The sequence below is a fragment of the Cellulosimicrobium cellulans genome, from assembly GCF_024124905.1.
In the GTDB taxonomy this organism is placed as follows: Bacteria; Actinomycetota; Actinomycetes; order Actinomycetales; family Cellulomonadaceae; genus Cellulosimicrobium; species Cellulosimicrobium cellulans_G.
On the sequence record NZ_JAMXST010000001.1, the window covers coordinates 743729 to 859071 of the forward strand.

99 protein-coding genes, 3 tRNA genes and 1 other RNA gene (2 of these 103 running past the window's edge) are annotated in these 115343 nt (G+C 73.6%); 38 read left to right on the forward strand and 65 right to left on the reverse strand.

Annotation, left to right across the window (positions count from 1 at the left end):
- Both NHH00_RS03420 and glnA read right to left on the reverse strand, forming a co-directional pair.
- Window positions 1-1327, reverse strand: partial view of a bifunctional [glutamine synthetase] adenylyltransferase/[glutamine synthetase]-adenylyl-L-tyrosine phosphorylase gene (locus tag NHH00_RS03420; protein ID WP_253050161.1) — the 5' portion only. 1817 nt of this gene lie to the left of the window's left edge; only the first 1327 of its 3144 coding nucleotides appear in the window; it begins with the start codon at window positions 1325-1327; the stop codon falls past the left edge of the window.
- A complete protein-coding gene (glnA, locus tag NHH00_RS03425) occupies window positions 1324-2661 on the reverse strand; it encodes a type I glutamate--ammonia ligase (RefSeq protein WP_253050163.1) in 1338 nt (445 codons plus the stop codon). Before glnA ends, NHH00_RS03420 begins: the two co-directional genes overlap by 4 nt.
- Window positions 2662-2778: 117 nt before the next feature.
- On the opposite strand from glnA, the gene NHH00_RS03430 reads away from it, so the two are divergent.
- Both NHH00_RS03430 and panB read left to right on the forward strand, forming a co-directional pair.
- Complete coding sequence (locus NHH00_RS03430; protein WP_253050165.1) at window positions 2779-4482, forward strand: NAD+ synthase; 1704 nt, start codon at window positions 2779-2781, stop codon at window positions 4480-4482.
- A 58-nt stretch (window positions 4483-4540) separates the two neighbouring features.
- Window positions 4541-5389, forward strand: a complete 849-nt coding sequence (gene panB / locus NHH00_RS03435; protein WP_253050167.1) for a 3-methyl-2-oxobutanoate hydroxymethyltransferase — start codon at window positions 4541-4543, stop codon at window positions 5387-5389.
- 45 nt (window positions 5390-5434) lie between these two features.
- Here the strand turns inward: panB and NHH00_RS03440 are convergent, their stop codons facing one another.
- Entirely contained in the window at window positions 5435-6352 is a 918-nt protein-coding gene (locus NHH00_RS03440; RefSeq protein ID WP_253050169.1) for an N-acetylmuramoyl-L-alanine amidase, read from the reverse strand.
- Window positions 6349-6570 (reverse strand): SPOR domain-containing protein, encoded by a 222-nt coding sequence (locus NHH00_RS03445; protein ID WP_253050171.1) that lies wholly within the window; start codon window positions 6568-6570, stop codon window positions 6349-6351. The genes NHH00_RS03440 and NHH00_RS03445 overlap by 4 nt, the downstream gene beginning before the upstream one ends.
- 69 nt (window positions 6571-6639) lie before the next feature.
- Here NHH00_RS03445 and map point away from each other — a divergent pair, with 69 nt between their 5' ends.
- Together map and ppgK are read left to right on the forward strand one after the other, a co-directional pair.
- Window positions 6640-7551 carry a type I methionyl aminopeptidase gene (gene map, locus NHH00_RS03450; RefSeq protein WP_253050172.1) on the forward strand — a complete coding sequence of 304 codons (912 nt, stop codon included), beginning with the start codon at window positions 6640-6642 and terminating at the stop codon, window positions 7549-7551.
- Window positions 7548-8324 carry a polyphosphate--glucose phosphotransferase gene (gene ppgK / locus NHH00_RS03455; protein ID WP_253050174.1) on the forward strand — a complete coding sequence of 259 codons (777 nt, stop codon included), beginning with the start codon at window positions 7548-7550 and terminating at the stop codon, window positions 8322-8324. Before map ends, ppgK begins: the two co-directional genes overlap by 4 nt.
- 6 nt (window positions 8325-8330) lie before the next feature.
- On the opposite strand, the gene NHH00_RS03460 is transcribed toward ppgK, so the two are convergent.
- The 4 genes from NHH00_RS03460 to NHH00_RS03475 all read right to left on the reverse strand — a co-directional run bounded on the left by NHH00_RS03460 (window position 8331) and on the right by NHH00_RS03475 (window position 13222).
- Window positions 8331-8696, reverse strand: a complete 366-nt coding sequence (locus NHH00_RS03460) for an STAS domain-containing protein (protein WP_253050176.1) — start codon at window positions 8694-8696, stop codon at window positions 8331-8333.
- Window positions 8697-9025: 329 nt separating this feature from the next.
- Entirely contained in the window at window positions 9026-11647 is a 2622-nt protein-coding gene (locus NHH00_RS03465; RefSeq protein WP_253050758.1) for a phosphoenolpyruvate carboxylase, read from the reverse strand.
- Window positions 11648-11853: 206 nt separating this feature from the next.
- Window positions 11854-12672, reverse strand: a complete 819-nt coding sequence (gene thiD / locus NHH00_RS03470) for a bifunctional hydroxymethylpyrimidine kinase/phosphomethylpyrimidine kinase (RefSeq protein WP_253050178.1) — start codon at window positions 12670-12672, stop codon at window positions 11854-11856.
- Window positions 12673-12910: 238 nt separating this feature from the next.
- Window positions 12911-13222, reverse strand: a complete 312-nt coding sequence (locus NHH00_RS03475; RefSeq protein WP_253050180.1) for an amidohydrolase family protein — start codon at window positions 13220-13222, stop codon at window positions 12911-12913.
- Here NHH00_RS03475 and NHH00_RS03480 point away from each other — a divergent pair.
- Window positions 13211-13771, forward strand: a complete 561-nt coding sequence (locus NHH00_RS03480) for an amidohydrolase family protein (protein ID WP_253050182.1) — start codon at window positions 13211-13213, stop codon at window positions 13769-13771. The genes NHH00_RS03475 and NHH00_RS03480 overlap by 12 nt on opposite strands.
- A 233-nt stretch (window positions 13772-14004) precedes the next feature.
- Here the strand turns inward: NHH00_RS03480 and NHH00_RS03485 are convergent, their stop codons facing one another.
- The 9 genes from NHH00_RS03485 to NHH00_RS03525 form a co-directional block, all read right to left on the reverse strand.
- Complete coding sequence (locus tag NHH00_RS03485) at window positions 14005-14625, reverse strand: 2-dehydro-3-deoxy-6-phosphogalactonate aldolase (protein WP_253050184.1); 621 nt, start codon at window positions 14623-14625, stop codon at window positions 14005-14007.
- Window positions 14622-15608 (reverse strand): 2-dehydro-3-deoxygalactonokinase, encoded by a 987-nt coding sequence (locus NHH00_RS03490; protein WP_253050186.1) that lies wholly within the window; start codon window positions 15606-15608, stop codon window positions 14622-14624. Before NHH00_RS03490 ends, NHH00_RS03485 begins: the two co-directional genes overlap by 4 nt.
- Window positions 15605-16612, reverse strand: a complete 1008-nt coding sequence (locus NHH00_RS03495; RefSeq protein ID WP_253050188.1) for an NAD-dependent epimerase/dehydratase family protein — start codon at window positions 16610-16612, stop codon at window positions 15605-15607. The genes NHH00_RS03490 and NHH00_RS03495 overlap by 4 nt, the downstream gene beginning before the upstream one ends.
- A gap of 9 nt (window positions 16613-16621) precedes the next feature.
- Window positions 16622-17488: an energy-coupling factor ABC transporter ATP-binding protein gene (locus tag NHH00_RS03500; RefSeq protein ID WP_253050190.1), complete on the reverse strand. Its 867-nt coding sequence runs from the start codon at window positions 17486-17488 to the stop codon at window positions 16622-16624.
- The gene (locus tag NHH00_RS03505; RefSeq protein ID WP_253050192.1) at window positions 17485-18357 is read right to left on the reverse strand and encodes an energy-coupling factor ABC transporter ATP-binding protein; all 873 of its coding nucleotides are present in this window, start codon (window positions 18355-18357) and stop codon (window positions 17485-17487) included. The genes NHH00_RS03500 and NHH00_RS03505 overlap by 4 nt, the downstream gene beginning before the upstream one ends.
- A 1-nt stretch (window position 18358) precedes the next feature.
- Window positions 18359-19156, reverse strand: a complete 798-nt coding sequence (locus NHH00_RS03510) for an energy-coupling factor transporter transmembrane component T family protein (RefSeq protein WP_253050194.1) — start codon at window positions 19154-19156, stop codon at window positions 18359-18361.
- A gap of 30 nt (window positions 19157-19186) precedes the next feature.
- Window positions 19187-19816 carry a hypothetical protein gene (locus NHH00_RS03515; protein WP_253050196.1) on the reverse strand — a complete coding sequence of 210 codons (630 nt, stop codon included), beginning with the start codon at window positions 19814-19816 and terminating at the stop codon, window positions 19187-19189.
- A 148-nt stretch (window positions 19817-19964) separates the two neighbouring features.
- Window positions 19965-21107, reverse strand: coding sequence for a sialidase family protein (locus NHH00_RS03520; RefSeq protein WP_253050198.1), 1143 nt, complete (start codon window positions 21105-21107; stop codon window positions 19965-19967).
- 109 nt (window positions 21108-21216) lie between these two features.
- Window positions 21217-21993, reverse strand: coding sequence for an FCD domain-containing protein (locus NHH00_RS03525; protein WP_253050200.1), 777 nt, complete (start codon window positions 21991-21993; stop codon window positions 21217-21219).
- 145 nt (window positions 21994-22138) lie between these two features.
- On the opposite strand from NHH00_RS03525, the gene puuE reads away from it, so the two are divergent.
- On the forward strand, window positions 22139-23101 hold the full coding sequence (gene puuE, locus NHH00_RS03530; RefSeq protein WP_253050202.1) for an allantoinase PuuE: 963 nt from the start codon (window positions 22139-22141) through the stop codon (window positions 23099-23101).
- Between the two features lie 230 nt (window positions 23102-23331).
- Here the strand turns inward: puuE and rnpB are convergent.
- Window positions 23332-23745: RNase P RNA component class A (gene rnpB, locus NHH00_RS03535), an RNA gene on the reverse strand.
- Between the two features lie 121 nt (window positions 23746-23866).
- Between rnpB and NHH00_RS03540 the strand changes: the two genes are divergently transcribed.
- Window positions 23867-25945, forward strand: coding sequence for a HelD family protein (locus NHH00_RS03540; protein WP_253050204.1), 2079 nt, complete (start codon window positions 23867-23869; stop codon window positions 25943-25945).
- 68 nt (window positions 25946-26013) lie between these two features.
- A complete protein-coding gene (recQ, locus tag NHH00_RS03545; protein ID WP_253050206.1) occupies window positions 26014-27843 on the forward strand; it encodes a DNA helicase RecQ in 1830 nt (609 codons plus the stop codon).
- Window positions 27844-27901: 58 nt separating this feature from the next.
- Here the strand turns inward: recQ and NHH00_RS03550 are convergent, their stop codons facing one another.
- On the reverse strand, window positions 27902-28285 hold the full coding sequence (locus NHH00_RS03550; RefSeq protein ID WP_253050208.1) for a tautomerase family protein: 384 nt from the start codon (window positions 28283-28285) through the stop codon (window positions 27902-27904).
- 86 nt (window positions 28286-28371) lie between these two features.
- Here NHH00_RS03550 and NHH00_RS03555 point away from each other — a divergent pair, with 86 nt between their 5' ends.
- Window positions 28372-29214, forward strand: a complete 843-nt coding sequence (locus tag NHH00_RS03555) for a YaaA family protein (RefSeq protein WP_253050210.1) — start codon at window positions 28372-28374, stop codon at window positions 29212-29214.
- Between the two features lie 64 nt (window positions 29215-29278).
- A complete protein-coding gene (locus NHH00_RS03560; protein ID WP_253050212.1) occupies window positions 29279-29626 on the forward strand; it encodes a TfoX/Sxy family protein in 348 nt (115 codons plus the stop codon).
- Between the two features lie 21 nt (window positions 29627-29647).
- On the opposite strand, the gene NHH00_RS03565 is transcribed toward NHH00_RS03560, so the two are convergent.
- Genes NHH00_RS03565 through NHH00_RS03575 form a run of 3 tightly spaced genes read right to left on the reverse strand, consistent with a single transcriptional unit; the run spans window position 29648 to window position 32667 of the window.
- Window positions 29648-30886 (reverse strand): bifunctional RNase H/acid phosphatase, encoded by a 1239-nt coding sequence (locus tag NHH00_RS03565; RefSeq protein WP_253050214.1) that lies wholly within the window; start codon window positions 30884-30886, stop codon window positions 29648-29650.
- Window positions 30883-31626, reverse strand: a complete 744-nt coding sequence (locus NHH00_RS03570) for a zinc ribbon domain-containing protein (protein ID WP_253050216.1) — start codon at window positions 31624-31626, stop codon at window positions 30883-30885. Before NHH00_RS03570 ends, NHH00_RS03565 begins: the two co-directional genes overlap by 4 nt.
- A gap of 51 nt (window positions 31627-31677) precedes the next feature.
- Entirely contained in the window at window positions 31678-32667 is a 990-nt protein-coding gene (locus NHH00_RS03575) for a Nif3-like dinuclear metal center hexameric protein (protein ID WP_253050218.1), read from the reverse strand.
- Window positions 32668-32754: 87 nt separating this feature from the next.
- On the opposite strand from NHH00_RS03575, the gene NHH00_RS03580 reads away from it, so the two are divergent.
- The 5 genes from NHH00_RS03580 to NHH00_RS03600 are packed head-to-tail and all read left to right on the forward strand — an operon-like array spanning window position 32755 to window position 36731.
- Window positions 32755-33222 carry an ArsR/SmtB family transcription factor gene (locus NHH00_RS03580; RefSeq protein ID WP_308202254.1) on the forward strand — a complete coding sequence of 156 codons (468 nt, stop codon included), beginning with the start codon at window positions 32755-32757 and terminating at the stop codon, window positions 33220-33222.
- Window positions 33219-34931: a SulP family inorganic anion transporter gene (locus tag NHH00_RS03585; RefSeq protein ID WP_253050220.1), complete on the forward strand. Its 1713-nt coding sequence runs from the start codon at window positions 33219-33221 to the stop codon at window positions 34929-34931. The genes NHH00_RS03580 and NHH00_RS03585 overlap by 4 nt, the downstream gene beginning before the upstream one ends.
- Window positions 34932-34952: 21 nt before the next feature.
- Complete coding sequence (locus tag NHH00_RS03590; protein ID WP_253050222.1) at window positions 34953-35342, forward strand: hypothetical protein; 390 nt, start codon at window positions 34953-34955, stop codon at window positions 35340-35342.
- A gap of 29 nt (window positions 35343-35371) precedes the next feature.
- The gene (locus NHH00_RS03595; protein ID WP_253050224.1) at window positions 35372-36280 is read left to right on the forward strand and encodes an AraC family transcriptional regulator; all 909 of its coding nucleotides are present in this window, start codon (window positions 35372-35374) and stop codon (window positions 36278-36280) included.
- A complete protein-coding gene (locus NHH00_RS03600; RefSeq protein WP_253050226.1) occupies window positions 36246-36731 on the forward strand; it encodes a VOC family protein in 486 nt (161 codons plus the stop codon). The genes NHH00_RS03595 and NHH00_RS03600 overlap by 35 nt, the downstream gene beginning before the upstream one ends.
- Window positions 36732-36788: 57 nt before the next feature.
- On the opposite strand, the gene NHH00_RS03605 is transcribed toward NHH00_RS03600, so the two are convergent.
- From NHH00_RS03605 to NHH00_RS03660, 12 genes are all read right to left on the reverse strand, one after another.
- Window positions 36789-38486 (reverse strand): bifunctional 3'-5' exonuclease/DNA polymerase, encoded by a 1698-nt coding sequence (locus tag NHH00_RS03605; protein WP_253050228.1) that lies wholly within the window; start codon window positions 38484-38486, stop codon window positions 36789-36791.
- A complete protein-coding gene (locus NHH00_RS03610; RefSeq protein WP_253050230.1) occupies window positions 38483-40795 on the reverse strand; it encodes a hypothetical protein in 2313 nt (770 codons plus the stop codon). The genes NHH00_RS03605 and NHH00_RS03610 overlap by 4 nt, the downstream gene beginning before the upstream one ends.
- The gene (locus NHH00_RS03615) at window positions 40792-41868 is read right to left on the reverse strand and encodes a VWA domain-containing protein (RefSeq protein ID WP_253050232.1); all 1077 of its coding nucleotides are present in this window, start codon (window positions 41866-41868) and stop codon (window positions 40792-40794) included. The genes NHH00_RS03610 and NHH00_RS03615 overlap by 4 nt, the downstream gene beginning before the upstream one ends.
- 164 nt (window positions 41869-42032) lie before the next feature.
- Window positions 42033-44537, reverse strand: coding sequence for a DUF5682 family protein (locus NHH00_RS03620; protein ID WP_253050234.1), 2505 nt, complete (start codon window positions 44535-44537; stop codon window positions 42033-42035).
- A complete protein-coding gene (locus NHH00_RS03625) occupies window positions 44528-45664 on the reverse strand; it encodes an ATP-binding protein (protein ID WP_253050236.1) in 1137 nt (378 codons plus the stop codon). The genes NHH00_RS03620 and NHH00_RS03625 overlap by 10 nt, the downstream gene beginning before the upstream one ends.
- Window positions 45665-45828: 164 nt before the next feature.
- Window positions 45829-49563 carry a DUF4132 domain-containing protein gene (locus tag NHH00_RS20945; RefSeq protein WP_253050238.1) on the reverse strand — a complete coding sequence of 1245 codons (3735 nt, stop codon included), beginning with the start codon at window positions 49561-49563 and terminating at the stop codon, window positions 45829-45831.
- 194 nt (window positions 49564-49757) lie between these two features.
- Window positions 49758-50945, reverse strand: coding sequence for a hypothetical protein (locus NHH00_RS03635; RefSeq protein WP_253050240.1), 1188 nt, complete (start codon window positions 50943-50945; stop codon window positions 49758-49760).
- A gap of 229 nt (window positions 50946-51174) precedes the next feature.
- Window positions 51175-52494, reverse strand: coding sequence for a KGGVGR-motif variant AAA ATPase (locus NHH00_RS03640; RefSeq protein WP_253050242.1), 1320 nt, complete (start codon window positions 52492-52494; stop codon window positions 51175-51177).
- A 1-nt stretch (window position 52495) separates the two neighbouring features.
- A complete protein-coding gene (locus NHH00_RS03645; protein ID WP_253050244.1) occupies window positions 52496-52942 on the reverse strand; it encodes a hypothetical protein in 447 nt (148 codons plus the stop codon).
- Between the two features lie 179 nt (window positions 52943-53121).
- Window positions 53122-53195 (reverse strand) — tRNA-Val (locus tag NHH00_RS03650).
- Between the two features lie 128 nt (window positions 53196-53323).
- The gene (locus NHH00_RS03655) at window positions 53324-53827 is read right to left on the reverse strand and encodes a peroxiredoxin (RefSeq protein WP_374614063.1); all 504 of its coding nucleotides are present in this window, start codon (window positions 53825-53827) and stop codon (window positions 53324-53326) included.
- Window positions 53811-54224 carry a DUF3052 domain-containing protein gene (locus NHH00_RS03660; RefSeq protein WP_253050246.1) on the reverse strand — a complete coding sequence of 138 codons (414 nt, stop codon included), beginning with the start codon at window positions 54222-54224 and terminating at the stop codon, window positions 53811-53813. The genes NHH00_RS03655 and NHH00_RS03660 overlap by 17 nt, the downstream gene beginning before the upstream one ends.
- A gap of 432 nt (window positions 54225-54656) precedes the next feature.
- On the opposite strand from NHH00_RS03660, the gene aceE reads away from it, so the two are divergent.
- The gene (gene aceE / locus NHH00_RS03665) at window positions 54657-57419 is read left to right on the forward strand and encodes a pyruvate dehydrogenase (acetyl-transferring), homodimeric type (protein ID WP_253050248.1); all 2763 of its coding nucleotides are present in this window, start codon (window positions 54657-54659) and stop codon (window positions 57417-57419) included.
- Window positions 57420-57548: 129 nt separating this feature from the next.
- Here aceE and NHH00_RS03670 read toward each other — a convergent pair whose 3' ends face one another.
- Window positions 57549-58235: a hypothetical protein gene (locus tag NHH00_RS03670; RefSeq protein WP_253050250.1), complete on the reverse strand. Its 687-nt coding sequence runs from the start codon at window positions 58233-58235 to the stop codon at window positions 57549-57551.
- A gap of 132 nt (window positions 58236-58367) precedes the next feature.
- Between NHH00_RS03670 and NHH00_RS03675 the strand changes: the two genes are divergently transcribed.
- The 6 genes from NHH00_RS03675 (at window position 58368) to NHH00_RS03700 (ending at window position 68377) form a co-directional block, all read left to right on the forward strand.
- Complete coding sequence (locus NHH00_RS03675; protein ID WP_374614067.1) at window positions 58368-59567, forward strand: PucR family transcriptional regulator; 1200 nt, start codon at window positions 58368-58370, stop codon at window positions 59565-59567.
- A gap of 132 nt (window positions 59568-59699) precedes the next feature.
- Complete coding sequence (locus tag NHH00_RS03680) at window positions 59700-60689, forward strand: ACP S-malonyltransferase (RefSeq protein WP_253050252.1); 990 nt, start codon at window positions 59700-59702, stop codon at window positions 60687-60689.
- Entirely contained in the window at window positions 60686-61693 is a 1008-nt protein-coding gene (locus NHH00_RS03685) for a beta-ketoacyl-ACP synthase III (protein WP_253050254.1), read from the forward strand. Before NHH00_RS03680 ends, NHH00_RS03685 begins: the two co-directional genes overlap by 4 nt.
- A gap of 164 nt (window positions 61694-61857) precedes the next feature.
- Window positions 61858-62106 carry an acyl carrier protein gene (locus NHH00_RS03690; protein ID WP_021482065.1) on the forward strand — a complete coding sequence of 83 codons (249 nt, stop codon included), beginning with the start codon at window positions 61858-61860 and terminating at the stop codon, window positions 62104-62106.
- Between the two features lie 96 nt (window positions 62107-62202).
- The gene (locus NHH00_RS03695) at window positions 62203-63447 is read left to right on the forward strand and encodes a beta-ketoacyl-[acyl-carrier-protein] synthase family protein (protein WP_253050256.1); all 1245 of its coding nucleotides are present in this window, start codon (window positions 62203-62205) and stop codon (window positions 63445-63447) included.
- Between the two features lie 397 nt (window positions 63448-63844).
- The gene (locus tag NHH00_RS03700; RefSeq protein ID WP_253050258.1) at window positions 63845-68377 is read left to right on the forward strand and encodes a choice-of-anchor G family protein; all 4533 of its coding nucleotides are present in this window, start codon (window positions 63845-63847) and stop codon (window positions 68375-68377) included.
- A 77-nt stretch (window positions 68378-68454) separates the two neighbouring features.
- On the opposite strand, the gene NHH00_RS03705 is transcribed toward NHH00_RS03700, so the two are convergent.
- From NHH00_RS03705 to NHH00_RS03715, 3 genes are all read right to left on the reverse strand, one after another.
- A complete protein-coding gene (locus NHH00_RS03705; protein WP_047233028.1) occupies window positions 68455-68955 on the reverse strand; it encodes a DUF3145 domain-containing protein in 501 nt (166 codons plus the stop codon).
- A 171-nt stretch (window positions 68956-69126) separates the two neighbouring features.
- On the reverse strand, window positions 69127-69612 hold the full coding sequence (gene def / locus NHH00_RS03710; RefSeq protein ID WP_047233027.1) for a peptide deformylase: 486 nt from the start codon (window positions 69610-69612) through the stop codon (window positions 69127-69129).
- Between the two features lie 68 nt (window positions 69613-69680).
- Window positions 69681-70487, reverse strand: coding sequence for a DUF1206 domain-containing protein (locus tag NHH00_RS03715; RefSeq protein ID WP_253050260.1), 807 nt, complete (start codon window positions 70485-70487; stop codon window positions 69681-69683).
- Between the two features lie 142 nt (window positions 70488-70629).
- Between NHH00_RS03715 and NHH00_RS03720 the strand changes: the two genes are divergently transcribed.
- Window positions 70630-71742: an acyltransferase family protein gene (locus NHH00_RS03720; RefSeq protein WP_253050262.1), complete on the forward strand. Its 1113-nt coding sequence runs from the start codon at window positions 70630-70632 to the stop codon at window positions 71740-71742.
- On the opposite strand, the gene NHH00_RS03725 is transcribed toward NHH00_RS03720, so the two are convergent.
- A complete protein-coding gene (locus NHH00_RS03725; RefSeq protein WP_253050263.1) occupies window positions 71715-72074 on the reverse strand; it encodes a DUF488 domain-containing protein in 360 nt (119 codons plus the stop codon). The genes NHH00_RS03720 and NHH00_RS03725 overlap by 28 nt on opposite strands.
- Window positions 72075-72154: 80 nt before the next feature.
- Between NHH00_RS03725 and NHH00_RS03730 the strand changes: the two genes are divergently transcribed.
- Window positions 72155-72228: transfer RNA gene (locus NHH00_RS03730), tRNA-Ile, on the forward strand.
- A 35-nt stretch (window positions 72229-72263) separates the two neighbouring features.
- On the opposite strand, the gene NHH00_RS03735 is transcribed toward NHH00_RS03730, so the two are convergent.
- Window positions 72264-73112 carry a S1 family peptidase gene (locus tag NHH00_RS03735; RefSeq protein ID WP_253050265.1) on the reverse strand — a complete coding sequence of 283 codons (849 nt, stop codon included), beginning with the start codon at window positions 73110-73112 and terminating at the stop codon, window positions 72264-72266.
- Between the two features lie 135 nt (window positions 73113-73247).
- On the opposite strand from NHH00_RS03735, the gene NHH00_RS03740 reads away from it, so the two are divergent.
- The 3 genes from NHH00_RS03740 to NHH00_RS03750 all read left to right on the forward strand — a co-directional run bounded on the left by NHH00_RS03740 (window position 73248) and on the right by NHH00_RS03750 (window position 75485).
- A complete protein-coding gene (locus NHH00_RS03740) occupies window positions 73248-73763 on the forward strand; it encodes a hypothetical protein (protein WP_253050267.1) in 516 nt (171 codons plus the stop codon).
- A 55-nt stretch (window positions 73764-73818) separates the two neighbouring features.
- Window positions 73819-73891, forward strand: a tRNA-Asn gene (locus NHH00_RS03745).
- A 130-nt stretch (window positions 73892-74021) separates the two neighbouring features.
- On the forward strand, window positions 74022-75485 hold the full coding sequence (locus NHH00_RS03750; protein WP_253050269.1) for an MDR family MFS transporter: 1464 nt from the start codon (window positions 74022-74024) through the stop codon (window positions 75483-75485).
- 13 nt (window positions 75486-75498) lie between these two features.
- Here NHH00_RS03750 and dnaG read toward each other — a convergent pair whose 3' ends face one another.
- Window positions 75499-77445, reverse strand: coding sequence for a DNA primase (gene dnaG, locus NHH00_RS03755; RefSeq protein WP_253050271.1), 1947 nt, complete (start codon window positions 77443-77445; stop codon window positions 75499-75501).
- A 56-nt stretch (window positions 77446-77501) separates the two neighbouring features.
- Entirely contained in the window at window positions 77502-78422 is a 921-nt protein-coding gene (locus NHH00_RS03760; protein WP_253050273.1) for an AraC family transcriptional regulator, read from the reverse strand.
- A 93-nt stretch (window positions 78423-78515) separates the two neighbouring features.
- Between NHH00_RS03760 and NHH00_RS03765 the strand changes: the two genes are divergently transcribed.
- Complete coding sequence (locus tag NHH00_RS03765; protein ID WP_253050275.1) at window positions 78516-78968, forward strand: VOC family protein; 453 nt, start codon at window positions 78516-78518, stop codon at window positions 78966-78968.
- A 37-nt stretch (window positions 78969-79005) separates the two neighbouring features.
- Here the strand turns inward: NHH00_RS03765 and NHH00_RS03770 are convergent, their stop codons facing one another.
- A complete protein-coding gene (locus tag NHH00_RS03770; protein WP_374614243.1) occupies window positions 79006-80298 on the reverse strand; it encodes a deoxyguanosinetriphosphate triphosphohydrolase in 1293 nt (430 codons plus the stop codon).
- A 220-nt stretch (window positions 80299-80518) separates the two neighbouring features.
- On the opposite strand from NHH00_RS03770, the gene NHH00_RS03775 reads away from it, so the two are divergent.
- Window positions 80519-80950, forward strand: a complete 432-nt coding sequence (locus NHH00_RS03775; protein WP_253050277.1) for a hypothetical protein — start codon at window positions 80519-80521, stop codon at window positions 80948-80950.
- Window positions 80951-80995: 45 nt separating this feature from the next.
- Here NHH00_RS03775 and NHH00_RS03780 read toward each other — a convergent pair whose 3' ends face one another.
- From NHH00_RS03780 to NHH00_RS03795, 4 genes are all read right to left on the reverse strand, one after another.
- Complete coding sequence (locus NHH00_RS03780) at window positions 80996-82837, reverse strand: glycoside hydrolase family 13 protein (RefSeq protein ID WP_253050279.1); 1842 nt, start codon at window positions 82835-82837, stop codon at window positions 80996-80998.
- 4 nt (window positions 82838-82841) lie between these two features.
- Window positions 82842-83759 carry a sugar ABC transporter permease gene (locus tag NHH00_RS03785; protein WP_374614079.1) on the reverse strand — a complete coding sequence of 306 codons (918 nt, stop codon included), beginning with the start codon at window positions 83757-83759 and terminating at the stop codon, window positions 82842-82844.
- A gap of 1 nt (window position 83760) precedes the next feature.
- Window positions 83761-85404: an ABC transporter permease subunit gene (locus NHH00_RS03790; RefSeq protein ID WP_253050280.1), complete on the reverse strand. Its 1644-nt coding sequence runs from the start codon at window positions 85402-85404 to the stop codon at window positions 83761-83763.
- A gap of 149 nt (window positions 85405-85553) precedes the next feature.
- Entirely contained in the window at window positions 85554-86786 is a 1233-nt protein-coding gene (locus tag NHH00_RS03795; protein ID WP_253050281.1) for a sugar ABC transporter substrate-binding protein, read from the reverse strand.
- Between the two features lie 266 nt (window positions 86787-87052).
- Here NHH00_RS03795 and NHH00_RS03800 point away from each other — a divergent pair, with 266 nt between their 5' ends.
- Together NHH00_RS03800 and NHH00_RS03805 are read left to right on the forward strand one after the other, a co-directional pair.
- Window positions 87053-88090 carry a LacI family DNA-binding transcriptional regulator gene (locus NHH00_RS03800; protein WP_253050282.1) on the forward strand — a complete coding sequence of 346 codons (1038 nt, stop codon included), beginning with the start codon at window positions 87053-87055 and terminating at the stop codon, window positions 88088-88090.
- Between the two features lie 183 nt (window positions 88091-88273).
- Window positions 88274-90097, forward strand: a complete 1824-nt coding sequence (locus tag NHH00_RS03805; RefSeq protein WP_253050283.1) for a glycoside hydrolase family 13 protein — start codon at window positions 88274-88276, stop codon at window positions 90095-90097.
- Between the two features lie 47 nt (window positions 90098-90144).
- On the opposite strand, the gene NHH00_RS03810 is transcribed toward NHH00_RS03805, so the two are convergent.
- On the reverse strand, window positions 90145-90780 hold the full coding sequence (locus tag NHH00_RS03810) for a hypothetical protein (protein WP_253050284.1): 636 nt from the start codon (window positions 90778-90780) through the stop codon (window positions 90145-90147).
- Window positions 90781-90849: 69 nt separating this feature from the next.
- Window positions 90850-92097 (reverse strand): tRNA dihydrouridine synthase DusB, encoded by a 1248-nt coding sequence (gene dusB / locus NHH00_RS03815; protein WP_253050285.1) that lies wholly within the window; start codon window positions 92095-92097, stop codon window positions 90850-90852.
- Window positions 92098-92212: 115 nt separating this feature from the next.
- Between dusB and NHH00_RS03820 the strand changes: the two genes are divergently transcribed.
- On the forward strand, window positions 92213-92371 hold the full coding sequence (locus tag NHH00_RS03820) for a hypothetical protein (RefSeq protein WP_253050286.1): 159 nt from the start codon (window positions 92213-92215) through the stop codon (window positions 92369-92371).
- Between the two features lie 115 nt (window positions 92372-92486).
- Here the strand turns inward: NHH00_RS03820 and NHH00_RS03825 are convergent, their stop codons facing one another.
- Entirely contained in the window at window positions 92487-93884 is a 1398-nt protein-coding gene (locus NHH00_RS03825; RefSeq protein WP_237843107.1) for a glycine--tRNA ligase, read from the reverse strand.
- A gap of 161 nt (window positions 93885-94045) precedes the next feature.
- Here NHH00_RS03825 and NHH00_RS03830 point away from each other — a divergent pair, with 161 nt between their 5' ends.
- The 6 genes from NHH00_RS03830 to NHH00_RS03855 are packed head-to-tail and all read left to right on the forward strand — an operon-like array spanning window position 94046 to window position 98524.
- A complete protein-coding gene (locus tag NHH00_RS03830) occupies window positions 94046-95035 on the forward strand; it encodes a metal ABC transporter substrate-binding protein (protein WP_253050288.1) in 990 nt (329 codons plus the stop codon).
- Window positions 95032-95862: a metal ABC transporter ATP-binding protein gene (locus NHH00_RS03835; RefSeq protein WP_253050290.1), complete on the forward strand. Its 831-nt coding sequence runs from the start codon at window positions 95032-95034 to the stop codon at window positions 95860-95862. Before NHH00_RS03830 ends, NHH00_RS03835 begins: the two co-directional genes overlap by 4 nt.
- Window positions 95859-96827 (forward strand): metal ABC transporter permease, encoded by a 969-nt coding sequence (locus NHH00_RS03840; RefSeq protein WP_253050292.1) that lies wholly within the window; start codon window positions 95859-95861, stop codon window positions 96825-96827. The genes NHH00_RS03835 and NHH00_RS03840 overlap by 4 nt, the downstream gene beginning before the upstream one ends.
- The gene (locus NHH00_RS03845; protein ID WP_253050294.1) at window positions 96824-97213 is read left to right on the forward strand and encodes a Fur family transcriptional regulator; all 390 of its coding nucleotides are present in this window, start codon (window positions 96824-96826) and stop codon (window positions 97211-97213) included. Before NHH00_RS03840 ends, NHH00_RS03845 begins: the two co-directional genes overlap by 4 nt.
- 3 nt (window positions 97214-97216) lie before the next feature.
- Window positions 97217-97816: a DedA family protein gene (locus tag NHH00_RS03850; protein ID WP_253050297.1), complete on the forward strand. Its 600-nt coding sequence runs from the start codon at window positions 97217-97219 to the stop codon at window positions 97814-97816.
- A gap of 30 nt (window positions 97817-97846) precedes the next feature.
- Window positions 97847-98524, forward strand: coding sequence for an alpha/beta fold hydrolase (locus NHH00_RS03855; protein ID WP_253050299.1), 678 nt, complete (start codon window positions 97847-97849; stop codon window positions 98522-98524).
- Between the two features lie 23 nt (window positions 98525-98547).
- Here the strand turns inward: NHH00_RS03855 and NHH00_RS03860 are convergent, their stop codons facing one another.
- From NHH00_RS03860 to hrcA, 15 genes are all read right to left on the reverse strand, one after another.
- Window positions 98548-98925 (reverse strand): VOC family protein, encoded by a 378-nt coding sequence (locus NHH00_RS03860; RefSeq protein WP_253050301.1) that lies wholly within the window; start codon window positions 98923-98925, stop codon window positions 98548-98550.
- Window positions 98926-99000: 75 nt separating this feature from the next.
- The gene (locus NHH00_RS03865) at window positions 99001-99792 is read right to left on the reverse strand and encodes an isoprenyl transferase (protein ID WP_253050303.1); all 792 of its coding nucleotides are present in this window, start codon (window positions 99790-99792) and stop codon (window positions 99001-99003) included.
- Window positions 99792-100604 carry a DNA repair protein RecO gene (recO, locus tag NHH00_RS03870; protein ID WP_253050305.1) on the reverse strand — a complete coding sequence of 271 codons (813 nt, stop codon included), beginning with the start codon at window positions 100602-100604 and terminating at the stop codon, window positions 99792-99794. Before recO ends, NHH00_RS03865 begins: the two co-directional genes overlap by 1 nt.
- Window positions 100605-100774: 170 nt before the next feature.
- Window positions 100775-102556 (reverse strand): 2-isopropylmalate synthase, encoded by a 1782-nt coding sequence (leuA, locus tag NHH00_RS03875; protein ID WP_253050307.1) that lies wholly within the window; start codon window positions 102554-102556, stop codon window positions 100775-100777.
- A 286-nt stretch (window positions 102557-102842) separates the two neighbouring features.
- Complete coding sequence (locus NHH00_RS03880; RefSeq protein ID WP_253050309.1) at window positions 102843-104999, reverse strand: DUF7937 domain-containing protein; 2157 nt, start codon at window positions 104997-104999, stop codon at window positions 102843-102845.
- A 134-nt stretch (window positions 105000-105133) separates the two neighbouring features.
- On the reverse strand, window positions 105134-106732 hold the full coding sequence (locus NHH00_RS03885; RefSeq protein ID WP_253050311.1) for an outer membrane protein assembly factor BamB family protein: 1599 nt from the start codon (window positions 106730-106732) through the stop codon (window positions 105134-105136).
- Between the two features lie 45 nt (window positions 106733-106777).
- On the reverse strand, window positions 106778-108373 hold the full coding sequence (locus NHH00_RS03890) for an alpha/beta hydrolase family protein (RefSeq protein ID WP_253050313.1): 1596 nt from the start codon (window positions 108371-108373) through the stop codon (window positions 106778-106780).
- Window positions 108374-108464: 91 nt separating this feature from the next.
- Window positions 108465-109415 (reverse strand): GTPase Era, encoded by a 951-nt coding sequence (gene era / locus NHH00_RS03895; protein ID WP_253050315.1) that lies wholly within the window; start codon window positions 109413-109415, stop codon window positions 108465-108467.
- The gene (locus NHH00_RS03900; protein WP_253050317.1) at window positions 109412-110743 is read right to left on the reverse strand and encodes a hemolysin family protein; all 1332 of its coding nucleotides are present in this window, start codon (window positions 110741-110743) and stop codon (window positions 109412-109414) included. The genes era and NHH00_RS03900 overlap by 4 nt, the downstream gene beginning before the upstream one ends.
- Window positions 110740-111192: an rRNA maturation RNase YbeY gene (ybeY, locus tag NHH00_RS03905; RefSeq protein ID WP_087469283.1), complete on the reverse strand. Its 453-nt coding sequence runs from the start codon at window positions 111190-111192 to the stop codon at window positions 110740-110742. The genes NHH00_RS03900 and ybeY overlap by 4 nt, the downstream gene beginning before the upstream one ends.
- Complete coding sequence (locus tag NHH00_RS03910; protein WP_253050319.1) at window positions 111189-112286, reverse strand: PhoH family protein; 1098 nt, start codon at window positions 112284-112286, stop codon at window positions 111189-111191. Before NHH00_RS03910 ends, ybeY begins: the two co-directional genes overlap by 4 nt.
- Window positions 112287-112407: 121 nt before the next feature.
- The gene (locus NHH00_RS03915) at window positions 112408-112770 is read right to left on the reverse strand and encodes an HIT domain-containing protein (protein ID WP_253050321.1); all 363 of its coding nucleotides are present in this window, start codon (window positions 112768-112770) and stop codon (window positions 112408-112410) included.
- Window positions 112767-113579, reverse strand: a complete 813-nt coding sequence (locus NHH00_RS03920) for a 16S rRNA (uracil(1498)-N(3))-methyltransferase (protein ID WP_253050323.1) — start codon at window positions 113577-113579, stop codon at window positions 112767-112769. The genes NHH00_RS03915 and NHH00_RS03920 overlap by 4 nt, the downstream gene beginning before the upstream one ends.
- Window positions 113580-113592: 13 nt before the next feature.
- Window positions 113593-114714, reverse strand: coding sequence for a molecular chaperone DnaJ (gene dnaJ, locus NHH00_RS03925; RefSeq protein ID WP_253050324.1), 1122 nt, complete (start codon window positions 114712-114714; stop codon window positions 113593-113595).
- 133 nt (window positions 114715-114847) lie between these two features.
- A protein-coding gene (gene hrcA, locus NHH00_RS03930; protein ID WP_253050325.1) for a heat-inducible transcriptional repressor HrcA crosses the window boundary here: on the reverse strand, window positions 114848-115343 show its 3' portion. 521 nt of this gene lie beyond the right edge of the window; only the last 496 of its 1017 coding nucleotides appear in the window; its start codon lies beyond the right edge, outside the window; its stop codon occupies window positions 114848-114850.

The window sequence follows — 115343 nt, forward strand, 5'->3', positions numbered from 1 at the left end:
GCTCGGCGAGCGCCGTGAGCGTGCCCCGGCTGCGGATCGACTCGTCCGACCGCCCGTGCACGAGCTGCAGGAGCTGGACGGTGAACTCGACGTCGCGCAGCCCGCCCTTGCCGAGCTTGAGCTGACGGTCGGCCTCGGCCGCGGGCACGTGGTCCTCGACGCGCCGGCGCATCGCCTGCGAGTCCTCGACGAAGTTCTCCCGACCCGCCGCCGACCACACGAACGGCGCGATCGCCTCCTCGTACGCGCGCCCCAGGTCCCGGTCCCCTGCGACCGTGCGCGCCTTGAGCAGCGCCTGGAACTCCCAGGTCTTGGCCCACCGCTCGTAGTACGCGACGTGGCTCGCGAGCGTGCGCACGAGCGGGCCCTGCTTGCCCTCGGGACGCAGCGCGGCATCGACCTGCCACAGGGCGGGCTCCCCCGAGGTGCCCCAGCACACGCGCGCGAGACTCGTCGCGAGCCGGGCCCCCACCGTCGTCGCGTACGCCTCGTCGTGCCCCTCGGCGGGCTCGACGACGTAGACGACGTCCACGTCGGAGATGTAGTTGAGCTCGCGCGCCCCGCACTTGCCCATGCCGATGACCGCGAGCCGCACGCCCGCACCGTGGTCGTCGAGCTCCGCGCGGGCGATCGCGAGCGCGCCCTCGAGCGCCGCCGCGGCCAGGTCCGCGAGCGCCGCCCCGACGGCGGGCATGCGCGTGAGCGGGTCGGGCACGGTGAGGTCGGTGGCGGCGATGCGCAGGATCCGCTCGCGGTAGGCGCGGCGCAGCGCGTCCACCCGCTCCGGTCCGGGCTGGTCGGCGACGGGCACCGCCGCGTCCGGGTCGGCGCCCGCCGCGCGCAGGAGCTCGGCCCGCACGTCTCGCGCGTCCACCCCGGTCCCGGGGGTCGGGTCCGCGAGGATCTCGAGCAGCGCGGGACGACGCACGACGTCGTCGCCGAGCGCGACCGAGGCGCCGAGCACCGCGAGCAGGCGGTCACGTGCCTCGCCGGGCCGCAGGGTGCGCCGGGCGAGGTCCGCGAGCGGCGAGCGCTCCTCGACGTCGGGCCGCAGCGCGCCGGCCAGCCGCACGACCTGCAGGAGCGCGAGGTCCGGGTCGGCTGCCCCGCCGAAGGCGGCGAGCAGCTCGTCGTCCACCGCGGACGCCGGCTCCTCCGTCTCCCCGTCCGCTCCCGGCGGTCGTCCGCCGTCGAGCAGGAGCGCGAGGTCCGGGTCCGCGAGCAGGCCCGCCGAGCGCGAGATGTCGGCGAAGCCGATGCGCGCGAGGCGCCCCGTGAGCGACGGCCGGCGGGAACCGCCGGACCGGCCCGACGTCGTCGCGCTCACAGGACCTGGAGGAACCGCTTCAGCTCGAACGGCGTGACCTGCGCGCGGTAGCCGTCCCACTCCTGACGCTTGTTGCGCAGCACGAAGTCGAAGACGTGCTCGCCCAGCGTCTCCGCCACGAGCTCTGACCTCTCCATGACCGCGATGGCCTCGTCGAGGGACTGCGGGAGCGGCTTGATGCCCAGGGCACGACGCTCGGCGTCGGTGAGCTCCCAGACGTCGTCCTCGGTCTCCTCGGGCAGCTCGTAGCCCTCCTCGATGCCCTTGAGACCGGCGGCGAGCATGACGGCGAACGCGAGGTACGGGTTGGTGGCCGAGTCGAGCGCACGGTACTCGACGCGGCTCGAGTTGCCCTTGCCGGGCTTGTACATCGGCACGCGCACGAGCGCGGAGCGGTTGTTGTGGCCCCAGCACACGTAGCTCGGCGCCTCGGCTCCGCCCCACAGGCGCTTGTACGAGTTCACGTACTGGTTGGTGATCGCGGTGATCTCCGCCGCGTGGACCAGGAGCCCCGCGATGAACTGGCGCGCCGTCTTGGACAGCTCGAACTGGGCGCCGGGCTCGTGGAACGCGTTGCGGTCGCCCTCGAAGAGCGACAGGTGCGTGTGCATGCCGGAGCCGGGGTGCTCGGCCATCGGCTTGGGCATGAACGACGCGAACACGCCCTGCTCGAGCGCGACCTCCTTGACGACCGTCCGGAACGTCATGAGGTTGTCCGCCGTGGTGAGGGCGTCGGCGTAGCGCAGGTCGATCTCGTTCTGGCCGGGCCCCGCCTCGTGGTGGGAGAACTCGACCGAGATGCCCATGGACTCGAGCATCGTGATCGCGGCGCGGCGGAAGTCGTGCGTCGATCCCCGCGCGAGGTGGTCGAAGTACCCGCCCTGGTCGACGGGCACGAGGCCGTGCTCGGCGTCGGCGGGCTGGTTGAACAGGTAGAACTCGACCTCGGGGTGCGTGTAGAACGTGAACCCCTTGTCGCTCGCCTTGGCGAGGGCGCGCTTGAGCACGTTCCGGCTGTCCGCGAGGGACGGCTCGCCGTCCGGCGTGAGGATGTCGCAGAACATGCGCGCGGTGCCGTGCCGCTCGCCGCGCCACGGGAGCACCTGGAACGTCGTCGGGTCCGGCTTGGCGATCATGTCGGCCTCGTACACGCGCGTCAGGCCCTCGATCGAGCTGCCGTCGAACCCGATGCCCTCGGCGAACGCCGACTCGAGCTCCGCCGGCGCGATCGCCACCGACTTGAGCATGCCCAGCACGTCGGTGAACCAGAGCCGGATGAAGCGGATGTCGCGCTCCTCGACCGTGCGGAGCACGAACTCCTGCTGCCTGTCCATGCGGTACATCCTGCCTGATCCGTGTGACGAACGGGTGACACGCACGTGTGGCGGACGTCGCGCCGTCGCACGACCCCGCGGACGGGCCGCGCGCCCGGGCTCGTCTAGGCTGGCGGCATGGCTGATCTGCGCGTCGCGCTGGCACAGGTCGACACGTGCGTGGGGGACCTCGACGGCAACGCCGCCCTCGTCCTCGCGCGCACCCGGGAGGCCGCGACGGCGGGCGCGCGGCTCGTCGCGTTCCCGGAGATGACCCTCACCGGCTACCCGATCGAGGATCTCGCCCTGCGCGCGTCGTTCCGCCGGGCGGCGTGGGACGCCGCCGCGGACATCGCGGCCCGGCTCGCCGCGGACGGGCTCGGCGGGATCACCGTGGTGCTCGGCACCGTGGGGACCTCCGGGGCGCCGCGCGGTGCGGGCGCGGCGGAGCGCGAGGCCTCGGGCTCGCCCGCGGACCTCCCGACGAACCGCGCGGTCGTGCTGCGCGACGGCGTCGTGCAGGCCGCGTACGACAAGCACCACCTGCCCAACTACGGCGTCTTCGACGAGTTCCGGATCTTCGCGCCGGGCGAGACGACGACGGTCGTCGAGGTCGAGGGACGCCGCGTCGGCATCGCGATCTGCGAGGACATCTGGCAGGACGGCGGCCCGGTCGCCGAGATGGCGACGCTCGACGAGGCGGGGAACGGGCTCGACCTGCTGCTCGTGCTCAACGGCTCGCCGTACGAGGAGGGCAAGGGGCACGTCCGCACCGACCTGGCGGCGCGGCGCGCGCGCGAGGTGAGCGCCCCGGTCGCGTACGTCAACCTCGTGGGCGGCCAGGACGACCTCGTGTTCGACGGCGGCTCGTTCGTCACCGACGCCGCGGGAACGGTCGTCGCGACCTCGCCGCAGTTCGTCGAGGACCTGCTCGTGTGGGACCTGCCGGCCGACGGCGCCCCCCGCGGGCCGCGCGCCCCCGAGCTGCACCCCGACGAAGAGGTCTACCGGGCGTGCGTCACCGGGCTGGCGGGCTACGTCCGCAAGAACGGCTTCCGCTCGGTCGTCCTCGGCGTCTCGGGCGGGATCGACTCCGCCCTCACCGCGGCGATCGCCGCCGACGCGATCGGCGGCCAGAACGTCGTCGGCGTCTCCATGCCGTCGCGGTACTCGTCCGACCACAGCAAGGACGACGCCGCGGACCTCGCCAAGCGCCTCGGCGCCGACTACCGCGTCCAGCCCATCGCGCCGATGGTCGAGGCGTTCCAGGGCGAGCTCGCGCTCGACGGCGTCGCCGAGGAGAACCTCCAGGCGCGCGTGCGCGGGGTGATCCTCATGGCGATCTCCAACCGCGAGGGCCACCTCGTCATCGCACCGGGCAACAAGTCCGAGCTCGCGACGGGCTACGCGACGATCTACGACGCGGGCAGCATCGGCGGCTACGCGCCCCTCAAGGACGTCGACAAGTCGCGCGTCTGGCAGCTCGCGCGCTGGCGCAACAACGAGGCGGTCGACCGGGGCGAGATCCCGCCGATCCCCGAGTCGTCCATCACCAAGCCCCCGTCGGCGGAGCTCCGCCCCGGCCAGACCGACCAGGACTCGCTCCCGCCGTACGACCTGCTCGACGAGGTGCTCGACGCCTACATCGAGCACGCCGAGGGCCGCGCCGAGCTGCTCGCGCGCGGGTTCGACCCCGAGGTCGTCGACAAGGTCGTCACGCTCGTCGACCGCGCCGAGTGGAAGCGGCGCCAGTACCCGCCGGGCCCCAAGGTCACCGCCCTCGCGTTCGGCCGCGACCGTCGCCTGCCCATCACCAACCGCTGGCGCGAGCCGCTCGACTGACGGCGCCGGTCACCCCGCGCGCCGCCCGACCCGTACCCCGCACCCAGGAAAGGCCGTCATGTCTGCTCACACCGCCCCCGAGCCCGCCGCGACCGGCGGCACGGGACCGCGCCGCGTCCGCGTGCACCACCTCGCCGAGGCGAAGGCGCGCGGCGAGAAGATCACGATGCTCACCGCGTACGACGCCGTGACCGCGCGGATCTTCGACGACGCGGGGATCGACATGCTGCTGGTCGGCGACTCGATCGGCAACACGATGCACGGGCACGCGACGACGCTGCCCGTCACGGTCGACGACCTGATCCCGCCGGCCCGCGCCGTCGCGCGCGCCGCACGCCGCGCGTTCACGGTCGTCGACCTGCCGTTCGGGTCGTACGAGGCGAGCGCCGAGCAGGCGCTCGCGACGGGCGTGCGGTTCCTCAAGGAGACCGGCGTGAACGCGGTCAAGCTCGAGGGCGGGCGTCGCAGCGCCGCGCAGATCCGCGCCCTGACCGACGCCGGCATCCCCGTCGTGGGGCACCTCGGCTTCACGCCGCAGTCCGAGAACGCGCTCGGCGGGCCGCGGGTCCAGGGCCGGGGCGACGACGCCGCGGAGCGGCTCAGCGAGGACGCCCTCGCGGTGGCCGATGCGGGCGCCGTCGCCGTCGTGCTCGAGATGGTGCCGGTCGAGGTCGCCGCGCGGATCACCGAGATCCTGCGCATCCCGACGATCGGCATCGGCGCGGGCGCGGCGTGCGACGGCCAGGTGCTCGTCTGGACCGACATGGCGGGCATGACGGACTGGTCGCCACGCTTCGCCAAGCGGTACGCCGAGATCGGCGCCGCGCTCGGCCAGGCCGCGGCCGACTACGCCGCCGACGTGCGCGGCGGCACGTTCCCCGACGACGCGCACAGCTTCGCGCGCTGACCCACCGTGCTCCGGGCGGGGCGACGGCGGCGGGAACGACGGCGCTCAGCCGGCGTCCGCGCCGCCGTCGGCCGCCCACGCCACGAGCCCCGCGGCGAGAGCGTCGGCGTAGCGCTGGCGACCCTCCTCCGACTCCATGACCGCGGCCTCGTCGGGGTTGCGCATCTCCCCCAGCTCGAGCATGACCGCGGGGCGCTCGGCGTGGTTGAGCGTCGCGAGGTCGGCGCGCCGCTGGACGGGACCGTCGTCGGCCGCGACGGACGTCGACGGCGCGAAGCCGGCCTCGCCGAGCGCGGTGACGAGCTCGTGCGCGAGCGCGACGCTCGGCGCCCCCTGAGCCTCGTCGACCGGCGGGTCGGACACGATCGCGAAGAACCCGTGCGCGCTGCGGTCCTCCGTGCCGTTGGCGTGGACCGAGACGAGCACGTCGGCGTCGTTCTCCTGCGGGAAGCGGCCCCGCGCGTCGACGCAGGGGCCCACGCCCGCGTCGTCGGGCCGGGTGAGGACGACGACCGCGCCGAGCCCGGTGAGCCGCTCGGCGAGACGGCTGCTCACGTCCCACGTGAACGCGTGCTCCGGGTAGCCCGCGTCCGTGGACGCGCCCACGGTGTTGCAGGCCTTGGTACCGCCCCGCCCATCGGGCACGGGTGCGTTGACGGTGAGCGGGTTCGCCCCGTTGCCGCCGTTGTGCCCGGGGTCGACGGCGACCGTGAGCCCCGCGAGCGGGGGCGGCGGCTCGGTCGTCGCGGCCGTCGGGTCCGGGGAGGCGGTCGTCGGTCCGGGTGCCGGGGCCGAGGCGACCGCGTCGCCGGACGGGCGGACCGTCGTCGGACCTCCCCCGGAGCCGGCCCGGACCTGCAGCGCGACGAGGAACGTCAGCGCGCCGACCGCGAGCCCCGCGAGGAGCAGCCCGAGGCGCCCCGACCAGGCGCGCCGTGGGCCGGGTGGTGGCGCGTGGGTCACTCGCCGCGCTCGCGGCGCTCTTCCTCGTCCCAGGCGTCGGACCGCTCGCGGGCGGTCTCCAGCGCCCTCTCCGCGGCCTCGCGCGTCGGGTACGGGCCCATGCGGTGCGACCACGAGCCGCTCGGGCCGCGGTGCACCTCGCCCGTGCGGGTGTCGAAGTAGTACTCGTCCTCGGTCGCGGGCTCGCCGTCGTCGGTGAAGCGTGATCCGGTGCTCATGCTCCGATCCTCCCCCATCCCGGGCCGCCTGTCCGTCCGCGCCCCGCGCACCTTCGTAGACTGGCCGCCATGAGCCCCACCCCGTCCCCCACTTCGTCCGACGCCGTCGCACCTCCCGGCCCGGCGCGCCGCGGCCCGCTCGTCCCGGGCGTCGTCGGACCGCTGCGCGCGGTGCCCGCGTTGATCGAGCGTCCCGAGTACGTCGGGCGGCCCGGCCCGCGGCCGTTCACCGGCAGCGAGGTCAACGACACCGAGACGATCGAGCGGATCCGCGCCGCGTCCCGGATCGCGGCGCAGGCGCTCGTCGAGGTCGGGCGCCACGTCGCCCCGGGCGTCACGACCGACGAGCTCGACCGCGTCGGGCACGAGTTCCTCCTCGACCACGGCGCCTACCCCTCGACCCTCGGGTATCGAGGGTTCCCCAAGTCGCTGTGCACGTCGCTCAACGAGGTCGTGTGCCACGGCATCCCCGACTCGACGGCGCTCGTCGAGGGCGACATCGTCAACGTCGACATCACCGCGTACGTCGGCGGCGTGCACGGCGACACCAACGCGACCTTCACCGTGGGCACGGTCGACGAGGAGTCCGCGCTGCTCGTCGAGCGCACGCGCGAGGCGCTCGCACGCGGCATCAAGGCCGTCGCTCCGGGACGCCAGATCAACGTGGTGGGGCGCGTCATCGAGCGCTACGCGGCCCGGTTCGGCTACGGGGTCGTGCGCGAGTACACCGGGCACGGCGTGGGGCGCGCCTTCCACTCGGGCCTCGTCGTGCCGCACTACGACGCCGCGCCCGACCACGCGACCGTCATCGAGCCCGGCATGGTCTTCACGATCGAGCCGATGCTCACGCTCGGCACGTCCGAGTGGCGGATGTGGGACGACGGGTGGACGGTAGTCACCGCGGACGCGTCGCGGACCGCGCAGTTCGAGCACACGCTGCTGGTGACCGACGACGGAGCGGAGATCCTCACACTGCCATGAACGCTCACCAGAACACCTACGGCGCCCCCCGTACCGCCTTCGGCATCGACATCGGCGGCAGCGGCATCAAGGGCGCGCCGGTCGACCTGACCACCGGCGAGTTCGCGCAGGAGCGCCACCGCATCCCGACGCCCCAGCCCTCGACCCCGCAAGCCGTGGCCGAGGTGATCGCGGAGCTCGTGGGCGAGTACGACCTCCCGCAGGACGTGCCGATCGGCGTCGCCTTCCCGGCGCCGCTGCAGCACGGGGTGGTGCGCTTCATCGCGAACCTCGACCAGTCGTGGACCGGTGTCGACCTGCCCGCGCTCGTCGCGCGCGAGACCGGGCGCCACGTCGTCGCGGTCAACGACGCGGACGCCGCCGGAGTCGGCGAGGTGCGGTACGGCGCGGCGCGCGACGCGGACAGGGTCGTGCTCGTCGCGACGCTCGGCACCGGGATCGGCAGCGCGATCCTCGTCGAGGGCCACCTGCTCCCGAACACCGAGCTCGGGCATCTGGAGATCGACGGGTACGACGCCGAGACGCGCGCCTCGGACGCGGCGCGCGACCGCGAGGACCTGGACTGGGCGCAGTGGGCCGAGCGGCTGCAGCGCTACTTCGGCGTCGTGGAGGACCTGTTCTCGCCCGACCTCATCGTCGTGGGCGGCGGCGTGAGCAAGAAGCACGAGCATTTCCTCCCGCTGCTGCACCTGCGGGCGCCCATCGTCCCGGCGCAGCTCCGCAACGCGGCCGGCATCGTCGGCGCGGCGTCGCTCGCGGCGGACGCACGCTGACCGGCGTCAGCTCGTCGTGACCTCGCGGCGCTCCGTGCCGAAGATGTCGATGACGCCGAGCATCTCGAGGACGTCGGTCACGACCGTCGGCGGGTTGCGCAACGTGACGGACAGCCCCTCCTCGGAGCCGATCGTGTAGAACTGCACGAGGAACGCGATGCCCGTGGAGTCCATGAACGTCACCTTGGACGTGTCGATTACCACGGGGACGTCCCGTTCGAGCGCGTTCGCGAGCGCGGCGCTCGCCTCGCTGCGGAGGGCGACGTCGATCTCGCCCCACATGTCCACGACGCTCGCCTCGGGCTCCTCGAGCAGCCGGATGCCGCCCGTTCCCGCCTCGGCGTCGCTCCGCTCCAGCTCCTGCACCAACACTGCCCCGCCCTTCGTCCCGCCCTGCCTCGCCCACCCCGACGAGTACGCGCCACCTGCCTGACGCTGTCGATCGGTCGGGGCCTCCTGTCGTACGTCATCGGGCGACGAGACGGCTCCGGCGTGATCGGACGTCGCCAGCGTACCCCACGGATGCCGCTGGCTGGTAGGCCTCTGGCCAAGACTTTACCCAGGGCGGTTTCGACATCGTTCCCCGGAGCGATCGTTGAGGATTCATTCAACAGTTGGACGGGTGTCCAGACGACGACGGCCGCCACGGACCCGCTGCCGGGTCGACGTGGCGGCCGTCGGGCTCGCTCGGACGCTGCGCGTCAGCCCGTGTTCTGCAGGCCGGCGGCGACGCCGTTCACGGTGAGCAGCAGGAGGTGCTGCAGCTCGTCCTTGACCGGCCCTTCCGCGCCGGAGCGCAGACCGCGCAGGGCGCGGACCTGGAGCAGCGAGAGCGCGTCGACGTACGGGCTGCGGAGCTGGACCGCGCGTCCCAGCACCCGGCGCCCGGCGAGCGGCCACGCGTTCTCCGTGACCGCGAGGACCTGCTCGCGCGTGAGCCGCAGCTCGTCGAGGATGGCCTGCGCGAGGTCGTCGCGCCCGCCGAGCGCGAGGTACCGCTCCGCGATCCGCTCGTCCGTCTTGGCCAGCGACATCTCGACGTTGTCGAGGAGCGTCGCGAACAGCGGCCACTCGCGGTGCGCCTCACGGAGCAGGTCGAGGTCCCCGAACTCCTTCAGCGCCGTCCCGAGCCCGTACCACCCGGCCAGGTTGATGCGCGCCTGCGACCACGAGAACACCCACGGGATGGCTCGCAGGTCGTCGAGCGAGGAGACGGACAGGCCACGGCGGGCCGGGCGCGAGCCGATCGGCAGGAGGCCGACCTCCTCGAGCGGCGTCACCTGGGCGAACCACTGCGGGAAGCCGTCCGCGCGGACCAGCTCGTGGAACCGGCGGCGCGACGACGCGTCGAGGGCCGCGGCCAGGTCGCGGTACCGCTCGGTCGCCTCGGCGTTGCGCTTCTCCGTCGACGGCGCCGACGCGAGCAGGGTCGCCGCGGCCACCTGCTCGATGTGGCGCGACGCGATGGTCGGGTCGCCGTAGCGCGCGAGGATGACCTCGCCCTGCTCCGTGAGCTTGAAGCGGCCGTCGACCGAGCCCGGCGGCTGGGCGAGCACCGCGCGGTTCGCCGGGCCGCCCCCGCGACCGAGCGCCCCGCCCCGGCCGTGGAACAGCGTGAGCGTGATGTCGTGCCGCTCGGCCCACTGCGCGATGCGACTCTGCGCGTCGTGCAGCGCGAGCGTCGCCGAGACCGGACCGACGTCCTTCGACGAGTCCGAGTACCCGAGCATGACCTCCACGCGGCGCCCGTTCTCGGCGAGCCGGCGCTGCACCTGGGGCAGCGTGAGCATCGACTCGAGGATGTCGACGCTCGCGCGGAGGTCCGCGAAGGTCTCGAACAGCGGGATCGCGTCGACGACCGGAACCTCGTCGGAGCCCTCGAACGCGAGCTCCGCGAGCTGGTACACCGCCGCGAGGTGCTCGGGCTTCTGCGTGAAGGACACGATGTAGCGGCGCGCGGCGCGGACGCCGTAGCGCTCCTGGACCGAGCCGAGCGCGCGGAAGGTGTCGAGCACCTCGCGCGTGCGGTCGGACAGGTCTCCGCGCAGCCCCTTCTCCGCGATCTCCGCGAGCGCCACCTCGTGGACCTGGGAGTGCTGACGCACCTCGAGCTCCGCGAGGTGGAAGCCGAACGTCTCCACCTGCCACACGAGCTGCTGCAGGTCGCCGTACGCCGCGCGGGGCGCGCCCGCCGCGACGAGCGACTCCTGGACGACCCGCAGGTCGGACTCGAGCTGCTCCGCCGTCGCGTACGCGAGGTCCGCGTTGCGGGCTCGCGTCGCGGCGATGCGCTCCGCCACGACGAGCAGGACCGCGCGGTGCGGTTCGCGCGGGGACGCCGCCGACGCGGCGGACGTCACGGTCTCCGAGAGGCGGCGCTGCCGCTCCCAGAGCGTCCGCAGCCCGTCCGACGGCGGCGTGCCGTCCTGGTCGAGCGTGAGCTTGCGGCCGACGGCGCGCGTCTGCTGCTCGAGCGCCGCGAGCGCGTGGTCCGCCGCGATCGCCGCGGCCTGGCGCGTGACCTCGGCCGTGACGTTGGGGTTGCCGTCGCGGTCGCCGCCGATCCAGGTGCCGAGGCTGACGAACGGCCGCACGAGCGGCTCCTCGCGCCCCGCCTCGTCGCCGAGGAGCCAGTCGTCCAGGCGGCGGTAGACCGTGGGGAACGTGTCGAACATCGTCGCGTCGAACACGCCGAGCGCCGTCCGCACCTCGTCCAGGACGGACGGCTTGTGCTCGCGGATGGGGGCGGTGCGCCACATCGTGTCGATCTCGGCGAGCAGGCGGCGCTCGTTCTCCGCGAGCGACGTGCCGCCGAGGCGCTGCGCGTCCCGCTCGTCGAGCAGGGTCGCGATGCGGCGGACCGCGCCGGACACCGCACGACGGCGGGCCTCGGTCGGGTGGGCCGTGAGCACCGGGCGGAACTCGAGACGGCGGAGGCGGCGCAGCGCCTCGTCGCGACCCACCTCGCCGACGAGCTGCTCGAACGCCTCCGGGAGGGAGTCGTCGGGCGTCGTCGCACGGGTCGCGAACTCGGCCTCGCGCTCGCGCAGGACGCGCACGCGGTGGTACTCCTCCGCGAGGTTCGCGAGGTGGAAGTAGCACGTGAAGGCGCGGGCGACCTGCTCGGCGCGCGCCATGGAGAGGCCCTCGACGAGCGTCTCCGCCTCGGCGAGCACCGCGCCGGACGGGTCGTCGTACGCGCGGATGGACAGCTCGCGCAGGCGCTCGACGTCGTCGAGCAGGTCCTGCCCGCCCGTCTCGCGGAGCACGGTGCCGAGCAGACCGCCGAGCAGGCGGACGTCGTCGCGCAGCGGGGCGGGCACGTCGTGGCGGGCGAGGCCGCGCCCCGCGTGCCCGGTGTCGTCGGAGACGTCGGCGACGACCCGGTCAGGGGCGTCGGCAGCACCCGGCGACGGGGACAGTTCCGAAGGGGAGAGGTCGTTCACGGTGACGAGAGTATTCCTTGACCGTCAGGGGACGTGAAGGCGTCCGAGGGGTGATCGTCGGTCGAGCGCCGGTCGCGCGGTTGTCAGCGCCGCGCGCCGACGCGCACGGCGTCGAACGGCGCGTTCGACGCCACACGGTCCTCGATCGAGGCGGTGACGACGTCCTTGGCGACGCGCACGGCGTCGAGCACCGACGCGCCCTTGGCGAGCTCGGCGGTGATCGCGGCGGCGAACGTGCAGCCCGCCCCGCTCACGCGCTCCTCGCCGATCTTCGGGGTGCGCAGCACGTGCACCTCGTCGCCGTCCACCAGCACGTCGACCGCGTCGGGCCCGGGCAGCTCGACGCCGCCCTTCGCGACGACGGCCCGCGGGCCGAGCGCCTGGACCGTGCGCGCCGCCTCGACGAGCTCCTCGACGGTCTCGATCGACTCGACGCCCGCGAGCGTGCGCGTCTCGAAGAGGTTGGGCGTCACGACGGTCGCGAGCGGGAGGACCTGCGCGCGCAGCGCGGTGTCCGTGTCGAGGGCGGCGCCCGGCTCCTGGCCCTTGCAGATGAGCACCGGGTCGAGCACGACGTGCTCCCACGCGCGCGAGCGCAGCGACTCGGCGACGACGTCGATCGTCGCGGGCGTGCCGAGCATGCCGATCTTCACGACCGACGGCTCGTGCGCGACCGTCGCCGCCTCGAACTGGTCGGCGATCACCTGGGGGTCGACCGGGACGAACCGGTGGCCCCAGTCGTTCCTCGGGTCGAACGAGACGATGCACGTCAGCGTGCCGACGCCGTACGCGCCCAGCTCCTGGAACGTCTTGAGGTCGGCCTGGATGCCGGCTCCGCCGGTCGCCTCCGACCCGGCGATGACGTAGGCGAGCGGGGCCGTGTGGGGGCCGTTGTGCGACATGGTGCTCCTCGGCACGAGTGGACGGGGGTGTCCCTCCTCCCGGTCCTGCCGGGAGAGGCGGGCGGACGAGCCGGTCTGTACGCCGGGGGCGCGGGGCCCTCCGAACGACAACCGTACCCGACGCGCACAGGCACCCCGGAACCGTTGGAACGACAACGGTTCCGGGGTGTCCCGCGGTCGAGATCGTCGTGCGTGCGCACTACCTCGAACCGGGTCGTCCGCGCTGCTCGCGACCACGTCACCGGGAGCGATCACGACTTCCCAGCACGGCTTCGCTCCGTGCCGCGTCGGCCGCGCACTCGACGTCCTCGCCGCCGACGACGACTGCGACGGGCTGGAGCGCGTCGTCGAGGACGAGCAGGTCGGCCCGGGCGCCTGCCGCGAGCGCGCCGCGACCTCGTAGCGACAGGGCCCGGGCGGGCGTCGAGGACGCCATGCGCACCGCGTCGACGAGGTCCGCACCAGACGCGCCGACCGCGTTGCGGACGCAGTCGACCAGGAAGGCGGTGGACCCGGCGATACGGTCGGCGCCTCGTGCGTGTTCGCCCAACCCCCGACCAACTCACCCGACTCCGTGCGCGCCCTGCTACGCCACCGCGCGCACGTGGGCGGGTCCGACGCGATCTACGCGCCCGTCGCAGGCGGCGGCCGACCCCACCCGCGCGGCTGGGGCGCCTTCGCACGCTTCCTCGCCGAGCACGTGCGTACGCTCGGGGACTGGACCTGGCACGACGCCGTCACGCACCTGTCCACCCGACCCGCCGCACGGTTCGCCCTCCCCGGGCGCGGCACGATCGCGCCCGGCGCGGTCGCAGACCTCGCCCTCGTCGACCCCGACCAGGTCCGCGACGAAGCGACGTACGAGGACCCGCGCCGCCCGGCGTCGGGCGTGGACGACGTGCTCGTGGCGGGCGTGCCCGTCCTGCGCGACGGCAGGCTCACCACCGCCCTCCCGGGCCGGCCCCTGCGCCCCGACCCTCCCCCGGTGTCCCCCCGTCTCCGGGCCGCTCGCCGGACCCGCGCGATGTCCGACGACTTCCAGGTGCCGTCGGGCGCGGCCTCGCTCCGGCCGACGACGCGAAGACGGGCGAGCCGATGACGCTCGGGTCGGACTACGCCCACGGCGCACCTACGGTGCCGGGCCGCTCGGACCGGAGCACAGGATGGCGGTGCAGCCCGTTCTCCCAGCCTGCGCAGCATTCACTCACCTGCGCGAGCCGGCCTTCACGGGACGTCCGACCACACGTCCTGCTTGCCTCTCGCGGTACAGGGAGAAACCTGATGGCCGACCTACGCAGGCAGGTTCCGATGCCCTTGAACGGGTTGCCGCTGTCAGCAGCAGAGGGCGCGGTGGGCGGCAACAAGTGCCTTCGCACCCGCGACCAGGTCGCTGGTGCCCATGCCGGGCTGGTACAGCGAGCCCCCGACACCGAACCCGTCCGCCCCGGCCGCAGCCCAGATGGCAAGGTTGGCTGCGCCCACGCCTCCGACGGGATAGAGGGCGATGCCCTCGGGAAGGACGGTTCGCCAGGCGCGCAGTCCGCTGGTGCCGACCTGGTCGGCCGGGAACACCTTGAGTTCTGCAGCGCCGGCGGCGAGGGCGGTGAGAGCCTCGGTGATCGTCGCGACTCCAGGCAGGCATCGCATCGAGCGTGCGAGCGCAGCGCCGATGACGGCCGGGTCGACGTGTGGGGAGACGATGAGCGAGGCGCCCGCCTCATGCGCTCGAGCCACGTCCTCGATCGTCCTGACCGTCCCGGCGCCGACTTGAACGTCCTCGGGCAGACAGGAGCGCAGGGCGGTGATGCTGCGCAGGGAGTCTGGTGTCGTGAGCGGTACCTCCAGCGTGCGGATTCCCGCGCCGTAGAGGGCGGTGCCTACGGTCGGCGCTTCGGTGGACGGCAGTCCACGCAGGATGGCGACGAGCAGTGCCGGGTCCGCCGATGAGGTCATGGGAGGGCTCCTGCGGGCGTAGGTGAAGGGACAAGGCCGACGCGCACAGCGACGTGGTGCAGTCCGCCCGCGGTGACGTCGTTGTCGGCGAGGCGAGCCTGCGTCCCGTACCGCGTCAGCGCTCGGACGTACCGCTCCTGCAGGTGCGGCTCCCCCACGACGACGGGCTGACCATGTGACGAGCTGAGCCAGGCTCTTGCGATGCCTGCGATCTCTGCACCCACGAGGAGGCCTGAGAGGTAGTCTGGCACGTCGTCGGCGGGCAGCTGCCCCGTCACGGCCAAGGCCCGCGCCGAGAAGAGCGTGAGGACGGTCCCTTCGACCTGATGGTCCCAGGCGACGTCCAAGCCGCGGTCGAACGCCGACCAGCTCGGAGCCTGCGGCGCGCGCACGTCGTGACCGAGAACGGTGTGCGCGAGCAAGGCTGCGTACAGCTCGCCAGTCAGGGCTGTCGCTAGCGAGGTCAGGCGTGTGCCTCGCGCTCGCAGCCATTTGGAGTGGGTCCCGGGAAGGACGAGGACGGCCTCCTCGTCGTCAGCGGGACGGATCTGCAGGAGGACCCCGAGCGCCTGGGTCTCCTCTCCCCGGGCGACCTCGGTCAAGGCTCCCTGCGCAGACGTCACCCCGGGCAGCAGGTGCACGTCCGCGATCCGGGTGCGCACTGCGGTCAATGGCACGTCGTCTCGCGCGAGCTCGACCGGTAGCGGCAGGTAGGGCGTGTGCTGCCAGCCTTGGTCGCTGCCGACCATGCCGCTCGCGAGGACCGGGAGCCCTGGGGTGCGCGCCAGCCAGTCCCCGCACAGCAGCACCAGGGCGTCCTCGAAGGCACGCTCCCGACTATGGCCGTCAACGCTCGCACGCCGGCTGATCGCCGCCACGCCGTCCTGGCTCGTTCGTCGTGCTAGCACCGTGCCGGTGTCGTCGAGGAGGTAGGCGCGGCAGGCTGTCGTGCCCCAGTCCAAGGCGACGAGGCCGGGCGTCACGACGGGCCACCGGCAGGCTGGAGCAGATGTGCGTGGACGCGGGCCCACTCGAGGTAGTGGGCCACCTGCGTCTGAAGGTCGCCGGGTGACCAGCCAAGCTCTGACTGGGCGCGCTCCGACACGTAGACGCCGTTCTTCCCGTGGTCGTCGCGCGGGTCCATGTCGGCCTCGGCCACGTCGAGCGGCGTCTCGACGACGTCGACGCCGAACGCCGCGACGAGCTCGCGCACGCTGGTGCGTCGGCCGGAGGAGATGTTCAGGGTGCGTGTCGTACCCGGGTCTCCCCCATGGCGAGCAGCCTTGTGCAGCGCGTCGGTCGCACTGTCGGCGCTGAGCCAGTCGCCGCACGCTTCAAGAGTCCGGGCCGTCAATCGAGCCGGTTCTCCCCGCACTGCGGCGGCCGCGAGGTGGAACGGGAGCGACATGACCGCCCGTCCACCAGTGGGTCGCTCCATCGGCCCGAACATCTTCGTCAGTCGCGTGATGGTCGTGGGCAGAGCGTGCAGCTCGGCGAAGCGGCGGGCGACGAGCTCGCTCGCCCACTTGCTGATGCCGTAGAGCTCGTCGGGGCGGGGCGCGCTCTCCTCGGTCAGCAGCGTCTCGGGCGAGGACCCGTAGACCGCGCCGCTGCTGACCAGGACGACGCGCGGCGCTTGCGGCAGACGGCGTGCGGCGTCCAGCAGGTTGACCGTCCCCTCGACGTTGACCCCGGTGAATCGGGCAGGGTTCTCGACCTCGCTGCGGGCGTCGTGTGTGACGGTCGCGCCGTGCACGATCGCGTCCGGGCTCGCCTCACGGACCGCCTGGGCTACCGCGTCGCCGTCGGTGACGTCGACGGCACGGAAGTGGGCGCGCTGGGCCAGCGGGCCAAGGTTGTCGAGAGCTGCCTGGTCGGGATCGTGCAGGTCGATCCCCGTGACCTGAGCGTCCGGCTCGGCGTCAAGGATCCTCACCGCGAGGACGCTCATGACGAAGCCGTTGGCTCCGGTGATCAGGTAGTGCATGGGCTCTCCTTACGGTCGGTGCCGGCCGGCAACAGGAGCGGCGGCGCGCTCGCGTGCCATCGCGTGGACTGCGTCGTCGACGGTCAGGACGCCGTGCAGGCCGAGCTCGGCGGCAAGGACAGCGGCCTGCGGCGGGCGGATATTGGTCTCCTCGAGCACTGCCCTCCGGGAGAACACCTCTGCTGGGGTGCCGTCGGCAAGGACGGCTCCCTCGCGCATCGCGATGACGCGCGTCGCGTACTCGGCGACGAGAGCCATGTCGTGGGAGATGATCACCACCGTGCGTCCCAGTGCGTGATGGTGGGCCAGGGCGTCCAGGATCTTGCGGGACTCGGCACGGTCCTGCCCGGTGGTCGGCTCGTCGATGACGGCGACCTCGCATCCCATGACGAGGGTCGAGGCGATGGCAAGCCGCTGGCGCTCACCACGCGACAGGTGGACGGGGTTGGCGTCCTGGCGCCCGGAGAGTCCCACGAGGGCGAGGGTGCGGTTGACCTGATCCTCGAGTGCGGACTCCTCGACGCCGAGGTTGCGCGGCCCGTACTCCAGCTCTTCTCGACACGTGTCGTGGAAGATCTGTCGGTCAGGGTTCTGGAACACGTATCCGACCGTGGAGGCGAGCTGGTGCAGCTTGATGCGCCGGGTGTCCACGATGCCGTCTCGCGTGCGCAGCCGGACGCTGCCGCCGGGGTTGGTCGGTCGCAGGAGCCCGTTGAAGTGCTTGGCGAGCGTCGTCTTGCCGGAGCCGTTCTTCCCGATCACTGCGACGAACTCGCCCTGGCCGATGGACAGCGACACCCCTGCGAGCGCGCGTTTCGTTCCGCCGTAGGTGTGCTCGACGTTGTCGATCTCGATGACCGTCTCGGTGCTCGTCATGCCAGTCTCCCCTCGTGCAGCATCGGCTCGGCCAGGTCAGCCCGGCGCCACGTGTCGACCGCCTCCCGGACGGACAGCGGCAGCTGTCCGGGCCACAGGCCCTGCTCGCGCAGCCGCAGTGCGACATCCAGGACCTGCGGGCGCTCGGGTGCGGTCGGCCCTTCAAGGACGTCTCGCGGGGTGCCTAGAGCGCGGATGCGCCCTTCGTCGAGGACGACGAGCCGGTCGGCGTACACCGCCAGCTCCTCGACCTTGTGCTCGACGACGATGATGGTCACACCCTCGTCGGCGAGTACGCGGATGGCGTCCATGACGTTCTCGGTTCCTGCCGGGTCGAGCTCTGACGTGGGCTCGTCCAGCAGCATGATTCGCGGGCTGAGGCAGAAGATCGAGGCGACCACGACGCGCTGCTTCTCCCCGCCCGAGAGCGCGTGGGTGAAGCGGTCGAGCAGCCGCTCGATGTCGAACAGGTGCGCCGCTCGGGCAAGGCGCCGCTCGATCTCCGGGACAGGCACGCCGCGGTTCTCCATGCCCCAGACGAGTTCCTCGCGCACGACCGTGTTGACGAGCTGGACCTCTGGATCCTGCATGACGAGCCCGACGTCCTCGGTGATCTGGGCCAACCCGTCATACTCGGAGAGCTCGCGACCAAGGACGCGGACGGTTCCCTTCAGGCTCGCGTGGTGCTCGTGCAAGGGGATGACGCCGGACAGGCACTGCAGGAGCGTGGACTTGCCTGCACCGGTCGGGCCGAGGATGCCGACGATCTCACCCTGTCCGATGGTCAGGTCGACCTCGTCGAGGGCACGGCGGTCGGCGCCGTCGTACCGGACGCTGAGGCCGGCGACCTCGATGGCTGGTGTGGTCATGTCACGTTCCTCCCAGGAACGGGGTCGGGGCCCACCACTGCACGCCGATGAGGGCGACAGCGAGCGCAAGGGTGCACAGCAGCAGGGCGGCGTCGGTGGCGCGGAAGACCGGCGAGCGGTAGTACGTGCGCGTGCCGCGCAGCCCGTAACCGCGCAGCTCCATCGATAGGGCGATGTCGCCGCTGCGCTTCATCGATCCCGCAAGCATGGGGAACAGCATCCGCACGATCGCCCGTCCGCGTCTGAACGGGTTGCTGGAGCCGCTCTCGCTGGACCCGCGCACGGCCATGGCGGTCAGCAGGGTGCGCGCCTCGTCCTGTAGCAGCGGCAGGAACCGGAACGCGAAGCTCGTCAGATAGGCGAACCGGTACGGCACACCGAGCTTGTCCAGCGCGAGGGCAATGTCCGAGGGACTCGTGGTGACGGAGAACCCGTAGAAGCAGATGCCCATCGCGAACAGCCGCATCCCGATGCCGAGCCCGAGGAGCACCCCCGAGCGGGACAGCGAGACTGAGCCGATGTGCATCAACGCCGGGCCTCCCTGAACCAGCGCCTGCAGGAGCGTCAGCAGCGCGATCAGGGGAACGATGAGGACGAGCGCCTTCCAATAGGAGGCTGGGGTGATGCGCGCGAGCGCAGCGAGCCCGATGACGATCAGGACGGTGAGCGCGACGAGAACGTCGAGCCGGGTCGTGCTGAGCGCTACGGCCAGGACGAGAAGGATCACTGCCAGCTTCGCCCGGGCGTCGGCACGGTGCAGGAAGGACCGGCCGGGACGGAACAGCATCGTGCCGCTCATCGTGCTCCTCCCGCGGACGAGATGGTCAGGTCACACCGCATCGAGGCTCCCAGCGGTGGCGCGCTCCTTGGGAACCAGGCCCGTGTTCACCAGTCGGCGCATGATCCCGTAGGTGATGAAGGAGCCCACGAGGTAGCACGGCTGGACGATGAGGATCTGCACGGTGATGAAGTCCCAGGGCAGGTGCAGGATCACGCGGTTGCCGATGCCGAACATCATGGCGTCGCACAGGCCGGCGATCTGGCCGATGACCACGACCTGCCAGAGCTTGAGGCCGCGGTCGCGCGGCTTGAGCGCCCAGACCAGCAGAGCCACCGGGACGGTGTGGGCAGCGTTCGTCAGGAACAGGAACGGTGCCATCGGCTGGGATGCGGTGAGGTTGGAGATGATCGGGTTGATCCACGCCGTGATCAAGGCGCCCGTCAGCCCGTAGAACGCGGCGGACGGAACCCAGATGGCGCACACGACGATCGCCGAGACGATCGGGATGCTCCCGCCGGTCAGGGCGAGGTCGATACGCTCGGTGATCTGCAGGATGACAGCCATCGTCAGTCCGAGGAACACGCACGTGATGATCGTGCGCGTGTCACGCGGGAGGATCTGGAACTTCCAGTTGGGCAGGACGGTCCAGCGGGTCTTGGTCTGCTGAGCTCGAGTCATGGTGTCCCTCCGGGGACGTGTCATGGTGCGGTCGTCGCTGACAGCACCTTCTGGTGGTCGCCCGTGCGCGTTCATGCCGACGAGCGATCGGGGCCGCGTTGCGGCCATGGCCCGGACCGGCGCGCGTGCCGGTGTCCGGAGTTCTGTGTCAGTGCACTCGGGCGAGCGCGCGGTTGACGAGCAGGGCGAGCTCGGAGCCGGGGCTGCTCGGGGTGCCGGCGAGGATGTCCTCCTCGGTGATGCGGGCGAGGTAGATCCCCCGGTCGCCGAACCGGTCGTGGTCGTAGGTCACGTAGATCTGGCCGTCGGGGCCGATCGCCGCGTCGGGGTAGGACACGTCGTCGCGGTCGTCGAGCAGCAGGCGGTGCGGCCAGGTGGCCCCGTCGTCGTCGCTGAGGAGAGCAGTGAGGTTGGTACGCCCCTTCCACTCCTTGACGTTGCCCTGCAGCTCGAGCTCCTCGACGGTGCGCCGCTCGCCGAAGTCGACGTGGTTGATCATGAGCAGGCGTCCAGAGGGCATTCGTCGGATGTGGAACCGCGAGCACGGGCCGTCCACGTGGCTGCGCCGGCCGGGCGACCATGTGCGTCCGCCATCGGTGGAGAATGACTCCCCCACGCCGTCGAAGCAGCGCACCAGCATCCACAGCGTGCCGTCCTGCTTCTCGACGACCATGTGCTCGTCGAAGCTGCGGTTCGGGACGTCAGCGCTGCCCCTGTACCTGATGGTCTCGCCCTGGTCGGTGGAGGCGTACACGTTCGAGAACCGCTCGCCGTCGAGGGGGTGGTCCTCGGTGGGCTCGTGGCATGCCCAGATGGCGGTCGGGAAGAGCCAGGTGCCGTCGGACACCACCGTCGGCTTGTTCATCTGCAGGCCGTTGGCGATTCGCCGCGGCGGCGACCAAGAGGGCGTGTCGTCGTCAGGGTTCTCGCTCACCGACGCCCACACCCCGACCCGGCCGTCGAAGAAGTCGCGGCTCTGGTTCCAGAACATCCACAGCCGGTCGGCCGGGTCGCGCCACAGTGCCGGGTCGTACACGCGCACCTGCGGATCGGGGTGCTCGACGACGAACCGAGGACCGTCCCAGGTTCGGCCCTCGTCGTCGCTGGTTACTGCCAGGACGAAGTTGCCACCGGTCTCCGTCTCCATCCCCGTGTACCAGTCGACGTAGAGACGGCCACCGGCCGTCCGCTCGATCGAGGGGATGCCCTGCCACATGCGGTGCTCGTCCTGGAACCGGTCCTCGGTCGGGTTGATCAGCACCCGTGCCGGAACCATCGTGCCTGAGGCCACCATCTGCTCCTGCCGTCGTTGCGTCGTCGATCCGACGGTCGTTTCCGTCGACGGCGGCAGTCTGCACACCCGATCAGGCGTCTGTCAATTCTGACTAACGCCGACCAGGTCAGCGTCGAATGACATCGGGCACGGCCTCGACCCAGCCGAGGAGGCGCTCGACGAGAGCGCCACCGCTTCCCACCAGGGCGTTCTCCGCCGCTGCGATCATGTCGTCGAAGTGCGCCTCCATCGCTGCCTGAGCACCCGCGGGATCGCGAGCCTCGATGCGCTCGAGGACGTCCCGGTGCTCGGCGACGACACGCTCCTCGTCGCGGCGGGTGGACAAGATCGCGTCGAGCACAGCCTCGACCCGGTCCAGGTGCGGGGCCAGCATCATGTCGGCGGCGAGCTTGAGCATCCGGTTGCTCGCCAGCTCCACCACGCCGCGATGGAACTGAAGACCAGGCTGCTCGATCATCGGCATGCTCCCGACCGCGTTCGCGTGATCGGAGCACAGCCGTCGCAGCTCGGCGACACCCTCACCGCTGGGATTGCGGGCCGCGTCGGCAGCCACAGCGCTCTCGACGGCCTGTCGTGCGCGCAGCAGGTCGAGCAGGTCCTGAACATCGCGCACCGCGTGCTGCAGCGAGTCCGACGTCCGCTCCGCCAAGACCGCCTCTGCGGCGCGGCGCCGCCCCTCTGCCGAAAGGGTGCGCCCCTTCGTCCCCGCCGGGGTCGTCCACCCGCGCCGATCCATCTCGCGCAGGAGGCGAGACACGGAGGATTCGCTGAGGACCATCCCACGTGCCGCGAGCTCGCGTTGGGCGTTGCGCGTGCCCACGGGAACGTCCGACGTCGAGATGGCGTGCGCCAGAGCGAGCATCGCGCCTTCGCGATCGTTCATGTGTGTCCTCTCCAGGCCCGTCCGCTTGACGCGGATGGCGAGTCGGGGCCATCGTTGGCCGATGTTGGTCAGATGTGACTAACGAACACCACGCATTCTAGTCGGCGCGTCGGCGACCGACATCACCCCTACGGAGAGACACGCGATGACAACGACGCACCCTATCGAGCAGCCCTATCCGCGCGACCTCTCCGGCTATGCCGGGCGTCCTCCGCACGCGGGGTGGCCGGGCGGGGCGAAGGTCGCCGTCTCCTTCGTCATCAACCTTGAGGAGGGCGGGGAGAACAACGTCCTGCACGGCGACGCTGCATCCGAGGCGTTCCTGACCGAGGAGCCGACGACCGCACTGTCGGGTCGTCGTAACCTCAACGTCGAGTCCCAGTACGAGTACGGGACTCGTGCTGGCTTCTGGCGCCTGCATCGCCTGTTCGCCGAGCGCTCGCTGCCCGTCACCGTCTTCGGCATCGCTGAGTCGATGCGGCGCAACCCGGGCCTTGTGGCGGCCGCGCAGGAGTCCGGCTGGGAGATCGCGTCGCATTCGCTGCGCTGGATCAACTATGCCGAGGTGGGCTCCGACGTCGAGCGCGACCACATCGCGCAGGCCGTCCGCATCCACACCGATGTCGCCGGAGAACCGCCCGCCGGGTGGTACACCGGTCGCAACAGCGACAGCACCCGCCGCCTGGTCGTCGAGCACGGCGGATTCCTCTACGACTCCGACTCGTTCAGCGACGACCTGCCCTACTGGGTCGACGTCGACGGCATCGCCCAGCTCGTCGTCCCGTATACGCTCGACAACAACGACGGACGGTACGTCAACACCTATGGCTTCCAGTCCGAGTCCTTCTCCGCGTATCTGACCCGCGGCCTGGAGCAGCTTCTCGAAGAGGGCACCGATAGCCCCAAGATGATGAGCATCGGACTCCACCTGCGCATCTCCGGGCGGCCCGGGCGCGCAGCCGACCTCAAGCGCTTCCTTGGCCTGGTCGCCAGCCACCCCGATGTGTGGGTCGCGCGACGCATCGACATCGCGCGTCACTGGCGATCGGTCCACCCGGCAAAGAACTGGCTACCGGACAGTGCCGACCCCTTCGCCGACATGTCCTAGGCAGCAGGCGTGCTCCCCCATGGTGGCCCCGACGACTTCCGTCCCATGGTCGAGCAGATTCCCGCACGGCGACATGGTGTGCATGACGTGCAGGCCGCCTGGAGGGTGCGGCGCCTCCCAGAGACCCGCAGCCGAACCTCCAGTTCGCCCGGTGCGCGCCGCTCGCTGCGCTGTCTTTGTGATGTCCTTGCTACCGAACTTTGCATAACCGCAGGTCAGAGGCCTATATGCGGACGAGCCGGTCTGTACGCCGGGTTCTGTTCCCGCGCGAGGTCGCCCTCGCGCGGGCGACGGTCATCCATCTAGGCCCTGCGTCGCCGCAGGGCTCGAGCGGTCTACCCGACTGTGCTTCTCCGAGGAGAATCGGGCGGGCAGCCCTCCGACACAGTCTGTCTGACCTTGCTCCAGGTGGGGTTTACCGAGCCGGACCGGTCACCCGGCCCGCTGGTGGTCTCTTACACCACCGTTTCACCCTTACCGCGCCGGGCGGAGCCGAAGCCCTGCCTGACGTGGCGGTCTGTTCTCTGTGGCACTGTCCCGCGGGTCACCCCGGGTGGGCGTTACCCACCACCTTGCCCTTCGGAGCCCGGACGTTCCTCGGCGAGGAGCACGAGGCCCCTCGACGCGACCGTCCGACCGACTCGTCCGCGCCAGCAAGATTACCGCTCCCGAGCGGCTCGGCGGACCATCGACCGGCCCACCGGAGGGGGCGGCGGCCCCGTAGGATGGCCCGCCCCCTCAACATCCCGCTCCCGGAGGTCTGTCGTGCCCGCCCCCGCCGTACCGTCCGCCCCCGACGCACCGACCGCGGCGACCGCCGGGGACACCTCGGGCGAGCTCGCGCGAGAGCAGGAGTTCCTGGAGAACGCCCGCGCGCAGCTCGCCCGCATGCGCGAGCAGGCCGGGTCGCTCGACGCGCTCGCGGGAGACCGGGTCAGCGCCGAGTACCTCGAGGCGGCGCTCGCCCGTCGGCTCGCCCAGCTCGCCGACGACCCCGAGGTCCCGCTCTTCTTCGGACGCATCGACCTCGACGGCACCGGCCACGAGCCCGCCGAGGTCTTCCACATCGGCCGCCGCCACGTCTCCGACCCCCAGGGCGACCCGCTCGTCGTCGACTGGCGCGCCCCGGTGAGCACCCCCTTCTACCGCGCCACCCGCACCGCGCCGATGGGGGTCGCCGTCCGCCGCCGCTACGGCTTCCAGCGCGGCGCCCTCACCGGCTTCGAGGACGAGACGCTCACCGCCCCGGGTCCTGGTGCGGAGTCCTCCGCGATCCTCGAAGCCGAGATCGAGCGACCCCGTACCGGGCCGATGCGCGACATCGTCGCCACCATCCAGCCCGAGCAGGACGTCATCGTGCGCAGCGGGATCGACCGGACCGTCGTCGTGCAGGGCGCGCCCGGCACCGGCAAGACCGCCGTCGGGCTGCACCGTGCCGCGTACCTGCTGTACTCCCACCGGGAGCGGGTGAGCCGCGCCGGCATGACCGTCGTGGGGCCCAACGCGAGCTTCCTGCGGTACATCCGCGACGTCCTGCCCGCCCTGGGCGAGGTCGACGCGACCCAGACGACCGTCGAGCAGATCGTCGCGGTGCACGGTCGCCTGCGCCGGACGGAGCCCGCGGACGTCGCGCGGCTCAAGGGCGACGGGCGCATGGCCGAGGTGCTCCGCCGCGCGGTGTGGTCGCACCTCGTCGAGCCGTCCGAGGCGCTCGTGCTGCCCCGCGGTGCGCGCCGCTGGCGCGTCGCCGCGCACGAGACACGCGAGTGCGTGGCGCAGGTGGTCGGCCGGGAGCCGCGCTTCGACGCCGGTCGCGACCACCTGCGGCACGCGCTCGCGCACCGGATCCTCGTGCAGATCGAGGAGTCCGGCGAGGCGCTCGACGAGCGGGCGTGGGACGCGCTCGCGCGCACGCGGCCGGTCCGGGACTACACCGCCGCGGTGTGGCCCAAGGTCACGCCGACGGCGCTGCTGCACCGGCTCCTCGTCGACCCCGCGTTCCTCGCCGCGAGCGCCGACGGCGTCCTCACCGCGACGGAGCAGGAGCTGCTGCGCCCGCTCCGACCGTCCCGCACACCGGGCACCGCCCGCTGGACGCTGGCCGACCTCGTCCTGCTCGACGAGGTCGCGGACCTGCTGGCCCGCGGCGCGTCGGTCGCGCACGTCGTGGTGGACGAGGCGCAGGACCTGTCGCCGATGATGCTGCGCTCTCTCGGGCGCCGGGCGCGCACCGGCTCCCTGACGGTGCTGGGCGACCTGGCCCAGGCGACGACGCCGTGGGGGGTCTCCTCGTGGACCGACGCGCTGACGCACCTCGGCAAGCCCGACGGCCACGTGGAGCAGCTCACCGCCGGCTTCCGCGTCCCCGGCGACGTCATCGAGTACGCGGCCCGCCTGCTCCCGTCGATCGCGCCGGACCTCGACCCGCCGGTCGCCGTCCGCCGGGCGCGGGGCGAGCTCGTCCTCACCACGGAGCCGCTCGTGGACCTGGTCCGCACGGCGCTCGCGCGGGAGGGGTCGGTCGGTCTGATCGTGCCCGACGCCGGCACGGACGCCGCGCGCGCGGTGCTCGCCGCGGCGGGCCTCGCCTTCGCGGTCGTCGGCGAGGCGTCGGACGACGACGGCGCGGTCGAGTTCGACGCGCGCCTCGACCTCGTGCCCGCGTCGCTCGCGAAGGGGCTGGAGTTCGACCACGTCGTGCTGGACGACCCGGAGGGCGTCGTCCGGGGCGAGCCGGACCGGGTCACGGGGCTGCGGCGGCTGTACGTCTGCCTGACCCGCGCGGTGACGTCCCTCGCCGTCCGCCACCGGGACGACCTGCCCGCGGAGCTCCGCCGCCCGTGACGGGCGCCTCGGCGGTGGGGCGGACACGCCGGGACCGTCGTGTCGGAACCCCTCGGTAGGGTGCCCGGGTGGCCACAGCGACTGCGACCGATCCCGCGCTCGACGTGCTCCGGCGAGTCTTCGGGTACGACGCGTTCCGGGGCGAGCAGGCGGCCGTCATCGACACCGTCGTCGGCGGCGACGACGCCCTGGTGCTCATGCCCACCGGCGGGGGCAAGTCGCTGTGCTACCAGATCCCGGCCCTGGTCCGCGCGGGGACCGGCGTCGTCGTGTCACCGCTCATCGCCCTCATGCAGGACCAGGTGGACGCCCTCGCGGCGCTCGGCGTCCGCGCCGCGTTCCTCAACTCCACGCTGTCCTCGGACGAGCGCCGCGCCGTGGAGCGCGCGCTCATGGCGGGTGAGCTCGACCTGCTCTACGTGGCGCCGGAAGGGCTCCGCAGCCGCGCCACCCTCGACCTGCTCGACAGGACGCCGATCGCGCTCTTCGCGATCGACGAGGCGCACTGCGTGTCCCAGTGGGGCCACGACTTCCGGCCCGACTACCTCGAGCTCTCGGTGCTGCACCGACGCTGGCCGTCCGTCCCGCGCATCGCGCTGACGGCGACGGCGACGGCCGCGACGCGGGCCGAGATCGCCCAGCGCCTCGACCTGGAGGGCGCACGGCACTTCGTCTCGAGCTTCGACCGGCCCAACATCACCTACCGGATCGTGACCAAGGACCGGCCGGAGAAGCAGCTGCTCGACCTGCTGCGCACCGAGCACGCCGGGGACGCGGGGATCGTCTACTGCCTCTCGCGTGCGTCGGTGGAGAAGACCGCCGCGACGCTCGTCGAGAACGGGATCCAGGCGCTGCCTTACCACGCCGGGCTCCCCGCGTCGGTGCGCGCCGCGAACCAGTCCCGGTTCCTGCGCGAGGACGGCCTGGTCATGGTCGCGACGATCGCCTTCGGCATGGGCATCGACAAGCCCGACGTCCGGTTCGTCGCACACCTCGACCTGCCCAAGTCCGTCGAGGGGTACTACCAGGAGACGGGGCGCGCCGGGCGCGACGGGCTGCCGTCCACCGCCTGGCTGGCCTACGGCCTGGCCGACGTCGTGCAGCAGCGCAAGCTCATCTCGACGTCCGACGGTGATGCCGCGCACCGGCGCAACCTGGGCCGGCACCTGGACGCGATGCTCGCCCTCTGCGAGACCGTCGAGTGCCGCCGCGCCCAGCTCCTCGCGTACTTCGGCCAGGAGCACCCGGGGGGCTGCGGGTCGTGCGACACGTGCCTCGCCCCGCCCGAGGCCTGGGACGGGACGGTCGCCGCGCAGAAGGTGCTCTCGACGGTGTTCCGTCTGGACCGCGAGCGCGGGCAGAGCTTCGGCGTCGGGCAGGTCGTCGACATCCTCCTCGGCCGGGACACGGAGAAGGTCCGACGGTTCCGGCACCAGGAGCTGTCGGTGTTCGGGGTCGGGAAGGACCTGTCCGAGAACGAGTGGCGGGCCGTGGTGCGTCAGCTCCTCGCCCAGGGGCTGCTCACGGTCGAGGGCATGCACGGGACGCTCGTGCTCACCGCGGCGAGCGGGGAGGTCCTGGCCCGGCGGCGCGAGGTCCGGATGCGGCACGAGCCGGCGCGTCCGGTGCGTGCGGCGAAGGCACGGAAGGCGGCCGCCGCCGCCGAGCTGGCCGAGGCCGACGTCCCGCTCTTCGAGGCGCTGCGCGCCTGGCGTGCAGGGGAGGCGAAGGCCCAGGGCGTGCCCGCGTACATCGTGTTCGGGGATGCGACCCTCCGCGGGATCGCGACCGCCCGACCCGGCTCGCTCGAGAGGCTCGCGCTGGTGAGCGGCGTCGGCGAGAACAAGCTCGCCCGGTACGGCGACGCGGTGCTGGCCGTCGTCGCCGAGGCAGGTTGAGCGGCCGTACACCGGGCTCGGACCGTCCCCCGCCGCCCGAGGCAGGGGGACGAGCGTGTCAGACGTCGACGCGGTACGACAGCGCGAGCTCGTCGCCGCTGACCCCGCGGATGCCCCAGTTCTCGCGCGGGCTCTCGAGGATCACGAGCTCCACCTCGTCCACCGTCAGGCCGAGGGCGGGCACCACGTCGTCGTACAGCGCCGCGACCAGCGCGCGCTTGGCCTCACGCGTGCGGCCCGTGAAGCACACGACCTCGACGACGAGGTACGCGTCCGAGCGCGGGGCGACCAGGTCGTCGTCGTCCAGGAGCAGGAACCGGTGGAACCGCTTGTCGGCCGGGAGGTGCCAGGTGCGCACGAGCGCGTCGTGCAGCGCGTCGGACACCTCCGCCCGTCGCTCGCCCCACACGCTGCGCCGTCCGTAGATCTTCACCTGGGCCATCGGCCGAGCGTAGCCGTGACACACCCCACGCCGTCGGGCCTGGTCACCCGCCGCGACGACGCCGCGCGCGCTCGTAGAGTGGCCGCGTGCTCGTGCTGCTCCCCCCGTCCGAGGGCAAGACCCCCGCGCCCGACGGCGCCGCGCCGGTCGACCTCGCCGCGCTCACCTCTCCCGCCCTCACCGCGCACCGTGACGTGGTCCTCGACGCGCTCGCCGCGGCGAGCGCACGCCCGGACGCGCACGACGTCCTCGGCACGACGCCGGGGCTCGCCGACGAGGTGCGCCGCAACACGTCACTGCGCACCGCGCCCGCGGGCTCCGCGGCCGACGTCTACACGGGCGTGCTCTACGGCGCGGCCGACCTCGCGGGCGCGCTGGCGTCCGGCGGCGAGGCCGCGCGACGCGCGCGCGAGGACGTCCGCGTCGTGTCGGCTCTCTGGGGGGCGCTCTCCCCCGCCGACCGCGTTCCCGCCTACCGGCTCTCCATGGCCGTCGACCTGCCGGGCGTGGGGAAGCTCGCGACCGCGTGGCGCCCGCACCTGGCCCCCGTGCTCGACGCGCGCGCGGCCGGGGACGTCGTCGTCGACTGCCGGTCCTCGACGTACGTGGGCGCGTGGAAGCCCGCGGTCTCCGGGCCGCGCTCGGCCGACTGGGTCGCGGTGCGCGTCGTGCGCGAGCACGCCGGGAAGCGCACCGTCGTCTCGCACAACGCCAAGCACACCCGCGGCGTGCTCGCCGGGCACCTGCTGCGCCGGGCCGCGGCGTCGCCGTCGTCGGCCGAAGGGCTGCTCGACGCCGCAGGCGAGCTCGTCGGCACGGTGATCGGCACGGAGGTGGGATCCGGCCTGAGCTACCGCCTCCTGGAGACGACCCTCCACGACGCGGCCTCCCGGAGCGGGCCGCGCACGCTCGAGCTCGTCATCGCCTGAGCGACCGCCCGCCTCCACCCCGGTCCCCGCTGCGACAGCACGGGACCCGGTCCACAGTGGACCCATGGTCTACAGCGAGGATCTTGCCGAGCGGATCCGCGCCGCCCTGGGGCCGCGCGCTCCGTTCGACGAGCGGAAGATGTTCGGCGGGATCGCGTTCCTCGTCAACACCCACATGGCGCTCGGCGTCACCCGGGACGACCTCATGGTGCGGGTCGGCAAGGACGGCACGGACGCGGCGCTCGAACGCGGCGGAACGGTCATGGAGATGGGGGGTCGCCCGATGACGGGCATGATCCTCGTCGACGGCGCGCGGGTCGCCGACCCGGTCGAGCTCGACGCGTGGGTCGCGACGGCCGTCGAGCACGCCCTCGCGGAACCCGCCAAGGCGAAGAACCCCCGGAAAGGGTGAACGCGCCGCGGAGGACGGACGTCAGAGGTCGCTCGGGACGCCCTGGGCGGTGAGCTCGCTCGTGCCGTCGGCCCACAGGCGCAGGATGCTCACCGACGCAGGCGGGACGCGCACGCGTGACCACTGCGACGGCGGCGCGCCGATCGCCGTGCCGATCGCGGCGCGCACCTGCACCGCGTGGCCGACGACGACCGCCGTCCGGCCCGCCGGTCCCGCCCCCGCCAGGAGCGTGTCGACGAGGTCCTGGAGCCCGTGCCAGACGCGCGCACCGACGTCGGCGTACGACTCGCCCCCGGGGGCCGCGGTCGTGCCGGTCGTGTGCCAGGCGTGCAGTCGGCCCGGCCACGCGGCGTCGACCTCCGCGGCGGTGAGCCCCTCCCACTCCCCGAAGTCGACCTCGGCGAACCGGTCGTCCGTCGTGACGTGGACGCCGAGCCGGCGACCGACCGCGCGCGCCGTCTCCTGCGCGCGCACCATGGGCGAGGCGACGATCGTCGTCGGTCGCGGCAGGTCGGGCCAGGCCTGACGGCCGACCCGGAACACGAGGTCGGCCGCCTGCGCCGCCTGCGTGCGGCCCCGCGCCGTCAGCGACGGGCCCAGCACCGACGACCCGCTGAACGCGCCCGCGACCGTGAGCGGCGTCTGCCCGTGGCGCACGAGCACGACGGTGAGCGCGGGCGCGTCGTCGAACCGCACCGCGGCGCCCGACGGGCGGGCGGGGGTGTCGAAAGCGGCCGACTCCCCCGGGACCTCGGCGGGCGCGTCGGCGGCGGCGGGGTCGGGCTCGTCGTCGCCGGCACCCGGCGTTGCGCCCTCGGGCGGGTAGTCGCGCGCGACCGTCCCGGCCGTGTCCATCGCCTCGTTCGCGAGGGCGTCCGCGGCGGCGTTCTGCGCGCGTGGCACCCACTCGTACGCGACCTGGCCCGCCGGCAGCACCGCGGCGGCCTCGGCGGCGAGGCGGCGCATGTCGTCGTGCTTGATCTGCCAGCGGCCCGACATCTGCTCGACGACGAGCCGCGAGTCCATCCGGACGGTCACCCGCGCGTCCGGGTCGATCTCCGCCGCGGCGCGCAACCCGACGACGAGGCCCGAGTACTCGGCCACGTTGTTCGTCGTCGTCCCGAGGAACGCGGCGCGCTCGGCGAGGACCCGACCGCTCTCGCCGTCGCGGACGAGCGCGCCGAAGCCCGCCGGGCCGGGGTTCCCCCGCGACCCGCCGTCCGCCTCGACGACGAGGTGCCGCCGACCGTCCGCGCTCACGCGCCGGCGCCCTCCGGCCGCACGACGATGTGGCCGTAGTCCTCGAGCCGCACCACCTGGTCGGGCGCGGCGGACGTGATCGCCGCGAGCTCGGCCGGGCTCAGCGAGACGTTGAGCCCGTCGACGTGCTGGCCGCGCAGCGCGACGACGCCCCGGCCACCGTTCTGGTCGCGCACGCGCTCGTACAGGGCCAGGAGCCCGGCGTCGAGGCCCGCGACGGCCTCCGTGCGCTTGCCTTCGACCTGGCCCGCCTCGGCATCGAGCTCGGCGAAGCGCGCGTCGCGCGCGGCCACGACCTCGGCCTTCGCGGCCTCCAGCTCGGCGTTCGCGGACTCGAGCTTCGCGAGCGCCTCCTCGTGCGCCTCCAGGCGCTCCATGACGTCGAGCTCGACCTCCTCGAGCACGCCCTGGCGGCGCGCGAGGGACTCGAGCTCCGCGACGAGCGCCTGCGCGTCCTTGGCCCCGACCTGCCCCGAGTCGAGCCGCGACCGGTCGCGCGCGGCGCGCGTGCGCACCTGCTCGACGTCGGTCTCGGCCTTGGTGAGCTCGCGCTTGAGGTCGCTCACCGCGGTGCGGGACTCGACGAGCTTGCCCCGCAGGTCCGCCATCTGGGCGTCGAGCTCGGCGATGCGCGCGTGCTCGGGCAGGTTCTTGCGCTGGTGCGCGAGCTGCTGCGCCCGCGTGTCGAGCTCCTGGACGTCGAGCAGGCGGAGCTGGTCGGCGGGCGGTGCGGTGGCCACAGGTGGTTCCTTTCGTGGGCCCCGTGCGGGGCCGCGTGCGGGGTCGGGGCGTCAGGCGTGCGGGGCGTCGGGATCGGCTGGCAGGTCGGCCGGCACGGACGCGATCCGTGCGGTCCACGGGTCCGTGACGAGCGTGCTGACGCGCGTCTCGACGGCCGTCCCGGGCTGCTCGCGCGCGAGGGCGCGCGCGAGGTCCTCGGCAGCGTAGCGGAGCCACGGCCACTCGGAGGCGTAGTGCGGCACGTCCACGAGGAACGGCGTCCCGGCCTCGCCACCGCCCTCGAGCCGGGCGCGCTCGCGCAGCTCGGAGACCGGGTGGTGGCGCAGGTCGGAGGTGAGGTAGACGTCGGCGCCGCTCGCGCGGACGGCGTCGAACAGCGAGTCGCCCGACCCGCCGACCACGGCGACGGACTCCACGGGGGCGTCGAGGTCGCCCGCGACGCGCACGCCCTGGACCGTGGGCGGGAGCACCTCGGCGACGCGCTGCGCGAAGCCGCGCAGCGTCGTCGGCTCCGCCAGGCGCCCGACCCGGCCCGTCCCGGTCGACGCCGCCTCGTGCGGCGACGGTGCCGGGTGCGCGACGAGGGGTACGCGGTGCAGCAGGTCAAGGGCGTCCGCGAGCGCGTCGGCGACGCCGCGCTCCGCCGCGTCCGCGTTGGTGTGCGCGACGTACAGGCCGCAGCCGCCCCGGATGAGCCGGTGGACGAGCGAGCCCTTGAACGTCGTCGCGGCGACCGAGTGCACGGGCCGCAGGAAGAGGGGGTGGTGCGTGACCAGCAGGTCCGCGCCCCAGGCGAGCGCCTCGTCCGCGACCTCCTCGACCGGGTCAACGGCGAACAGCACCTTGCGCACGGGCACGCCCGGGTCCCCGGCCACGAGGCCGACGGCGTCCCAGGCCTCGGCCGTCGACGGCGGGTACAGCTCGTCCAGCGTCCGCACGACGCGGCCGAGCGTCGGGTGCGCGGCGCCGTCGGCCGCGGGGTCGGCGCGCGAGGCGTCGGCGGTCGTCGTCTCGGTCCTCGGGTCGGGCGCGACGGTCATGGCGGCAGGCTATCCCGCGCGGGACGCCCGGGTACCGTCGGACGTGGTTTGATGGATTGCGCAATCCATCATCCCACTGGAGGACCCGTGCCCCGCACCCCCCGCCCCGACCGGCCCGACGACGGCGCTCCGGGCGACGGCGCCCGCGGCACCGACGAGGCCGCTCCCCTCTACCGCATCAAGGCCGAGCTCTTCCGGTGCCTCGCGCACCCGACCCGCATCCAGGTGCTCGAGGTGCTCGCGGCCGACGCCGACCACACCGCGCCCGTGTCCGACCTCCTGGACGTCACCGGGTGCGAGCCCTCCCAGCTCTCCCAGCACCTCGCCGTCCTGCGCCGGGCCGGGGTCGTCACCTCGACCCGCAGCGGCAACGCGGTCGAGTACCGCCTCGCCGAGCCCCTCGTCGCCGAGCTCCTCGTCGTCGCGCGCGCGTTCCTCCTGTCGAGCCTCGCGGGCGCGTCCGACCAGCTCGAGGCCGCGCGGCGGCTCCCCGCCCTGCCGGGAGCGTCGGCCCGCGCCGTGCTCGACGCCACCACGTCGAACGCCTCGGCATGAGCCGCCTCGCCGCCGTCCGCGACCTGCTCCCGCGGCGCTCCGACTACGACCTGCGCCCCCGGACCCTGCGCGCCGACCTCCTCGCCGGGGTCACCGTCGGCGTCGTCGCCCTCCCGCTCGCGCTCGCGTTCGGCGTCAGCTCCGGCGTCGGGGCCGCTGCCGGGCTCGTCACCGCCGTCATCGCCGGGGTCGTCGCCGCCGTGCTGGGCGGGTCGAACCACCAGGTCTCCGGCCCGACCGGGGCCATGGCCGTCGTGCTCGCGCCGATCGTCGTCACCCACGGGCTGGGCTCGGTCGCGCTCGTGACCGTCCTCGGCGGGCTCGTCGTCCTCGTCGCGGGGCTGGCCCGGCTCGGTCGGGTCGTCACGTTCATCCCCTGGCCGGTCGTCGAGGGCTTCACGCTCGGGATCGCCTGCATCATCTTCCTCCAGCAGGTCCCGGCCGCGGTCGGGGTCGAGGCTGCCCCCGGCCACAACACGTTCGTGACCGCCGTCGGGGCCGTGCGGACCGCCGTGACCGACGTCCCGCCGGCCCCGGTCCTGTGGACGCTCGGGTGCGTCGCGCTCGTCGCCGCGACGATGCTGCTGCTCCCCCGCCTCCACGCGGCGATCCCGGCGTCGCTCGTCGCGGTCGTGCTGGCCACCGTCCTCGTCGAGGTGCTCGGCGCCCCTGTCCCCCGCATCGGCGCCCTGCCGTCGTCCCTGCCCGCGCCCGTCCTGCCGACGTTCACCCCCGGCGCGCTGCGCGACCTCGGCGGCGCCGCCCTCGCGATCGCCGCGCTCGCGGCCATCGAGTCGCTGCTGTCCGCCCGCGTCGCCGCGTCCATGGTGCAGACCGGGTCGCCCGGGGGCTCCGTCTACCAGCCCGACCGCGAGCTCGTCGGGCAGGGCCTCGCGTCCGTGGCCAGCGGCCTCTTCGGCGGCATGCCCGCCACGGGAGCCATCGCCCGCACCGCGGTCAACGTGCGCTCCGGCGCCCGCACGCGGCTCGCCGCCGTCGTGCACGCCGTCGTGATCCTCGCCGTCATCTACCTCGCCACCGGCCCGGTCTCCCGGATCCCGCTCGCCGCGCTCGCCGGCGTGCTCATGGTGACGAGCTTCCGGATGATCGGCGCCCGCACGATCCGCTCCGTGGTCGGCGCCGGGCGGTCCAGCGCGGCGACCTTCGTCGTGACCGCCGTCGTCACCGTCGCGTTCGACCTCGTGCAGGCGATCGAGATCGGCATCCTCGTCGCCGCGTTCTTCGCGCTGCGGACCGTGGCCCGCGCCTCGGCCGTGCACCGCGACCCGCTCCCCGGGCCGGCCCAGCCGGGCGACGAGCACGTCGCGCTCTTCCGTCTCGAGGGCTCCATGTTCTTCGGCGCCGCGGACCGCGTGCTCACCGAGGTGACCGACGCCTCGACGGACGACGACGTGGCGGTCGTGATCCTGCGGCTCTCCCAGCTCCGCATGGTCGACGCGACCGGGGCGAAGGCGCTCGGCGAGCTCGTGGAAGGGCTGGAGGCGCGCGGCGTGACCGTGCTCGTCAAGGGCGTCCAGGAACGGCACCGGTCGCTCCTCACGAACGTCGGGGCGCTCGCCGAGCTGCGCCACGAGAACCACCTCTTCGACACGCTCGACGACGCGATCGAGCACGCGCGCTCGCACGTGCGCCGCGCCGCGCGGGGCACCGACGTCCCCCAGGTGCGCGGGCTGCGCCCGTCGACCTGACCCGCTCGGTACGATGCGCCGATGCAGCGCACGGTGGGCCGTCGTGCCGGGGTCGCCGGTGCGGCCGTCGGACTGGTCCTCCTGGTCGGGTGGCTGGTCGGCCCCGTGCTCTGGGTCGAGCTCGACGAGGCGGGCACACCCCCGGTCCCGACGTTCGCCGACGGCATCCAGGTCGTCCATGAGGAGACGGGCTGCGGCTCGGGCGGCTGCTGGCGCGAGCTGACGCTCTCGTGGTCCGGGCACGACCGCGACGCCGTCCGCGCGCGAGTCGACCTCGACGGCGCCGGGCGGCGGTGCGACGCGATGTCGGTCCTCGACCGGCGGGTCCGGTGCGTGTGGGAGGTCGACGACGAGGCGTCCGACGCCTCGCTCCGCGTCGACGTCGGATGGCACCGCCCGCTCGGGCTGTGAGCGTCGTGCCCGCCGCATAGCGTGGTCGGATGCACGAGTTCGTGCGAGCCTCGCCCGACGCGCTGCCGCCCGGCGTCGTGTCGATGGTCGGGTACCGCCTGCGGACGGAGACGACGGACGGCACGCCGACCGTCCACCGCGGCCTGCCGTCGCCGTGGCTCACGCTCGTCGTGAGCACCGCGGGCGTCGTCCCGACCTCGCCCGGACCGGACGCCGTCCCGGTGCGCTACGAGTCGCTCGTCGGCGGTCTGCACACGCGCCCGGCCCTGATCCACCAGCCGCGGGAGCAGGCGGGCGTGCAGTTCGCGCTCGACCCGCTCGCCTGCCGGGCTCTGCTGGGCGTGCGCGCCGGCGACCTCGGCCTCGTCGAGGACGGCGACGCCGTCCTCGGACCCGCCGCCGCCCGACTGCGCGAGCAGGCCGCCGAGGCGGACTCGTGGGCCGCCGCGTTCGAGGCCGTGCGCGCGGCCTTCGCAGGCCCGGGCGACCCGCCTGGCAGCCCCGGAGCCCTGCCCGTCCGCGCCGACGTGCGCGCCGAGGTCGCGGAGGCCTGGCGCGTGCTCGTCCGGACCCGGGGCCGGGCGCACGTCCGTGACGTCGCCCGGCACGTCGCCCTCGGCGAGCGGCAGCTCGAGACGCTGTTCCGGGCCGAGCTCGGCGTCACGCCCCGGGCCGCGCGCGGCCTCGTGCGGTTCGACGCCGCGCGCCGCCAGGTGCAGCGCCTCGCCCTCGGCCGGGGCGCGCGGACGCTGGCGGACGTCGCCGCGCTCACCGGGTACGCCGACCACTCCCACCTGGTGCGCGACTTCCGCCGGTTCGCCGGCACGAGCCCGACCGCCTGGGTGCGCGAGGAGCTCGGGAACATCCAAGCCGGCGGCCACACCGACGGGCCAGGGTGGGGACATGAGCATCCACGAGAGCACCCGCACGACCGCTGACACCTCCCCCACCGCCGCGGCGCCGGCCCCGGTGCCCGACGTGCCGCCGCCGTGGGTCTGGCCCACCCTCCAGGCGCACGACGCGCGCGGCCTCGTCGCGTTCCTCACCGACGTCGTCGGGTTCGTCGCGACGACCGTCATGGCGGGCGACGACCGCGACGTCGCCCACGCCCAGCTCGACTGGCCGCACGGCGGCGGGATCATGCTCGGCAGCCACTCCCCCGACCGCGAGTGGTCGCGCGAGCCCGGCACCTGCGGCACGTACGTCGTCGTGCCCGACGACGAGATCGAGGCGCTCGACACGCGGCTCCGCGAGCGCGCACCGGGAGCCGGGGGACGCGTCGTCGTCCCGCTCCGGGACACGGACTACGGGAGCCGCGAGCTCGTGCTCCAGGACCCGGAGGGCAACCTGTGGTCGTTCGGCACCTACCGCGGCGAACCGCGGCGGTGAGGTCGGCGGGCGACGGCCCGACGGGCGACGGGTCCGCCGCGGCCCGTCGCCCGTCCCTCACTTCGCCTCGGCGTAGTGGTCGACGACCGCGACGGTGAGCGGGAAGTCGACCGGGAACTCCCCGAACAGGAGGCGTCCTGCCTCCGCCGCGGCCGCGCGGACCTCGTCGGCCACCGCCTCGGCGAGCTCGGCCGGCGCGTGCACGACGACCTCGTCGTGGAGGAAGAACACGAGGTGCGCCCGGTCGGCGAACGGCGCGGGCGCGGCGCCCGGGGCCGCGGCGAGGGGCAGCTCCCACAGCCGGCGCCGGATCGAGGCGAGCCAGCACAGCGCCCACTCGGCGGCCGTGCCCTGCACGACGAAGTTCCGCGTGAACCGGCCCCACGCGCGGGTGTACGACCGGGCGCGCGCCTGCGCGTCCGCGCCCGTCCGGCCGCTCTCGGCGTCGTCCGCGCCGCCCTCCTCGACCGCGTAGGCACCCTCCTGGGCCGCCTGCCACGACTCGCCGGGGCGCGGCGAGCTCCGGCCGAGGAGGGTCGACACGACCTCGCCGCGCTCGCCCGCCTGCGCGGCGCGCTCCACGAGCCCGATGGCGTCGGGGAACGCCTTCGCGAGGCGCGGCAGGACGAGCGCGCTGTCACCGGTCGTGCCCCCGTACATCGCCCCGAGCATCCCGACCTTCGCGTGGTCGCGCGTCGCGACCGCTCCCGACGCGACGATGCCCGCGTACATGTCGCCCCCGCGCCCCGCCGCCGCCATGCGCTCGTCGTGCGCGAGCCCGGCCAGCACGCGCGGCTCGAGCTGCGCGGCGTCCGCCACGACGAGCTTCCAGCCCGAGTCGGCGACCACCGCGCGGCGCACCTGCTGAGGGAGCTGGAGCGCCCCGCCGCCGCTGGACGCCCAGCGACCCGTGACGACGCCGCCCACGACGTACTCGGTGCGGAACCGCCCGTCGTGCACCCAGGTGTCGAGCCAGGACCAGCCGTTCGCGGTGAAGAGCCGCGAGAGCTTCTTGTACTCGAGCAGCGGCGCGACGACGGGGTGGTCCGCGCGCTCGAGCTCCCACTTGCGCAGCGACCGCACGCCGACGCCCGCGTACTGCAACGCCTTCAGCAGGTCCGGGTGCGAGTCCGGGTTGAGGGTCGGCGGCGCGTCGAGGGCCGCGCGGATGCGCGCGACGAGGCCCTCCATGAGCGCGGGGCGCTCGCCGGGACGCGGTCGCGGGCCCAGCGCGTCCGTGAGGATCGCGTCGTGCACGTCGGCGCGCCATGGGACGCCCGCGTGGTGCATCTCCGCGGCGACGAGCGCGCCCGCCGACTCGGCGGCGAGCAGCATCCGCAGCCGTCCCGGGCCGCCCGGACCGTCGGCCCCGTCGACCGCCGCGAGCTGGTCGCGCAGCTCCGCGACCGTGTCGAGCTCGACGCGCGGCACGGCCTCGGCTCCGAGCTCGAACAGGCCGACGGGCCGCGGCGCCGCCGTCGGCTCGCGGCCCGCGGGCACCGCGGCGAGCGCGTCCCACGGACCCGGGTCGCGCCGTGCGAGCGCCGATCCCGCGGCGAGCTGCGAGCGCCGCAGCACCACGTGGGACAGGCGCAGGTCGTGCGACCGCTCGACGCGCCGACCCTCGGCGAGGAGCCGTGGATACCACCGGTTCGTGTCGTCCCACGTCTCGCGGACGGGTTCCGCCGGGCCGTCGACGACGTGCTCGACCCGACCGTGCTCGGGCGACCCGACGTGGACGGCGTACGTGCTCATGCGCGCACCGCCCGCTGGTCCGGCCGGGGCTCGCGGGACGAGCCCACGACCCGCGCGAGGGCGCGGCCCCGCGAGGCGACGAGCGCCGCCCGCAGCAGGCGTGCGGCGTCGGGCTCGTGGGCGACGAGCGCCACCGCACCCGCGAGGGTCGGGGCCCCGAGGTCGTCCGCGGTCCGCGCCGCGCGGGCGAGGGCGGCCGCCTGGTGCGGACTGAGGTGCCGGCGGCCGGTGGCCGCGAGCGCCACGGCGGCGTCGAGCACCGTGCCGCAGACCTCCTCGACGGGGGCCGGTACCGCGACCTCGTGCACCTGGGTGGCGGCTCGCCCGCGCAGCGCGCGGACGCGAGCGCGCAGCCGGGTCCACGCGCTCGACCAGGCGCGGTGGTCGTAGGCCGGCGTGAGCGTCGGCACGACGAGCCGGAGTCCTCCCCCGGGACGCTCGACGAACAGGCCGACGGCCTCGGACCCGCCGGACTCCAGATCGTGCTCGACCGCGACGGCGACGAGCCGACGGCTCCCCGCCGCCACCCCGAGCAGGGTGTCGCAGGCCGCCTCGTCGGCCGCGTCGACGCGCACGACGGTCGGCGTGCCGTCCGCCGCGACGAGGGTCCAGGTGATCTCCTGCGCGACCTCGTCGACGCCGACCGGCCCGGCGTCCCGGACCATGACGACCCGCACCACCGCCGGCCTCCGGCCGAAGCCCACCTCCTCCCGCGCGTCGGTCCGCGCGGTCCGGTCGGCGACCTCGCTCAGCGCGTCGGCGTCGAACCGCCCCCACGGTTCGACGACCGGGCCCTCGCCCGGGCGCAGCGCCCCGGCACGCTCGGTCGCACCCCGCAGGGCGAACGGGCCGCGGCAGAGCGCCTCCACCGAGCGCCCCCAGACGAGCGGGAGGTCCCACGAGCGGCGGAACGTCGGGTCGGCCCCGGGCGGTCGCCCGGTCGTGACCGTCCGCGCGCGCCCCTCGGCGCCGTCCCACAGATGCACGGTGACACCCCGCACCCCCGACGCGGCGACCCACCAGCGAGCACCGAGCGGGAGGAGGTGCGGGAGGTCCGTCACGCGCTCGTCCGGCGCCGCGGCGTCCGGCGCGGGCTCGGCCCGCACGAACGCCCACAGCTCGGCCAGCGCGAGCAGGCACTCCTCCTCGTCGACGGCGTCGCGGCGGTCCGCGAGCGCCTCGAGCCGCCCGACCGCGGACGTGACGAGCCGCTGCACCGCGGGCCGGCGCCCCAGCCGGGCGAGCACCCCGGCGCCGCGCAGCTCCTCCAGGTCGTCACGGCCGAGGTGCGAGAGCCCGACGTCGAGCACGCGCTCGACGGTGCGCGCGACCTCGTCCGCGACCGTCCGCGCGTCCGGCACCCCGGCGGCGCGCGGCGCGGCCGCAGCCGCCTCCTCGGGCCACGGCCAGGCACGGCCGTGCGCACCCCAGACGCGGGCGAGCGCCTCGAGTCGCCACCGTCGGTCGTCCGCCGCGCGCGCTGTCGGAGAGGCAACGCGTTCGCGCTCGACGAGCATCCCGGCGAACCCCGCCCCCGCGACGAAGGTGACGCGCGGGGCGTCGGGCCAGGAGACCACCGCACGAGGACCGTCCACCGTCACGTCCGTCGTGCCGCCGCGCGTCGGGACCTCGGCCCGCTCCCGCTTCTCCCGGGCGACCGCGCGCACGACGGCGGCACCGGCGGCCCGGTGCACCGCCCGCGGGTCGAGCGCGAGTATCTCGCCCAGCGGATCGGCGCCCGACGCGGCACGAGGACCAGGGTCTGGCTGCGGTGGCGCGCCCGTCCCGGCGCGCTGCGCTGCCGGACCCGCCGAACCGGCGTCGGCTCGACCGAGACGCGCGCGGACGGCCCCGGGATCGGGACCGTCATCGGCATCGGCGTCGGCGTCGGCGTCGGCGGGAGCGTCGGCCGTCGGTCGCACCGCCGCCGTCCGGTCACGGACCGTCACGACCGGCTCGACCGGCTCGATCGGCTCGGTCGGCTCCTCGATCGGCTCGGCCGTCGTCGCCTCCACCGGCGCGGCCCCCGCGTCGCGCGCCCACAGGCACGCGGCCACCACGTGCTGGCAGACGCCGGCGGTCGGGCACCCGCACCGCGCACCCGCGGGACCGCGCGCGTCGAGCTCGACGCGCGCGCCCCCGACCGACAGCGCGGCCCCGTCCCCGCGCAGCTCGATCACCTCCACCTTCCCCGCGGCGACGTCCTTGCGTGCGCGACGGACCAGGCCGGAGTTGGCGAGGGTGGCGAGCGCGGCGTCGTCGTACCCCGCGTACACCGCGACCCAGGGGCCAGGCCCGGTACCGCTCACGGGAGCACCTCCCCCAGCCACTCCGCGAAGCGCTCCGGGGTGAGCGCCGCGATCTCCATGCCCTGCTCCGCGAGCCGCCGGGCGACGCCGCGGTCGTACGCCGGATTCGCCTGGCCGTCGAGGGCGGCGAGGCCGAGCAGCCGTACGCCGGACGCGTGCAGCCGCCCGACGCTCGCGACGAGCTGCGACACGGAACCCCCCTCCTCGAAGTCGCTCACGAGCGCCACGACGGTCCGGCGCGGGTCGCGCACGTGCTGCTCCGCGTAGCGCACGGCGCGCGCGATGTCCGTGCCCCCGCCGAGCTGTGCGGTGAGGAGCACCGTCACGGGGTCGTGCGCGAGGTGCGACATGTCGACGACCGACGTGTCGAACAGCACGAGCCGCACGGTGATCCCGGGCAGGCCGGCGAGGATGCCGGCGCTCACCGCGCTGTACAGCACCGACGAGGCCATCGAGCCGGACTGGTCCACGAGCAGGACCACGTCGTACGACAGCGCACGCCGGCGCCGCGCCGAGAAGCGGAGGTCCGTGACGAGCAGGCGCCGCCGCTCCGGGTCCCAGCGCCCGAGGTTCGCGCGCACGGTCGCCGCCGCGTCGAACGTGCGGCTCGACCGCACGAACGAGCGGCGCGACCGGTCGCGGCGACCGTCCACCGCGGTCTCGAAGCGCGGCCGCAGCCGCCGCACGACGTCCTCCACGACGCGCGCGACGAGCCGCTGCAGACCGTCCTGCACCCCGGGCCCGAGCCTGCCCCGGGCACGCAGCAGCGCGGACGCGAGCTCCGTGCTCGGCTCCACCGCCTCGACGGCGCGGGGGTCCGCGAGCAGCTCCGTCATCCCGTAGCGGCCCACCGCCTCGACCTGCATGCGCTCGAACGTCTCGCGCGGGAACAGCTCGCGCGCGGACTCGAGCCAGTCCAGGCCCGCGACGACGGAGCCCCCGCGCCCCCCGCCGCCGCGCCCGGCGCGCGCGTCGTCGCCGTCGCCGTGCCGGTGCCCACGCGCGGTGTACTCGCGGTCGTACAGGTGACCGAGCGTCCGGTCGAGGCCCTGGTCCTGCGGTGCGACGGGCAACGTGTCGCCGGCGTACCGGCCGAGCACGAGCCGCCACCGGCGCGCCGCCTCCTGATCGTCTGCGCGGCTCCCGGCGGGTTCGCCTGCGCCGGGCCCGAACCCGTCAGGTGCTACCCCGGTCGACGTCACGTCCGGCACGTCCGCCGTGCCGACACCCGCGCCCGTCACGACGCTCCCCCGCGCGTCCAGGCGCCGAGGCCGTCGCGCTCCAGGACCGCGACGAGCTCGCGCTCGACGAGCAGCCCGGCGCGCAGGTCGTCCTCGGTCACGTCGACGTGCCGGTCCAGCGCGGCGGCGCTCGTGCCGGTCCTCGCCGCGACGCGCTCCGCGAGCCGGTGCGTCTCGGTGGGCCGCAGCCAGGTGAAGGCGCGACGCAGGTCGGGCAGCACGGCACGGAACGCGTCCTCGTCCAGGCCGCGCAGGCCGTCGTCGACGGCGTCGAGCATCTCCGGGGTGTGGAGCAGAAGGTCGGGCGCGGCCCGCATCACGCCGCCGAGGAAGGCCGTCGCCGCCACCGGGTCCGCGCCGGGGGCGAGGTGCGCCCGGACGCGCGTGACGAGGCCGTCACCGCCGGGCTCGTCGTCCAGCTCGTCGTCGACGGCGGCGAACGCCGTGAGCGCGCCGCGCACCGCGGGCGACGCGTCGTCGTCCTCCCGCACGTGCACGAGCGCCCGCGCGACGGACTCCGCGGCCGAGCCGGTGCCGTCGCGGCCGGCATCGCGCAGGTCGCGGACCAGGGAGCGCAGCGCGACGAGGCTCGCCAGCGCGTCGTCCTGCGTCGCCTCGTCCGCGGAGGCGAGGTCCGGGACGAGGTAGGCGGCCGTGGCGAGCCCCTGCTCCGCGAGGTCGAGCAGCGCCTCGGCGTGCTCACCGAGCTCGAGCTCGGTGCGCGCGCGCCACAGCCCGACGAGTCGGCGCATACCCGCGACCACCGAGGCGAGCGACGGGTCGACGTCGAGCGTCGCACGCACGAGCGCGACCAGCGGGGGCAGCCGGTCGGGCAGACCCACCACGACGCACTGCGCGACGAGTCGCGCCACCGCGTCGCTCGACCGCTCCTCGCGCGCCCGCTCGCGCGCGTCGTCGAGCAGCGCGACGGCGACGGCGTCGAGCGTCGCCCCGCGGTGCGAGAGCTCGACGAGCCGCGCCTCGACGAGGGGCGTCCACGCGTACTCCCACTCCTCGAGCACGAGGCCGAGCCCGCGTCCGGCCACGTGGTCGGGGCCGGAGGCCCGGCGCGCGAACCCGAGCTCGAGGAACGCGCACAGCGCGAGGAACCGGCGCCGGTCGCGGTGCGCGGCACGACGGCGCGCGTCGAGCCGGACGGTGCGCGGCACGGAGTCGGACACGTCGAGGCGCAGCGCCCGCGCGCGTGCGCGTGCCTCCTCCACGAGGGGCGGCGACGCACCCCCGGGCGGCACGTCGCCGAGCGCGCGCCCGGCGAACACCTCCGCGACCGCGAGCCCGAGCGGCCGGTCGCCCGCCGCGTCGAGGTCGTCGGGGTCCTTGACGTAGCAGGACGTGATCGCGTCGAGCAGGTCGGTGCGGCAGGGCCACGGCCGCTCGCGCAGGGCCGCGAGCCGATGCGCGTGCTCGACCGCGGCCTGCGACTGCGCCACGCTCACGAGCGCGCCCCGCTCGCTCGCCCCCCGCCCGACGTCGACGAGGACGGCGTTCGCCGCGCCCGCGGGACCGCCCGCGTCGTGGTGCGCGGCCCAGAGACGGTCGTAGTACCCGGGCGTCGGCATACCGGCGCCGTACCCGCGCAGCGCGTCGAGCCGCTCGTCGTCGTACCGCACGAGCCACGCGGGCGCGTCGGCCAGGTCGCCGTACCCGCCCGCCGGGCGGCGCGCGACGACCGCCTCGCCGTGCGCGCTCCCGGTCAGCGCCTCGACGAGGGCGAGCGTGTGGAACGCGCCCGTCACGACGACGACCGGTCCGGCCGCGCGCGCCGCGTGCTCGGCGACGCGTGCCGACATCCGCGCCTCCCGGTCGAGCGACCCGTCCGCGACGAGCGCCTCGTCCTCGTAGTCCAGGCGGGCGAGGGCCGCCCACGCGAACACGTCGTCGGTGAGCTCGCGCCAGTCGCGCAGGCGCGCGGTGTCCCGCGCCTCGAACAGGTGGTCCCACAGCTCGTCGTGGTCGCGGCACCCGAGGCGCTCCGCGATCCGCGCGACCGTGCGGGAGTGCGCGAGGTGCCGCTCCGCGAGGACGGTGCGGGCCGCCGGGCCCTCGTCGTCGTCCTCCGCCTGCCGCGCGCCCCACGGGGAGTCGACGAACGCGAGCCCGGCGCCGAGGGCGTGTCCCGCCCGGAGCGCGACCCACTCGGGCGAGTACCGCGCGAGCGGGTAGAACCCCGCGCCGCGCGCGACTCCTCCCGCCCCGTTCGTGGGGTCGCCGGCGAGGCTGAGGACGGCGACCGGCGGGACCGTCTGCTCGTCGAGCAGCGCGGGCAGGAGGCGCGTGTACTCCTCCGGCCCCTCGACGAGCACGACCGCGGGCCGGACCTCCTCGACCAGCGCGGCGACGGCGACCGCGCACGCGGGGCTGTGGTGGCGCACGCCGACCAGGTGCACGCCGTCGCGCTCGCGCAGGGTCACGAGGTCGCGGGCCGCCTGCCGCAGCCGAAGCGGCGCGGCGTCCCACGCCGCGCGCGGGGCTACCGCCACAGGTCGCCCGCCGCGGTGAGGAAGTCCTTCCACCGCGCGTCCGAGCGCGCGCGCTCGCGCACCACGTTGTCGACGTAGTGCCGCAGGCGGCGCGCGTCCTCCTCGTCGCCCTTGAGCGCCACGCCGCCCACCTGGCGCGCGACCTGGCCCGCGGTCACCGTGCCGTCGCCGAGGTAGCGGGCCTCGAGCGAGGCGGCGACCGCGACGTTCACGGCCTCGGCGGTCGACATCACCGTCTCGGGCCGCTTGACCGGGGCGCCGCTCGCCGTCGTGCCCGTGCGCAGGTCCTGGAAGACCGTGACGAGCACCTCGAGCACGTCGCGGTCGAGCCGTGGACGCTCCGGGGCCGGGCCGAGCTCGGCCGTCAGCCGGCTCTCGACGAGCTCCATCTCGAACGCGCGGTCCCGGATGGGCGCGACGGTCTCGAAGTTGAAGCGGCGCTTGAGCGCCGCCGACATCTCGTGGACGCCGCGGTCGCGCAGGTTCGCCGTCGCGAGCACGTTGAACCCGGGCCGCGCCGCGACGCGCGCGTCGGCGCCGAGCTCGGGGACCATGAGCTGCTTCTCCGAGAGCACGGACACGAGCGTGTCCTGGATCTCGGGCGCGCAGCGCGTGATCTCCTCGAACCGCGCGATCCGCCCGCTCTCCATCGCGCGGAAGACCGGCGACGGGACGAGCGAGCGCTCGCTCGGCCCCTCGGCGATGAGCAGGGCGTAGTTCCACGAGTACCGCACGTGGTCCTCGCTCGTGCCCGCGGTGCCCTGGACGGTGAGCGTCGACGTGCCGCTCGCGGCGGCGGCCAGCAGCTCGGACAGGAGCGACTTCGCGGTGCCCGGCTCGCCGACGAGCATGAGCCCCTGGCGGCCCAGCAGCGACACGACCGCGCGGTCGACAAGCGGGTCGTCGCCGAAGAACTTGCGGCTCACGCCGAGCTCCGCGTCGCCCACGACGAACGCGCGCACCGCACGGGGGCTCAGGCGCCACCCGGGCGGGACGTCGGCGCCCCGGCGCGCGTCCGCCGCCGCGAGCGCCGCGAGCTCGTCGGCGTACCGGACCTCGGCGGGCGGCCGCAGCTCGCCCGGTCCTCCGGCCGCGACCTGCGCGTCACCGGTCGTCGTGCTCGTCACCCGGGCTCCTCCTTCGTCGGGTCGCGGGCGCCGTGCCCGTGGTCCTGCAGGTCAGCGTAGGAGCCGCGTCCCACACGCCCGGCGGTGCGGCGCCGGGTCCCAGCACCGCACCGCTCCCGTGCCGCTCCGTGCCGGTCGGTCCTGGTGCGGACCGACGGGCACCGTCAGTACTGGCTCTTGCGCTCCCAGTCGGGGTCGAACGCACCCGCCTCGGCGACGGCGACGTAGTCGCGGTACGCCTCCGCCACGAGCACGGGCGGGAGGTCCGCGATGCGCGCGGTCCCCCGCCCCGACCCGCGTCCCGTGCGCTCGAACGTCAGCGCCGTCACCGCGGCCGCGATGTTCTCCTCCGGGACGAACGACCCCGTGAACTCGATCTGCACCACGACCCCCGCGCTCGCGAACGACTTGGTGTACGCGCTGAACCACCCGGCGTCCTCGGCCTGCGAGCGCGTGTAGCCGCGCTTGGTGGCTCGCCCGCGGATGGAGAAGCTGTCGGAGAACCAGCCCTTGTGGTCGTCGATCGCCGTCGCGCCGACCGGGACGTCGGGCGTCGCGACGTCGAGCTGCGCGAAGAGCGGGTCGACCTCGTAGTCCGCGAGGTGCGCCGCCCACGCGGCCGTCGCGTCCGGCCCGAGCAGGACCGCGTGCGCGAGCCCGACGGTCGACCCCTCGCCGAGCACCACGTCCTCGTCGTCGGCGTCGACGAGCGCGCCGCCGTCCGGGCGGAACGGACGCGCCTCGTCCGTACCGGGGTTCTCGACCCACACGAGCCGCTCGACGAGCCGCGACATCACCGGGTGGCCGAGCAGGTACTCCTGCCACTCCCGCGCCGTCCAGGTGCGGCCCACGCACATCGCCTCGTAGAGCCGCTGCGTCTGCAGCGCGACGACCGCCTTGAGCTCCTTGCGGCTCGCGGTGAGCTGCTTCTTCGCGGCCGAGACGAGCTCGGGGTCGTCCTGCGCCCGCGCGGCCGGGAGCGCCTTGACGACCTTCCCGGCGTCGCTCGTGAGCTCGAGGGTGAACGCGGGAGTGATGCGCCCGACGTACTCGCGCGACCCGAGGTCGAGGTGGAGCAGACCGTCGTCCTCGAAGCCCGCCGTCTGGACCGTCCGGTCCGCGAGCTGGTCCGCCGTCCAGCCGCGCCGGTCCGCGAGCTCGGCGGCGAGCCGCTGCGCGGTCTCCTGCACGGTCGCCTGCCGGAAGCGCCGCGAGACCGCGAGGAGCTCCTGGATCGCGGCGGGCTGACCGTTCGCCGCGAGCGCCTGGACGAGGGCCTCGGTCTGCGCCCGGCGGCCGATGTGCGCCTTGGCGTAGCGCTGGAAGGTCGCGGCGAGCTCGCCGCCCGGCATCGCGACCGTGAGTGCCAGCATCCCCTTGTCCTTGACCGCGGAGCCGAGGTAGGTCGCCTGGTGCTCCCGGTACAGGTCACGGTGATGGTCCTCGACCGACTTGGACGCCTCGACCGAGTAGTACTCGGGCGAGCGCTTGGCCCACGCCTGGTACTGGTCGTAGCGCTGCTGGGCGCCGGCCGTCGCGTGCGCGTCGCTCTCCTGGGGCGACGGGTTGCGCGTGTCCTGCGCGACCCACGCGGCCAGCACGTGGCTGCCGAGGCGCGCGCGGTCCTCCTCCTGCAGGAGCGACAGGTATCGCTCGAGCAGCCCCGCGCCGCTCGGGTCCTTGAGCTTGACCGCGAGCACGACCCACCAGCGCAGGATCGTCGGGTCCACCGGCGAGCCGTCCGCCGCCCAGCGCGCGTCCGGGAGGGAGCCCAGGTCGAACCAGGACATGCTCACCGGCGCCTTGCCGCGCAGTCCCTTGGTCGCCTCCGCGAGCAGCACCTCCGGCGCGAGATCGACCGAGATGTCCTCCCCGAGGCTCTCGAGCGACGTGAGGAGCGCCGCACGGACGACCTCGCTGCGCTCCTTCGCGAGCGCGGCCCGCAGGGCAGGCACCGCGTCGGCGTCGCCGAGCCGGGCCAGCCACTCCGCGGCGGTGCGGCGCACCTCGGACCGGCCGTTGCCGAGCCCCTGCTCGGCCAGCCCCCGCACGCCGGGGTGCGTGCTCAGCGCCGCCTGCGCCGTCGCGCGGTAGGTGCGGCCCTCGCCGAGCGCGAGCTCGGTCAGTCGCGGCAGGAACCGGCGCGGGACGTGCGGGAGCTGCGCGAGCACCGCGAGCGCCCGGGCCGGCTTGGTCGTGCCGTAGGTGCGCTCGCGATCGTCGAGCGCCGCGGCGAGCCGGTCGAGGCGCCCCGCGTAGTACGGCCACGCATTCTCGGGCGTCACCGTGTCCATGGCCCACCACGTGGAGAAGTACAGCTCGTCGATCAGCGCCTCGGCGTCGTCGCGACCGATGCGTCGCAGCGCCTCGTCGAGGACGCGCAGGTCGACGTCGAGCGTGTCGCCCTCGTTGAGCCGATACCAGCCGAACCGCTCGCTGTGGCCGCGCGCCTCGTTCGCCTGGAGCCGCAGCCGGTGCAGGAGGGTGATGCCCGGGAGGCGCGAGAAGACGCCCGGTGCGGACAGCCGGCGCATCGCGACGCCGCCCGGGCGACGCGTGCTCGTCCCGGACAGGAACGCCGCGAAGACCCGGAGGTCCTCGTCGGAGATGCCGGGCAGCTCCTTGAGGTCCTGCTCGACGGCCTGGCGACGCCACCGCGGCCACCCGTCGCCGTCGCCCTTGCCCTCGCCGGGGTGCGCCGCCTGCTCGGCGCGGGCGCGCTCGAGGGCGGTGTCGATCGCGGCCCGCGCGGCCTGCACGAACTCGTCGCCCAGCACCGTCTCCGGCAAGGGCTCGAAGGGCGGGACCTCGATCGCCGGCTCGTCCTCCTGCGCGGCGTCGAGCACGCGGGCGCGCTCGACGGTGTCCCGCAGGAGCGTCGCCCGCGCGCCGGTCGACTGCGCGGCGGCCTGCTCGAGGTCGGCCAGCCCGCCGTCGACCTGCGCGAGGCGCGTCACGACCGTCCCGAGCCGGGACGGCGCGAGGGCCGTGAGGAGCGGGGTGAGGATCTCGCGCTGCCGCTCGCCGGGGAGCTGCGCGACGGCGGCCACCGCCGCCTCGCGGACGCCCTTGCTCGTGTCCGCCGCGAGCCGAGCCAGGAGCGGGGCGAGCGCGTCCGTCGCCACCGGGTCGGACGCCACGAGCTCGACCAGCTCCGTCCGGCCCGCGGCGCTCACGCCCGGCAGCGCCTGGGTCGCGACGTCGACGTGCGCGACCACGAAGTCGCGCGCCGGGTCGCCGAGCAGCGCCGGGCCGAGGTGCCGCGAGGCCCAGCACGACGACGTCGGGCGCTCGAACAGCTCGCGCAGCACGACCGCCGGCGCGTCGGCCTCCGGCACGCCGCCCTCGACCGCGAGCGCCAGCAGCAGGTCCGGCGTCCAGCGGTCGGGCGTCTGCTTGCCGTTCCTGCCCTTGCGGCGCTCGTTCGCGCGCCGCGACATGTCGTTGACCAGCACGGTGAGCCAGCGCGGGTCGGCGGGGCGCTCGCGGTCGACCTCCGACGACACGGCGCTGAGCACCCGGCCGAGCCGTACGAGCTCGGGGATCGTCACCGAGTCGCTCAGCGTGTAGAGGTTGGACCGGGCCGTCACGGCCTTCGCCGACGTCCAGCCCGGCACCGCGGCCTTGAGCCGGTCGTCCTGCGCGGGCGTCGTCCACGAGTAGATGCCGGACTGGCCCGGCCGACCCAGCAGCGCCTCGACGTCACCGCCGCGCAGGGCCTCGAGCTCCAGCAGGACCTCCGGCCCCTCGCCCCGGTGCACGTACGCGACCGCGCGGTCTGCGAGGCCCGGCGACTCGACGGCGAGCACCTTCAGCGCGTCGACGAGCCGAGCGCTCGGCCGGCCACCTCCCGCCTGCTCCTCGTCCCGCCGGAACAGACCCTTGACCTTCTCGAGCACCCTCTACCTCACCGTCACGTCGTCGCTGCTGGTGCGGCAGATGCTACGGGTCGGCGCCAACAGAACACCCGGAAACGACAATGCACCAGCCCGACTATGAGACGCTCAAACATGTCGAGCAAATACCCTAATCGCTCTCCGAGCCCGATCTCAGGCCTCAAACCAGGATCTTCGAAACCACACCAAGAGCGAGATCAATTCCGAACGAGGGGAACTCCACCCTTTCGTCCAACGCCGAACGCGATGCGGTACACATCAGGCAGATCAAGCCGGCCATCCGCCCTGGTCGTGAACATACCAAACTCACGGAGGTCCTCGATAAGGTGGGAGTAACTCGTGCTCGTGGGACCTGTCTGAAACGCACCACTCTCGTCCCCATCGGGAAGGCTCTCGGTGCGCGCAATCTGCTGACCGAGAGTATTCTCGAGATCGGCAGCACGCCAAAGGGCCATTACACTGTCAGGCTCAATCGGCACTTGCTGACCGCGCAAGGGTTCGAGTGCGTCCTTTACCCAAGGCGTATCTTCTCCCACCTCGCGCACGCGGATCCCAGACGCATGCTGCACGCCATGGCGAATTGCATCCCAATGCAGGGCCTTGCCGTGACTCGCAAACTCCTCTCGCGTACGCGTATTGGCGTGACTCAACGCGCTCAAGAAGCTTCGAGGACTTACCTGACCACGGCCGTCCGCGAGATGATTAGGAATCCACGTATACGTGTAGCCCTTTCGATGATTCGTTCCCATGTGCCGCGACGCAATGAGGTGTAGCGCGCGCTCAAGCTCTTCGCGTGAACCAGCCTTGCCCTGGACCCAGTTTGCTTCCTGGCGAAACGCACCAGAATGCGGCGAACTAGCGCCACTCATCAAATGAAAAAGTAGCGAGTACAGGCTCGTGACATCCCACCGCAAATCTACCATATTGTTTGTGAGTTTGCTCGCGTCGGGAAAGTCTGTCCCGGCACTTTCAAACATATCGTATCGAATAAAAATCTTCGCGCGGAGATTTCGCGTAGAAGTACGAAGCGTGAGCGCAAGCCGAAGCGCGCCGTGTGTAAGTTGGTCTGCAGTGGATCGATTGCTATGGAGTCGATCCATGGCATCAAACAAAAGTACCTTCATTCGGCCGCTCCGACCGGCCTCCTCGTCTACATCCAAAAGGCGGTCCTCAACCGAACCCGGGTTATCCTTCACCCATTGGACCCGCTCTTCCCAGTCGGGCAGCTGCGTGACTTCTGACACGCCGAATCCATTGAGCGCCACGGCCGTCCAGATATCCTCAGGTACGAAACGCTCAGATAGGGACTGCAGTCTCCTCTGACTTGGATACTCCCTTCGAAGCCGAGCGCCGAAACCCGGCGCAGCATCGATTCGATCCAGCACGTCAAGGGCATACCTGCGGGCTGCGACCTGGCGCAGATCAGGGTCCTGAAGCGCTTCGAACCATACAGTCTTCCCAACCCCCCGCCCGCCTTGGACAATAGCAACATTAGGGTCGAGAGCCCGTCGATGTTGAAACGGCGTGTAGAGCGTGGTTGTGTTTGGCTCGCTCGTCTCCGCGTCATTAGCCTCGGGCACGGCAGCCGCAAGGAGGTCGCGGTACTCGTAAGCGCTAAGCATCTTGCGCCTCCAATATTAGTCGAGTGGCTCGGTCGAGAAAATCTGCGTAAGCAAAGTTTGCGGTACCTGCCGTACTCCAACGCGAATCCACGCCGGGCACGATTCCGATCAAGTCCACGCTGTGGTGTATAGGAATCGGGAAATGTGGCGCGGACTCATCCTGGGGTGCGAAATTGAAAGTTGAGATCTCGGCATTCGCCGGTGTCTCATCGTAGAGAGTCGACGCGAAACAAGCCTGGGCGTTGTCGGCAAACCGTCGCAGGTATGAGGCAGGATCCCCTTGCGGAACGAGTGCGGCGACCATCTGCAGTCGATCGCGCAGGGCGCTTCGAGAATTTGAGTCCAGCCGCGTCGCCCAGCGGCCGAACAACTCGCCGTACCCTTGCCATGTCTGCGGATTATCCGTTGCAAACAGCAGCGAAAGCGCACTCAGCTGGGTGATCGCGACGGCCGCAATATCGTGAATTCCGGAGCGACTATCGAGAAGAGTAATATCCGGTCTGCGGCTCTCACGTTCTACTTGCGCTTCGCAGGCGGCGACTGCGGCCGAAAGGCGAGCACCGAAAGGAATCCGCCCCCTACCTGACTCAGGTGCCGCCGGAAGATCCAGGTAGGCGCGACTTAACTTATCCAAATAACTAGATCCCGGTGTAGGTCGCCCCGCGGCTGCGCTAATCCAAACCTCGCCATTGCCTACCGTGTCCCCGATTGCGGAAGATCTGGCGGCCAGGTCTAGTCCATGCTCGTTCCCAACTCCGTACTCGACGAGATGGTCGAGAATGCCGTGCTCCGGAAGCTGGCTCATCTCTGGGGCGAGCATCGTACTGACCCCCGGCGATTCCAGGTCGAGATCGACGACGAGAACCACAAGCCCTTGCTGAGCAAGGTGCCGAGCAAGCGAGAATGTCGCTGTACTTCTGCCGACGCCGCCTTTGAATCCATACAATGTGACGCGTCGCGCAGGCGGGCTATCGTTCGGATTTAACCAGTCGGCGCCGACGGTCCCCCTCTCGATGACTGACACGCGACCGGACGGGCTTAAGAGAAAGGGGGCCGGCCTGCGATTCGTCGAGTCACGCAACAGCTCCGGAGCAAGCAGGTCCTCGAGGAAAATCACCGGGTCTGCGCCAACGAAGGGTGAGCACTCGTCCCGCAACGTCTGCCGTAGATCATCGACGTTTCGCTCGCCGCCATCGAGCGCTAGAGCATTCCGCCCCAGTAGGTCACGAACGACGATCACGTCCCGATTGGCGGTCGTCGCGAATGATTCAGCAATCGTGATCGCGTTGCTAGCGGCATGGTCGAACCGCATGTCACTCTCCGCCAATCATGTTTGATAGGCGCACCGACTCTAGGGCAATTGCTGCTCTGCGCGCACCGTCGATGTGCCGAGTCACGATCTCGCTGGTGATGTGCTTGCCCTCGCTGTAACGATCGTGTACCACCCAATCGTGAAACGGGTCCTCACGAAGCAAATCCGTCACCTCGGGCTCGGGCCTCCCCTGGGCGAGCGCCGCGACCGTGGTCCAGACTGATTTCGGTCCACCGACGTGTTCCCTTAGTTTCGGCCCCTCAGGCGTCGGGCTTACAAACCCATTCATGATCGTGCCGCCTAGCCCCTCTAGCACTAGGGCCTTAAGTGCGCATTCGGCAGCGAGGCCACTTAAGTGATCTGCGTTTGGCTTTCGGTCATCGGCGTGCAGGAAGACGGCGTCCGCCAGATGGCGCCTGGCCGATGCTCCGAAGGACGGTGTGGACACGCCGCCCAGACTATCGTTAGTTGGGGTCGAAGCGTCGCGCCGCTAGCAAGGCGAGTCGCACGCTATTGCCCGTCAGGGCTCGAACTGAAGCATGGCTCGACCGAACTTGATGTGTGGTGGCGGAAGTGAGCTGACCACGACGTTACTTCGGTTGATCCAGCGGAGGTCGTTGCGAGCGGTGGGCCCGGAGGGACTCGAACCCCCGACATCCACGGTGTAAGCGTGGCGCTCTAACCAGCTGAGCTACGGGCCCTGGAACAGCGGAGCACAGCCTACCGGGTGCACACCCCGCCACCTGCCACGCCGACCGGACGCACCCACCCTACGCAACGACCGCCGTCGGTCCTCCCGCCCAGCGCCCCCCGCGGCTGCCGCGCCGCGTCAGAACTGTTCGAGCGCCCGTCGGTACCCGTCGAGGTCGCGGCGCTGCCCGCGCGGGTTGACGACGGACCAGCGCACGATCCCGTCGGCGTCGAGCAGGAACGAGCCGCGCAGGGCGAGCCCGTTCTCCTCGTCCAGCACGCCGTAGGCCCGGGCGACGTCGCCGTGGGGCCAGAAGTCGGAGAGGAGGTCGAACTCGAAGCCCTCCTGGGCCGCCCACGCCTTCTGCGTGAACACCGAGTCGCAGGAGATGCCCAGCAGGGTCACGCCGGCGGCCTCGAAGTCCTCGAGGTTGTCCCGCAGCTCGCAGAGCTCGCCCGTGCAGATGCCGGAGAACGCGAACGGGTAGAACACGAGGAGCACCGGGCCGCCGCACAGGTCGGCGAGGTGGACGGGCGTGCCGTGCGTGTCGGGCAGCGTGAAGTCGGGCGCCGGGTCCCCCGGACCAGGACGCACCGCGCCCCCGACGGTCGGTGCGCTCGCGCCCTCAGCGACCGCGGCCACGGGTCCCGAGCTTCGTCGCGGACCAGTCGGGCGCGATGGCGAACGTGCTCGTCGCGTGCAGCCCGGCCGTGGTCGCGGCCTCCTGGATGTCGTTGTGGCCCACGTGCCCGGACCGGCCCGGCTTGGGCGTGAGCACCCAGATGAGGCCGCCGTCGTCGAGCACGGTCTGGACGTCCACGAGCAGGTCGGTGAGGTCGCCGTCGTCCTCACGGAACCACACGATCACGCCGTCGGTGACGTCGTCGTAGTCCTCGTCCACGAGCTCGCCGCCGACGAGCTCCTCGAGCTCACCGCGCAGGTCGTCGTCGACGTCCTCCGACCAGCCGAACTCCTGCACCACGTTGCCGGGCGCGAACCCCAGGCGGTCCGCCCCGCTGGGCCCTGCGGTGTCGGTCACTGTCGTGTCGTTCCTTTCCTCGTCCTGTCCGTCCGTGCGGCGGGCCGACCGACGCGCGGGCGGACGCCCGCGCGCACGACGACCTGCCGTGTCTGGCAAAGGTAGCCCACCGGAGGATCCGTTGCTTGGCAAGGTGCCTCCCACGGACACCGGCCGGGCACGTGGTGCCCGGACCTCCGTCGGGCACCGCACCCGCACGACGCCGGGACACCTCCCCTCCCGGCCGTGTCGCCGAAATCACGCCCTCTTGACCACCCGATGGTGTGACTTACGCGCGCGTTGTGAACACAATGGGTAGACCACCCTGGTCTCGTGAAGAGGCGCGGTCGCCACCAGCGGCCGCGGCCGCGTGCCCGGAGTGGCCCCGAGACGGGTGTCGGCCGTGTACCGCGCGGCCGTGCGCCCGGCATCCGACGAGATATGAGGTTGCTGGTGGCTTCGTACGACGAGACCGGACCGCTGATCAACGGTCTGCTCAGCCAGGTTCCGGACTTCGACCCCGCCGAGACCGGCGAGTGGGTCGAGGCCCTCGACGGCCTGATCGACGACCGCGGGGGCCCGCGCGCCCGCTACGTCCTGCTGAACCTGCTCAAGAGGGCCCGGGAGCGCAACGTCGCCGTCCCGACGTCCCTGACCACCCCCTACGTGAACACCATCGGTGTGCACGAGGAGCCCTACTTCCCCGGCGACGAGGCGCTCGAGCGCCGCTACCGCTCGTGGATCCGCTGGAACGCCGCCGTCATGGTGACGCGCGCGCAGCGGCCCGGCATCGGCGTCGGCGGCCACATCTCCTCCTACGCGTCGGTGGCGACGCTGTACGAGGTGGGCCTCAACCACTTCTTCCGCGGCAAGGACCACCCCGGCGGCGGCGACCAGGTCTACTTCCAGGGCCACGCCTCCCCCGGCGTGTACGCGCGCGCGTTCCTCGAGGGCCGCCTCTCGGCGGACCAGCTCGACGGGTTCCGCCAGGAGAAGTCGCACCCGGGCGGCGGCCTGCCGTCGTACCCGCACCCGCGGCTCATGCCCGACTTCTGGGAGTACCCGACGGTCTCCATGGGCCTCGGCCCGGCGAGCGCGATCTACCAGGCGTGGACGGACAAGTACCTGCACAACCGCGGCATCCGTGACACGGAGCAGCAGGACGTGTGGGCGTTCCTCGGCGACGGCGAGATGGACGAGCCCGAGTCGCGCGGCATGCTCCAGCTCGCGGCGCAGCAGCAGCTCGACAACCTGACGTTCGTCGTGAACTGCAACCTGCAGCGCCTCGACGGCCCGGTGCGCGGCAACGGCAAGATCATCCAGGAGCTCGAGGCGCAGTTCCGCGGTGCGGGCTGGAACGTCATCAAGGTCATCTGGGGCCGCGAGTGGGACGTCCTGCTCAACGCGGACAAGGACCGCGCCCTGGTCAACCTCATGAACGTCACGCCCGACGGCGACTACCAGACGTACCGTGCGGAGTCCGGCGCGTTCATCCGCGAGCACTTCTTCGGCCGCGACCCGCGGACCAAGCAGCTCGTCGAGAACATGACCGACGACGACATCTGGAACCTCAAGCGCGGCGGCCACGACTACCGCAAGATCTACGCGGCCTACGCCGCGGCACGCGCCCACACGGGCCAGCCGACGGTGATCCTCGCGCACACGGTCAAGGGCTACGCGCTCGGCCCGACGTTCGCCGGCCGCAACGCGACGCACCAGATGAAGAAGGTCGGCCTCGCCGACCTCAAGGCGCTGCGCGACTCCCTGCGCATCCCGATCACGGACGAGGAGCTCGACGCCAACCCGTACGAGCCCCCGTACTACCACCCGGGCCCCGACGCGCCGGAGATCCAGTACCTGCTGAACCGTCGCCAGCAGCTCGGCGGGTTCGTCCCCGAGCGCCGCTCGTCGCCCAAGCCGATCACCCTGCCGGGCGACAAGTCCTACGAGATCCTCAAGAAGGGCTCGGGCCAGCAGGAGATCGCCACGACGATGGCCTTCGTCCGGCTCCTCAAGGACCTCATCAAGGACAAGGAGTTCGGCAAGCGCATCGTGCCGATCATCCCGGACGAGGCGCGCACGTTCGGCCTGGACTCGATCTTCCCGTCGGCGAAGATCTTCAACACCCAGGGCCAGCACTACCTCGCCGTGGACCGCGAGCTCATGCTGAGCTACAAGGAGTCCGAGGCCGGCCAGATCATGCACACCGGCATCAACGAGGCCGGTTCCGCGGCCGCGTTCCAGTCGGTCGGCACGTCCTACGCCACGCAGGGCGAGATCATGGTGCCGTTCTACATCTTCTACTCGATGTTCGGCTTCCAGCGCACGGGCGACCAGTTCTGGGCGGCGGGCGACCAGCTCACGCGCGGCTTCATCATCGGCGCGACCGCGGGCCGCACGACGCTGACCGGCGAGGGCCTGCAGCACGCCGACGGCCACTCGCCGCTCCTCGCGGGCACGAACACGGCCATGGTCCAGTACGACCCGGCCTACGGGTACGAGATCCGCCACATCGTGCGCGACGGCATCGAGCGCATGTTCGGCCCCGGCGAGCACGGCGTCGGCGCGGACGGGCGCGACCAGAACGTCATGTACTACCTCACGGTGTACAACGAGCCGATGGTCCAGCCGGCCGAGCCGGAGGACGTGGACGTCGAGGGCATCCTCAAGGGCATCCACCGCATCTCCGTCGGCGAGGGCGACGGCCCGCGGGCCCAGATCCTCGCCTCGGGCGTGGGCGTCCCGTGGGCGCTGGAGGCGCAGCAGCTCCTCCACGACGACTGGGGCGTGGCGGCCGACGTGTGGAGCGTGACGAGCTGGAACGAGCTGCGCCGCGACGGCCTCGCCGCCGACCAGGCCGCGTTCCTCGACCCGGCCGCCGAGCCGCGCGTCGCGTACGTGACCGAGAAGCTGTCCGGAGCCGAGGGCCCGTTCGTCGCGACGAGCGACTACGACCACCTCGTGCCCGACCAGATCCGCAAGTGGGTCCCGGGCGACTACGAGGTGCTCGGGGCCGACGGCTTCGGGTTCTCCGACACCCGCGCGGCCGCCCGCCGGCACTTCAAGATCGACGGCCCGTCGGTCGTGGTCCGCACGCTGCAGGCGCTCGCCAAGCAGGGCAAGGTCCCCGCGGACGCGTCCGCCCAGGCGATCGAGAAGTACCGCCTCATGGACGTCACCGCCGGCACGTCCGGCAACGCGGGCGGCGAGTCCTGACGGTCCCCGCCCGGTAGCACGACGACGGCCGGTCGCCCCGCGGGGTGACCGGCCGTCGTCGTGCGGGCAGTGGGCGGCCCGACGGCGCAGCGGCGGTCCCGCGCCGCGTCCTCGCCCGGGCGGCGCGGGTCAGGTCCCGGCGCGGTGCTGCTCGGCCTGCGCGACGGTGCGCTCGAGGTCCGTGCGCAGGGACGCCACACCCTGAGGGTCGCCGTACTCGACCAGCGACTCCAGGTGGTGCCGGGCCTCGAGGGGACGGTCGGCCTCGATCGCCGCGAGGACGAGCTGGCGCCCGACCTCCGGCTCGTGCTCGCGCGCGCGCCAGTGCCCGACGCCCAGGCCCAGCGCCTCGACGGGCAGGCCCGCCGTGCGCAGCACCTCCATCGACTGTGCGAGCGCGCGGCCGGACGGGTCGCGCTCGGCCGCGGTGGCGAACCGGCGCAGCGCGGCCTCCTGGTCGTCGTCGAGGGACAGCCGCCCCAGCTCGACGAGCGGGTACCACCCCTTGGGGTGCCCGGCGAGCTCCTCCGCGAGCGCCCAGACCGCGAGGTCCGCGGCGCGCTGCTTCTCCGTCTCGTCCGCAGGCGCGGCGAGCGGGTCGTCCGCGGCCGGCCCCTCGGCGGCGCGGCGTCGGACCAGCTCGGCGAGCGCCCGGAACGCGCGCTCGTCGTTGGGGTCGTCGACGAGCATCGCCCGCAGGGCGTCCTCGTGGACCGTGTCCCCGCGCTTCTCCCCGGACCGCGGGCGGCGCGTGCCGACGGTCGACGCGGACGTCGGCCGACGCATGAGCTGGCGGAGTCGGGGCATGAGGGCCATGTCCCGACCCTAGCGGGTCGTCCGGACGCTCACCCAGCGGCCCGGGTCGGACGCCGTCGGGCTCCGCGCGGGCTCGTGTGCGGGCGCGGCCCTTTGTGGACTGTCCACAAGCACGGACCGTATGCTCGGCGCGTGACGGCCACCCCCAGGACGCCCGCGAGCGCGTCCGCCCCGAGCGGCCCGACGGGCAACGCGGACAACCTCCAGCGCCTGCGCGACGGGAGCGGTCTGCTCATGTCCGCGGCCCTGCGCCGCCTGGACGACGAGATCCCCTGGTACCGCGAGCTGCCGGCCGAGGACCGCTCGTACGTCGGTCTCGTGGCGCAGTCCGGCATCACCGCCTTCGTCACCTGGTACGCCGACCCGCTGGCCCCGCCGCACGGCGTGAGCGACATCTTCGCGGCCGCCCCTCCGGAGCTGACCCGCTCGATCTCGCTGCAGAACACGCTCCAGCTCGTCCGCATCGTCGTCGAGGTCGTCGAGGCGTACTCCGACCAGCTCGCCGCCCCGGGAGGCGAGCGCGACCTGCGCGAGGCGGTCCTGCGCTACTCGCGCGAGGTCGCGTTCTCCGCCGCCGAGGTCTACGCGCGCGCCGCGGAGGTCCGCGGCGCGTGGGACGCGCGCCTCGAGGCCCTCGTCGTCGACGCGCTGATCCGCGGCGACGGCGACGACTCGCTGCGCTCGCGCGTCTCGGCGCTCGGCTGGGGCGGCCACGGCCCGACCCTGGTCATGGCGGGGACGATCGCCTCGACGCTCGACGAGGTGCGCACGGCCGAGCTGCGCCGCGCGACGCGCCGCGCGGCGGGCGACGCGCTCGTGGGCATCCACGGCGACCGCCTCGTCCTCGTCCTCGGCGGGGAGGGCGACCTGCAGGCCGCGGCCGCGTCGCTCCTGCCGCGGTTCGGGCCCGGCCCCGTCGTCATCGGCCCGACCGTCCCCGGCCTGGAGGAGGCGGCGCGCTCGGCCCAGGCCGCGCTCGCGGGCCTGCGGGCCGCACCGGCGTGGCCCCAGGCACCGCGCCCGGTCCTCGCGGACGACCTGCTCCCCGAACGCGTGCTCACGGGCGACACGACCGCGCGCCGCACGCTCGTCACGCAGGCGTACCGGCCGCTCGCGGAGGCGACGGGATCCGTGCTCGAGACCCTGTCGGCCTACCTCGGCACGGGGCGGTCGCTCGAGGCGGCGGCCCGCTCGCTGTACGTGCACCCCAACACGGTGCGCTACCGCCTGCGCAAGGTCTCCGAGATCACCGGGTGGGACCCGCTCGACGCGCGCGAGTCGTTCGTCCTGCAGGTCGCGCTCGCCCTCGGGCAGCTCTCCACCGCGCGCTGAGCCCGGGCGGGCGGAGCGGCGCTCATGGGGTGCGCCGTCCGGGTCGCCTTGTAGGTTCGGCACAATCACCTTCCGCAAGGTTGGTGCGGGTCGTGACGTGGCGCGGGAGCAGCGGGTTGGCACAGTTGACGGGTGCTCGCCGTCTTGTGCCCTGGACAGGGCTCCCAGTCCCCCGGAATGCTCGCCCCCTGGCTCGAGCTGCCCGGCGTCGCCGACCAGGTCGCCGCGTTCGGCGAGGCCGCGAGCCTCGACCTGCGCGCGCACGGGACGGAGTCCGACGCCGACACGATCCGTGACACCGCGGTCGCCCAGCCGCTCATCGTCGCGTCGTCGCTCGTCGCCCTGCGGGCGATCCTCGACGGCCGCGACACCGCCGACGTCGTCGACGTGACCGCGGGCCACTCGGTCGGGGAGCTCGCCGCCGCCGCGGTCGCGGGCGCGCTGACCGACGTCGGCGCGGTCGGGCTCGTCGCGCACCGTGCGCGCGCCATGGCAGCGGCCGCCGCCGCGACGCCCACCGGCATGAGCGCGGTCGTCGGGGGCGACCCCGAGGAGGTCCTCGCCGCGATCGAGGCCGCGCACCTGTGGCCGGCGAACGTCAACGGCGGCGGCCAGGTCGTCGCCGCCGGGGCGCTCGACCACCTCGCGGCGCTCGCCGAGAACCCGCCCGCCAAGGCGCGCGTCATCCCGCTCCAGGTCGCCGGGGCGTTCCACACGCCGTTCATGCAGCCCGCGCTCGAGGAGTTCGAGCCGGTCGCCGCGGCGTGGGACGTCACCGACCCGCGCCTGCCGTTCCTCTCGAACGCCGACGGCGAGTCGTACGCGACCATCGACATCGAGGGCAGCACGTCCGGCAAGGCACGCGACGTCGTCCGGCGCCTCACCGCGCAGATCGCCGCGCCCGTGCGCTGGGACCTGTGCCAGGAGACGCTCGCCGAGCTGGGCGTCACCGCGATCCTCGAGCTCGCGCCGGGCGGTGTCCTCACGGGCCTCGCGCGCCGCACGCTCAAGGGCGTGGAGTCGGTGGCCGTGAAGTCGCCCGACGACGTCGAGGCGGCCCGCGACCTGATCGCCCGCCACTCCGTCGTGGGCGGCGCACCTGCCCCGGGCGACGACGCGTGAGCGGCGTGACGCTGCGCCAGGCCACCGGCCCGGCGTTCTCGCGGATCCTCGCGATCGGTGGCGTGCGCGGCGAGAACGTCGTCACGAACGACGACATCGCCGGGCCGATCGACTCGTCCGACGAGTGGATCCGCCAGCGCACCGGGATCGTGACGCGCCGCCGCGCCGGGGCCGACGTCGACGTGCTCGACCTGTCCGAGGCGGCGGCGCGCGACGCGCTCGCCCGCGCGGGGCTCCAGGGCGCCGACGTCGACGCCGTCATCGTCTCCACGGTCACGTACTTCCACCAGACGCCCGCCGCGGCCGCGGTGCTCGCCGAGCGCCTCGGTGCGACGCCCGCCGCCGCGTTCGACGTCTCGGCCGCGTGCGCGGGCTACGCCTACGCGATCGCGCAGGCCGACGCGCTCGTCCGGGCGGGCATCGCCACGCACGTGCTCGTCGTCGGCGCCGAGAAGATGAGCGACTTCATCGACCCGACGGACCGGTCGATCTCGTTCCTCCTGGGCGACGGCGCGGGCGCCGCGGTCGTCGGCCCGTCGGACACCCCGGGCATCGGCCCCACGGTGTGGGGGTCCGACGGCGGCAAGGCCCAGGCGATCCGCCAGACGCACGCCTGGTCGGACCTGCGCGAGGACCCCTCGCTCGGGTGGCCCACGCTGCGCCAGGACGGGCAGAGCGTGTTCAAGTGGGCCGCGTTCCAGATGGCGCCCGTCGCGGCCAAGGCCATGGCGGAGGCCGGGGTCGCACCGGGCGACATCGGCGCCTTCGTGCCGCACCAGGCGAACATGCGCATCATCGACCAGATGATCAAGCAGCTCCAGCTCCCCGACACGGTGGCGGTCGCCCGCGACATCGCGGAGACCGGCAACACGTCGGCCGCCTCGATCCCGCTCGCCACCCGCCGCCTGCTCGACGAGGGCCAGGTCCGCTCCGGGGACCTCGCGCTCCAGATCGGGTTCGGCGCCGGGCTCGTCTACGCGGCGCAGGTGGTCGTCCTGCCGTAGGGGAGAATCACCCTGGACGGACGGCCGCCCTCCCCCGCGGGAGGACCCACGCCGTCGGCGGACCCGTCCGTCGCACGCACCGTCTATCGCTGTACCGCCCGGGACACCCACCCGGGCACCGCCACCGGGACCGGTCGCCGCCGGCCCCACGACAAGGAGAAACCATGGCTTACACCGAGCAGGAAGTCCTCGCCGGCCTCGCGGAGATCGTCGCCGAGGAGACGGGTCTGCCGACCGACGCCGTCGCGCTCGAGAAGTCCTTCACCGACGACCTCGACATCGACTCGCTGTCGATGATGACGATCGTCACGCACGCCGAGGACAAGTTCGGGGTCCGCATCCCGGACGACGAGGTCAAGAACCTCACGACGGTCGGCGACGCCGTGTCCTTCATCACGGGCGCCCAGGCCTGAGCACGCCCCGCCTGCTTCGCAGGCCTACGGGCGGGTCGGCGTCACCCGCGCCGACCCGCCCGTCCTCCCGCCCCAGAACCCCACCCGAGGAGCACCATGTCCGCCGCTACTGAAGTCGTCGTCACCGGCCTCGGCGCCACCACGCCGCTCGGCGGCGACGTGCCCTCGACCTGGGCGGCGGCGCTCGCCGGTGAGTCCGGCGCCCGCACCCTCGACAACGACTGGGCGGAGCGCTACGAGATCCCGGTGACGTTCGCCGCGACCCTCAAGGTGGACCCCGCCGAGGTCCTGGCGCGGCCCGAGATCAAGCGCATGGACCCGTCCACGCAGTACGCGATCATCGCGGCGCGCGAGGCGTGGGCCGACGCGGGCAGCCCCGAGGTCGACGGCGACCGTCTCGGCACCGTCGTGTCGTCCGGCATCGGCGGCATCTGGACCACGCTGGACGGTTGGGACACGTTGCGTGAGCGCGGTGCCCGCCGCATGCTCCCGATGACGGTGCCCATGCTCATGCCCAACTCCCCCACCGCGTACGTGTCGCTCGAGCTCGGTGCCCGTGCGGGCGCCCACGCGCTCGTCTCGGCCTGCGCGTCCGGGGCCGAGGCGATCGGCTACGGCGTCGACATGATCCGCGCCGGCCGCGCCGACGTCGTCGTCGCAGGCGGCACCGAGGCGACGATCCACCCCATGCCGATCGCGGCCTTCGCCGCCTCGCGCACGCTCTCGCTGCGCAACGACGACCCGCAGGGCGCGTCGCGCCCCTACGACGTCGACCGCGACGGCTTCGTCATCGGCGAGGGCTCGGGCGTCGTCGTCCTGGAGAGCGCCGAGCACGCCGCCGCGCGCGGTGCCCGCGTGTACGCGCGGCTCGCGGGCGTCGGCCTGTCCTCGGACGCCTACCACATCACCTCCCCGGACCCGGAGGGTCGCGGGCAGGTCGCGGCGATGCGCCGCGCGATCGAGGAGGCCGGGGTGACCGGCCGCGACGTCGTGCACGTCAACGCGCACGCGACCTCGACCAAGGTGGGCGACCTCACGGAGACCCGCTCGATCCGCTCCCTCCTCGGCTCCGACACGGACCACGTGCTGCTGTCGGCGACCAAGTCGATGACGGGCCACCTCCTCGGTGGCGCGGGTGCCCTGGAGTCGATCTTCACGATCAAGGCGGTCGCCGAGCGCCTCGCTCCGCCGACGATCAACGTCGTGAACCCCGACCCGGAGCTCCAGGTGCCGCTCGTGCGCGACACCCCGGCTCCGCTGCCGTCCGGCGACATCGTCGCGGTGAACAACTCGTTCGGGTTCGGCGGCCACAACGTCGCGCTCGCCGTCGCGAGCGCCTGACCGACCTCGCACGAGCCCCGGCGCGTCGGCCACCAGCCGTCGCGCCGGGGCTCGCGTGCGTCCGAGGCCCGTCCGGACGGGGGATCTCGGCTCCTGAGATGGACGTCCGTCCAGTTCGTTGCGTTTTCACCCATCCGTTTTGTCCTGACAAGGTCGCCCAAATCCGGACGCAGTCTCCCGGACGGCCGAGGATCCGGGGGATTCACCCCCGCCCTCCTCGTCACCCGCCGAGCGCGCCCACGTCGCATCGCCGAACCTGTGGGCGTGATGTGGCCTCTGCCACATCGCGACCTCGAGGCAGGCGAGCGGAAGGACAGAGCACGTGACCCGAACGGCGAGACACCTCTCCACCCCGGCACCACCTCCCCTCTGGAGGCGAGCGACGGCGCTCGCCGCGGTGGGAGGTGTCGTCGGCGCCCTGACCTTCGCGGGAGGGATCGCCGCGACGGCCGCCCCCACCGACGACTCGGAGGCCAGCGGGCAGTTCCTCAGCGGCAGCGTCGCCGGGCTCGACCTCGCGACGATCGCTGCCCTCGACGGGGCCGTGGCCGAGAACCCCTCCGGGGCGAACCCCGTCGTCACGAACCCCCTGGCCGCCTCGGTCTTCCAGACGCTCGGGATCGACCTGACCGGCACCCTCCAGCTGCTGGGCCCCAACGGGATCCTGCAGCTCGGCGCGGTCAACCAGTACGGCGAGGCGAACGACGACGGCTCGGCCCGCGCCGCGTCCGGCGCCGTCTCCGACCAGGGCGCGATCTCCGTCGGCGGCAGCGAGGAGTTCCCGTCCGACGCGCAGCTCAACCTCACGCAGCTCCTCGGCCCCGGCTTCGAGTCGGTCGTCGCGGACCTCGACCTGTCGCTCGGCGCGCTGTCCGCGACGGCGGAGGCGACCGGCGGCACGGCACCGACCGGCGACTACCAGATCGCCGGTGCGACCCTCACGCTCGACAGCCCCGCCGTCTCGGGCATCGCCACGACGGTCGACGACGAGGTCGTCCCGCTCGTGGACGGCGCCGTCGGCCAGCTCGTCGGGACCGACGGGCTGCTCGCCCAGGCGCTGAACTCGATCGGCGCGCTGGCCGGCGTCCTGGAGGTCCTCGGCGCCGACCTCGAGCCGACCGTCGCGATCGACGTCGACCTCGACAGCGCCCTGGCGCCCGTGCTCGACCAGGACTTCGGCGACGAGGGCGTCGTGATCAACGTCGGTGACGGGACCGTCACGGTCGACCTCGACACGATCCTCGGCGGCGCCGGGTCGCTGAACGGGTTCGACCCCAACACCGAGGTCCTCGACGACGCCGCGATCAACGCGATCCTCGACGGGCTCGGCGCGGCCCTCGACGACCTGACGACCGCGCTCGTCGGCGCGGTCGACACGGCCCTGCACGCCGCGAGCCTGACGCTGTCGGTCGAGGCCGTCGTCGACAACCCGATCCCCCTCGCACCCGACCTGCTGAACCTCGACATCAACCTCGACACGACCGTCGGAGACGTGGTCGGCGGGACGGTGGCCCCGGGCGACGCGACCATCACCATCGCGCTCTCCGGCCTGCCGGTCACGCTCCCCCTGGGCGACCTCGTCAGCGCGCTGGCCGGTCCGCTCAACAGCGTGCTGTTCGCCGACGGGACCGGACTGGTGAGCACGCTCGCCGGGACGATCACGTCGGAGGTCACCGGTCCCGTGCTCACGGCGCTCTCGCCGGTGTTCGAGATCCTCACGGAGGTCGTGAGCCTCGTCGTCAACGTCCAGGAGCCCGAGCCGTCCGTCGCGGACGCGACGTTCACGCAGCGCGCACTGACCCTGTCGCTCCTCGAGGTCGGTACGGGAACGGGCCTCGCCGAGCTCCATCTCGCCTCGGCGACCGTCCGTGGTTCGACGGTCGCAGCGATCACGCCTGCGGTCACCGTCGACCCGTCGACCGTGCCCGCGGGCACGCCGACGACCGTCACCGGCACCGGCTACACGCCGGACGCCACCGTGACCGTCGAGGTCCGGGACACGACCGGCACCGCCGTCGCCACGCTCTCCGACGTCCCGACCGACGGCGACGGCGGCTTCACGACCCCGATCACCGTCCCCGTGGACACCACGCCCGGCGACTACACCGTCGTCGGCATCGACGACACCACCTCGACCGAGGCCGAGACGGCTCTCGCCGTGACGGCAGCAGCGCTCACGCCCTCCGTGACGGTCGACCCGACCACCGCCAACCCCGGTGACGACGTCACCGTCGACGGCACGGGCTACACCCCCGACTCGACGGTCACCGTCGAGGTCCGCGACGAGAGCGGCACGGTGGTCGCCACGCTGGGCGACGTCCCGACCGACGGGGAGGGGAACTTCACGACCCCGATCACCATCCCCGCGGACACCACCCCCGGGACCTACACCGTCGTCGGCATCGACGACACCACCTCCACCGAGGCCGAGACGCCCCTGACCGTGGAGGCTGCCGCCCTCACCCCGGCCGTCACGGTCGACCCGTCGACCGTCCCGGCGGGTACGCCGACGACCGTCACCGGCACCGGCTACACGCCGGACGCCACCGTGACCGTCGAGGTCCGGGACACGACCGGCACGGTCGTCGCGACGCTCACCGACGTCCCGACCGACGGCGACGGCGGATTCACGACCCCGATCACCGTGCCCGCGGAGACCACGCCCGGCGACTACGCGGTGGTCGGCATCGACGACACCACCTCGACCGAGGCGGAGACCCCGCTCACCGTCGAGGCCGCGGCCCTCACCCCGGCCGTCACGGTCGACCCGACCACGGCGAACCCCGGCGACGAGGTCACCGTCGACGGCACGGGCTACACCCCGGACGCCACGGTCACCGTCGAGATCCGCGACGAGAGCGGTGCGGTCGTCGCCACCGTCGAGGACGTCCCCACCGACGCCGACGGGAACTTCACCAGCCCGATCACGGTCCCCGCGGACACCACGCCCGGCGACTACACCGTCGTCGGCATCGACGACACCACCTCGACGGAGGCGGAGACCCCGCTCACCGTGGAGGCTGCCGCCCTCACCCCGGCCGTCACGGTCGACCCGACGACCGTCCCGGCGGGCACGCCGACCACCGTCACCGGCACCGGCTACACGCCCGACTCGACCGTCACGGTCGAGGTCCGGGACACGACCGGCACCGTCGTCGCCACCCTGAGCGACGTCCCCACCGACGGCGACGGCGGCTTCACCAGCCCCATCACCGTCCCGGTCGACACCGCACCGGGCGACTACGCCGTCGTCGGCATCGACGACACGACCGCCACCGAGGCCGAGACGCCCCTGGTCGTGGAAGCTGCGGCGATCGAGCCCGCACTCACCGTGGACCCGACGACCGCGAACCCCGGTGACGAGGTCACCGTCGACGGCACGGGGTACACCCCCGACGCCACGGTCACCGTCGAGATCCGCGACGAGAGCGGTGCGGTCGTCGCCACCGTCGAGGACGTCCCCACCGACGGCGACGGGAACTTCACGACCCCGATCACCGTCCCCGCGGACACCACGCCCGGCGACTACACCGTCGTCGGCATCGACGACACCACCTCGACCGAGGCGGAGACCCCGCTCACGATCGAGGCCGCGGCTCTCACCCCGGTGGTGACCGTCGACCCGACGACCGTGCCCGCGGGCACGCCGACGACCGTCACCGGCACCGGCTACACGCCCGACTCGACGGTCACGGTCGAGGTCCGGGACGCTGACGGGGCGGTCGTCGCGACGCTCACCGACGTCCCGACCGACGGCGACGGCGGCTTCACGACGCCCATCACCGTCCCGGCGGACGCCACCCCCGGTGACTACACCGTCGTCGGCATCGACGACACCACCTCCACCGAGGCCGAGACGCCCCTCACGGTGGAGGCAGCCGCGATCGAGCCGACGATCACCGTCGACCCGACCACCGCCAACCCCGGTGACGACGTCACCGTCGACGGCACGGGCTACACCCCCGACGCCACGGTCACCGTCGAGATCCGCGACGGCTCCGGCGCGGTGGTCACCAGCCTGGGCGACGTCCCCACCGACGGCGACGGGAACTTCACCACCCCGATCACCGTCCCCGCGGACACCACCCCCGGCGACTACACGGTGGTCGGCATCGACGACACCACCTCGACCGAGGCGGAGACCCCGCTCGGCGTCGGTGGCGTCGGGGTGTCCGAGCCGACCGTCACGGTCGACCCGACCACGGCGAACCCCGGCGACGAGGTCACCGTGACGGGCGAGGGCTGGCCGCCGAGCACGACCGTCACGGTCGACCTGCTCGACGAGGACGGCGACGTCGTCGCGACGGTCGACGTGGAGACCGACGACACGGGGAGCTTCACCACCCCGATCACGGTCCCCGAGGGCGCGACGCCGGGCGACTACACCGTCCACGCGTCCGACGACACCGGGAACGAGGCGGAGACGCCGCTCACGGTCGTCGCGGCCGGTGACCGCGCCCTGGTCTCGTCGTTCGTCACGCCTCGCGTGCTGCGCGGCGCGGAGCAGACCTTCGTCGCGTCCGGCTTCGAGCCGGGCGAGTCGGTCCAGGCGGTCATCAACTCGGAGCCGCTGATCCTGCCGGTGGCGACCGCCGACGCGAACGGCCAGGTCAGCTGGACGTTCGTCGTCCCGGCGGACTTCGAGGTCGGCCCGCACACGGGCACGGCGACGAGCGTCGCCGTCGGCGACTCCACGGTCGCGTCGTTCGAGGTCTACCTCACGGCCTCGGGCGGCGACGGACCGGGCGGCTCCGGTCCCGGCTCGGGCTCGGGCTCGGGCTCGAACAACACCGGCAACGGCACCGGGTCGGACTACCTCGCCCGGACCGGCACCGACGACCTGGCGCTGGTCCTGGTCGCCGCGCTCCTGCTGGTGGCCACCGGCGCCGTCGTCCGCCTGCGCACGCACCGCGCACGTCGGGCGAGCTAGGCGCACCACGACCGAGGGGGCCTGCCGGTTCTTCCGGCAGGCGCCCTCGGTCGTGTCCGGGGGTGGCGGACGCGGCGTCAGCCGACGCGGTGGAGCCAGCGCACCGGGGCGCCGGCACCGGCGTAGCGGAACGGCTCGAGCTCGTCGTCCCACGCCTTGCCGAGCGCGAGGTGCAGGGCGTCACGCATGGCCCAGGGCTCGCTCACCTGCTCCAGCGCGGCACGGATCCGGTCCTCCGGGACGACGATGTTGCCGTGCACGTCGGTCTGGGCGTAGAAGATGCCGAGGTCGGGCGTGTGGGACCAGCGGCCGCCGTCGACGCCGTGGCTGGGCTCCTCGGTGACCTCGTAGCGCAGGTGGGACCAGCCGCGCAGCGCGGAGGCGAGCTTGGCGCCCGTCCCCTGCGGGCCCTGCCACGAGTACTCGGCCCGGTAGAGGCCGCGCGCGGCGGGCTGCTCGGTCCAGTCGAGCGACACGCGCACGCCGAGGACGTTGCCCGCGGCCCACTCCATGTGCGGGCACAGAGCACGCGGTGCTGAGTGCACGTAAAGAACACCGCGGGTGATGGCACCGGCCATGTCTGCCTCCCTAGGTCGAGGTTGCGTCTTCCCCAACGTCCTCACCGAGGGTGGTGTCACAGCACGTCACAGGTATCGCGCGGCGTGTCTCGTGCCCATCTTGCACGACATCGCGCGTTCGCGCGAGAGATTCGCCGGGCGTGCCCGGCCGCGGTCGGCCGACGCGCGTCGTCACAGGTGGGCGCGCAGCTCCCGCATCGCCTTCTTGCGCACGGAGCGGTCGAGACGGTCCAGGTAGAGCATGCCGTCCAGGTGGTCGCACTCGTGCTGGAGGCAGCGGGCCATGAGCTCGGTCCCCTCGACGACGACCTCGTTGCCGTCGAGGTCGGTCCCCACGACGCGCGCGTACCAGGCGCGCCGCGTCGGGTACCAGAGGTTGGGGACGGAGAGGCAGCCCTCGTCGCCGTCCTGGTAGTCGTCGGAGAGCTCGACGATGCGCGGGTTGAGCACGTACCCGATCTCGTCGTCGATGTTCCAGGAGAACGCCCGCAGGTTCACGCCGATCTGGTTGGCGGCGAGGCCCGCGCGTCCCTCGTGGTCGACGGTCTCGACGAGGTCCGCGACGAGCGAGCGCACGCGGTCGTCGATGGTGGTGATCTCGTCGCAGGGGGTGCGGAGCACGGGGTCCGGGATGGTCCGGATCTCTCTCATCGCCATGGTCGCCATTCTTCCATGCGCGCGCGGACAGGCGGCCGGCCTCACGGCTGGCGCGCCTGCCCACCGCGTCACATGCGGGCGTACCGGGCGCGGGCGAACGAGTAGAGCCCGTACGCGGCGAAGCCGAGCCCGACGGCGACGAGCAGCACCGCGCCGAACGGCTGGGCCGCGAGGGTCGCGAACGCGGCGTCGAGACCGCCCGCCTGCTCGGGGTCGTGCTGCACGGCGGCCACGACGAAGAGCGCGCCGAGCACGCCGAGCGCGACCCCCTTGGCGACGTAGCCCACCCGCCCGAGCGTGACGACGGCACGTCCGACGTTCCCGGCCGTACCGCCCTCCAGGTCCTCGAGGAACTTCTTCCGCCAGCCCTTGACCACGTGGTACACGCCCGCGGCGACGATCCCGACGCCGACGGCACCCACGAGGAGCACGCCGCCCGGCTTCTGCAGGAGCGTCGCCGTCATGCTCTCCTCCTGGCCGGAGCCGCCCGCGGACCCGTTCACGACCTGCACGGCGAGCACGCCGAGCGCCAGGTAGAGCACCGCCTTGCCGGCGGCCTTGAGCCGGTCGGACGTCTCGGCGGCGCCGCTGATCGCCACGGTGAGCTGCCACAGCGCGAGCGCGGCGAACGCCACGACCGCGAACCAGAGCAGGACGGTCCCGCCCGGCGTCTGCGCGATGGCGGTGAGCGCGCCGGTCTGGTCCGCCTGCTCGCTCGACGTCGACCCGGTCGCCACCTGCACGGCGAGCACCCCGACCACGAGGTGGAGCAGGCCGCTGACGGCGTACCCGGCGCGGGCGAGGATCTCGAGCAGCCTGCTGCCCCGCGCACCGCGCGCGGCCGCCTTGCCCGTCGAGCTGATGCTCGGTGCCACTGGACCTCCTCGGTCGTCGGGACGCCGCCCCCAGCGCGCCGCCGGGTTCTCCGGCCCGGACACCGTGCCAGCACCGCGCCCCGCACGCACGCCGAGCGCCGCCCTCAGGACCCTCAGATCACGGTTTGGTAACGTGCCTCGAATGCCCCCGACGACCCCGCGCCTCGCGGTGCTCGACGGACTCCGGTTCGCCGCCGCGTCGGCAGTGCTCGTGTACCACTTCGTCGCCGTCAACCACCACGCGTGGGGTGAGCGGACGAGCGACTCCCTGCCGGCCGTGCAGGGCGTCGCCGCCTACGGCTCGTTCGGCGTCCAGCTCTTCTTCGTGGTCAGCGGCTTCGTCATCCTCATGACGGCGTGGGGCCGCGACGTCCGCGGCTTCGTCGCCTCGCGAGCCGGCCGGCTGTTCCCCGCGTACTGGGCCGCCGTGCTCCTCACGCTCGCCCTGCTCGTCCTCGTGATCCCGGGCCGGCGCGACGTCGACCTCCCGCAGGCGGCCGCCAACCTCACCATGGTCCAGCGCGCGTTCGGGATCCCCGACCTGGAGGCCGTCTACTGGACGCTCTGGTCGGAGCTGCGGTTCTACGTCCTCGTCGGGGTGCTCGTCGCCGTCGGCCTCACCCGGGCGCGGGTGGTCGCGTTCGTCGTGCTGTGGCCCGTCGCGGGAGAGATCGCGGCACGGACGGGCTCGGACCTCGTCGCGACCGTCCTCGTCGCACCCGACGCCCCGCTCTTCGCCGGCGGGATGGTGCTCTACCTCCTCACGCGGGAGCGCCGGTCGCCGGTCCTCTGGCTCGCGCTCGCCCTCGACGTCGCTCTCGCGGCCGCCGTCTCGGGCCGGATCCAGGCGGCCCGCATCGAGAACAGCACCGACGTCGTCGTGCCCCCCGCCGTCTGGTGGGTCGCGATCGTCCTGTGCTTCGCCGTCGTCGCCGTCGCGACGCTGACCCCGCTCGCGCGGGTCTCGTGGGGGTGGCTCACCGCCCTGGGTGCGCTCACCTACCCGCTCTACCTCGTGCACGCGTCGTGGGGGCGGTGGGTGATCGAGTCGGTGCACCCGTACCTGCCCCGGGCCGCGACGCTCACCGTCGCGGTCGCCGCGTGCCTCCTGCTCGCCTGGGCGGTCCACCGCGCCGTCGAGCGCCCGCTCGGCCCGCGGCTGCGCCGCACCCTCGACCGCGACCTCCGGCGCGACCCCGGCCGTCCGGGCCGACGCACCCCGGCGCGTCAGGACGAGCCCGTCGCGGCCAGGTAGTCCCGCAGCACGACCGCCTGGTTGTGCTCCTCGTCCCGCGCCCCGTACACGAGCGTCACCACGGGATGCTGCCCGACGACGTCCCGCAGCTCCCCCACGGCCTCGCCGTTCGCGTCCAGCTCGGCCCGGTACCGCTCCGCGAACTCGTCGAACAGCCGCTCCTCGTGGTGGAACCACTGTCGCAGCTCCGTGGAGGGCGCGACCTCCTTGAGCCAGAGGTCCACGTGCGCCTTCTCCTTGCTCTCGCCGCGCGGCCACAGCCGGTCGACGAGCACACGGAACCCGTCGTCCTCGTCAGCCGTCTCGTACACGCGCTTGATCCGGATCGTCATGACGCCATGACACCCCTGCGCCGCGCGCACCGCATCCGCAGCGCCCGACCGGCGGTCCGCGGCGGTATGCTCACCGGCGCGCCCCGTTAGCTCAGCCGGTCAGAGCAGGAGACTCATAATCTCTCGGTCGCGGGTTCAAGTCCTGCACGGGGCACGAGGACCGGAAGCCCTCCGAGGGCTCGACTCCGGTCAGTAGGTCACGACCACGGTCGGCGCGTCCTGGCCCGGCGTACCGGTGGTGGCGCCGGAGCTCGGTGCCGACCGCGCGGACGCGCCCCCCAGCGTCAGGTTGACGAAGGGCAGGCTGCCGGGCACGGAGAGCGTCGCCTCGGAGTACGTCACCGATCCGCTCGGGAAGACGTTCAGGCGTGCTCCCCAAGCCTTCAGGACGTGGTCGATCGGGTGGTAGCAGCCCCCCGACCCGTCCGCCAGCCGCAGGACGGTGATCCCGACCGCGCGCAGCCCGAACTCGTCCATGCGCCACACGGGGCCGCCGGAGTCCCCGGCGAGAGTCGTCGCCGTGTGACAGACGAGGACCCCGCCGTACTGGGGGTGGTACCCCCAGAACCTGATCCGCCCCTCCTGCCAGCCGCTCGTCACGCCCATCTTGCCGACGAGCGCGTCCCTGCTCTGCGCGCTCGTCCGCATGATTCCCGTCACCCTGCCGTCGCCGGGTGTCGCGCCCGTGCGCGGGTCGACGACCATCTGGTACAGCCCCACGCCGCCGGAGGCGCGGACCAGCGCTGTATCCGTGTTCGGGTACGTCTTCGCATAGGCGACCGCGCCCCAGGGTGCGTCGGTACCGAACACCGTGGTCCCCGGCGTGGCGCAGTGCCCGGCCGTCACCGGGAAGGAACCGCTGGTCCCGGTGATGGTGTAGGAGCCGGTGCACAGGACGCCCGAGCGGGGACCGCTGAAGTACATCGGGTGACCTGCACGGTAGGCGTACGAGAGCGCCGCGCTCGGCATCGCGGCGAGCACGATGCACAACACCGCGACGACCGCCGTCACGAATCCTGCAGCCGTCCTCATGATCATGGTCCGTCCCCCTCGCCCGTGAAGCTCGCCTCCTCGGATGCTCGCTGCTCTCGGGCGGATCGGCCAGCGGAGGAGCACCGGGCTCGTCGACCGAGCTGCGTACGGCCCCCACCTTCGAGCCGCTACGGTGGGGACGTGTCCTGGTTCCGCCGTCCCAGCCTGCCCGACCCGGTCCGCCGGTCGCTCGACGTCCCGGCGAGCGATCGCGTGCTCGCCTCGGCCGAGCTGGCCGACGGCTCGTGGGCGGTCGCGACCCGCACCGAGCTCCTCACGAGCGACGCGACCGGCAGGACGGTCGCGCGACGCCCGTGGTCGGACGTCGACCGCGCGGGCTACGTGCCGGAGACGGCCACGATCACCGTCTCGTGGGTCGACGGCGCTCCTGCGCTGACCCTCACGCTCGCCGACCCGCGTCGCACGTCGCTCGCCCAGACGCTGCGCGAGCGCGTCCAGTCGTCGGTGGTGCTCTCCGAGACCGTGACGTTCGCCGCAGGGCTCACCGCCCGGGTCGCGGTGCGCCGGGACGGGGAGGGCGAGCTCTTCTCGCAGGTCGTCGCCGACCCCGGCGTCGACCTGACGGACCCGGAGGTGACGGCCCGCGTGGACGCCGCCGAGGGCCGGGTCCGGTCGGCGTCCGGACTACCCCTCTGAGCCTGCTAGAGTTTTCCCCGGTCGCTGCGGTGCACACCGCGACGGCCGTGATCGATCCCGCGTAGCTCAGCTGGCAGAGCATCCGACTGTTAATCGGACGGTCGTAGGTTCAAGTCCTACCGCGGGAGCCCACGGGTTCGGCCCCGGATCGCTCAGCGGTCCGGGGCCGCGCTGTTTCTCCGGTCCCGTCGACCGATCGGACCCGCGCACGTCTGCGCCTCGGGAATACTCGACCGTTGCCCGGGGCTTGCGTCTGTCGTGACCACGACGTCCCCTGCCGGGATCGGTCTGCGCTCCGAGCGCGGCCCCGTCCTCCTCGCGCTCATGCTGTCCACGGCCCTCGTCGCGCTCGATGCGACGATCATCGCGACGGCGTCGGCCACGATCGCGCGCGAGCTCGGTGGGTTCGCGCAGCTCCCCTGGCTCTTCTCCAGCTATCTGCTCGCGCAGGCGGTCGGGACGCCGGTGTTCGGCAGGCTGTCCGACGTGCTCGGCCGCAAGCGCCTCATGCTGGCGGGGGTCGCCCTGTTCTTCCTCGGGTCGGTGCTGTGCGGGTTCGCGTGGTCGATGCCGGCGCTCGTCGCGGGCCGCGTGCTCCAGGGCCTGGGAGCCGGTGCGGTGATGCCCGTCTCCCAGACGATCGCCGCCGACATCTACACGCTCGAGGAGCGCGCGAAGGCGCAGGGCTACCTGGCGTCGGTGTGGGCGATCTCGTCGGTCGTCGGCCCGACGCTCGGCGGCGTCTTCTCCGAGTTCGTGAGCTGGCGCTGGATCTTCTTCGTCAACGTGCCGCTGTGCGCGCTGGCGGCGTGGATGCTGCACCGCCGGTACCACGAGTCCCCGCGCGAGGGAGCGCGCGAGCCCATCGACTACGTCGGCGCCGCGCTCCTCACCGCCGGCAGCACGCTGCTGCTGCTCGGGCTGCTCGAGGGCGGGTCCACGTGGGCGTGGGCCTCCCCCGCGTCGCTCGCGGTCCTCGGCGCCGCGGTCCTCCTGCTCGGCGTCTTCGCGCTGCACGCACGGCGCACGCGCTACCCCGTGGTCGACCTCGCGATCCTGCGCCGGCGCGTCGTCGGCGTCTCGACGGCGGTCTCGCTCCTCGTCGGGGTGATCGTCCTCGCGCTGTCCACGTACGTACCGATCTACGCCCAGGGCGTCCTCGGCGTCGGGCCGCTCGTCGCGGGCTTCGCGCTCGCCGCGATGACGGTCGGCTGGCCGATCTCCGCCTCGAACGCCGGGCGCCTCTACCTGCGGATCGGCTTCCGCTGGACCGCCGTCATCGGCTCCGCGCTCGTCCTCGTCGGCACCTCGCTCACGCTGCTGCTGGGCGCCTCGTCGTCGGTCGTCGCGGTCGCCGCGACGACGTTCGTCGTCGGTGTCGGGATGGGCCTGACCGCCGTCCCGACGCTCATCGCCGCCCAGTCGTCGGCCGCCTTCTCGGAGCGCGGCGCCGTGACGGGCACCAACATGTTCGCGCGGTCGCTGGGCTCCGCGGTCGGCGTCGCGGTCTGCGGCGCGATCGTCAACGCCCGCACGACGCTCGGTGCCGACGGCACGCCGGAGGGCCCCGGCCTCATGAGCGCGATCCACGTCGTGTTCGTCCTGCTCGCCGCGAGCGCCGCCGTCCTCGTCGTCCTCGCAGCCCTCATGCCGCCGGACCGGCAGGCGGCGCGCGACCGCCGGGCCGCGACGACCGCCGCGACCGCGGACGCGACGGCCTGACCTCCCGGACGGCTCAGGCGATCTCGCCCTCGCGCAGCGTGCGGCGCTCCGCCTCGACCGCGAGGAGCGCGGCGAACGCCTCCTGGTACGCGGCGAGGTCCGCCGTGGGGTCGAGGCGCTGGAGGCGGCTCTTCGCGTCGGCGACGCGGCGCGTGAGGCCGAGGTCGACGAGGCCGCGCACGACCCCGGCGACGTAGCCGCCGACGACGTTCTCGCGGTCCTCCGGCAGCGGCGCGACGGCGAGCTCGGTCACGAGGCCGCGCACGGGCTCGGCGGCCTGCTCGACGACGGCCTCGACCCAGCGCCCGGCGCCGAGCGTCGCACCCTCGCGCACCCCGCCCGCGGCACGGATCGCCGCATGCACGGCGCGCCAGGCCGGGACGGCGAAGGCGTCCTCGCCGAGGTCGTCGAAGACCGGCGGCACGTGCTGGGGGTATTGGAGGACGGCGACGAGCGCGAGGCGCTCGCGGCGCGCCACGGGGTCGCGCGGGTCGGGCGCCGGCAGCGTGGGGACCTCCGGCTCGGGTGCGGTGGCCTCCGCACCCGGGCGGGCGTCGTCGGGCCGCGCGGCGCGGACCGGGCCGGGCGCGCTGCCCCGCTTGGCGGCGGCCGCCACCTCGCGGCGGACACGCTCGGCGTCCATGCCGATCCAGCCGGCGAGCATGCGGGCGTACTCGGGGCGCAGCGCGGCGTCGCGGATCCCGGCGACGACCGGGGCGGCGGCGCGCAGCGCGCCGACGCGGCCCTCGGCGGTGTCGAGGTCGAACGTCGCGAGCGTCGTCCGGATGACGAACTCGAAGAGGGGCTGGCGCCCGTCGACGAGCGCGCGGACCGCGTCGGGGCCGCGCGCCATGCGCAGCTCGCACGGGTCCATGCCGCTCGGCTCGACGGCCACGAACGTCTGGGCGTAGAAGCGCTGGTCCTCGCCGAACGCCCGCACGGCGGCCTTCTGGCCCGCCGCGTCGCCGTCGAACGTGAACACGACCTCGCCCCCGACGGAGGCTCCCGAGGCGAGCTGCATGCCGCCCCCGGCCGTCGTGTCGCCGAGGAGCCGGCGCACGATGCGCACGTGGTCGGACCCGAACGCCGTGCCGCACGTCGCGACGGCGGTCGTCACGCCGGAGAGGTGCGCGGCCATGACGTCCGTGTACCCCTCGACGACGACGACGCGCTTCTGCTTGGCGATCTCGCGCTTGGCGAGGTCGATGCCGTAGAGCACGTGCGACTTCTTGTAGAGCGAGGTCTCGGGGGTGTTGAGGTACTTGGGCCCCTGGTCCTCGTCGTAGAGGCGCCGCGCGCCGAACCCGACGATCTCGCCCGTGACGTCGCGGATGGGCCACACGAGCCGACCGCGGAACCGGTCGTAGATGCCGCGCTGGCCCTGGCTCATGAGTCCGGACGCGATCAGCTCGGGCTGCGTGAAGCCGCGCCCCTGGAGGTGGCGCTGCAGGTTGTCCCAGCCGGTGGGCGCGTACCCGACGCCGAAGTGCTCGGCGTCCGCCCGGTCGAAGCTGCGCTCGGCGAGGAACGCGCGGGCCGCCTGAGCGCCGGGCGCGAAGAGCTGCTCGGAGAAGTACTGCGCGGCGACGCGGTGCGCCTCGAGCAGCCGCTGGCGCCGTCCCGGCTCCTCACGCGGGCGCTGCGGCCCTCCCGAGTCCTCGTAGCGGAGCTGGATCCCGACGCGGTCGGCGAGGTACTCGACGGCCTCGACGAACGTCAGGCCGTCGATCTTCTGGACGAACGAGATGACGTCGCCGCCCTCGCCGCACCCGAAGCAGTGCCAGCGCCCCACGCCGGGCCGCACGTGGAAGGACGGCGAGCGCTCGTCGTGGAAGGGGCACAACCCCTTGAGCGAGCCGACGCCCGCGGTCTTGAGGGTGACGTGCGCCGAGACGATCTCGTCGATCCGTGCGCGGTCGCGGACGGCTTCCACGTCCTCGCGTCGAATCAGGCCGGCCACGGAGCGAGTCTATGCGCCCGGGCGGTGCCTCGGGGGTGGCGCGACGGCGTCGTCGGTCACCCCGGGTGCGCCGTCGCGCCCGCCCCGACGAGCGCGTCGCGCGACGCGGCGCAGCGTCGCGCGTACGCCCCGGGCGTGGCCCCGGTCGCGCGCGCGAAGTCGGTGCCGAGGTGCGCCTGGTCGTAGTACCCGACGGCGCTCGCGAGCGCCGCGAGGTCCTGGTCCGGGTCGGCGGCGAGCAGGTCGGCCGCGAGGTGCACGCGGTGGCGCTGCAGGGCCCACTTGGGGCTCACGCCGACGTACGCGGCGAAGATCCGCTGGAGCGAGCGGGCGGAGGTCCCGACGACGGCGGCGAGGTCGGCGACGCCCGCACCGGGCCCGAGCTCCCCGGCGACGAGCGCGGCGAACGCGCGGGCGACGCGGTCGAGGTCGCGGGCCGTCCGCGCGTCGCGGACGCGTTCCGCCCGCGCCCGCAGCAGCGGCTCGACACCGCGTGCGGCCTCCTCGTCCCGGCCGGCGACGGCGAGGGCGAGCGCGGCGGCGCCGGTGCGCTCCGCCGTCGGGCCGAGGAACGCGGCGGCGGGAACCTGCACTCCCGGGCGCACGGCGTCCGCGTGCCCCAGCAGGACGCGGAACGCGCCCGGCCGCAGCTTGGTCCCCACGACGGCCCCCGACCCGGTCAAGGTGCGCTCGAACAGGCCCGGCGGGATGCCGTGCGCGACGTACCCCGCCGCCTCGGCGACCACGTTGGCGACCGGGTGTGGCACCAGGACCTGCGTGAACGACTCCCCCGGCGGCAGGTCCCAGCGCACGACCCAGTGCCGTTCCACGAGATCCGCGAGATCCGGCGCCGGGTCGACGCGCACGAGCTCGAACCCGCGCCGCGCGGCGGCGGGGTCGACGAGCCCCCGCAGGGACGTCGTCGGGCCGTGCCGAGGGGCCACCCTCGCGTCGGCGCGGACCCGGGGTTCGAACACCTGTCGCATTCCTCCAAGACTGGCACGGCCCGCCGACACGAGCATGGGGGTACGGCCCGCACCCCCGCGGGCGACCACGACGAGGAGGACCCCATGGAGATGTCGGCACTGCACCCCAACGTCACGGTGAGCGGCGCGCGCGAGGCCATCGCGTTCTACGAGGCCGCGCTCGGCGCCGAGGTGGTCGACACGATCACGGCGGGCGAGAAGATCATCCACTCCGACCTGCGGCTCGTCTCCCCCGCCGGGACGTCCACGTTCACGGTCGCGGAGGCGTTCCCGCCCGACTCCGTCGCGCCCGAGGCCGGGGCGCCGACGCACGCGTCGTTCACGATCCCGGTCGAGGACGCCGACGCCGCGTACGCACGGGCGATCTCTGCCGGCGGGTCGAGCATCGCGGAGCCCGCGGACTGGTTCGAGGGGTTCCGGCAGGCCGCGGTCCGCGACCCGTTCGGGCACCGCTGGTTCTTCGTGACCGTCGCGGACTCCGTGACGGCCGCGGACGTGCAGCGCGCCAGCGACGCCTGGATGACCGAGCAGGCCTGAGCCGCCCTCCGACCCGACCGCGTCGCGCCCGTCGGCCTCAGGCCGGCGGGCGCACGAGGCGTGCGTGGAACTGCATCGCGGAGACGTCGGTCAGCGAGGCGACCTGGTCGATCACCACGCGCAGGCGGGCCGCGTCGTCGGGCGCGGCCTCCCAGTCCGCCGCGAACGACGGCTCGAGCGCGACGGGAGCGCGGTCGGAGAAGACGTGGACGAGGTCGGCGATGACCTCGCGCTGGCGCTGGTAGAGCGGCTCCTGCTCGCGCGGTGCCATGACGTACGCGACAGCGACGCCCTTGAGCACGAGGATCTCGGCGACGGTCTCGTCCGGGACCACGAGGCGGGCGGCGTACCGGGTGAGCGGGCCGTCGCCGTAGACGGCGCGCGTCGCGTCCTGCGCGGCCCCGGTGAACCGGCCGATGAGCTGGCTCGTCGCGTCCTTGAGCGCCGCGAGCGCGCGGCGCGACCCGTCGAACCCGGTGACCAGGTGACCCGTGCCCTGCAGGCGCGTGATCGCCGCGTCGAGCGCCGCCTCGTCGTACGCGGTGCCGTACCAGGAGTGGACCGCGCGCACGACCCGGGCCCGCTCGTCGGGGTCGTCCAGCACGGCGAGCTCGATGCGCCCACCCACGATCGCGTCCTCGACGTCGTGCACGGAGTACGACACGTCGTCCGCGAGGTCCATGACCTGCGCCTCGAGGCACTTGACCTGGCTCGGCGCGCCGGCGCGCAGCCAGTCGAACACGGGTCGGTCGTCCTCGTAGACGCCGAACTTGTGCGTCGGGCGGCCGTCCGCGCGCAGCGGCGCCTCGCCCGCGCCCCACGGGTACTTCACGCTCGCGTCGAGGCTCGCGCGCGTGAGGTTGAGCCCGTACGAGCGCCCGTCCGCGTCGACGACCTTGGGGTCGAGCCGCGTGAGCAGCCGCAGGGTCTGCGCGTTGCCCTCGAACCCGCCGACGTCGACCGCGAGGTCCGCGAGCGCCCGCTCGCCGTTGTGCCCGAACGGCGGGTGTCCCAGGTCGTGCGCGAGGCACGCGGTGTCGACGATGTCCGGGTCGCAGCCGAGCGCCTTGCCGATCTCGCGCCCCACCTGCGCGACCTCGAGCGTGTGCGTGAGGCGCGTGCGGACGAAGTCGTCGCTGCCCGGCCCGAGAACCTGCGTCTTGGCTCCGAGCCGGCGCAGGGCGGACGAGTGCACGATGCGCGCGCGGTCGCGCTCGAACGGCGTGCGGGCCCGGGACTTCGCGGACTCGACGAACCACCGCTCGGTGTCGGCGTCCGAGTACGACGCCGTGCCCTCCTCGCCGCGCGCCGGGCGCGGCCCGGTCCCCACCACCGCGGGGTCGAACGCCTCCTGCTCGAACGTCTGCACGGGCCCCAGCGTAACGACGCCGATCAGGACGTGGCGGGATCCGGGTGGTGGAGCTGCGCCGCGGGTGTGCCCGGGGGCTCGTCGCGCCGAGAAGGGAGTTCTCGCCCTCGATCCGAGCCGTTGGGGGCGAGAAGTCACTTCTCGGCGGCGCGCTGCCGGGCTGGGGCGTAGCCTCGCGCACATGGGTGCAGCGCACGCGCTCGAGCTGCGGGCCGTCACCGTCGACGGCCTGGTCGAGGTCGTCCCGTACGTGGACGGCCGCTCGCTCGTCGAGCTCGTCGGACGGCACGAGTCGGCGCGCGGCTACTCCCCCGCGGGCGCGTACGGCGGCCTGGTCCCCGCGTTCTTCCGCTACGGCGACGCCGCGCACCAGTGGTACGGCCGCGGACGGATGCCGTCGGGCGGGCACGCGTGGGTGCTCGCGTGCGACTGCCACGAGGCGGGGTGCTGGCCGTTCGAGGTGACGGTCGACGCCGACGCGACGACCGTCGTCTGGCGCGACCTCACCCAGCCGTTCCGGCCCGAGTGGGACTACTCCGCGCTGGGCTCGTTCACGTTCGACCGCGCCCGGTACGACGACGCCGTACGCCAGGTCGCGCACCTCTTCGGCTGACCCTCCGGGCCCCCGGACGCCCGTGGCGCCGCCCGGGACGGGCGGTCAGCCCAGGCGCCACACCCCGACGGCCGGGCCGTCGCCCGCGAGCCGCGCGCCGCCGTCGTGTCTGGAGAGGTCGAACGAGCCGTGCAGCCGCTCCGCCCCGCCGGGCCCCACGAGCGCGGGGTCCAGGGTGACGCCGTCCCACGGCGCGCGGGCGAGCGCGACGAGCACGCGCTCCTCGGGCGTCTCACGCAGGTAGACGAGGGCGTCGTCGTCGACGTGCACCCAGCGCAGGCCGCCGTGGCGCAGCGCGTCCGAGCCGCGCCGGACGGCGATCAGGGCGCGGTACAGGTCGAACGTCGCGGCGTCCCAGCGGCCCGAACCCGTCGCCGCGTCGTCCCACGGCATCGTCGCGCGACCGTGCTCGCCGTTGAGGCCCGTGAGCCCCACCTCGTCGCCCGCGAAGACGACCGGCGTGCCGGGATAGGTGAGCAGGAGCGTCGCCGCGACCTCGACCATCTCGCGCGAGCCGACGATCGAGCGCAGGCGCGGGGTGTCGTGCGAGCCGAGCATGTTCCACTGCGACGCCGTGACGCGCCACGGCAGCACGGCGTCGAACTCGCGCATGGTCGCCACGACGTCGCGGCCGCCGCGCCGCGGCGTGCGCACCGGCAGCCCGAGGTAGGGCACGGGCGAGTCCGCGGGCGACAGCCACGTCCAGGCCGGGCGGGTGAACGCCGAGTAGTTCATGTTCGCGTGCCAGCCGTCGCCCGCGAGGTCGCCCGACGCGTCGTGGAAGTGCTCCGCGACGAGCGCGGCCTCGGGGGTCGCGGCCCGCATGGTCGCGCGCAGGCGCCGCGCGACCTCGAGCGTGCGGTCCTCCGCACCGAAGCGTCCGGTCATGTTCGCGACGTCGATCCGCCAGCCGTCGAGGCCGAACGGCTCGCCCAGGTAGCGCCCGACGACGGACCCGGGCCCGTCGATCATGCGCGCCCCGAGCTCGGCCGACCCGTACGACAGCTTCGGCAGCGACGCCTGCTCGAGCCAGCCCACGTACCCGGGCTCGCCGTCGGTCCAGTAGTAGAAGTCGCGCTCCGGCGCGCCGGGGTCGGCGAGCGCCCGCGCGAACCACTCGTGTCCGGCGCCCGTGTGGTTGGTCGTGAGGTCGCCCATGACGCGCAGCCCGCGCGCGTGCGCGGCGCGGATCAGCGAGGCGTAGGCGGCGTCGCCGCCGAGCAGCGGGTCGACGTGGTCGAACGTGCTCGCGTCGTAGCGGTGGTTGGAGCGGCCCGGGAAGACGGGCGTCGTGTAGAGCGTCGTCACGCCGAGCGCCACGAGGTGGTCGAGCCGCTCCTCGACCCCGGTGAGGTCGCCCCCGTAGTACTGCGTGCCGACGTCGGGCCCCGCGCCGTGCGGCTCGTCGCCCCAGGCCGCGGGGACGGCCCACTCGGGGAGCGGGCGTCCGTCGGCTGCGGCGGAGCGCGCGAACCGGTCCGGGAAGACCTGGTAGACGACGCCGTCGCGCATCCACGCGGGCGCGCCCTCGTGGACGGTGAGGCGGAAGTCCGCGGCGTCGGGCACGTCGCGGTCCCACACCCCGCGGCCGTTGAGCCAGCGGTAGCCGCGCTCGCCCTCGTCGAGGAAGAACCGGTACCCCGTCTCGGGGTTGTGCACGAGCACCTCGGCGACGTACCAGTCCTCGTGCCCGTCCGAGCGGTCGAGGCGCGCCGGGGCGAGGCGCGGCTCGCCGTCGCGCACGGTGCGCAGCCACACGTCGCGCACGCCCGCGGACCGGGGCACGCGCACGCGGACGGGGACCGTGTCCCCGAGGGCGGGGACGCCCTCGGGGACGTACAGCGCCGAGCCGTCGTGGTGCGGGACGGGGGTGACGACGTCGCGCACGCGGTCAGCCCTTCACGGAGCCGGCCGTGAGGCCGCCCACGATGTACTTCTGCAGGTAGAGGAACAGCGCGAGCACGGGCAGCGCGGAGATCACGGCGCCGGCCGTGAACAGGCCCCAGTTCGCCTCCTTGAGCGACGACACCCAGCCGTAGAGCCCGACGGCAAGCGTCCAGTTGCGCTCGGACGTGAGGACGATGCGCGCGATGATGAACTCGCCGAACGTGCTGATGAACGACAGCAGCGCGACGACCGCGAGGATCGGCGCCACCAGGCGCAGGATGATCGTCCAGTAGATCTGCGAGTGCGTGGCGCCGTCGATCTTGGCGGCCTCGTCGAGCTCGCGCGGGACCGTGTTGAAGAACCCGTACATGAGGAACGTGTTCACGCCGAGCGCGCCGCCGAGGTACACGGCGATGAGCGCGATCTTGCTGTTCAGGCCGAGGATCGGGACGACGTTCCCGAGGCCGATGAGCAGCAGGAAGATCGCCACGAACGCGAGCATCTGCGGGAACATCTGGACGATGAGCAGCGACGTGAGGCCCATGCGGCGCCCGGCGAACCGGAAGCGCGAGAAGGCGTAGGCGGCGGCCGCGCCCATGAGGACCGTGCCGACGGACGTCGCGACCGCGATGACGAGGGTGTTGCCCATCCACGTCCAGAACATCGTGCTGCCGAGCTGGGCGTAGTTCGCTCCGCTCACGTCGGAGAAGAGCATGTTGGAGCCGGTGAGCGTCCCGTTCTCCGACAAGGACGCCGAGAGGACGTACACGAGCGGGAACGCGGCGTAGACGACGGCGATCACGCCGACGACGTGCCGCCAGCCGAGCTCGGAGAACCAGCGGCCCGGCTTCATCCGGTTCCGCGAGGCCACGGACGGGGCGGGACGACCGCCGACGACGGGGGGTGCCTGGGTGGTCGCCATGTCAGCTGATCTCCTCGAACTTGCGCGTGCTGCGGAAGGCGATGGCCGAGATCGTCCCCACGATGACGAAGATGACGATCGACAGCGCGCTCGCGAGACCGAAGTCCTTCTGGGCGGACCCGTCGACACCCGAGATCGAGTAGACCATCGAGATGAGGATGTCGGTGTGGCCGAGCGGGACGGACGCGTCGGCGAACCGTGGACCGCCGCCGGTGAGCATGTAGATGAGCGTGAAGTTGTTGAAGTTGAAGGCGAACGACGAGATGAGCAGCGGCGCGGTCGCGATGAGCAGGAGCGGGAGGGTGATCGCCCGCCACGTCCGCCAGCGCCCGGCGCCGTCGATCTTGGCCGCCTCCATGACGTCGCCCGGCAGCGACTGCAGCGCGCCCGTGCAGATGAGGAACATGTAGGGGAAGCCCAGCCACAGGTTCACGCCGAGCACCGAGAGCTTCGCGAGCCACGGGTCCGTGAGCCACGGGATGTGCGCGCCGCCGAGGATCACCTCGTTGATGAACCCGAACCGCGTGTTGAGCAGCCCGGACCACAGCAGCGCGGCGAGGAACCCCGGGATCGCGTACGGCAGGATCATGAGCGTCCGGTAGACCTTGCGCCCGCGCATGCGCGTGTCGTTGAAGACGATCGCGAGGAACAGGCCGAGCAGGAACGTCGTGACGACCGAGCCGATCGCGAAGACGAACGTCCACACGAGGATCTTGACGAACGGCTGCGCGTAGCGGGCGTCGGAGAACGCGGTGACGAAGTTGTCGAAGCCGACCGGCACGCGCCACCCGACCGCGAGGGTCGAGCCGTCGGGGGCCTGGAACTGGCCCTCGTCGTTCGGGGTGTAGACGGTCCCGGTCGTCGTGTCGGTCATGGTGTCCGCCGCGGCGTCCCACTCGAGCGCCGAGGTGTAGACATAGCCGGTCCGCGCGTCCGTGGTGCGGATCGACCCGTCCTCCGGGTCGTCCGAGACGGGCACGCGGAGCTCGGTCACCTCGGCCTGGCGCTGGAGCACCTGGTCGCGGGGCAGCACGGTGAACCCGGGAACGTCGGTCGCGCGCCCGTCCTCGACCGTCGCGCCGTCCACGACGGCGAGCGGCCGGTCCGCCGTCCCGGCCTCGACCTCTCCGTCCTCGGTGACGACCGCGAAGCCGAGCGCGCCGCCGTCCTCGACCACGGTCAGGGCCGACGAGGGAGAGCCCTCGACACGGCGCTCGTTCTGGATCAGCAGCGCGGAGACCGCCTGCTCCTTGGTCGCGTTGTGCCCGGTGCCGTAGTTGGTGAATGCGACGTACCCCGTGTAGCCGACCACGAAGATCTGGTAGACGAGGAGGAAGAGCAGCCCGGGAAGGATGTACTTGAGCGGCAGCGCGCGCTTCGAGAAGTACACCCAGTTGGCGACGACGAGCATCGCCAGGCTGGCCACGAGGATCCCGTACGAGCCCGCCGTCCACGCGGACCAGACCACGTACACGCCGAGCGCGTCGACGACGGCCATGAGCGCGAGCTTGACGAAGAAGCCGGGGCTGTAGTCGCGCGCGTGCGAGGCGTCCGCCGCGCGCAACCCACGGGTGCGCCGCGGCGGCGGCCCGTCGGTTCCGAGAGGGCCGACTTCTGCGTCGGTCGTGGTCTGTGGGGCGGACATCCTGGTGCCTCCGAGGTCGTGACGCGGTTCGTCCCGCGTCGTCCCGAGTGTCGTCGTGCCGCGTCGCGGCCGGTGCCGGACCGGCGGTGACGCCGTCGCGGCGCGCAGGTGACCCTGCGCACCGCGACGGCGTTCCGGTCCGAGCCGGGTCAGGAGTCCATCGCGCCCTGGATGTCGGCGATCATCTTGTCCCAGGTGGGGACGGGGTCGGCACCGCTGACGATCGCGGCCTCCGTGACGCCCCAGAAGCTCCAGACGGACGCCATCTCGGGGATCGAGGGCATCGGCACGGCCTCGGCACCGACGGCCCGGAAGCCCGCGACGATCGGGTCACCCGCCGAGGCGGAGTCGGCCGCGACCGTCAGCGCCGGCGGACGGTTGCCTGCCTGGTAGAGGGCGAGCTGCGCCTCCTCGGTCGAGAGGAAGTTGACGAGGAAGTCGTTCGCGACGATCGCGTTCTTGCTCTCGGCGCTGAGGTAGAAGCCCTGGACGCCGACGAACGGCTGCGCGGGCTGCCCGCCCGCGGTCGGGATCGGGTCGATCGACAGGTCCATGCCCTCGAACGAGTCGATCATCCACGGGCCGCCGACGATGAACGGGGACTGGCCGTTCTTGAACGCCTCGACGGCGATGTCGTACGTGGTGTCCTGGCTGAGCACGCCGGCCGCGCCCTGCGCGCCGAGCCACTGCGCGAACGCCTGGCCCTCGGGGCCGCCCATCGCGAGCTCGGACGTGTAGCTGCCGTCCTCGTTCTGCGTGAAGACCGGGGCACCGAACGACGTCTGGAACGGGTAGTGGGTGTACGGGTCACCCTTGTCGCCGTCCGACTGGACCAGGATCGGGAACTGCGTCCCCGCGGCCTGGCCGGCGGCGACGGCCTCGTCCCACGTCGCCGGAGCGGTCGGCGCGAGAGCGGTGTTGCGGATCAGGGCGATGTTCTCGATCGCGTAGGGCAGGCCGTAGACCTGGCCGTCCTGCGTGAACGCCTCGATCGAGACGTCCTCGAAGTCGGCCGCCTTGTCGCCGAGCTCGAGCGGCGCCACGACGCCGTTCGTCGTGAGCTCACCGAGCCAGTCGTGCGCGCCGACCGTGATGTCGGGACCCTCGCCGGTCGGGACCTGCGCGAGGAAGTCCGCACGGATGTCCTCGAAGTTCTTGAGGACGACCTCGACGGAAGTGCCCGTCTCGGCCTCGAAGGACTCGGCTGCCGCGGTCACGGCGTCCTGGCGGGTCTCGTCGACCCAGACGGTGAGCGTGCCGCCGGCGGAGGTGTCCTCGGCGCTCGGCTCGTCGGTGCTCTCGTCTCCCGAGCCGCCGGACGAGCAGGCGGCCAGCGCCAACGTCGTGGTCAGCGCGGCGGCAAGAAGGATGCTCCGTCGCATCAGTGGTCACTCCCAGCATGTTGCAGTGCGGTGGCGGCCGACGTCGGTTTCGCACCGACCGTGGCCCTGATGCGACGACGGTAGAGCGCGAGGTGGCACCGATGCAAGTCGTTGCGGTAACTTTCATGCAACGCTTTGCAGGGCGCCGTCCGGCGTCCGCCCCGCCTCCCCCGGCCGACGGGTCGGCGCGCCTCCGCACGGAGGCTCGCGGCCCACCGACCGGACGACCAGGACGAGGAGGTCCGGTGTCCCCTACGCTTCCCCATGTGCGCACCCGTCTCAGCGATCTCGCCGCCCAGGCCGGCGTCTCCACCGCGACGGTCTCGCGCGTCCTCAACGGGAAGCCCGGCGTCGCGAGCGAGACCCGCCAGGCGGTCCTCGCCGCGCTCGACGTGCTGGGCTACGAACGCCCCTCGACGCTGCGCACCCGCTCGGCCGGCCTCGTCGGCCTCGTCGTCCCCGAGCTGACGAACCCGGTCTTCCCCGCGTTCGCCCAGACGATCGAGTCGCTGCTGTCGGAGCACGGGTACACCCCGCTCCTGTGCACGCAGTCGCCCGGCGGGACCACCGAGGACGACTACGTCGACATGCTCATGGACCACGCGGTCGACGGCATCGTCTTCGTCTCCGGCCTGCACGCCGACACGCAGGCGAGCCACGAGCGCTACGAGCGCCTGCGCAGCCGCGGCATCCCGATCGTGCTGGTCAACGGGTTCGCCGAGGGCATCGACGCGCCGTTCGTCTCGCCCGACGACGTCGCGAGCGTCGAGCTGTCGGTGCGCCACCTCGTCTCGCTGGGACACCGCAGCGTCGGGCTCGCGATCGGGCCCGACCGCTTCGTCCCGGCCCAGCGCAAGCTCGCGAGCTTCGCCGACTCGCTCGTGCGCCACGGCCTCGTGGCCGACGAGTCCGAGGCGGCGCAGCACGTCGTCGTCACGCTCTACACCGTCGAGGGCGGCCAGGCGGCCGCCGGGGAGCTCATCGACTCGGGCCACACCGCGATCGTCTGCGGCTCCGACCTCATGGCCCTCGGCGCGATCCGCGCGGCCCGCTCGCGCGGCCTGCGCGTACCCCAGGACGTCTCGGTCGTGGGCTACGACGACTCGCCGCTCATCGCCTTCACCGACCCGCCCCTGACCACGGTGCGCCAGCCCGTGAACGCGATGGCGCACGCCGCGGTGAGCGCGCTGCTCACCGAGATCGCGGGCGAGCGGGCGCCGCGGTCCGAGCTGCTGTTCCAGCCCGAGCTCATCGTCCGCGACTCCACGGGCGCCGCCCCGACGACGGGCTCGCCCACCGCCTGACGGCGACGCGCCGCGGCTGCACGCCCGGCGCCGACGGACGTCGCGACGCCGGCCCGGGCCGCACGCCGTCGACTCGTCACCGCAAGCGCTTACACTCGACAGCGGGTCGCGTCACCCCCGCTCCGCCTGCCGAGCGATCCCCCCGAGAACCCCGACACCACGCACGTGAGGACCGACAGCTCGATGACTCGTATCGATTCGACGCCGACCGCCACCACCACCGCGCCCGCGCCCTTCAGCACCGGGGCGCTCGTGCACGCCGGCCCCGGCGAGGCGCCCGAGTGGTGGCGCGACGCCGTGATCTACCAGGTCTACCCCCGCTCCTTCGCGGACGGCGACGGCGACGGCATCGGCGACCTTCCCGGCATCACGTCCCGGCTCGACCACCTCGCCGAGCTCGGGATCGACGCGGTGTGGCTGAGCCCGTTCTACCGCTCGCCCCAGAAGGACGCCGGCTACGACGTCGCCGACTACCGCGACGTCGACCCGCTGTTCGGCACGCTCGCCGACTTCGACGAGCTGCTCACCCAGGCGCACGCCCGCGGCATCCGCGTGATCGTCGACCTCGTCCCGAACCACACCTCGGACCAGCACGCGTGGTTCCAGGCGGCGCTCGCCGCGCCCGAGGGCTCGCCCGAGCGCGCGCGCTACGTGTTCCGCGAGGGCGAGGGCGAGCACGGCGAGCTGCCCCCGAACAACTGGCAGTCGATCTTCGGCGGCCCCGCGTGGACCCGCGTGACCGCGGGTCCCGACGCGCACCCCGTCACGGGCGCCGAGGGCGAGACCCCGGGCCAGTGGTACCTGCACCTGTTCGACTCGACCCAGCCGGACCTCGCGTGGGACAACCCGGAGGTCCGCGAGGAGTTCGAGCAGGTCCTGCGCTTCTGGCTCGACAAGGGCGTGGACGGGTTCCGCGTCGACGTCGCGCACGGCATGATCAAGGCCGACGGCCTGCCCGACTGGGACGGCACGGTGTCCATGGTGGAGGGCACCGCCGAGGAGGAGACCGACCCGGGCGCCCCCGAGGACGGGTCCACGGGCGCCGGCAACTCCGGCCCGATGTTCGACCAGGACGGCGTCCACGAGATCTACCGTGCGTGGCACCGCGTCCTCGCCGAGTACGACGGCGACCGCGCCCTGGTCGCCGAGGCGTGGGTCGAGCCGCTCTCGCGCCTCGCGCGCTACGTCCGCCCGGACGAGATGCACCAGGCGTTCAACTTCTCCTTCCTCACCACCGCGTGGTCGGCGGCGCCGCTGCGCACCGTGATCGCGGCGTCGCTGCGTGCGAACGACGAGGTCGGCGCTCCCACGACGTGGGTCCTGTCGAACCACGACGTCGTGCGGCACGCGTCGCGCCTCGGCCTCGCCGACCCGGGTCTGCGCCCCAACGGGATCTTCGCGCACGACCCGCAGCCCGACGAGGAGCTCGGCCTGCGCCGGGCGCGCGCCGCGTCGCTGCTCATGCTCGGCCTGCCCGGGTCGTCGTACCTCTACCAGGGCGAGGAGCTGGGCCTGCCCGAGCACACCGCGCTGCCCGACGACGTGCGCGAGGACCCCGCGTTCTTCCGGACCCAGGGCGCCGAGGCGGGCCGCGACGGCTGCCGCATCCCGATCCCCTGGCACGCGGACGCCGACGGGTTCGGCTTCGGCCCGTCCGGGAAGACGTGGCTCCCCCAGCCCGCGTCCTACGCGCGCTACGCCGCCGACGCGCAGCGCGGCGTCGAGGGCTCGACCTACGAGACGTACCGCACCGCCCTCGCGACGCGCCGCGCGGAGCGCCTCGGCTCGGGCACCCTCGCGTGGGTCGAGGACTACGCGGACTCCGTGGACGTCGTCGCGCTGCGCAACCGCGACGTCGTCGTCCTCGCCAACCTCGGCCCGGAGCCCGTCGTGCTGCCGCGCGGCACCGAGGTGCTCGTCGCGTCGGGCCCGGTGCTCACCGACCGCTCGGCCGACCCGCAGGTGCGCGTCCCGTCCGACACGACGGTGTGGCTGCGCGCGCGCTGAGCGGCTGAGCCGAGCACGGCCGGGGTCCGCGAGGGCCCCGGCCGTCCTCATGCCCGCAGCCCGGACTCGAACGCGACACGGACCACCTCGGCCGCGAACGCCGCGTCGTCGACGTAGGCGGACGCGGAGCACACGACCGCCCCCGGGGCGGCGACGCGCCACCATGGTCCGGCGACCGGGACCAGGAGCACGGCGCCGCGCACCTCACCGATCCCGACGCCGTGCGTGCGGGCCACGTCCCCAACGAGCGCTCGACGGTCGTCCGCCGCCGTTCGTCGGTGCAGCGCCCTGGCGCGGTTCGCCTCGCGCGCCGCGAGGGCGCGGTGCGCCTCGGGGAACAGGTGCGCGACGGCGTCACGCAGCGCGGGCACGTCGTCCAGCGCCGCGAACGCGGGCGGTGAACCGATGGCGTCCCGCGCCACGGACCGCGCGCGGACCCAGCCGAGGAACGCGTCCTCCCCCGCCGGCGGCTCCTGCGTCCGGCCGACGGCCTCGAACGCGAGGGCGGCCCGCCACCAGGCGATCCACCGCGACGCCGCGGCGTCGCGCTCGTCCGCGGGGACCAGTGCCGACCGGTCGGGCGGTCCCGGCTCGCTGCGCGGCGGCGCGTCGTCGGCCGAGACGGCGAGCGCGAGCGCGTCGCGGACCCAGAGCAGCAGGCCGAGGTCTCCGTCGTCCGACACCGACAGTCGCCACGACGGCCGCCCCTCGAACCGCACCGTGGTCCCCTCGTTCGCGTCGCCCGACCGGCGTCAGCCGCCGGAGACGCTCAGCTCGGCCTCGCGCAGGCGCTCCTCGTGCTCCGCGTCGAGCTCGCGCGAGTCGAGCCAGCCGTAGGGCAGGTGCGGCGTCTTGGGCGACCCGGCGCGACCGCGCTGCCCCTCGGCGGCCTCGCCGGGGTAGGGCGCGTCCTGGTCGAGGTCGTCGAGGAGAGCGCGCAGCTCGGCGAGCGTCGAGACCATCGCGAGCGCGCGGCGCGCGTCGCCGCCCACGGCGTAGCCCTTGAGATACCAGGCCATGTGCTTGCGCAGGTCGCGCATGCCCTTGCCCTCGTCGCCGTCGAAGTAGTCGATCATGAGCTCGCCGTGACGGTAGATCGTGTCGGCCACCTCGCGCAGCCCGGGGCGCACGCGCTCGGGACGGCCCGCGAACGCGGCGGCGAGGTCGGCGAACAGCCAGGGACGACCCTGGCAACCGCGGCCGACGACGACCCCGTCGCAGCCCGTCTCCTGCACCATGCGGACCGCGTCCTCGGCGGACCAGATGTCGCCGTTGCCGAGCACCGGCACGCTCGTCACGGCCTCCTTGAGGCGCGCGATCGCGGTCCAGTCCGCGGTGCCGGAGTAGTGCTCGGCGGCGGTGCGGGCGTGCAGCGCGACGGCCGCGACGCCCAGGCCCTCGGCGATCCGGCCGGCCTCGAGGTAGGTGAGGTGGTCGTCGTCGATGCCCTTGCGCATCTTCACGGTCACCGGCACGCCGTAGGGGCGCGCCGCCTCGACGGCGCCCCGCACGATCGCGGTGAACAGGTCGCGCTTCCAGGGCAGCGCCGCTCCCCCGCCCTTGCGCGTCACCTTGGGGACCGGGCAGCCGAAGTTGAGGTCGACGTGGTCGGCGCGGTCCTCGGCGACGATGATGCGCACGGCCTCGCGCACGGTCGCCGGGTCGACGCCGTACACCTGCGCGGAGCGCGGCGTCTCGTCCGCACCGAACGTCACGATGCGCAGCGCCTCGGTGTTGCGCTCGACGAGCGCACGGCTCGTCACCATCTCGGCCACGTAGAGACCGGGGTCGTCGCCGCCGCTCGCGCCGGCCTCGCGGCACAGCGTGCGGAAGGCGCGGTTCGTGACGCCCGCCATCGGGGCGAGCACAACCGGGGTGTCGACGACGATCGGACCGATCCGCAGGGGTGCGAGCAGCCGCCCGGCACCGGCGGGAGCGGTGCCGGCGACCGTGTCGGGCGTCGTGCTGAGTGCGGGGGCGGGAGCAGTCACGCGCTCCATTCTCCCATCCGGTCGGCGCTTCCCCGCGAGGGTCTCTGAACGCGCGAGTGGTCGCGACCCGTGTGACGGTGGGAAGGTCCGGCGATCCAGGCCGGACCCGGACGAAAGGGACGACATGCCTCTCTGGCTCATCCTGGTCATCGTCGGCGCCGTGCTGCTCATCCTCGGTGTCGCTATCAAGGCCGCATGGATCCTCATCTGGATCGGCATCATCGTGCTGGTCGTGAGCCTCGTGGTCGGCCTGCTCAACCGGGCGAAGGGGGCGGCCCGCTAGCGCGAGGCCGCAGGGGGCGACGCGTCCCGGACGACGCGACGGAGGGGCGGGACCGCGAGGTCCCGCCCCTCCTGCGTGCCCGGCGCGCGGACTCCCCGCGCGGCCGGTCGGACGGTCAGGCGCCGAGCAGGTGCCCGGCGAGGTACTCGGTGACCTTGTCGAGCGCCACGCGCTCCTGGGCCATCGAGTCGCGGTGCCGGATCGTCACGGCCTGGTCGTCGAGCGTGTCGAAGTCGACGGTGATGCAGAACGGCGTGCCGATCTCGTCCTGACGGCGGTACCGGCGGCCGATGGCGCCGGCGTCGTCGAAGTCGACGTTCCAGTACTTGCGGAGCTCCGTCGCGAGATCCTTCGCCTTGGGCGAGAGCTGCTCGTTGCGGCTCAGCGGGAGCACGGCGGCCTTGACCGGCGCGAGGCGGTGGTCGAGGCGCAGGACGGTGCGCGTGTCCACGCCGCCCTTCGCGTTCGGCGCCTCGTCCTCGGTGTACGCCTCGACGAGGAACGCCATGAGCGAGCGGGTGAGACCCGCCGCCGGCTCGATGACGTAGGGGACCCAGCGCTCGTTCTTGGTCTGGTCGAAGTACGACAGGTCCTTGCCCGAGTGCTCGGCGTGGGTCTTGAGGTCGAAGTCCGTGCGGTTCGCGATGCCCTCGAGCTCGCCCCACTCCGAGCCGGAGAAGCCGAACCGGTACTCGATGTCGACCGTGCGGGTCGAGTAGTGCGAGAGCTTCTCCTGCGGGTGCTCGTACAGGCGCAGGTTGTCGCGCGCGATGCCGAGGTCGACGTACCAGTCGGTGCGCGTGTCGATCCAGTACTGGTGCCACTCGGCGTCCGTGCCGGGCTCGACGAAGAACTCCATCTCCATCTGCTCGAACTCGCGCGTGCGGAAGATGAAGTTGCCGGGCGTGATCTCGTTGCGGAACGACTTGCCGATCTGGCCGATGCCGAACGGCGGCTTCTTGCGGCTCGCGCCCATGACGTTGGCGAAGTTCACGAAGATGCCCTGCGCCGTCTCGGGGCGCAGGTAGTGCAGACCGGACTCGTCCTCGACCGGGCCGAGGTAGGTCTTGAGCATCATGTTGAAGTCGCGGGGCTCGGTCCACTGCCCGCGCGTGCCGCAGTTGGGGCACACGATCTCGGCGAGGCCGCCCTCGGGAGCGCGGCCCTTCTTCTCCTCGAACTCCTCGATCATCTGGTCCTCACGGAACCGCTTGTGGCAGTGCAGGCACTCCGTGAGCGGGTCGGTGAAGACGCCGACGTGGCCCGAGGCCACCCACACCTGCCGCGGGAGGATGACGGACGAGTCGAGGCCGACGACGTCGTCGCGGCTGGTGACCATGGCGCGCCACCACTGCTTCTTGATGTTCTCCTTGAGCTCGGTGCCGAGCGGCCCGTAGTCCCAGGCGGAGCGGGTACCGCCGTAGATCTCGCCCGAGGGGAAGACGAACCCACGCCGCTTGGCGAGGGAGACGACGGCGTCGAGACGGGCGGTGGGTGAGGGCGCTGCGGCCACGGACATCACTCCTGGTGCTCACGGCCCCGCACGTGGCTCGTGGGGGCTGGACGGGTGGGCGGCGCCCGCACGGGCGCCGACCGACCAGCGTACCCGGCCGTGACCGGCCTCACCGGGATCGGTTTTGACATTCATTCTCAAGAAGGCGGACACTGGTGGTCATGCACCGCTCCCCCGCTCGGCGCCGTCGCGCCCTCGCCACCACCGCCGCCCTCGCCACGGCCGCGCTCGTCGCGGCGTGCTCCCCCGGCGACTCCCCCGGCGCCGGCGGCAGCGACGACGGGCGCCTCCAGGTGCTCGCGTCGTTCTACCCGCTCCAGTACGTCGTCGAGCAGGTCGGCGGCGAGCACGTCGACGTCTCCAACCTCACCCCGCCCGCGGCCGAGCCGCACGACCTCGAGCTCGCGCCCGCCCAGGTGCGTGCGATCGGCGACGCCGACCTCGTCGTCTACCTCTCCGGCTTCCAGCCCGCCGTCGACGAGGGCATCGAGCAGCGCGCCCCGGAGCACGTCGTGGACGCCGCCGAGTCCGCCGGGCTCGAGGAGCACCCCGGTGGCGAGGGCGAGCACGCCGACGAGAGCGCGGAAGAGCACGCCGAGCACGCGGACGAGTCCGGCGACGGCCACGACCACGGCGCGACCGACCCGCACTTCTGGCTCGACCCGACGCGCCTCGCCGCCGTCGGCGACGCCGTCGCCGACGAGCTCTCCGCGATCGACCCCGACCACGCGGACGACTACGCCGCCGGAGCCGCCGCCCTCACCGCCGACCTCGACGACCTCGACACCGAGCTCGCCGAGGCGCTCGCGCCGTGCTCGGGGGCGACGCTCGTGACGTCGCACGAGGCGTTCGGGTACCTGGCGGAGCGCTACGACCTGCACCAGGTGGGCGTCTCGGGCATCGACCCCGAGGCCGAGCCGTCGCCCGCGCGCCTGCGCGAGGTCGGCGAGATCGTCCGCGAGAACGGCGTGACCACGATCTTCTTCGAGACGCTCGTGAGCCCCAAGGTGACCCAGACGCTCGCCGACGACCTCGGCGTGCAGACCGCCCTCCTCGACCCGATCGAGAGCCTCGCCGACGGTGCGACGGACTACCGTGAGGTCATGGAGTCCAACCTCGAGGCGCTCACCTCCGGCCTCGCCTGCTCATGACGGGCGCGGCAGAGCTCGTCGCCGCGCGCGACGTCCACGTGACCCTCGGCGGGAGCGAGATCCTGCGCGGGATCGACCTGACCGTCGGCGCCGGCGAGGTCGTCGCGGTCCTCGGTGCCAACGGGTCGGGCAAGTCGACGCTCGTGCGGGCGCTCGTCGGGATCGTCCCGCTGTCCCGCGGCTCCGTCGACCTGTTCGGCGCGCCGCTCGGTCCTCGCCTGCCCTGGCAACGTCTGGGCTACGTGCCGCAGCGCGTCGCCGCGCCGTCGGGCATGCCGTCCACGGCGTCCGAGGTCGTCGCCTCCGGGCTCCTCGGCGGCGGCCGCCTCCGGCTCCCCCGCGGCTGGCGTGCGCGCACGGTCGAGGCGCTCGACCTCGTCGGGCTCGCCGACCGCGCGGACGACTCCACCGCCGAGCTGTCGGGCGGCCAGCAGCAGCGCGTGCTCATCGCGCGCGCCCTGGTCCGCCGGCCCGACCTCCTCGTCCTCGACGAGCCCGTCGCCGGCGTGGACAAGCCCAGCCAGGAGTCGTTCGCCGCGACCATGACGCGGCTCGTCGGCGACGGGCTCACGGTGCTCGTCGTCCTCCACGAGCTCGGCGCGCTCGCCCCGCTCATCGAGCGCGCCGTCGTGCTGCGGCACGGCCGCGTCGTGCACGACGGCGCCCCGCCCCGCGCGTCGTCGACCCACGCGGGCGCCACGCACCAGCACCTCCACCCGCACGAGCCCGCGGACACCGACAACCGCACCGCCGGTCCGGAGACGGGCCTCACCGACACCCTGAACCCCGACCTCGCCGCGGGTCACGCACCCAGGACGGCCTCATGACCACGCTGTTCTCCGAGATCTCCCTCATGCTCACCGACCCGCTCATGCAGCGCGCCCTCCTCGCCGCGCTCCTGGTCGGCGTCAGCGCGCCCGTGGTGGGCACGTACCTCGTGCAGCGCAAGCTCTCGCTCCTCGGCGACGGCATCGGGCACGTCGCCCTCACCGGCGTCGCGCTCGGGTGGCTCGTCGGGGCCGCGATGGGCGTCGTCCCGAACGACGCGCTCGCGATCCCCGGCGCGGTGGTCGCCGCCGTGCTCGGTGCGGTCGCCATCGAGGTCGTGCGCGAGCGCGGCCGCACGAGCGGCGACCTCGCGCTCGCGCTGCTCTTCTACGGCGGCATCGCGGGCGGCGTCCTGCTCATCGGCCTCGCGGGCGGCTCGTCCGGGAGCCTCATGCAGTACCTCTTCGGCTCCATCTCGACCGTCACGGCGTCGGACCTCGTCCTCACCGTCGTGCTCAGCGCGGTGATCCTGCTCGTCGGGGTCGGGTTGCGCGCCGCGCTGTTCTCCGTGAGCCACGACGAGGAGTTCGCGCGCGCGTCGGGCCTGCCCGTGCGCACGCTCAACATCGCCGTCGCCGTCGTCGCCGCGCTCACCGTGACGGTGTCGATGCGGGTCGTCGGGCTGCTGCTCGTGAGCGCGCTGATGATCGTGCCCGTCGCGGTCGCGCAGCTCGTCACGCGCTCGTTCCGCCGGACGATGCTCGTCGCGTCGGTCGTCGGCGTGGTCGTGTGCGTCGTGGGGCTGTCCTTCACCTACTGGAACAACGTCTCGCCGGGTGCGACCATCGTGGTCCTCGCGATCGCGACCTACCTGCTCGTCGCCGTCCTGCGGCCGCTGTGGGTCCGCCGACGCCCGCGCGTGGCGCGCGACCCGCACCCGGACATCCCCGACGACGTCGAGCTCGACCTCGTACCCTCGGGGGCGTCGAACCGCACACCCGGAGGTGACACGTGCAGCGCATGACCCGGCAGCGCGCCGCCGTCTCGGACGCTCTCGAGGACCTCGACGACTTCCGCAGCGCCCAGCAGCTCCACGAGATCCTGCGCACCCGCGGGGACAACGTGGGGCTCGCGACCGTCTACCGCACGCTCCAGAGCCTCGCGGACGGCGGCGACGTCGACGTGCTGCGCACCGAGGAGGGGGAGAACCTCTACCGCCGGTGCGAGCGCCGCGAGCACCACCACCACCTCGTGTGCCGCACGTGCGGCCGCACGGTCGAGATCGACGGCCCGACCGTCGAGACGTGGGCCAACCAGGTGGGCACGTCGCACGGGTTCGTCGACATCCAGCACACGATCGAGCTGTTCGGCACGTGCGCGGGGTGCGCACGCGCCTCCGCGCGGGACTGAGCCGTGCCCGACGCGCTGGACGGCGCCCCGTTCGCCGCGCTCTTCGCGTTCTTCTTCGCGATCGCGTTCGTGCGGACGCAGGCGACGTACTGGATCGCGCGACTCGTCACGACGTGGACGCTCGACCGCACGCGGCCCGTGAAGCCGTGGGTCGCGCGCGTCCACGCCTGGCTGTCCGGACGCTCGGCGGCGCGCGGGATCGAGACCGTCCGCCGCTGGGGCGTCCTCGCCGTCCCCGTGTCCTTCCTCGCGACCGGGACCAAGACCGTCGTGAACGCCGCCGCGGGGGTCGTCCGGATGCCGTTCGGCCGCTACCTCGCCGCGATGACGCTCGGGTGCGCGGTCCACGCGACCATCTACGCGACCGTCGGCTGGGCCGTGTGGACGGCCGCCTTCGCCGCGGCGACCGGGTCGCCGTGGGGCGTCGCGGCCCTGGTCCTGCTGGTCGTCGGCGTGGCCGTCGGGGTGGTCGTCATGGTTCGACGCCGCGCCGCCCGGGAGACCGTCGCTCCGGCGGGTGCGATCGCCGCCCTCGAGGGAGACGGTCTCGTCCTCGACCCCCGCGTCCAGGACACGCAGGACGCGCCGCGCCTCGACCGATGAGATGACGCGCGCCCGACCGTCCGAACGGGCATGACCACGTTCCTCCTGCTGCCCGGCGCCGGCGGCGACCCCGCGTACTGGGACCTGCTCGCGCCCGAGCTCGCCCGGCTCGGTCACCTCCCGGTCCCCGTCGACCTGCCCCAGCACGACGAGGCCTACGGCTGGGCCGACCTCACCGACGTCGCCGTCGAGACCCTGCACCGCGCGGCCGGACCCGCCGAGCGGGACGACCTCGTCGTCGTGGCCCAGTCCATGGGCGCGTACGTGGGCCCGCTCGTGTGCGAGCGCGATCCGGTCCGCCTGCTCGTGCTGCTCAACCCGATGATCCCGCTGCCGGGCGAGTCGGGCGCCGACTGGTGGCGCGCGACGGACCACGCAGCGCGCCGTGCCGCGACGGGCCTCGGGCCGTTCGACCCCGTGGACGACTTCCTCCACGACGTGCCCGAGGCGGTCGCGGCCGCCGTGCAGCGCAGCGACCGGCAGCCGTCCGAACGCTCGTTCGCCGAGCCCTGGCCGGCCCGCGCCTGGCCGACAGCGCCCACGGTCGTGCTCCAGGGTGACGACGACCGCCTCTTCCCCGTGGCCTTCCAGCGCGCCGTCGCGCGCGAGCGCCTGGGCGCCGACGTCGAGACGCTGCCCGGCGGGCACCTCGTGGCGCTCAGCCGACCGGTCGAGCTCGCCGCCCGGCTCGACGTGCTCGCCGGCTGACGGACCGGACGTCCCCCGGCGCCTCAGCCGACCGTCGTCGCGGAGCCGTCGGCCGCGCCGACGCAGAACTGGTTGCCCTGCGGGTCCGCGAGCACGGCCCAGCGGTAGCCCGGGACCGTGTGCTCCGCGACGAACGTCGCGCCGTCCGCCACGAGCGCGGCGACGTCCGCCTCGCGGTCGGACGCGCCGAGGTCGAGGTGCAGGCGGTTCTTGCCGGGGGTCGGGTCCTCGACGCGCTGGAAGCCGAGGACGGGTGCGGTCACCCCCTCGGCGGGCACGACCTCGAGGAACCATCCGTCCGACTCGTCGACGACCCGCCCGCCGAGCTGGCGCGCCCACCAGTGCGCGAGCGGTCGCGGGTCGGTGGAGTCGACGGTCACCATGCCGATGCTCAGAGCCATGCCGCGCACGCTACCGGCCGGCGCCCACGGCGTCCCGACGACGACCGGCGCGCCCCGCACGGCGAGCGCACGACGTCAGACCGTGCCGCCCACCGCGTCCACCGCACCGCCGTAGCGACGGTCGCGCCGCGCGTACTCCTCGACCGCGCGCCACAGCGACCGGCGGTCGACATCGGGCCACGGCTCGGGGAGGAACACGAGCTCCGCGTAGGCGGCCTGCCAGATCATGAAGTTGGACGTGCGCTGCTCGCCCGAGCTGCGCAGGAAGAGGTCGACGTCCGGCAGGTCGGGCTCGTCGAGGTGCTGCTGGATCGTCCGCTCGGTGACCTTGCCGGGGTCGAGCCGCCCCGCGGCGACCTCGCGCGCGATGGCGGCCGCGGCGTCGGCGATCTCCGCGCGCCCGCCGTAGTTGACGCACATCGTCAGGGTGCAGACGTCGTTCTCCTTCGTCTGCTCCTCCGCGACCTCGAGCTCCTTGATCACCGACGCCCAGAGGCGAGGACGACGCCCTGCCCAGCGCACGCGGACTCCCCACGAGTCCATCTCGTCACGACGTCGCCGGATGACGTCGCGGTTGAAGCCCATGAGGAACCGCACCTCGTCGGGCGAGCGCTTCCAGTTCTCCGTCGAGAACGCGTACGCCGACACGTGCTTGACGCCGATCTCGATCGCCCCCGCGACGACGTCCAGCAGCGCCGCCTCGCCGGCCTCGTGGCCCGCGGTGCGCGGCAGCCCGCGCGCGTTGGCCCAGCGGCCGTTGCCGTCCATGACGACGGCCACGTGGTTCGGCACGAACTGCGCCGGGATCGCCGGGGGCCGCGCACCGCTCGGGTGCGGGAACGGCGCCGCGTAGGTCCGCTTCGCCATCAGGCGTCCGCCCCCGCACCCCGGCGGTCGGCGACGACGCCGACCGGCCCCGCGGGCGAGGCGGCAGACGGGGCGGCGGGCGCGTCCCGCTCGACCATGCGCAGTGATCGCAACGTTCTCTCCAGGTGGTATTGGCTGTAGGCGGCCACGAGGCCGCTCGCTTCCTTGCGGTGCCGCGCGTCCGAGGCGTCGGCAGTCTCCCACTCCCCCGCGAGCAGCGCGGCGAGGAGGGCGAAGGTCTGGGGGGCGGGTGCCGTCGACCCGGGCGGACGACAGCGCGAGCACACCGCGCCCCCCTGCGCGACGGCGAACGCGTGGTGGGGGCCCGGCTCGCCGCACCGTGCGCAGTCCTCGAACGACGGCGCCCAGCCGGCGACGGCGAGCGCGCGCAGGAGGTAGGAGTCCAGCACCAGGCCGGGGGCGTGCGTCTGCTCGGACAGCGCCCGGAGCGCCCCCGCGAGCAGCCAGTACTGCTGCACGGCGGGTTCTCTCTCGTCGGCGACGAGCCGCTCCGCGGTCTCGAGCATCACGGCGCCCGCCGTGTACAGACCGTAGTCCTCGCAGATCCGCCGCGCGTACGGGCCGATCGTCTCCGCCTGCGTCACCGTGTCCAGGGACCGCCCCGCGTAGAGCTGGACGTCGACGACCATGAACGGCTCCAGCCGCGCCCCGAACCGGGACGACGTGCGACGCACGCCCTTGCCGACGGCGCGCACCTTCCCGTGCTCGCGCGTCAGGAGGGTGACGATGCGGTCCGCCTCGCCCAGCTTCTGGGCGCGCAGCACGATCGCGTCGTCTCGGTACAGCACCACGCCCCTATTGTCCGCCATCCCACCCACGCCCCGTGCCGACCCACACCGGGCCCCCGGTCGTGAGATGCGAGAAGGTGCCCCTCCCAGGCTGCCGGCGGGGGCGACTTCTCGCTTTTCGTCAGCACGACGCAGCCCCCACCCGACGGGTCGGGCGGGGGCTGCGTTGCGTCTCAGGAGGCGGTGCGCTCCGCGCGGTTCACCGCGGACACGATGGCCTTGAGCGAGGCGGTCGTGATCGACGGATCGATCCCGACGCCCCACAGGACGTCGTCGCCCACCTGGCACTCGACGTAGGCGGCGGCGAGCGCGTCGCCGCCCTCGGACAGGGCGTGCTCGGCGTAGTCGAGCACGCGGACGTCGACGCCCACCTGCGCGATCGCGTCGACGAACGCCGCGACCGGGCCGTTGCCCGTGCCTTCGAGCGTCAGCTCCTCGCCGCGGTCGAGCACGTCGACGCTCAGGGTGTCCGGACCGTCCTCGCTCGACGACGCGCGCGTGGAGCGCAGCTTGAGCCGACCCCACGGCTCCAGGCCGGAGTCGGGCTCGACGGGCAGGTACTCGTCGGAGAAGATCCGCCAGATGTCGTCGCCCGTGACCTCGGTGCCCTGCTGGTCGGTGTGGTGCTGCACCGCCTGGCTGAACTCGATCTGCAGGCGCCGCGGCAGGTCGAGGTGGCGCTCCGACCTCAGCAGGTAGGAGATGCCGCCCTTGCCGGACTGCGAGTTGACGCGGATGACGGCCTCGTAGGAGCGGCCGACGTCCTTGGGGTCGATCGGCAGGTACGGGACGGCCCAGACGAGGTCGTCGACCGTCCTGCCCTCGGCCTCCGCGTGGGCGGCCATCGCGTCGAAGCCCTTCTTGATGGCGTCCTGGTGCGAGCCGGAGAACGCCGTGAAGACGAGGTCGCCGGCGTAGGGGTGGCGCTCGGGCACGCCGAGCTGGTTGCAGTACTCGACGGTGCGGCGCACGTGGTCGATGTCGGAGAAGTCGATCTGCGGGTCGATGCCCTGGCTGAACAGGTTCATCCCCAGCGTCACGAGGCACACGTTGCCGGTGCGCTCGCCGTTGCCGAACAGGCAGCCCTCGATGCGGTCGGCGCCCGCCTGGTAGCCCAGCTCGGCCGCGGCGACCGCGGTGCCGCGGTCGTTGTGCGGGTGCAGCGACAGGACGACGTTCTCGCGGTGGTTCAGGTGCCGGTTCATCCACTCGATCGAGTCGGCGTAGACGTTGGGCGTCGCCATCTCGACCGTCGCGGGCAGGTTGATGATGACCTTGCGGTCCGGGCGGGGCTCGAAGACGTCGAGCACCTCGTTGCAGATGCGGGCGGCGAACTCGAGCTCGGTCCCCGTGTACGACTCGGGCGAGTACTCGTAGTAGACCGTGGTCTCGGGGACCGTCTCCTCGAACTTCTTGCACAGCCGCGCGCCGTCGACGGCGATCGCGATGATGCCCTCGGGGTCGGAGCGGAACACGACCTCGCGCTGGAGCACAGACGTCGAGTTGTACAGGTGGACGATCGCCTGCTTCGCGCCCTTGATCGCCTCGTAGGTGCGGGCGATGAGGTGCTCGCGCGACTGCGTCAGGACCTGGATGACGACGTCGTCGGGGATGCGGTCCTCCTCGATGAGCATCCGGACGAAGTCGAAGTCGGTCTGCGAGGCAGACGGGAAGCCGACCTCGATCTCCTTGTAGCCCATCTCGACGAGCAGCTCGAACATGCGCAGCTTGCGCTCCGCGTTCATGGGCTCGATGAGGGCCTGGTTGCCGTCGCGCAGGTCCACCGCGCACCAGCGGGGGGCGGTCTCGATGCGCTTGTCGGGCCACGTGCGGTCGGGCACCGACACGTCGATCTGCCGGTGGAACGGCAGGTACTTGTGGATCGGCATGCCCGACGGCTGCTGCGGGTTCGCGTCCGTGGCGGTCGGCGTCGAGGAGGGGGCTGAGGCGTTCATCGTGGGTCCTTCGGGTCGTCTGATGGGTGTCAGCCGGCACACCGACCACCGCGACGAGGGACCGGCTAGAGAGCCTCGCCGCGGCAACGAAGGAGGAGCTGCCGCATTAGGTGCACGACGCCACTGTACTCCTCCGCGGTCCGTGCCCCGCGGACGTCCGTTCCTCGGGCACGTCGCACGCGCGGGCCGCGGAGGTCCGGGGCTCGGCCCCGCCCGTCCCTCTCGCCGGGTGGCACGACGACGCCCGGCCGCCTCCGAGGGAGGGCGACCGGGCGTCGTCGCTCGGTCAGCGGCGCGAGCGCAGCGCGGCGTCGACGGCGGGGTCGCCGAGGTTGCCGAGCCACTCCAGCAGCGCCGGGTACGTGGACGGGTTCGCCGCCACCTGGGGACGCAGGTGCGGCGCGTCCTGGACGATCTGCGCGAGGACCTCGAGCGGCGTGCTCGGGTCGAGCGCCTGGGCGGCCGTGAAGCCCGGGACCTGGGCGGGCGGGGAGTACGACTGCTGCGGCTGCGCCGTGGGCTGCTGCCCGTAGCCACCGCCGTAGCCCTGCTGCGGCTGCTGCTGGTAGCCCGGCTGGGGGTATCCCTGCTGGCCATACCCCTGGTGGCCCTGCGCGGGCGACCCGGCGCCGGGCTGCGCGGTCGGCTGCGGGCCGGTGCCCGGCTGGCCCTCCTGGTACGCCGGCATGACGGCGGTCGCGGGGCCCTGGTCGGGGTCGAGCCCCGGGCGTGCCGCGTACCCGCTGCGCTCGGGCTCGACCTGCTGGACCGGGAGGACCTCGGTGGCGTCGCCGCCTGCAGGCGCCCAGCGGCCCTGGTCCGGCTGCTGCGCGGCGACCGGACCGGTCTGCGCAGCCACCGGGTACGCCGCACCACCGTGCGGCGCCCCGGGGTAGGAACCGGCCGGCGGCTGCGCCGCCGCGGGTCCGGACGGCGCGACGGGCGCCTGCCGGACCGGCTTGGGCGCGGGCGGCTGCCAGACGTACGCCTGCGCCGCCGCCCCGGCGGCAGCGGCCGGGACCGGACGGTGCTCGGCGAAGTACGCGCGCACCTCGCGCGGGACCGTCAGGGCACCGACGACGAGCAGCGGGAGCCCGAACGCGAGGAGCACGTGCTCGACGCCACCGCCGAGCACGACCCGGTTGGACGTCACGACGAGCAGGACGATGCCCAGCAGCGCGACGACACCGGCGCCACCGAGGGCGAGCGGCCGGCCGGTCGTCGCGTCGCGGGCGAGCGAGCGGCGCGCGACGAACGCGACGGCCGCCGCGAGCACGCCCACCACGACGGCGAGCACGACCGGCACGCCGCGAGCGCCCTCGGCCAGCGTGAGCACGGCGCTCACGGCGACGTACCCGGCGACGACGAGCGCGAGGTCGAGGGCGTTCACGGCGACGCGCACCCAGGTCTTCACGGGGTCGGCCACCGTCATCGCGCGGTGCACCGCAGGCGCCGCGGCGATCGCGGCGAGCGCCGGGACGAGCACGAGCCCGAACCGGCCGCGGTGCGTGCTCTCGATCGTGACGAGCCCGTTGTTGCCCGAGCCCAGCACGAACGCCACCGCGAGGATGACCCCCAGCCCGACGAGCGTGAGGCGCGCCGCCTCGGACCGGCGCCACGTGCCGTACGTCGGCAGGCCGACGAGCGCGAGGACGAAGAGCGCGGAGACGAGCACGAACAGGACGAGGAGCGCGCCGCCGAGGCGGGTCCCCGTGACGGTCAGGATGATCGTGAGCAGGACGGTCACCGCGAGGACCGCGGCCCCCGCGAGGAGCGCCTGGAGCCAGCGGTTCGTGACCGCGCGGTCCTGGTCCTGCGGTCCGAGCTCGCTCTCGCGCGGCTGCGCCGCGAGGATCGCGCCCGCGAGCCCGAGTGCGGCCGCGGAGCCGACGCCGCCCCAGCCGTCGCCGAAGTCCCCGCCCCCGACGACGTCGACGACGAGGTAGACGCCGACGAGGAGGACGTACGGGGCGTTGGCGAGCAGACGGACCTTCCGCGTCGTGTGCACGGTCCACGTCGCGGGCAGCACCCCGGTGCGGGCGAGGTACGGCAGCGCGAGGGTGAGCAGGGAGAGGATCGTCAGCAGGACGACCTCGATCTTGTCGGACGCGCGGCTCGCGGCGTCCCACGGCAGTGCGAGGGACACGAGGAGCAGGAGGGCCGCGACGCCGTCACGCACGTAGTCGCTCACGGGCATCCCGGCGAAGGGCGAGACCGGACCTGGTGCGGTGGCCGTGGCGGCCGGCCCCGCGGGAGCCTCGGCCTCCTCGACGCCGCCCTGTCCGCCGTCGTCCCCCGCGCCCGGCTCCGCAGGCGCCCCACCCGGTGCGCGCTCGGCCGAGGAGTCCCCGTCACCCACCGCGACGCCGTCGGGCGCCGTGGTCGGCCCGGTGCCCGCAGCGCGCGGCTGCGGGTCCTCGGCCGGCTCTGTCTGGTTGGTCATCGTGCACTCCCTACGCTGTCGCGCCGTGCCGTACGCACGCACGCCGGCCCGACGGGCCCCGACCGTTTCTACCGGTTCATCACGTGCGTCTTCAAGCGCCCACGCGGCGCGGACCCCCGATACGACGGGACGGCTCAGGACACGGCCGTCAGCCGGTCCGCGCCGAGCAGGAAGAGGCGGCCCTCGACCGCGACCACGTGGTACGTGTTCTCGGGCAGGGCCCAGCGCCACTCGACGGCCCCGTCGTCGAGCGCGAGCGACACGAGCCCCTGACCCTCGCGGCCGCGCTCGGTCACGAAGAGCGACCGTCCGTCCGTGAGCACCGGCCAGGGCCCGCTGTCGTCGACGGTCACGGCCCAGGCCTCCTCGCCGGTGCGCGCGTCGACGCTGCGGTACGCCGAGTCCGTCTGGACGACGACGCGCCCGTCGACGCGCGCGACGGCTCGCAGGCCGGTGCCCGGGAGGGACCAGAGCTCCGAGCCGGTCGCCGCGTCGACCCCCACGATGCTCCCGAACGTGTTGGTGACGATCACGCCGGGCGCGGAACCGTCCGAGAGGGGTGCCTCGAGGACGCGACCCTTGATCCGGAAGTCCGGCTCGCCCGCGGCCGTGAAGACGGTCGCCGTGCCGCGCCCGTACTCGTTCCCGACGTAGCGGCCGTCCTGGAGCCGCACGATCGTCCACACGTCGTCCTCGACGAGCGAGCGGCCGTCCTCCGTGAGCGCCGCGGCGACGCCCGGCGCCAGGACGTCGACCACCCCGCGGCGGACGTCGAGCACGACGTCGCCCCCGCGCCCGAGCCCGTCGTGCGGGAGCGACCGGTCCCAGCGGACCTCTCCGGTCGCCGCGTCCTCGCGCACGAGCGCGACCTCGCCGCCCCGCCACCACGCGCGCACGACGTCGCCGGCGCCGACGGGCACGACCGACAGGCGGCCCGCGGTCTCGACGGTCCGGTCGCCGACGACCTCGCCCGTCGCGGACCGGACGGTGACCAGCCGGGCGACCTGCTCGCGCCACCCGGACGGCACGGCGCACACCACCACCTCCCGGGCCGGCTCGCCCTGGGCCGGCAGGCACGTGGCCCGGTCGCCGAGCCGCTCGGACCGCCAGAGGACCGAGCCGTCCTCGACCGAGTGCGCCGTGAGCGCGCCGTCGACCGTGACGACGGCGCCCACTGCCGGGACGACCTCGGAGCCCGGCGCGACCGGCACGGACCACCGCGGCTCGGGCGGTGCCTCGAGGGGGCGCAGCCCGCCCGCGAGCGCGGTGACGTCGACGGGCCGCGCGTCCTCCATCGAGGCGGTGAAGGCGACCGAGCCCGCGAACGCGGCGGCGACCGCGACGGCGACCCACGGGACGGGGTGCGCGTACCAGGCGCGCCGCGGTGCGTCCGTGCCGTCGCTGCGCCGGGACCGTCCGCGCTCGCGCGCGGTCCGGGCGGATCCCGCCGCGGCCGTCGCGGGTCGCGAGGCGGTCCCGGCGCTCCGGGCGTGCGGGCCACGGCGCCCGTCGCCGAGGGTGCCCGGGGCCGTGCGCCCCGACCGGTCGCCGTCGCTCGCAGCCTCCGGCTCGCCGTCGAACACGGCGTCGAAGCGGTCGTCCGTGCGCAGCTCGGGGGGCAGGAGCTCGAAGCTGACGGCACCCGCCGACGCGCTGGCACCGTCCGTCGTCGGCTCGTGGGTGACGTGCCCGGCACGAGCCGCCCGGTCCTGCGCGAGCCGACGGCGCCTCACCTGTCCACGATACGCACGCGGAGGCGCCCGCGCCCGGGCGGGCGGTCAGATGCCGAGCTGGTACACGCCCCAGTACGCGAGGATCACGAGGAGGATCGCCGCACCCGCGACGACGCACCACAGCATGACGCGCGTCGTCAGGCCCCGCGCGACCCGCAGCGCCCCGGCCCGGCCCTCCTCGACGCCCGTGCCGGCCGCGTCGGCGAGGTCCGCCGCGGCGCGCCGGGCCGTCCGGACCTCGGCGGAGCGGTTGATCAGGAGGGCCGCGGCGACGAGCGTCGCGAGCCCGACGAGCCGCACCCCGATCCACCCGCCCTGCACGACCCAGGCGTCCTTCTCGTAGTCCAGGGCGAGCCGGGCGACGGCGACGAGGTAGACCACGAGGGCCACCGTCGTCCCGAGGGCGCCCGCGCCGAGCCCGGCGAGCGGCGCGCGGAAGCCGGGCGCGAGACCGGCGGGCGCGCTCGGGCGCCCCGCGACGCGGCGCAGACGGCGCACGAGCCCTCCGGCGAGCCCGACGAGCGGCCCGAGCACGAGGAGACCCACCGCGCCGAGCACGAGCCCGACGAGGAGGTCGCCGTTGCCGAGCCACCGCGGGGTGGGGACGGGACCGGCGAGGTACTGCTGGTTCGGCTCGGCCCCGGCGACCTGGGGCTGCGCGGTCGCGCTGTCGGGGAGGGACGTGATCCAGGCGCCGAGGTCGCGCGGGAAGTCGGGGACGAGCACGTCGTCGATCTTGATCCCGTGGTTCGCGTCCTCGTAGAACCGCACGGTCACGTCGGCGCCGCCCGACGCCGACGACGGCCCCGTCGCGTCGAGGATCTGCCGCGCCCCCTGCTCGACCGGCATCGACGGGTCCGCGGTGCCGTAGACCACGAGGACGGGCTGGGTGAGCCGCTCGAGGAACGGCTCGACGTCGAAGTCGGCGTACTCGAAGCCGCCCCCGGGGATCGCCATGCCGACCGCGCGCGGGATCGCCCGGAACACCCCGTGCGGGACGTCCGTGTTGCGCAGGTAGCTGTCGACCGCGAACGCGGCCTGCTGGCGCGGCGGCACGACCGGGGCGGACACGAGCACGGAGAACGCGATCGTCGGGTCCTCGACGGCCATCACGGGCACGATCCACGTGCCCTCCGACTCCCCGTACAGCCCGACCTGGTCCGGGTCGACCCCGGGTCGCGTCCGGAGCAGGTCCACGGAGCGCTCGTAGTCGCGCGCCATCGCCTCGTAGTCGCGGTGACGCGTCGTGTACGTGTCGAGGCGCTTGTCCGGCACGAGGGTGACGACACCGGCGCTCGCGAGGTCGGCCGCGACGTCCACGAAGGCCTCCGTCGCCAGGCCCGTGCCCGCGCCGTGCACGAACACCACGCCCGGGAGGTCGTCGCCCGCGTCGACGGGCTCGCGCAGGATGCCCCCGACCGTCGCGCCGTCGAGCCGGATCGTCACGTCCGTCTCGCGCACGTCGTACGTGCCGACGGGGTCGGCGCCGCCGGGAGGCTGGCCCCCGATCGTCGTGTCGGGCGTCGTGGGCTCCAGGTGCTCGGTCACGGGCACCGGGTCCCACTGCGGTCCCGTGACCGCGCCGACGATCGCGAGGACGATCGCGAGCGCGGCGGTGGTCGCGGCGGTCCGGAAGATCACCGGGGAATCGTACGTCGCACCCACGACGCCGGTCCCTGGTGCCGCCCCGACGCGCGGACGGGGGCTCTCCCCCGTCCGGGCGCGGCCCGCCTCAGAACCCGAGCCGGTGGAGCTGCTTGGGGTCGCGCTGCCAGTCCTTGGCGACCTTCACGTGCAGGTCGAGGTAGACGCGCGCGCCGAGCAGCGCCTCGATGCCGTGCCGCGCGCGGGTCCCGACCTCGCGCAGCCGCGAGCCGCCCCGGCCGATGACGATGGCCTTCTGCGAGTCGCGCTCGACGAAGAGGTTGACCCGCACGTCGAGCAGCGGCGGGCGGCCGGTGGCCTCGTCCCCGCTGCCCTCGCGGGGCACGATCTCCTCGACCTGGACGGCGAGCGAGTGCGGCAGCTCGTCGCGCACGCCCTCGAGCGCGGCCTCGCGCACGAGCTCCGCGACCATCACCGCCTCGGGCTCGTCGGTGAGCTCGCCGCCCGGGTAGAGCTCCGGCCCCGCGGGGAGGTGCGAGACCAGGACGTCGGTGAGGACGTCCACCTGGTAGCCGTCCTGCGCCGAGACCGGCACGATGTCCGCCCAGCCGCCCGCGGTCTCCCCCAGCCGGTCCACGGCGAGCAGGTGCGCGGCGAGCGTGCCGCGGTCCACGAGGTCGGCCTTCGTCACGACGGCGACCACGGGCGTGCCGCGGCGCCCGCGCATGAGCTCGGCGAGCTCGTTCGCGATGAACCGGTCGCCCGGCCCGATCTTCTGGTCCGCGGGCAGGCAGAACGCGATGACGTCGACCTCCGTCAGCGTCTCGCGCACGAGGTCGTTGAGGCGTTCGCCGAGCAGCGTGCGGGGCCGGTGCAGGCCCGGGGTGTCGACGAGGACGAGCTGCGCGTCGGGGCGGTGCACGATCCCGCGGATCGTGTGGCGGGTCGTCTGCGGCCGCCCGGACGTGATGGCGACCTTCTGGCCGACCAGCGCGTTCGTCAGGGTCGACTTGCCCGCGTTGGGCCGCCCGACCAGGCAGGCGAATCCGGAGCGGTGCTCGGGGGTGGTCGTGCTCACGGGGTGTCCTTCACGGTCGGGAGGGAGGGTCGGGTGTCGGCCGGGGTCTCCGGCTCGTGGGGTGCCGCGGGCGGCGTCGGGGCCGCGGCGTGGGACACGAGGACGGTCGCGAGCTGCTTGCGCCGGCCCTCGACCCGGTCGGCCTCGATCCGCAGGCCGTGCACGTCGGCGACGGAGCCGGGCAGCGGGACCTTGCCGAGGGCCTTGGCGAGCAGGCCGCCGACGGTGTCCACGTCGTCGTCGTCCAGGTCGAGCCCGAAGAGCTCGCCGAGCTCGTCCACGCCGAGCCGCGCGGGCACGCGCAGCACGCCCTCGCCGATGTCCTCGACCTCGGGCTCGGGGCGGTCGTGCTCGTCGGTCAGCTCGCCGACGATCTCCTCGAGCGCGTCCTCGATCGTCACGAGCCCGGCGATGCCGCCGTACTCGTCGACGACCATGGCGATGTGCGACGACGACGCCTGCATCTCGCGCAGGAGGTCGTCGACGGGCTTGGACTCGGGCACGAAGATCGCGGCGCGCGCGACGTCGCCGACCGGCCGGGCGTCCGCCCCCGGGCCGCCCTGCAGCACCCGCACGACGTCCTTGAAGTAGGCGACGCCCACGAGGTCGTCCGCGGACGTCCCGGTCACGGGGATGCGGGAGAAGCCCGAGCGCAGGAACAGCGACAGCGCCTTGCGCAGCGGCGTGTCCCGCGAGGTCGTGACCATGTCCGTCCGCGGGACCATGACCTCGCGCGTGAGGGTGCTGCCCAGCTCGAAGACGGAGCGGATGAGCTCGCGCTCCTCCTCCTCGATGACGTCGGACTCGTTCACGCGGTCCACCATGTCCTGGAGCTCGCGCTCGTGCGCCCCCGAGTCGGGGGCGGGCGCGAGGCGCGTGAGCCAGCGGGTCGCGGCGACGATCCCCGTGAGGAGCCCCGAGAGCGCGAGCAGGACGCGGACGGCGTGCCGGCGGCCCAGCGACCGCGGGCTGACCCGCACGACGAGGAGGCCGACGACGACGCTCACCGCCAGCGCGACGAGCAGGACCTGCCACCACGGCTCCAGCCATGCCGCGACGAGCAGCGTGAGGCACGTGATCGCGGCGACCTCGGCGACGACGCGCACGAACCCGACGGAACGGGCCGTCGCGGCCGGGTCCGCGAGCAGCGCCAGCGCGCGACGCCCGGACGGCCGCGGCGGGGTCGTCAGGTCGTCGCCGAGCGCGGCCTCGCTCACCGCCGCGCGCGTCACGCGCAGGACCGCCGCCTCGCCGGCGCTCAGCGCCGCGGCGAGCACGACCGTGAGGACGGTCAGGACCGCCAGGAGCGCGACGGGTTCGCCGCTCACCGGCCGGCGAGGAAGGTCAGGAGCAGCTTGCGCTGCAGCGCGAACATCTCCTTCTCCTCCTCCGGCTCGGCGTGGTCGTAGCCGAGCAGGTGCAGGATGCCGTGCGTCGTGAGCAGCAGCATCTCCTCCGCGGTCGAGTGCCCCGCGGTCACCGCCTGCTGCGCGGCGACCTCCGGGCACAGCACGACGTCGCCGAGCTGGCCGGGGCCGGACACCTCGCCGTCGCGACCGGGACGCAGCTCGTCCATGGGGAACGAGAGCACGTCCGTCGGTCCCGGCTCGTCCATCCAGCGCACGTGCAGCTCGGTCATGACGTCGGTGTCGACGAAGAGGATCGACAGCTCGCTCTGCGGGTGCACGCGCATCGCGTCGAGCACGTAGCGCGCGAGCGCCGCGAACTCGGCCTCGTCGACCTCGGCCTCGGTCTCGTTGTTGACCTCGATGCTCACGCGTCGTCCCTCGTCCGTCGGTCCCTGCCCGCGGGGCGTCCGCGGCGCTCGTCGTCCCGGCGGCGCGGTGCGCCGCCCGTCCCCTGTCGCGCCCCGGTGCCGGACGCGAGGTCCCACCGCGCGTACGCGTCGATGATCTCGCTCACGAGCCGGTGGCGCACCACGTCCGACGACGTGAGGCGGCAGAACTCGACGTCGTCCACGCCCGTGAGGACGTCCTCGATCACGCGCAGCCCGGACTGGGTGCCGCCGGGCAGGTCCACCTGCGTCGCGTCGCCCGTGATGACCATGCGCGACCCGAACCCGAGGCGCGTGAGGAACATCTTCATCTGCTCGGTCGTCGTGTTCTGCGCCTCGTCGAGAATGATGAAGGAATCGTTCAACGAGCGACCCCTCATGAACGCCAGCGGCGCGACCTCGATCGTGCCCGCCTCGATGAGCTTGGGGATCGAGTCGGGGTCGATCATGTCGTGCAGCGCGTCGTACAGCGGGCGCAGGTACGGGTCGATCTTCTCCGTGAGCGAGCCGGGCAGGAACCCGAGCCGCTCCCCCGCCTCGACCGCCGGGCGCGTGAGGATGATCCGGTTGACCTGCTTGGACTGGAGCGCCTGCACGGCCTTGGCCATCGCGAGGTACGTCTTGCCCGTGCCCGCGGGCCCGATGCCGAACGTGATGGTGCTGGCGTCGATCGCCTCGACGTAGCGCTTCTGCCCGACCGTCTTGGGCCGGATCGTGCGACCGCGGCTCGACAGGATGTTGAGCGTCAGCACCTCGGCCGGGCGCGACGCCGTCGCGGCCGTGAGCATCGAGATGGAGCGCGAGACGACGTCCGCCGTGAGCTGCGTGCCGGCCTCCACGACCTCGACGAGCTCGTCGAGCAGGCGGGAGGCGAGCGCGACGTCCCCCGGGGGACCGGAGACCGCGATCTCGTTGCCGCGCACGTGCACGTCGACCGAGGGGAATCCCTCCTCGACGGCCCGGAGCACGGAGTCTCGGCTGCCGAGGAGCGCGACCATCGGCACGTGGGTCGGGATGACGATGCGGTGCTCGACCCGGTGCGGCTGAGGGTCGGGTTCTCGGGACAGAGAGGTCATGAGCCGGCTTGCGCCGCTGCGCTCCTTCGGTCGGACGGTGGGGCCGGGGCCGCCACGGCCCCGCAGATCGCCTCCATCGTACCGAGCGCGCCGGGGCGCCACACGTCCTTTCGCGCAGGGCTCAGGCGGGCGTCCAGCCGAGCTCCGCGCCCGCGATGACGTGCCCGTGCACGTGGAACACGCTCTGCCCGGCGCGCGGGCCGGAGTTGAAGATGAGGCGGAACTGGCCGTCGGCCTGGTCGCCCGCGACCTCGTCGGCGAGCGCGACGACGTCGGCGAGCAGGCCCGGGTCGGCCGCCGCGAGCTGGGCGATGTCGCCGTGGTGGTCGCGCGGCACGACGAGCACGTGCACCGGGGCCTGGGGGTCGATGTCCCGGAAGGCGATCGCGCGGTCGCTCGTCGCGACGACGTCGGCAGGTAGCTCGCCCGCGACGATGCGGCAGAAGAGGCAGTCCGGGTCCGTGCGTACGTCGGTGCTGGTCATGACCCCGAGGCTAGTCCAGGCCCGGCCGCCACGCCCCAGCGGCCGAGCCGCTCGGCGAGGAGGGCGACGGCGACGGGACCGGCCGTCGACGTGCGCAGCACGTGCGGGCCCAGCCGGGCCGCGACCGCGCCGGCCGCCGTGAGGTCGGCGACCTCGCGGTCGGAGATCCCGCCCTCGGGGCCGACGACGACCAGCACCTCGGGCGCCACCCCGCCGGGTCGGGTCGCGCCGTCGGGCAGCGCGACGTCGGCGAGCGGCGTCACGGCCTCCTCGTGCAGCACGATCGCCCGCCCGCCGGCCGCGACGACGTCGGTCACGCGCGCCGCGAGGCCGCGCGAGTCGACGGCCACCTCGACCTGCGGCAGGCGCGCGCGCCGCGCCTGCTTGGTCGCCGTGCGGACCGTCGCGAGCCAGCGCGCACGGGACTTCGCGGCGCGCTCGCCGCGCCACACGACCACGGAGCGCTCCGCCTGCCAGGGCACCACGACGTCGACCCCGATCTCGGTCGCCGCCTCGATCGCCATCTCGTCGCGGTCGCCCTTGGCCAGGGCCTGCACGAGCGTCACGACGACGGCGGGCGCGGGCTCGCGGTCGACCTCCTGGACGAGCAGGGTCACGCGGCCCGCGTCGGCGTGCTCGACGACGCAGCGCAGGCGCAGGCCGTCGCCGTCCACGACGTCGACCCGCTCGCCCGCCCCGCGGCGCTGGACGACGCCCGCGTGGCGGCCCTCGGCGCCGTCGAGGACGTAGCGGTCGCCGGGCGCGACGGCGTCGAGCCCGGTCTCGGCGAGGAACACCGGAGCACTCACGCGACCGCTCCCCTCAGCGCCCGGAGAGCTTGTCGCGCAGGCGCGAGAACACGCCGGGGTGCGCGGCCGACAGGCGCGGCTCGGGCCGCTCCTCGCCACGCATCGCGGCGAGCGAGCGCAGGAGCTGCTCCTGCTCCTCGGTGAGCTCGCGCGGCACCTGGACCTCGATGTGGACGTTGAGGTCGCCGCGGCCGCTGCCGTGCAGGTGCCCCACGCCGAGGTTCTTGAGCGTGACGATCTGGCCCGGCTGCGTGCCCGGGCGCAGGTCGATCTCCTGCGCGCCGTCGAGCGTCTCGAGCTCGAGGACGGTGCCGAGCGCGGCCGCGGTCATGGGCACCTGGAGCGTGCAGTGCAGGTCGTCGCCGCGGCGCACGAACGTGTCGTGGTTGCGCTCGCGGATCTCGACGTACAGGTCGCCCGCGGGGCCGCCGGCCGGACCGACCTCGCCCTGCGCGGTGAGCTTGATGCGCGTGCCCGTGTCGACGCCCGCGGGGACGTTCACCGTGATGCTGCGGCGGCTGCGCACGCGGCCCTCGCCAGAGCACTCCGCGCACGGCTCGGGGATGACGGTGCCGAAGCCCTGGCACGCGGCGCACGGGGCGCTCGTCATGACCTGGCCGAGGAAGGAGCGCGCCACGCGCTGGACCGTGCCGCGGCCGTGGCAGACGTCGCACGTGCGGGGCGAGGTGCCCGGGCGACAGCACGAGCCGCCGCACGTCCCGCACACGACCGCCGTGTCGACCTGGAGCTCGCGCTGCGCGCCGAACGTCGCCTCGGACAGGTCGATGTCGAGCCGCACGAGCGCGTCCTGGCCGCGCCGGGCGCGCGGGATCGGCCCCTGCTGCGCCTGGCCGCCGCCGAAGAACGTCTCGAAGATGTCCTGGAAGCCGAACCCGCCGCCCATGGGGCCGGCGCCGCCGCCGGGGGCGCTCGGGTCGACGCCGAGATCGTACTGCTGACGCTTCTCCGGGTTGGAGAGCACCTCGTACGCGCGCGCCACGTCCTTGAAGCGGTCGCCCGCCTCCTCGCCCGCGACGTCGGGGTGCAGCTCGCGCGCGAGCTTGCGGTACGCCTTCTTGATCTGGTCCTGGCTGGCGTCGCGCGCCACGCCCAGGATCTCGTAGTAGTCGCTCACACGTCACTCTCTGCTGGTGCGGGTCGTGAGGCCGGCAGGGGGCCGGTCGTGAAGGGTCTGGTGCGGGTCGTGAGACCGGCACGAGGTCGGTCGTCGTGGATGCCTGCCGCGCGCGGGGAGGCCGCGGCGAGGCTCACGTGCCGAGCACCCGTGACAGGTAGCGCGCGACGGCGCGCACCGCCGCGATGGTCCCGGGGTAGTCCATGCGCGTCGGCCCGATCGAGCCGACGAGGGCGACCGTGTCACCGTCGTTACCGTAACCGGTCGTCACGACGGAGGTCTCGACGAGACCCTCGAGCTGGGTCTCGTGCCCGATCCGGACGCTCACGCCGGACTCCGCGGCCATCTCGGTGAGCAGGCCGAGGAGGACCACCTGCTCCTCGAGCGCCTCGAGGACCGGGCGCAGCGCATGCTCGAACCGCATGCCCGCGCGGGCGAGGTTCGCCGTGCCGGCGAGCACGAGGCGCTCCTCGCTCTCCTCCGCGAGCGTCTGGGCGACGAGGTCGCCCACGGCGCGCACGAGCGGGGCGTCGTCGGGGTGGAAGCTCTCCGTCACGGCGGCGAGCCCCGGCGCGAGGTCGGTGAGGCGCTTGCCGGCCGCGGCGGCGTTGAGCCGCGCGCGGACCTCC

Excerpts from the sequence above, each read along its gene's own strand:
- glnA (WP_253050163.1), bottom strand. The coding sequence starts at position 2,661 with ATGGACAGGCAGCAGGAGTTCGTGCTCCGCACGGTCGAGGAGCGCGAC.
- NHH00_RS03430 (WP_253050165.1), top strand. The coding sequence starts at position 2,779 with ATGGCTGATCTGCGCGTCGCGCTGGCACAGGTCGACACGTGCGTGGGG.
- panB (WP_253050167.1), top strand. The coding sequence starts at position 4,541 with ATGTCTGCTCACACCGCCCCCGAGCCCGCCGCGACCGGCGGCACGGGA.
- NHH00_RS03445 (WP_253050171.1), bottom strand. The coding sequence starts at position 6,570 with ATGAGCACCGGATCACGCTTCACCGACGACGGCGAGCCCGCGACCGAG.
- map (WP_253050172.1), top strand. The coding sequence starts at position 6,640 with ATGAGCCCCACCCCGTCCCCCACTTCGTCCGACGCCGTCGCACCTCCC.
- ppgK (WP_253050174.1), top strand. The coding sequence starts at position 7,548 with ATGAACGCTCACCAGAACACCTACGGCGCCCCCCGTACCGCCTTCGGC.
- thiD (WP_253050178.1), bottom strand. The coding sequence starts at position 12,672 with ATGTCGCACAACGGCCCCCACACGGCCCCGCTCGCCTACGTCATCGCC.
- NHH00_RS03485 (WP_253050184.1), bottom strand. The coding sequence starts at position 14,625 with ATGACCTCATCGGCGGACCCGGCACTGCTCGTCGCCATCCTGCGTGGA.
- NHH00_RS03495 (WP_253050188.1), bottom strand. The coding sequence starts at position 16,612 with ATGCACTACCTGATCACCGGAGCCAACGGCTTCGTCATGAGCGTCCTC.
- NHH00_RS03500 (WP_253050190.1), bottom strand. The coding sequence starts at position 17,488 with ATGACGAGCACCGAGACGGTCATCGAGATCGACAACGTCGAGCACACC.
- NHH00_RS03505 (WP_253050192.1), bottom strand. The coding sequence starts at position 18,357 with ATGACCACACCAGCCATCGAGGTCGCCGGCCTCAGCGTCCGGTACGAC.
- NHH00_RS03510 (WP_253050194.1), bottom strand. The coding sequence starts at position 19,156 with ATGAGCGGCACGATGCTGTTCCGTCCCGGCCGGTCCTTCCTGCACCGT.
- NHH00_RS03515 (WP_253050196.1), bottom strand. The coding sequence starts at position 19,816 with ATGACTCGAGCTCAGCAGACCAAGACCCGCTGGACCGTCCTGCCCAAC.
- NHH00_RS03525 (WP_253050200.1), bottom strand. The coding sequence starts at position 21,993 with ATGAACGATCGCGAAGGCGCGATGCTCGCTCTGGCGCACGCCATCTCG.
- puuE (WP_253050202.1), top strand. The coding sequence starts at position 22,139 with ATGACAACGACGCACCCTATCGAGCAGCCCTATCCGCGCGACCTCTCC.
- NHH00_RS03550 (WP_253050208.1), bottom strand. The coding sequence starts at position 28,285 with ATGGCCCAGGTGAAGATCTACGGACGGCGCAGCGTGTGGGGCGAGCGA.
- NHH00_RS03560 (WP_253050212.1), top strand. The coding sequence starts at position 29,279 with ATGGTCTACAGCGAGGATCTTGCCGAGCGGATCCGCGCCGCCCTGGGG.
- NHH00_RS03575 (WP_253050218.1), bottom strand. The coding sequence starts at position 32,667 with ATGACCGTCGCGCCCGACCCGAGGACCGAGACGACGACCGCCGACGCC.
- NHH00_RS03585 (WP_253050220.1), top strand. The coding sequence starts at position 33,219 with ATGAGCCGCCTCGCCGCCGTCCGCGACCTGCTCCCGCGGCGCTCCGAC.
- NHH00_RS03590 (WP_253050222.1), top strand. The coding sequence starts at position 34,953 with ATGCAGCGCACGGTGGGCCGTCGTGCCGGGGTCGCCGGTGCGGCCGTC.
- NHH00_RS03595 (WP_253050224.1), top strand. The coding sequence starts at position 35,372 with ATGCACGAGTTCGTGCGAGCCTCGCCCGACGCGCTGCCGCCCGGCGTC.
- NHH00_RS03600 (WP_253050226.1), top strand. The coding sequence starts at position 36,246 with ATGAGCATCCACGAGAGCACCCGCACGACCGCTGACACCTCCCCCACC.
- NHH00_RS03605 (WP_253050228.1), bottom strand. The coding sequence starts at position 38,486 with ATGAGCACGTACGCCGTCCACGTCGGGTCGCCCGAGCACGGTCGGGTC.
- NHH00_RS03640 (WP_253050242.1), bottom strand. The coding sequence starts at position 52,494 with ATGCGGTTCGACCATGCCGCTAGCAACGCGATCACGATTGCTGAATCA.
- NHH00_RS03670 (WP_253050250.1), bottom strand. The coding sequence starts at position 58,235 with ATGGCCCTCATGCCCCGACTCCGCCAGCTCATGCGTCGGCCGACGTCC.
- NHH00_RS03690 (WP_021482065.1), top strand. The coding sequence starts at position 61,858 with ATGGCTTACACCGAGCAGGAAGTCCTCGCCGGCCTCGCGGAGATCGTC.
- NHH00_RS03695 (WP_253050256.1), top strand. The coding sequence starts at position 62,203 with ATGTCCGCCGCTACTGAAGTCGTCGTCACCGGCCTCGGCGCCACCACG.
- NHH00_RS03705 (WP_047233028.1), bottom strand. The coding sequence starts at position 68,955 with ATGGCCGGTGCCATCACCCGCGGTGTTCTTTACGTGCACTCAGCACCG.
- def (WP_047233027.1), bottom strand. The coding sequence starts at position 69,612 with ATGGCGATGAGAGAGATCCGGACCATCCCGGACCCCGTGCTCCGCACC.
- NHH00_RS03720 (WP_253050262.1), top strand. The coding sequence starts at position 70,630 with ATGCCCCCGACGACCCCGCGCCTCGCGGTGCTCGACGGACTCCGGTTC.
- NHH00_RS03725 (WP_253050263.1), bottom strand. The coding sequence starts at position 72,074 with ATGACGATCCGGATCAAGCGCGTGTACGAGACGGCTGACGAGGACGAC.
- NHH00_RS03735 (WP_253050265.1), bottom strand. The coding sequence starts at position 73,112 with ATGATCATGAGGACGGCTGCAGGATTCGTGACGGCGGTCGTCGCGGTG.
- NHH00_RS03765 (WP_253050275.1), top strand. The coding sequence starts at position 78,516 with ATGGAGATGTCGGCACTGCACCCCAACGTCACGGTGAGCGGCGCGCGC.
- NHH00_RS03775 (WP_253050277.1), top strand. The coding sequence starts at position 80,519 with ATGGGTGCAGCGCACGCGCTCGAGCTGCGGGCCGTCACCGTCGACGGC.
- NHH00_RS03785 (WP_374614079.1), bottom strand. The coding sequence starts at position 83,759 with ATGGCGACCACCCAGGCACCCCCCGTCGTCGGCGGTCGTCCCGCCCCG.
- NHH00_RS03790 (WP_253050280.1), bottom strand. The coding sequence starts at position 85,404 with ATGTCCGCCCCACAGACCACGACCGACGCAGAAGTCGGCCCTCTCGGA.
- NHH00_RS03795 (WP_253050281.1), bottom strand. The coding sequence starts at position 86,786 with ATGCGACGGAGCATCCTTCTTGCCGCCGCGCTGACCACGACGTTGGCG.
- NHH00_RS03805 (WP_253050283.1), top strand. The coding sequence starts at position 88,274 with ATGACTCGTATCGATTCGACGCCGACCGCCACCACCACCGCGCCCGCG.
- dusB (WP_253050285.1), bottom strand. The coding sequence starts at position 92,097 with ATGGAGCGCGTGACTGCTCCCGCCCCCGCACTCAGCACGACGCCCGAC.
- NHH00_RS03820 (WP_253050286.1), top strand. The coding sequence starts at position 92,213 with ATGCCTCTCTGGCTCATCCTGGTCATCGTCGGCGCCGTGCTGCTCATC.
- NHH00_RS03830 (WP_253050288.1), top strand. The coding sequence starts at position 94,046 with ATGCACCGCTCCCCCGCTCGGCGCCGTCGCGCCCTCGCCACCACCGCC.
- NHH00_RS03835 (WP_253050290.1), top strand. The coding sequence starts at position 95,032 with ATGACGGGCGCGGCAGAGCTCGTCGCCGCGCGCGACGTCCACGTGACC.
- NHH00_RS03840 (WP_253050292.1), top strand. The coding sequence starts at position 95,859 with ATGACCACGCTGTTCTCCGAGATCTCCCTCATGCTCACCGACCCGCTC.
- NHH00_RS03845 (WP_253050294.1), top strand. The coding sequence starts at position 96,824 with ATGACCCGGCAGCGCGCCGCCGTCTCGGACGCTCTCGAGGACCTCGAC.
- NHH00_RS03855 (WP_253050299.1), top strand. The coding sequence starts at position 97,847 with ATGACCACGTTCCTCCTGCTGCCCGGCGCCGGCGGCGACCCCGCGTAC.
- NHH00_RS03860 (WP_253050301.1), bottom strand. The coding sequence starts at position 98,925 with ATGGCTCTGAGCATCGGCATGGTGACCGTCGACTCCACCGACCCGCGA.
- NHH00_RS03865 (WP_253050303.1), bottom strand. The coding sequence starts at position 99,792 with ATGGCGAAGCGGACCTACGCGGCGCCGTTCCCGCACCCGAGCGGTGCG.
- leuA (WP_253050307.1), bottom strand. The coding sequence starts at position 102,556 with ATGAACGCCTCAGCCCCCTCCTCGACGCCGACCGCCACGGACGCGAAC.
- NHH00_RS03880 (WP_253050309.1), bottom strand. The coding sequence starts at position 104,999 with ATGACCAACCAGACAGAGCCGGCCGAGGACCCGCAGCCGCGCGCTGCG.
- NHH00_RS03910 (WP_253050319.1), bottom strand. The coding sequence starts at position 112,286 with ATGACCTCTCTGTCCCGAGAACCCGACCCTCAGCCGCACCGGGTCGAG.
- NHH00_RS03915 (WP_253050321.1), bottom strand. The coding sequence starts at position 112,770 with ATGACCAGCACCGACGTACGCACGGACCCGGACTGCCTCTTCTGCCGC.